Origin of the sequence: Microcoleus sp. SVA1B4 (genome assembly GCF_036700545.1) — a bacterium.
Taxonomy (GTDB): Bacteria; Cyanobacteriota; Cyanobacteriia; order Cyanobacteriales; family Microcoleaceae; genus Microcoleus.
Genome location: NZ_JAUBPB010000010.1, coordinates 1 through 115,343 on the forward strand (window position 1 = coordinate 1; position 115,343 = coordinate 115,343).

Consider the following 115,343-nt stretch of genomic DNA (forward strand, 5'->3'; position numbering starts at 1 on the left):
GTCCTTTTTGGACGGGCGGGACGCCCATCCCACAATAACAATTAAAATTATAAGTTATTTAATTCGCGATCCTTAGACTATCTATTAGACTTGGCTGGAGTCAAGGTGAAAACTTGTACTCAAATAGAGGGACAAGTTTACTTTCGATCCTCGTGTTTTAGCGTCAGGAATAGTTGGCTATCACTGCGAGAATTATACGGAAGAACTCCATCAGAATCGTGCACAGTTGTGGGCGAGCGCGATCGGATATAATCATTGCCCGGTTGATTGTAGGGAAACGGCACTGCGGTGTCCTAATTTCGGGTAATATCAAATCTGTTAGCATCGAAATTATTCATCTATCTATTCTCGACCTCTGGGTAAATGGGCGTCAATCCCTTGTCCGGGGCGGTTAATACATTCTCTTTTTTTCACCGCAGATATCAGGGCTGTTTCATTCTCTTGTAGGGGCTGCCCCCCGTGGCAGCCCCCATGTCTCAAACGCCTGTGAAGTCGTCTCTAGGGGTAGGCATTCTTGGCACTACAAGAGTCAAAATCGGGATTTTCGCGAGAATGAAACCGCCCTGCCCTGCTTGAGGGAGGGATTACTTGTTATCTTGAGGTTTATTTAAAGAATTAAGATGATTGTTCATATCCTGCAAATATTTTGCTAAAACAGGATACTGTGAAGTTGCTAGCAGTGCATCTTTTTTCTGGCTGACAGTTGTTTCTAAGGGCAAAACGCGATAGTTAGTTTTATTGTTCTGAGTATAGCGGTGTACCCAAGTAGGATGTGTTTTTACATCGGTAATTTCTGTGGTTTTTTCGGGAAATTTTTTGCGAATATTTACTTGCAAAATCACGCCTAAGTCTGTATATTTTTTATTCTGACCGGAAATGAAGTTTCCCATTGAATAAATGGCTACAGCTTTGCGGGTTTTGCCATTTTTGCCGGGAAAATTAAAAATTTTGTAAGGTTGGACGACGTGGGGATGGCTGCCGAGAATGATGTCTGCACCGGCTTTTAATAGGTTTTCAACTAATTGTTTTTGTTGGGGGTTTGGCTGTCGCTGATATTCGTCGCCAAAATGCAGGGAAATTGCGATAATATCTGCTCCTTGTTTGCGGGCTTTGGCAATGTCTTTGACTATCTTTTTTTCGTCGATTAGGGAAACTAAGTAATCTTTGCCTTTGGGTATGGGAATGCCGTTTGTGCCGTAGGTGTAGGCTAGCTTGGCTAGTGAAATGTTGTTTTTGGTGCTGATAAAAGTGCGATCGGCTGCGGCGACTGATGTGGCTGTTCCTATGGCAGCAATTTTGCGATCGCTCAGATTGGCGATCGTCCTAATTACTCCTTTTTCTCCCCGGTCTAAAGCATGATTGTTCGCAGTTGTCAATATATTAAATCCTGCTTTTTTAGCAGCATCCGCTAATTGAGCCGGTGCGTTAAATAGCGGATATCCCGTATATCCGCGAGCATCTTCGCCCGCTAAAGGTGTTTCGAGATTTCCGATCACCCAATCGCCTGTTGACAGGATACTTTTAACTGGTGCGAAGAAATTGTCAAAATTGTATGTTTTATTTTTTGCGTCGTAGCCCGATCGCGTTTGGGTACTGTGCATCATGATGTCACCGACAGCAATTAGTTTGGCTTCTTTGATCTCAGACTTGGGTTGGGCGGGGACAGGGGTTGCTATTGGCGAGCGACTTTCTGTAGGCTGTGTGTTGGTTTGCTGGTTGATTTTTTGGGGTTGGATATTGCAGCTAGCCATTAAAAATGCAGCTATTACCGAGAGCGTCGGGGAAAATTTCATAATTTATCTATAGTAATTTATCGTGTTTATGGTATCATTAATAATCGCAATTTAGGCAGTTTTTTTTTTTGAACCACAGAGAGCACAGAGAACACAGAGGAAAAGAAGAAAACAAAGATGTTGGCAAGTTTTGTTAGGATATCGATGGTTTGCTGGCTACTGGAGAAGGAATGTTTAAAAAATATTTGATTATTGGATTTATCATTTTTGCATCTGTTATCGGTTTAGGTACTTTGAGCTATGCTGAAAGTTGGGCCGATAAACCTTTTGAATTTGCCTTGATTGGCGATTTGCCCTACAGTGCCGAACAGGAAGCACAATTTCCGAGTTTGATTGCAGATATCAATCGATCGCCCGCAGCGTTTGTCGTCCACGATGGCGACATTAAAAACGGTTCTAGTGTGTGCGATGATGCAACGTTTGTCAGCCGCAAGCAGTTATTTGACAATTTTGAGATACCGTTTATTCTAGCTTATGGTGACAATGAATGGACGGATTGCCACCGTTCAAAAAACGGCAGTTACGATCCAGTAGAAAGACTGGCTAAACTGCGGGAAATATTTAGCAACGGTAATCAAAGTTTGGGAAAGCGCACCTTAATTCTCACCCGTCAAAGCGAAAACCCGCAGTTTGCTAAATTCCGCGAAAATGTTCGCTGGATTTATCATGGCGTTGTGTTTTTGGGGATTAATATGCCGGGAAGTAATAACAATTTTGGTCGCACTCCCGAAGCAGATGCAGAATATGCCGATCGCAATTGGGCTAACTTAGCCTGGATCAAAGAATGTTTTGCTTTAGCCAAACGCAGCAACAGCAAAGGAATTGTGTTAGTTGCACAGGCAAATCCGGGATTTGAACTCGATCCGACGGACAAAAGAAGAAGTGGCTACAACGATTTTATCTCCACTCTGGAAACAGAAACAGGCAATTTCCCAGGGCAGGTTGTATTCGTCCACGGCGATACTCACTATTTCCGCATCGATAAACCTTTACCATATTTTACCGATGAAACTCAATTACCGAGAATGAAAAATTTTACGAGAGTTGAAACTTTTGGTTCTCCAAACGTGCATTGGTTGCGGGCTTTTTATGACCCTACTAATCCTAATTTGTTTGAGTTTAAACAGCAGATTGTTCTGCAAAATTAGGCGATATTACACCAGTTTCATGCAAGATAACTATTTTTTGGTTTACACTGAAGATAGGTAGCATTGAGGAATTTATTTATGACGATCGCAACTGAGCGCCTTACTCTTGAACAATTTCTAAAACTGCCAGAAACTAAACCTGCCAGCGAATATATTGAGGGGGAGATTCTCCAAAAACCTATGCCGAAAACTAAACATTCTCGTCTCCAGGGGCAATTTCTGCGTGTCATTAATGAAGTGGTAGAGGAACCCAAGATAGCTTATGCTTTTCCAGAGTTGCGGTGTACGTTTGGCGGGCGATCGATTGTTCCAGATATTGCGGTACTATTGTGGGAACAGATTCAATTTGATGAGAGCGGTGAACCGTTGGATGATGTGCTAATTGCACCGTATTGGGCGATCGAAATTCTCTCGCCACAACAAAGCTCAAATCGCGTAACTAAAAAAATCATTCACTGTCTGCAACATAATTGTCAGTTGGGGTGGCTAATCGATCCAGACGATCGATCGATTTTAGCGTTTTTGCCCAACCAACAACCGCAATTCTGCGAAGGTAGCGATGTCCTTCCTGTGCCCGAAATGATTCCCCTGAATATCACCGCCGAACAGGTTTTTAGCTGGTTGAGAATGCAAGAATGAATCAGGGCGATCGTCTTTTTTGTACCACTTTTAAAAATATCCCGGTGTGGTTTGTAGTGAAGATTTTAGTTTTCATCTCAACTAAGGACTGAAGTCCTTACTAAAAACCAAATTTCCTATTGTCGCCACCTGTCAAATTGGTCTTCGGAACAGCCATTAATAAATTGATTGCTCACCCAACCGTCAAGGATTGTCAAAGTTTCATTAGGAGGATTACCTGAAAACCTGGCCGCAATTTTCACCCACTTACCTTGTCTGCTGACAGCCCTAACTCCGTCTCCCCTTTTCAATTTAGCAACAACTGGGTACTGATTGCCTGGGCCTTTGCGAATGTTAATAGCGCCACCTTCACCAGTAATAAACGAGCATTGAGTTTGCTTTTTTAAAGCTTCTGCTTTTGCGGGAGCCAGAGTTTGCTGCTTGCCGAAAACAGGAAAGCTGTAAAGTGAGAAGCTAAAACTTGCAACGACGGCTGCAATAAAAAAGGCTTTTGATTGAGTGAAAATTAGCATTATTTCATTTCCTTGGATTGGCTGAACTGAAGTCCTGACTATAATTTTTTTTTTATAATGACTTCAGTCCTTACTACTAACTGTTATTTGACAGAGGCAAACCATTCGGTAACACCTTGGGCGATCGCCTCGGCTAACTTCTTCTGTTCTGTCGGATTCACAATCCATTCAAACTCTTCGGGATTGATCATAAATCCCAATTCCATTAAAACAGATGGAGTAACGGCAGGACGAGTCATGGCTAAGTTGTTCCAGAATACACCATAACTCGGACGGTTCAACTTGGCAACTAAATAATTGTGCAAAAACATTGCCAAACTGTGCGCTTGCGGGTGAAACCAGAAAGCGCCGACACCTTTAGTATTAATGGCATCGCCGTTATCCGGCAAAGCATTGTAGTGAATTGAAATTGCGATCGCAGGTTCTTCTTTTTGAATCATTTCCACCCTTGGCGGTAAATCCAAATCGACATCTTCTACTCGCGTCATTAGCACATTCGCGCCCCGATTTACCAATTCCTGTTGCACCAATTTCGACACCGTTAAAGCTACTGTTTTTTCCCTAATTCCCACTGGACTCACAGCACCTCCATCCTGCGGCCCGCCGTGTCCCGGATCGATGAGAATCTTAATTCCAGACAGCGGTTTTGCTTGCGACACAGGCATCATGCTTGTATTCACCGGCGGGTGTTTTAAAGACAGCACTAAAGTTGTGCCCTCGTATCTCAACTTATAGCCCCACTGTTGGGCGGATTTGAGATTAAAAGTATATTGTACTTGCAGCGGCGATATTTGTTGCCATTCCAAACGCGAAATTACCGGGTCATCGTCGAGGCGAATAATGTCAGTTTGAGCGGTGGTATTGTACAGGGTTAAGGTGAAAGTGCGTTTTCCTTCCTGCACGGTGACTGGGACGGGTGTTTCTAAGGGAAATAACACCTCTGTCCAGCCGGAAACTTGACGCGATCGCGCGCTGCGAATAATCGATCGCGGAGGCACTGCATCCTTGACAATTTGCACTTCTGATGCTTTAATCCAAGCACCGTAATCGAGTCTGAGCCATTCTCCCTCCCGCCCGATAACTGTTGCTCGCGTTCCCTTCGGCAGCGGTGTCATCCGAGAAAAATCTGTACTCGCCCCGGTTCTGGCAACACCAGGATCTGCTGTTACTTCTGCTATTTCTAAATCCGCCGGAGAGAGAATAGAAATCTTGCCAGTACCTTGTTGGCTGATAGTTTGACCGTTCATTGTTAGCTCAAATACAGGCACTCCCAAATCCACTTTTTCTCCTTTTAGTACCGAGGAGTTAGACTCATTGCCCCCCCTTGGCAAGGCGGCATTAGACTCATTGCCCCCCCTTAGCAAGGGGGGGTTGGGGGGGGTTTTACCGCAGCCTTGATACTGTTCGCTGCCGCCTTTTTCGATCGGGGAGTTTTCACCTAACAGTACAGATTTGTTGTCGGGTAGTTCGACTTGCGATCGCGCTTTTAAAGGAATAGTAACTCCCGCCAATTTTACAGAAACTTGAGCATTCGCCGGTGCGATCGCCCCAAAGCAAATATATTCCCCCGGCAAACTCGCGACATCGACTTTCGGCGTCAGGGAATCTTTAGCAAAAGCCAATCCTACAGGGGCTACCGGCTGATTAGACTCGCGCGTCACCTTAATTTTGACTTCCTGATTTTCGTAACGCAAGGTAAAGAGATTTTCGCCGAGTTGCAGCGGAAAAGTCGGGGCGAAATGACCGACTGCGGTGCGCGAAATTTGGTTGCCATTTACCGATACTTGTCCCGGTGCGGGCGCTGTGCCGATTAAAAAGATGCGATCGGCTGTAGTTTTGTGGTTAGCGGGAGGATAAGCGACGAACAAAGGTTGAGCGGCGACAGCTACAGAGGCGATCGCCATTATCAGGCCAAACACAACTAATCCTAAAAATTTTCTCATTCTACATCGCAACTAATTGAGAGTCTGTTGATTATTTATACTAGAACTTGCCCTAAGAAACCGGATTTCAGAGGATTAGTCGTAAGTCTTTTTTACTAGACAGAGCCCATTTTATCAGGTTTGTAGTTGCAATTGAGCGATCGGCAACATAAATTGGGAGCATCTCAATGAAAGCAGGCAAGCTAGAAATTGGAGTTTTGAGGCAGGAGGCAGGAGGCAGGAGGCAGGAGGGAAGAGGGAAGAGGAAGAAGGAAGGAGCCAGAAGAAGTGTTTTTACAAATATGAGATGCTCCCCATAAATTCCCGTGTCAAACCACTAAGTTTTAATTAATTCCGAGGTCGTTCTCCACAGTTGCTCCAACCGATTCGCCGGCATCGTCAAATACAAAACATCCCCGGTACTCAGACAACAATTCAGTAAATCCCAGCCGTGGAGAGTTTGACAATTAGTTTCCACATACAGAGGCACAAAATCCGCAGACATAGCAGCATCTTGAATATGGTGGCCGCAGAAAGGATGGTTTGGCGTAATCAATGTGGCCAAGCAAACCCAGAGACTATCAGCAGTCATCCCGTTGCCTAAAATTCTGCCTCCAATTGCCGCCGCTGCGAAAGCAGGAGCCGCCAATTCCGTCGGGTTCAAAACTCCTTCAAACTCAAAAACTTGCTGCACCATCAAAGCAAAATGTGGGTCTTGATTGCGAACAATAACTGAGAGTTTTGGGGTCAATCCTTTAGCGCTCAAGGCAATTTCAACATTAGACATATCGCTGCTAGTTACCGCCAAAAGTGCTGCAGCTTGCTTAACATTAGCAGCTTCCAAAGTTGCGGGCAAACTAGCACTTCCCTGAATGACCGGAATTTTCATTGAGCGAGCCGTGCTCAGAAAGCGGCAGTTTGGATCTTGCTCGATCGCCACAATATCGTAACCGTTAGTGTGTAGTTCTTTAGCAATTTGGATACCTATTCCTCCGAGCCCGCAAATAATGTAATGATGGCGCTGCGGAACTCGCGCCACATCCCAATATTCGGTAAAGCGAGTTCCCAATACGTAATCGTTGAGCAGTGCGTAGCAGATGCCGATGATGCCGGCTCCAACTAACATCATGACAACTGTAAATAGTTTAATGCTTTCGGGAGCTTGTTCGGCAACTTTTTCATAGCCTCCGGCTCCGGTAATCATCCCTACTGAAAAATAAAGAGAATCGACAATTGAGATATGCTCGTCAACACAAATATAGGTAGCAGTAGCAACGGCAATCATTGCCAGCAGCGTCAATACAACAATTACTGCTGCTTGGCTGTGCTGCTGAAATCTGTGCAGCTTAGTTAATGTTTTGAGCAGTTTTTGAGTTAAAGTTTTTTGGGGGCTGTGGATAGTCGGCTGAGTGGCAACAATTAGCCGATCGCCCTGCTGACACTGCCGATCGGCAAGCACCGCCGATACTAAATCAGTTTTGTTAGCAGCCGGCAGATAATAAATCAACATTCGCGATCGATCGTCCCACAAATCGCTGAGTTTGCGATTTTTCCAAGGATGTGTTTCATCGATATATTCTTCGTGAATCGGCCAAGTGCGATCGAACAAACGCAACTGTCCGATCGCCTGATTGCCGAGAGCCGCAAAGGCAAAAACCGGAGCAGCCAATGATGAAACGCTCATGGAAGTGTGATCGGGCAAAGTGTGGTCAATTCTGTCGCCCAAGCTAGTATTGAACAATCTGTTAATGATGCGAATCTGAGGATTGAGAATCCTCGCTTGCATCAAAATTGCCAAATTCACAGCATCATCGTCTCCTGCAATTACTAAAGTGTGAGCGTTTTGAATGCCCGCCGCCAACAAAGTAGAAGCTGCTTGCAAATTACCGACAACCACATCAGAAGTTTCGCCGCGAATTGGGCGATCGCTAATACCAACCACAATCGCTCCTTGCTGTCTCAACAAACAAAAAATCTTGTGTCCCGTGTGGCCCAACCCGCAAACAATGATTCGAGGTTTCATAAAAATTTATTTGCCAGCCGATTTCGGAGCTGTGCTTTGTAGTTTTACTTACCATTGTTGACTGTCGTGGCTTTGGAGAATGTAGCTAAAAACACTATCTAGGATACTTGTGCCACAGTCTCGAAGTGTTGGAAATAAAGAAAGCGCTGTGCCGTGTTCCTAAAGCCACCTTTCCCAGTGTTGAAATAAACACACCACACTGCCATGTACCTACAGACATGAGGTGCAACTAACCTGATTTAATATTTGAAAAATATCCGGGTGCGACAGCCAACCAGCAGAATTTGAAGAGGTAGGGACAGGACACGGGCTATTGGTGTCAACTTAAAGTTAAACCCCTAGTCCGGCAGGGGTTAAAACCCCTGCCTAATAGCGAAAGTCCTCTAAAGAGGACTAATGAGTTTAACAGTCTTTTTCTCAGTCCTCTTTAGAGGACTTTAGCTTTGAGGCAGGGAATTCATTCCCTGGCGGACTACCGGTTTAACCTTAAGTTGACACCAATAGACACTGCCCTGTGCCTACAACTATGACTTCCTACATAAATTTAGCTGCCTTAGTGGCAGGAGTTATTATGAAATTCACTGCACCCTTATTAGCATCCGCTTTAGTTTTCGCCGGTACTGTCGCCTTTGCAAGCCAAGTGCAAGCAGCTCCAGCCAGCAACTCTTGGAATACCACTAGAACAACATTTCAGTGCGTTACTTCCGGTCGGAATTTTGTCACAATTGCGCGGCGGGGAAATGTCACAACCGATCCAATGATTCTGTGGAAATCTACCGAGTTCGGCCGCGAATATACACCCTGGCAGCGCTGTCAAATTGTTTCCAATAGATTGACAAAAGCTGTTGCCCAGAATGGCGGAAGATTGAGCAACTTGCAATTAACAACAGGAATTGTTAATAACTTGCCCGTAGTTTGTTATGTGAACGGACGGGGGCGCTGCAACTCTCAAAATCTGCTGTTCACCCTAGACAAGCGCAATGCTAAAAATCCCGGTGATGCTTTAACGAGATTGATTAATTTTGCCCAAGACGGCAGCGGGCCCGTGACAGTGTTCAGAACCGGAGCTCCATCGTCTGCACCGCAGTTTGTTCCCTTTGGAGATATGGTCGATCGAGCTTTTAATTCTCCCAATAAAAAACCGTCAGTTCCTGTAGCAAAACCGCAGGGCGATCGGGGTATTTAATCTCCCATTCTACTCGTTATCTACTCGTTACCAGGCTCTGCCTGGTAACACCGATCCGGAGGCTCTGCCTCCAATTTTCATGGAAGCTGGCGAGGCAGAGCCTCTGGATATCCGTTCCCAGGCAGAGCCTAGGAACCAGTTAAAGCTGGCGAGGCAGAGCCTCTGGATATCGGTTCCCAGGCAGAGCCTAGGAACCAGTTAAACTTGCACCTGAGAAATTTCTACTCGTTACCAGGCTCTGCCTGGTAACACAGATCAGGAGGCTCTGCCTCCAATTTTCCTGGAAGCTGGCGAGGCAGAGCCTCTGGATATCCGTTCCCAGGCAGAGCCTAGGAACCAGTTAACTAAAAAAACTACACTGTCACCCCTTCAATCTTCTCATCAGTTAACTCGTACAACTCGCGCAACTGCTGCAACTTATCCGCATCCGGCAGCCAAAAACCTCGCCCGTTAGCCTCCAACATTCTGCCGACAATATTGCGAAAAGCTTCAGGATTGGCCTCCCGCAACTTCTTCGCCATCTCTTCATCCAAAGCATAAGTATCAGCCGCCTGATCGTAAACCCAACTATCAGTAAAATCAGCCGTTCCGCCCCAACCAATTAACGCCGTCATGCGCTGCGAAATTTCATAAGCGCCGCCAGAACCTTGATTTGCCATCGCGTTAGCCCACTTAGGATTTAGCAACTTAGTTCGATATTCCAAGCGCAGCAAATCTTCTAAATTGCGCGGAGTTGTATCCTGAGAAAAACTTTCTACAAAACTCGTATTAACCTTTTTGCCGCGCTGCTTTTCTGCCGCTTTCTTCAAACCGCCAGTATTCGCATAATACTCTTGAATATCAGTCAAACCGTATTCCACAGAATCAATTTCTTGAATTATGCGATCGCACCCTTGCAACAACTGAGTCAAAACCTCCGGCCTCGCTTCCCCCTTATCCTTCCTCCCGTAACTAAAAACATTGCGACTTTCCCAAGTTTTCCCCAACTCATCCCCCGATTCCCAACTACCATCAACAACCCTATCGTTAACCAAAGAACCAAAATCCCCAGCCGGATTAGAAAACAACCTGGCCGAATAATTCTGCACACCTTTTGCCTGTAAAATTAAAGCGTGTTTGCGAATAAAATTCTCCGATTCCGGTTCATCAGCATCCGCTGCCCGCACGAACAAATCATCCAACAATTCAATAATATTCACAAAGCTATCACGGAAAATACCCGAAAGATTTCCCAACACATCAATCCGGGGATGACCGACATCAGCTAACGGTTTTAATTCATAGCGAACAATGCGGCCAGTACCTTCTTTTAGAGGTTCAGCCCCCACCAATTCCAGCAGAATTCCAATAGATTCGCCCCGCGTTTTAATCGCATCCAAACCCCACAACATCACCGCCACAGTCTCAGGATAATTCCCCTGTTCCTTAAGGTGCTTATCAATAATTTTCCGAGCAATTTCGCGCCCCCTTTCATAAGCCGCCGGAGAAGGCATCCGATAAGGATCTAAAGCGTGAATATTCCGACCAGTTGGCAACACCCCAGCCCCATCCCGCAACAAATCCCCACCAGGTGCAGGCAGAATATATTCCCCATTCAAACCCCGCAAAAGATTAGTCAACTCATCCGAAGTTTGCAACAACAAATCCCGCACCAACAAACCCTCCTCAAAAACCCCACCAAACCCCTCTTGTGGCACAGGCATCTTGCCTGTGCTGGTTTGTGGCACAGGCATCTTGCCTGTGCTGGTTTGTGGCACAGGCATCTTGCCTGTGCTGGTTTGCAAAACAATTGTTTGCACCTGTTCCTGTGATAACCTCTCCCCAAAATAAGCCTCAAGATAAGAGGTCATTTCCTCAGAATTAGGCGGTTCCCCAAGAACGTGCAAACCCGAAGAAAACAAGCGACATTCCACCACCTGTAAATACTCGTAAAGCTTCACCAAATAGCGGTTAAAAGCATCAGCACTGAACATTCCCACATTCTCAAAACTAAAAGCAATACCCAACTTTCGAGCCTCATCAAACGGACAATCAGCCTCCAAACCGCTATCTAAAACTTTCTTACAAATAGCCTCTTTCAGCACATAATTTTTTGCAGGATCTTCCCGATATTCCGCAATCAAATCCCGCAAAGCCACCAATTCCTTGTACAAGCCCGCGCGGCCGTAGGGCGGCACGTTGTGAGAAATCAAAACACCGTAACCGCGCCGTTTTGCTAACATCGATTCCGAGGGATTGTTCGCGGCATAGATATAAAGATTCGGCAAACTTCCCAACAGAATATCCGACCAAGAATAGCCAGTATTTCCCAGAGGAGATCCCGGCAACCATTCAACAGTGCCGTGCATTCCGAAGTGAACCACAGCATCAGCTTGCAAATCATTTTGCAGCCACTTGTAAAAAGCAGCATATTGAGGGTGAGGCGTCAAATCGCGATCGAACATTAAGCGCATCGGATCGCCCGAAATTCCCAGCGGCGGCTGCAAACCTATCCAAACATTCCCCAGTTGAATGCCGCCGATTTGGAACTCGTCGCCGTCTGTTTTAATGCCCGTACCAGTTAAAGATTTCCACTGTTTTTCGATGCGGCTTGTTAACAGATAGCCCAGCCATCTTTCTAAAGTTTTGACATTAACAGTCTCTTTTGTGGTACGGGCATCTTGCCCGTCACAAGTAGCTTCATCCGCTTCTTTCACCCTGCGAATTAACTCCTCACCGTCAGCCGGAATTTCTCCAACTGTATAACCTGCTGCTTGAAGTTTGTGCAGGAAATTTAGCAGCGATTTCGGTACATTTAATAAAGCCGCCGTACCCGCCGCCCCGTAACCGGGAGGAAACCCGTAGAGAATAATCGCAATTTTCCTTTCAGATGGCGGAGTTTGACGTAGTTTCACCCAATTGTTAATTCTACTTGTCAGGCGTTTCGCGCGATCGGGCACCAGATAAATATCCTCACCCACCAAACCGCCGAGGGGCACTGGATCGATCGCACCATCCAACTCAGGCAAAGCATACAATACCACACTTTGCAAACCTCCAATCCCCTGACGAGTCCAAGAATGGATATCCTGAATCAGCAGAGGTGCGGACACAAAATAAGGTACATTTTTAGCAGTTAAAATGCGCTTAGCAACTTCCACCTGCCTTCCACCCTCCATCGAACCAGCAGGCCCGCCAACCAAAGGAAAGCCAATAGTAGAAACAATCGCATCAACTTCCACAGCATCTTTAGAAAGCGAAAGAGTTTCTATATTGCCTTGTTTTCGGCGCGCAGTTTCATCAGCAGTCGTCATCCAATCCCGCACCGCCACATGGCCTTCAACGCCATTGATAAAAATCGGCAAAGGCACAATTCCCGCCGCTTCAAAATAGCGAATCAATTGAGGAATATAAGGCTGCTTGGTGATAACGTGCTTGCGGTAAAGCAAGATGCCCACAACAGGGGATTTTCCTCCCTCCACTTTTTGAGACCAATTGGTCTCAAATTTTGTGGAACGGGCATCTTGCCCGTTAGAAACCCGGTCTAAATTTTCAGACAAATTAGTCTCAAATTTTGTGGAACGGGCATCTTGCCCGTTATAAGCCTTTCTATCAAGATGTCTAGCCTCTTTGGAACGGGCTTCTTGCCCGCCCCTAGCACTTTGATTACCGAGATACCAATCCAAATATTGGCGAGGCGATTCAAAATAACCGTTATAATCTGGATGCAATAAACCCATATTGGGAGTTTCCACAGGTGGCGGAATTTCTGCAACTTTCAGCCCCAAATATTTTTCGGCAATAATCCAAAACATCGAGACAACATTATCCGCACCGCCCGCATTCCAGTAACCATAAATAATCAGCCAGTTACGCAAATCTTGCACTTTTTGCACTGGCACATATTTTAATAACTTCGGCCCAATCTTCAAAAAGCTGATATAACCAGCCAGCTTATCTTCTTCTCGCCCGTTGCTGAACTTATCCAGAATAAACTTAACAGGCTTCGGCATTCCCTTCGGCTTGTCGCCAATTTTAAAAGCGCCGATTTGAGTAAGACTCATCAATTCCAAAGCCGACTCAAAAACCAGGCGAATCGGAATATTCTGCACCCTTTCCCGCAGCCACATTACCGCATCGTAATCAAACAGCAAACTCCCGAAAAATACATCAGCATTCGAGAGGGCGGCTGCTACAGCATCGGGTTCGTCTGCGAGGGCGCGATCGCTAAAAACCCGTACTTCCAATCCCTGACACCCAGAAACAGCCAACTCGGCAGCTTTGCGGTACAAATCAGCATTAAAAGATTCAAACCCTGCAATTAAGACAATGCGTTTCACAGCCAAACCTCGAAATATTTATTGATTGTAGCCTGTTTTAATTAGGTTATATTATATTAGATAGCATCCTCGGTGGGGGTGGGGCGGGTTTAGTAGATTTCTGGTGTTGTATTGCAGACCTTGGCGAACCCGCCCCTACATTACCAATTATCAATTATCAATTCCTAATTTCCGTCGCAACTCTCATAAAATCTAAAATCTAAAATCTAAAATCTAAAATGGTTCGAGTTCCTCCCGCAATAGTTATCTTAGGTCAAAACAGCCTGCCGATCGCCAAAAAAATCTCCGCACATTTCCCCGGTTCCCAGATTTACGGTTTAATCGATCGCACTTCCAACACAGACATCAACTTTAGCAACTTCGGCGAAACATTGCGGGAATTGTTTGCAACAGAAACCCCAATCATCGGCATCTGCGCCGCCGGAATAATCATCCGCACCCTCGCCCCGCTGCTGTCAGACAAACGCGCCGAACCGCCAGTTTTAGCCGTCGCAGAAGACGGAAGCGCCGTCGTACCGCTGCTGGGCGGTTTGCACGGCGTTAATGATTTGGCCAGAGAGATTGCAGCAGCCCTCGGCGTACAACCTGCAATTACCACAACCGGAGATATCCGGTTTCGCACCGCGCTGCTGAGTCCTCCCCAAGGCTATTATTTAGCGAATCCAGAGGACGCGAAGACTTTTATTTCAAATTTGCTCGCCGGGGCAAAAGTACGCCTAGAAGGGGCTGCAAGCTGGCTTTCCGAGAGCAATTTGCCGTTAGCGAAGCCCGCCCCTACGGGGGCTACGCCAACGAAGAGGATCGCCCCCGACGCAAAATTGACTATCCGCGTCACCGAAAAAGCAATTGCGCCAACGCCAGATTGTTTAGTTTACCATCCGCAAATTGTGGCAGTTGCACTCACAAATCTATCGAATATTGAGCCGGAAATAGCAATTTCATTAGTCCAGCAAGTCTTGGAAAATGCAGGTTTAGCAGCAGCTTCTGTTGCGGGATTTTTTGCATTAAAAGACGAGATGGGAAATCCGGCACTTGAAGCAGTTTCACAATATTTTAAAGTCCCCGTCCGTTTTTTCAATCTATCCGAACTTGTCGAATTAGACTCAATTGAATTCATCGAAAATCAGGCCGCACAAATTGCCCTGACAGCAGCCGGTGCAAACAGTCACTTAATCGAGTACGATCGCCCAAACGCAGTGAATTGCGCGATCGCCCTGGCCGCCCAACCCTTTGATGCTAGGGCGATCGGCATTAGCCGCGGCAAACTGGCGATCGTCGGTACCGGCCCCGGAGGCGCGCCCTGGATGTCCCCGGAAGTTAAGGAAATTCTGCGCGAAGCCACGGATTGGGTGGGTTACAAGTTCTATCTCGACTTAGCCGGAACCCTGCGGGAAGGGCAAAAGCGGCACGATTCCGACAACCGCGAAGAAATCGATCGCGCGCGTTTTGCCCTAGATTTAGCAGCATCCGGCAAATCTGTAGCTGTGGTTTCGTCGGGAGATCCGGGTATTTTTGCGATGGCTGCGGCGGTGTTTGAGGCGATCGACTTTGATGCCAAACCCGAATGGCAAGGCATCGATATTCGGGTGGCACCGGGCATTTCAGCCATGCAGGCGGCCGCTGCTGCGATCGGAGCACCCCTCGGACACGATTTTTGCGTGATTTCGCTTTCGGATATTCTCAAGCCTTGGGAGGTCATTGAACAGCGGATTTCTGCTGCTGCGATCGCAGATTTCGCGATCGCATTTTACAATCCGATCTCGAAACAGCGGATTTGGCAACTCGCAAGGGCGATCGAGATTTTGTTGCAAAGTCGCGATCCTAAAACCCCCGTCGTACTAGGGCGAAACCTCGGCCGGCCCGGTCAATCTGTGCGGGTTTGCACCCTCGGCGAATTCCAGCCCCAAGACGCTGACATGAGAACTTTAGTGATTGTCGGTTCCAGTCAGACTCGGATTATTCCCCGCAAATATGGAGATGTTTGGGTTTACACGCCGCGCAGGTACGAAAAATAAGGATCGCGAATTAAATAACTTACAATTTTAATTGTTATTGTGGGATGGGCGTCGGGCCCGTCATGAGTGGACGGGCCCGACGCCCATCCCACTTTCAAGAGTGGAAGTTATTTAATTCTCATTCCTAAGTAAAGCAGCGAAAACTTCGGAAATCAGCAATTGACTCAAAGCTAATGGACTTTGACAAGGAGATATTTTGATCTCGCTGGGGGAGTCTAGGTTAACAAATGGCGGCGAATCACTCGATCGCGATCGACCTCTTATTTCATCTCATAGTTGTCACTCTCGATTGAGATGCGGTCGCCTTTGATTACAGAAATCCTCGGTACTGAGGGATCTCGGCTTCCTGAAGCCGAGTTTTTTTGGCAGATATAGAGCGAATTTAGATATCGACTCAACCGTAGTAAGGATTTCAGCTTCATTTTGGGTTATCTCTAATTTAAATCTCAGGAAACAAAAAGCTTTTTATATAGCCACAAGAAAATTAAGGGCGATCGAGGCCTGCTAAATTTCTTAATCTTACGGTAATCTTACAGATACAAAAAAATAAATTCACGAAAATGAGCCTTTTATGTTTGTACACATACTAAATTAAGATGCTTTATGATAACATAGCTTTAACAATAGGTTAAGGAAGAGGTTAAAAAAACATGAAATTCCAAATTCCTCTAGCTCCTGGGGCTGTAACCCAGTTGCTGCTTCGAGTGGTCGCCTGTCTAGTTGTACTATCTTTCTTAAGTCAGATGACTATGTACTTCTTGCCGGATTACCCGTCTAGAGACTTCTTAGCAAATGGATTCAACGTTGATTACGAGGGGAACATTCCAACCTTCTACTCATTTTTGACATTGCTGTTTAGTTCTCTCTTGCTGGGTTCGATCGCCTATGCGAAAAAGTTGGATAGCGATCGCTACGAGAATCACTGGAAAATTTTATCATTCATCTTTTTAGGTCTATCTGTAGACGAAATTGGTCAATTGCACGAAAAGCTGGTTTACCCGATGCGAAACCTGCTAAATGCCACAGGATTTCTTTACTTTACTTGGATTGTGCCGATCGGTTTTCTAGTAGCGATATTTCTTTTTTCCTACAGTAAGTTCGTGTTGCACCTTCCTGTTTCAACGAGAAAATTGTTTGTTGCAGCAGCCGCTATTTATATTGGAGGAGCCATCGGAGTGGAAATGCTAGCGGGATACATAGTTTATACAGCGGGACCGGGGGATATATCCTACGTGATAGCAACGACGATTGAAGAGTCATTAGAAATGGTGGCAATCGTTATATTTATCCACGCCTTGACTTCATATATCAAGACATATGTAGGCGGCGTAAGTTGGAATTTTTACATACCAGGAAAAAACTCACCAGTTACCGACCCTCAAAATACCGGCATACCTGCCCTTAACGCAACAGCCAACACAAATCTATTAAGGTGAATCACTTAAAACCGGGTTTAATGGACACGAAAATACTGCATTATGGCCTTTGATATCATTTCCGGTAACATTCATACATGATGTTGACTGTTGACTGTTGACGCCGTGAACAATGAACAGTTAACGCCGTGAACAGTGAACTCGAATGTACTATTCCGATGCTAACGGATTTGATATGAGCAGGATGAAAAACCCGGTTTCTTTGGTACTGATGTGTACTGGACTGGAGGTTCTGTGCTCTTCGGCGCACAAAACGACTAATATATAGGGTGCTTGCTACACTAAAGACTAATTAAACGTGGAACAGCTTAGTTCACAGATGACATCCTCACCTTTACCAAAAAATCGTTAAGAGCAACCTTTGCATTAGGATTTGACGGCAAATGACTTGTAAAACTTGCATCTTCTAATATATTAATTAGCCGATCGCGCTCTTGCTGATAAAATTCAATATCTGTATCTTCCAGCACTGATTTTTCCTCCCCAGCCAGCTTGCGATCGATCAAATCAGGAATATACGACAACTGGAATTTATCATTAAGTTTCACCAAATTCGCCTCCACTTCCCCCGTTTGCATCAAGTGAATCCCCGCCAGCAACACCCGGTAAACATACAGCAGCGGCTTAACCCGACGCGGGCGTTCTTTCTCAAACAATTTCCATTGAGTTTTAGCAAAACCGAGATAGTGGTGGCTGTGGTGCTTGGTGATGCAGTGAGAGGCAATAGCCTTTAATTCTTCGTGTTCCTTTGTACTGTAAACTATGAGTGGCGAATACAGTTGTTCTAGCACGTAGCCGTTACGCTTCAACAGCAACTCAAAAAATTTCTTGATGTCGTGAGTTACTAAATCGAGTTGCATTCCCTCCCGAACTTCCGAAACTTCGATTGTTTCTTCTCCACAAATCAGTCCAATTACTTTCGGTAGCGGCAAAATGTGTACTCCCCGCAAGTCGAAGTCAGAATCTGCGGAAGGAAAGCCGTATAAGTGCGAACCGCTGACAGTCGCAAACAGCAGCGGGTAAGGTTGAACGGAGATAATTTGGGCGAGATTCGAGATGTATTCTGTCATTTATTCAACATTTTATCAATGCTAATTTAAATTTCGGTTAAACAAGCGCAAATACCTGTAGGGGCGGGTTTTACCAACCATATATGTCTCAAATTAATGCTCTCGTAAACCCGCCCCTTTTAGCCGATCGCACCTCTACGAGATTTAATCAAAAACAGATTCGCTTTCTCGTAATTAGGACGTTCCGGTAAGGAAGTTGCAGCAAAAGCGCGATCGAACTCACCGTGCAAACTCAACCGCCAGCGATTCACCTCATCCCAGGATATTTCTTGGTTGCGGATAGATAAAAGTTGCGATCGATAATCCTGCACGCGAACAGGCACAAACCCCTCCTGGAGGACAGTAATTCCTGACAGCAACAAGCGAATTAAGTGCATCGCGTGCTTCCAACGAATTTCCCCGGTATTGCGGAGGTCTTGCTCCATTTTTTTAAATTGAGACAAAACGTAGCTATTGTAAGTTTGATAAACCAATTGAGAAAGAAAGATTTCCCTAATTTCCAGCAATTCTTGTGCTACAGGAGAAACAGTTTCTACTAAAGGCGTGTACAAACATTCTAGCACATTTGGATTAGCTTTGAGTGCCAAAACTAGAAACTTTTGCAGTTCCCAATAGCATTCCTGATTTTCCTTGTTTTCCAATTGTTCTGGGATGCCGTAAAGCGACCAATGAAGAATTGCGGGCGGCAGGTAAATCCCGCGTCTGTCTGTATCGGATTGCTCGTTATCAAGACCATAAGCTCTCGAACCAAGAATGCAGCGGTAAATTACAGAATCATAGAGGTTGTATTCTGCAAGAAAATCTCCTCCTGACTGCAATCCTTCGCTCTGAAACTGCTTGCGGATGCTGAGTTCGTGCCGCCGCAGACTAACTTGTGTTCCGTCTGGGAGTTGGACTAAATATGCGTGGGAATTGTCCGTAGGCGATTGAACGATGACACCTACTAATCCCGGTTTCCAAGATTGGTCGCCGGCGGGGTTTTTGACCTCGATTTTGGTGACAATTTGGGTTCCTGCGGGTAGGATTAAGTTGAAATTTTGAGGAATATTGGCATTTGCCATGAGGGAACCTCCTGCGGGGCACGAGCTACAATGTTAGTGTAGCATAGGTGTAGTATAGGATGGGGTTTTGGGCGATCGCGTCCCTGCCCGCAAGCTACGGCAGTTTTGGCCTTGTTGAAAATTGTCTAATTAATTATCAAGGAGGAATACCGCCAACGAGTTGAGGCGAAGGTGTTGGAGATTGTGGAGACTCACCAGACGATCACAGCAATTCGCAATGGGGAAGCGGTGACGGACTTGCAACTGGTGGCGTTAGAGCGTACACTGAGGCAAGAGTTACGTGGGGGGAACGTGCAGTTGTCGGAGTCGAATATTCGCAAGGCGTTTAATCTGAAGGTGAATAGTTTATTATCGTTTCTGCGAGAGTTGTTCGAGATTGAGGCATTGCCGGATTATCAGGAAGTGGTAAGGCGGAATTTTGAGGAGTTTTTGCAAGAGCGCCAGTTTAATGCGAATTAGATTCGGTTGTTACGGGCGGTGCAGAATGTGTTTTTGAAGAATCGGCGGTTGGAAGTGGCGGAGTTGTATGAGGAGCCGTTGGATCGGTTTGGAGAGGATGCGGTGGAAAGGTGGTTTACTGAAGATGAGATGGACGAGTTGATTGAGTTTACAGAGCAGTTTGCTGCTTAATCACAGCCTATTACCCTCCGCTATATCTGTAGTATTTTATGTTGTAACCTACTTATAAATATTTCTTATGGGAAGTTTAATAGTGATAATTTTGATTATTTATGCTTGGACGTATTTTTCAATTTGTTGTCATGAAATGGGGCATTTTACTTTTGCAAAGTTAGCAGGAATGTCACCATACTTGGTGAAAATTGGCATAGGATACAAACCTTTAAAATTGCAATTATTTAATGCAATATTTGAGTTTAGAATTTTACCTTATTGCGGAATAACTCATGCTTATCACTTAACTCTCGATCGCATTAAGTTAAGATTTATATTTTTTGCAAGTGGTGGAGTTTTTGCCAATTTTATTCTTTTAGTAGTGTTGATTAATTTGTTAAAATTTCAAGGTGGTTTAATAATCGGGATTCTCATTATTATTGAAGTCATATTATTGCTTGCTAATCTTATACCAAGTGAAGTTAAAATATATCAAAAAAACATTCACAATGATGGAAAACAAATTATTTCAGCATTATTTACAAATTATCAAAAAATTTTTAAGGATGTTTTAGAAGAATATAATAAACAATTATATAGGTATAAAAATGATAAAGAAATTTTACCTAAAACATTCTTAGGTAATGATGTAAGGACTTTGCAAATATTTATTGAGGCACAAACAAAACTATACACTCATCATGCTTTTGAAGAAGCCGTAGAATTATTTTTAGAAGTTTTAAATTCCAAAAATATATCTAATCCTGAAAAAGCCTTTATTCTAGATCATTTAGCTTGTATTGTGGCGATGAACGGATACAAAAAATATTTAAATGATGCTGATAAATGGTCGCAAGAAGCAATAGGACTAGCAAGTCAATCCAAAACTTTAAAAGGAACTAGAGGTGCTATATTAATAGAACTAGGTAGGTATGACGAAGGAAAACAATTGCTTTTACCCTTGACCGAACCAGAAAACGAAGCTCTGGATATAGCAGTTAGTAGTTGTTATATTGCTAAAGCAGAATATTTCCTTGGCAATATAGAAAGGGTAAGCGAGTGGTTAGCTAATGCTAAAAAAAGCGGTGGAGCTGATGCTGACAAGGTATTGAAACGCATACAACAAGAGATTAATTATTATGTTTAGATGGGTATTACTTGTGAATATATTAGGTGGAAGAGACAAACTAATCTATGGTCACTGACCCCGAACGACGCTCGAAGGTTGACCAACTTTGGGATAAATTGTAGTCGTAGGGACTCTCAAACCCAAAGCAGGATGAGGTTTTGCATCTGTCGCCCCGCTTACAATGGAGAGGTTGGTGAAGTTAGAGCATATTATGGGGATAGAAGTGGGAGAGTTGATGAGTTTTATAGATGAAAAATGAAAGTTAGAGAAGTTATTAAAATGTTAGAAGATGATGGTTGGTATTTAGCTAGAACAAAGGGCAGTCATCGTCAATTTAAACACCCAAAAAAGGCTGGGACTGTCACGGTGTCAGGTAATTTAGGCGTTGATATGCCAATTGGTACGCTTAAAAGTGTTTGGCGGCAAGCTCAACTAGAAGAGGAGGAAGATTAATGCGTTATGCTGTTGTAATTGAGAAGGGTGAAACTAGCTACGGTGCGTATGTTCCCGATTTACCGGGATGTGTAGCTGTGGCTGAAAGTTTAGAAGATGTGAGGCATTTAATTAAAGAGGCGATCGCATTTCATATTGAAGGACTACAAGAGGATGCTTTTCCCATTCCCGAACCTGTCTCTATTTGCGAATATGTTGAAGCTTAAGCTAAACACCAATTACTTTTTATTTTCAGTCAGCAGTCTTGGTTTTGTTAAACATGGTCTAATTCATTATCAATTCTGCAAACAGAGAAACAGAAATAATTAACGTATTCTCTAAACTCTGAACTTCAGTAAAATCGCGATCGCCTGTAATTAAAAAATCAGCATTAGCAGAGAGTGCACAAGCAATAAACTTAGCATCTTTTTGATCTCTAGGGAAATCAATTTCTATAGATACATCAATGATTTTGGTTGAGGATTGAATCAAATTCAACCATCTTTGTTTCTGAACATCTGTTAATTTTAGTTTTCGTCTGCTTAATACCTCCTGATACTCTGCTAAAATTTCTTCTGAAACTACCCATTCATAATCAGGTTGATTGATAACCCAGCTAATAACAGAAGCTGGTTTTCTTCCAGCGATCGCCGCAGATACTAAAATATTAGTATCTATAACAACTCTCATTCTCCACTCCGATAAGCTGCAATTTCTTCGGCAATTTCTTCATCAGTTAAAGGACGATCGGCGTGTAAAGCCTGGGTTTCTTCACATAAGTTGTTAAAATCTTCAGCTAAAGCTTGTCTGTACGGATCGGGCTGATAACTCTTCTTAAGTTCCCGGCTCATTTTAATTTTTTCTGCGAGTAACTCTTGTGCAGGTTTTCCTGAAAGAATCGTTACTACTTGCCGAGGTAGATTAAGATGCTGTTTTTCTGACAAAGCTTTTAAAGCATCAGTAATTACCTGATCGGGGGTTGTATATTTCCCTGTCTCTAACTGTTGTTGCAATAACTTTTCTTGTTCTGAGTTCAGAATTATTTGGATCATAAAGTTACCTCTCTAAATAATCTCCAGCCGTTTGATATCTGTAGGGCTCAAGCATTTGGGCGACAATTTATGTTGAAAACCTGTAATTTTATCCCCAAATGCTTCACCCTCCAACCTTGATTGCGCGATCGCACTCCGACAGGATATTTTATTTTTTGGAGATTTCTAATGAGTCCCCATCAATTTTGAATGGGCAATACTGGATTTGAACCAGTGACCCCTTCCGTGTGAAGGAAGTGCGCTACCACTGTGCTAATTGCCCGCAGATAATTACCATACCATACCAAGTCCTAATTTGCAACTAAATTTTTCCTAAAAATTCAGCCGCTGGTTTCCGAGTTAAACTCGACACAATGCCAAGAATACAGGCATTTGTCGAGTCTGGCATCAGTTAACCTGCCACCAACCCGCCGACGGGCCGACAAACCGCACTACAATCCACCAAACAACCAAAAGACTAATCCCCATCCAGCTTCCGCGACTTGTCCACTTCACAAAATCTTCGCTTTGGGTTTTCGTGATTGGCAGCCAGGGAAGGATGCGCTCTTCTTTACCGTATTCGTCGCCGATCGACTCTTTGCGACGCTTAGCTTCACCCATAATCTTTGTCTACTAAATTAGATTTCAACTGGATACCTAACCAAATTATACGCCAACAGGTCATCTCAAGCCTGCGTCAGCCAAGTCGTATCCAAATAATCAATCCTCGCAAAAGGACTCAAAGCCGCTAAAACCTGCTGTCCATAACTGCGGTGAATCACCCTGCTGTCGAAAATCGCCACAACCCCTTGACGTTCTCGCACAGGCGCGATCGCCCGTTGCAACTCATTCAGCGCCGCCGGCAGCAAATACAACCGAAACCAATCCTTGCGCCGTTCCTTATAATAAGCCACACGCGCCGTCACCAAAGGATTCTCCAAAGAAGGTAGCGGCAAAGTTGCCATCGCCAGCAAGTGAGGCGCGCTCAATTCCCCCTGATGTTCCCGCCAAAACTCCCACCCTGTCACCAAAATCGCATTCTCGCCCACATCAGTCTTTTCTACCTGCACCCTAGAACCGAACTCAGAAGCCAAAATTGCCGCCAGCCGAGCCTTCAGCGGTACATCACCAACAATCAGCACAGTTAAACCCGCCACCGACGCGCTCATCAACAGCAAAGTCCGAATTTCTTCCATTAAAACACCCTGAAATTCCGGCGTATTTGGCAGCGGCAGCCAGTTGGGAATGTACAGTTGAATTAATTCGCTTTGTCGATCGGGCGAAAACTTCACGCTGGTCAATTCTGGCAGTCCCAGCATTTGCCGGAAGATCGGAGCCTTCGGTTCCACATCCACCGCCCCCCCAATCAACACCACAGGCTGACAATCCCAAATTTTGCTCAAAACCTCAGCCACCTGAATCGGCGCGCAGAACAGAGAAAATGACCCAGCCTCCCGATTAATTTCCGCCCACCGCAGTGTTCCGTTTCCTTCCCACCGCTGCCAAAAATTGCTCCAAGCAGCCGGAATTAGGGAGTTTGGCTCGATTTTTTCAAACAGCCCCTGCAAAATATTTTGCTCTGCGGTTTCCAGCAAATAGCATTCCTCTGGTTTCGCCGGATGCTGAAAGAAAGCCCGCGTTAGCAGTACCCGCCCTTGGAGGATTGCATCGGCTTCCAAAGGCTGAGATTGCATTAAATCATTCCAGTCAGCAGGTTGCAAACACGCCGTCAATTGCTGGCGCGTCCAAACTTCCAAGTCATCCACACCGTCGATAATTGTCGGAATATTCCTGTGAAGTTCCGAATTTGCCGCCAAGCGAGCCGCCAGCCAAGACTGCGGATCTGCTAGCATCAATCCTCGTCCAGTGGCATGATCCGAATAAGTGTCGATCGACTTATCAGTTTGCAGCCACTCTTGCAAACGCGGAATTTCCACTGCTCTCAAATGCTCGATCACCCGTGTAGGCGCGACTAATATCACAGGCTCTGGCCACATCAAAATCGGCATCAAATAGCTGACTCGATACCGCTGTCGGTAAGCTCCAGCGGGAAGCCCTGTTTGGATCAGAGCGCTGCGCCCCAAGCGCAAAGCCCGCGCCACGAGCCGCGCCATTGTTAAATGGTGGGGCCAGTGCGGCTCGGAGTTCGATCGCAGGAAGCGGAGTAGCGAATTGTGGACTTCTACCTCAATCAATCGATTGTACTGTTAACATTCCTCACTCAACATAATCAAAACTGGCCAGAAAATCAACTACTTTTTGACCGAGAGGCAAACAGAATTTACTCGGCTGATGACTTGCACCTCCCTTCCCAAAATTCCCGTGAGAATTCACCATCAAACTCTCCTGTCCCGAACTAATTAAAATAGTTTGGGTAGGTGACTCAAAAAACTTTGTTGGCTGACTCACCTGTGATATATTAGAGACCAAATTCATCAACTCATTTAATTTATTTGTAGCTGTACTCAATGCTTTACGCAACTGCAATATTCGTTTCTCATCCAAATTTTGACTTTCAATGTTTTTGCCGATAACCATAATATTTCTCTGAGTTTGTAGAGCATCCTTAAAAGGAAGAATCGCTAAAAAAGCTGCTGGCAATAAATGCTCATCGCTCTCAAATCTAAAAGTTAGAGTTGTGCGACGGTAGCCGACTTCAATATTAGGAGGAAAAATCATTGCCCGGTAATGCCGAGCTATTTCGCTGTAAGCTGTTGCTAAAGTGCTGTTTGCTGAGTAGTCTAAAAGTGCGTCAACCACAATTTGCACTAACCCAGGCGTGTGATTTAAAAATTTTATCGATTCTGACGGCGAATTAAATTGTTGAATCAGAGTGCGATCGCCTGCGGGGCTGAGGTCAACCCACTGGCAAGTAATATCATCTACGATGATGCCACACCGAGGAACCAAATACAGTTTTGCTCCTGTTAAAGTTGCTCCCCTCAAATCAGCGCCCACCCAATCTGCATTAATCAAATTTGTTTCTGTCAAATCAGCGTGAACGAAACTAGCACTTCCTAAATTAGTATTTCTTAAATCTGCTCCGTTAAGGTTAGCTCCGCTCAATTTAGCAAAGCTCAGATCGGCGCCGCTGAGGTTAGCTCCCGTCAAATCAGCCCATTTAAGGTTAGCTCCGCTCAAATTGGCACTGCTGAGATTCACCTGTTGCAAAGAAGCTTGTCTCATATCGGCATTGCTCAAATTGACGCCGCTAAGTTCTGCTTTCGTCAAATCTGCGCCATGCAAGTTAGCTTCTTGAAAGTTAGCTGAAGCAGCCGAAGCACCTCTGAGATTTGCACCGGAAAGATTAGCACCGCACAGGTTAGCTTCCGTCAGTTTTACCTCTCTTAAATCTGCTTCAGTCATGTTAGCACCGCTGAAGTTAGTTTTGCTGAGTTCGCAGCGGACTAATTCGCTTCTAATCAGGGATGCTCGGATTAATTGAGCTGCACTTAAATCGGCTCTGACTAAGTTTGCTACGTTGAGAGTCGCCCCGTTTAAGATTGCCCGCGACAGGTTGGTACTGCTGAGTCTAGCCACATTCAGGTTAGCTTCGCTCAAGTTAGCGTCGCTCAAATTAGCGCCGCTGAGGTTGGTGACAAATAAGCTAGCCCGCCTTAAAATTGATTGGCTGAGGTTGATGCGGCTGAGATTAGCTTCATTCAGGTTCATTCCTGTGAAATCTCTGTCACCTTCTGTGTATCTTTTGACGATTGCAAATCGTTTGAGCAGTTCTTCAGCTTCCATTTTTTTTACCTGAATGAAATGGCAATCGGCTCACTTTTTTATGGCATAAGCTGTGGAGCATTTAAACCAGTAACGAGGCTAGTAGGGTGCGTCAGCTAGAACCCTTACGCTGAAACGGAAAACCTTAGATGCTGACGCACCTTACGCAAGTCCTTTAAATGCCGAACAGCATAAATAGAAATAATATCAAATTCATTTATAGTATTTACTCACCGAGCTGATAAAAGCTTTTGACAAACTCAATGACAGTATTTAGCGGCGGGGTGGTAAATCTTTGGGCTTTAATTGCAGGACTGATAGAGGTTTTGTTGACTCCAGGCAAATTGGTCAAGTTTCTGCCAAAGTCTGGGTGATAGTGAATCATCAAACTTTCGGCGCTGGAGTTAGCCAGTACAGTTTGGGTAGGCGATTGGAAAAAACTTGACATCGGTTCGCGATCGAGGCGAATCGGCTGAATTTTCATTTCCCCTATTTTTCTCATTGTTTGGGTCAGGGCAACGTTTAATTGCACTACCATATTTGAGACTCTGACACCCAAGTTATTACCACTTTGGGGTTGAATCATCTTGATCAGAGTCATCAAATTTTTCTGAGTAAATGCTGCATCACTAAAGGGAGTAATCGCCACGAAAGCTGTGGGAAATAGTTGCTCGTCCTGTTCTATTCTAAATGATATGATTGTGCGTCGAGAATTAACTTCGATACTGGGAGGATGGTTCAAAGCAGGGTATTGACGGGCAATTTGGCGGTAGGTAGCTGCAAGGACAAAGTTAGCATCCGGGTCGAGGGGTCGATCGACAATAATTTGAACTGTCGGCGGTGTAGCATTGAAAAACCTTTGAGATTCTTCTGGGGTAAAGCGCTGAATGTGGCTGCGATCGCCGTTAGGACTGAGGTCAACCCAATCGCAGGTAATGTCATCTGCTTTCACATCAAACCTCGACACCGCGTAAATTTTTGCCCCCGTCAGGGCCGCCCCCGTCAAATCGGCGCCCACCCAATCAGCGTGAATCAAATTCGCTTGAGTCAAATCCGCGTGTACCAGAGTAGCGTTCAAGAGATTGACATTGCTCAAATTTGCCCCGTACAAGTTGGCCCCGCTCAATCTCGCTTCATCGAGGTCAGCACCGGTCAGGTTCGCCCCGCTGAGGTCAGCCCACCGGAGATTAGCGCCTCGCAAGTCAGCGCCGCTGAGGTTGGCCTGAGACAGATTAGCTTGTCTGAGTTCGGCATTGCAGAGGTTGACTCCTCGCAAGTCTGCCCTGCTGAGGTCGGCTCTGTGCAAGTTGGCCCGTTCCAAGTTGGCCGCTGTTAGAAAAGCGCCTCTAAGGTGAGCCCCGCTGAGGTCGGCTTGCTCTAGATTGGCTTCTCTGAGGGTTGCTTCTCTCAAATCTGCTTCGCTGAGATTTGCGCCGCTCAAGTTTGCACTGCTGAGGTTGGCTCGAATCAGTTCGGATCTGATCAGTGTAGCTTCGACGAGTTGGGCTTCGCTGAGGTCGGCTCGAATCAAGTTTGCCACGTTGAGGATAGCGCCGCTGAGGTTGGCTTTGTGGAGATTGGCACCGCTGAGTCTGGCAACATTGAGTTTGGCTTTTCTCATGTTGGCGTTTGACAAATTGGTGCCACTCATGTTGGTGAGGCTTAAGATTGCCTCACTGAAATTAGCCCCGCTGAGATCGATCCTGCTGAGATTTGCCTCGCAAAGGAGGATGGCAGTAAAGTCTCTTTCTCCTGCTGCATATTTTGTGATGAGTTCTTCGGCATCCATGCTTTTGAATTTCCCTGATGTGTTAGCTAGAACAAAGCTTTGTTGTGCCAACCTTTAAACTAGAATAAGCATTTTCTGTAACTTGATGCAATATGCTTAAACATCTATATTGTGGAAGCCTTTTATAAAATCCAAAATGCTACTGATATTAGTTTGAGCCAATTTTGCGATCTCGGCTAACTTGCCAGAGGTTGAGTTACTTGGGTCGTATTTTTTAATCAGGCGCTTGCCGAAGGCTGGGTGGTGATATACGCTGAGTCTTTGGTCGCGGGAATTAATTAAGATCATTTGTGTGGGAATTTGAAAGAAATTGATGCTTTCGCCGATTTTTGGAAAAGAACTGGAAATTTTTATTTGGTCTACTTTGCTGATAGCTTGGTTGAGAGCTTTGCTACATAACTGAACGTGTTTAGATTCTTTGACGTTAAGTTTGCCTGCATCGTGGGATTGAATCATTTTCATCAAAGCTATTAGGTTTTTTTGAGTTATGGCAGCGTCGTTAAAAGGAATGATGGCAACGTAAGCGGTGGCAAATAATTTATCGTCGCTGTCCATTTTAAAGGCGAGTACGGTGCGTCTGGAGCTGACTTCGATCGTGGGAGGCTGACTTAAACTCGGGTATTGTTGGGCAATTTGGTAATAAGTTGCAGCTAGTGCAAAATGAGCGCCTTGGTCTAAGGGCGAGTCAATTACAATCCGAACTGTGGGCAAGGTTTCGTGAAAAAATTCGTGGGTTCCTCCTGAGTTCAACCAGTAAATTTGGCTGTGGTCGCCGTTGGGGCTCAGATCGACCCACTTGCAGGTCATGCCTTCGGTTTTGATGCCCAGTCGCGAAACTGCGTGGAGTTTGGCTCCGGTTAAGGTGGCTCCGGTTAAGTCGGCTCCAATCCAGTCGGCGCGGATCAGATAGGCATTTGTCAGGTCGGCGTGCACTAAGCTGGCATTCAGCAAGTTGGCGTGGCAGAGGTCGGCTCGGCTGAGGTCGGCGCCGCTCAATTTGGCTTCGCTGAGGTCGGCCCAGCGGAGATTGCAACCGCTGAGTATTGCCCAGCGCAAATTGACGCCGCTGAGGTCGGCGCCGCTGAGTACGGCTTGAGTTAGGTTGGCTTGTCTCAGTTCTGTGCCTCGCAAGTCGGCGCCGCTGAGGTCGGCTCGGCTGAGGTCGGCTCCTTGCAGGTTGGCTTGTTCGAGGTTGGCTTCTGTCAAGCACGCGCCGCTGAGGTGAGCGCCTCGAAGGTTGGCTTGAGCGAGGTTGGCTCCTCGAAGGGTGGCTTCGGTGAGGGTGGCGCCGCTGAGGTTTGCGCCGCTGAGGTTTGCGCCGCTGAGTTCGGCTCGAATGAGCTCGGCTCTGATCAGTTTGGCTCCTATGAGTATGGCTTTTTTGAGGTCAACTCGCACTAGGTAAGCGACGTTGAGGTCGGCGTCGGTGAGGTCGGCGCCGCCTAGATGGGCGCCACTGAGTCTGGCAATGTTGAGTTTTGCACCTGTGAGGTTGGTTTTGCTGAGGTTGGCTCCGCTCAGGTTTGCTACACTCAGATTCGCACCCTTGAGGTTGGCTCCGCTCAAGTTGACGCCGCTGAGGTTGGCCTCAGTCAGGTTGATTCCGGCAAAGTTTCTTTCTCCGGCGGCATATTTCTTCAGGAGTTCCTCGACTGTCATGGGGGCGGCACCGTATCAAATATCCCCATTTTATTGCTATGAATATCGGTATTGTCGGACTGGGTTTAATTGGTGGCTCGATCGGGCTGGATTTACGATCGCGCGGGTTTAATGTTTTGGGGGTTTCGAGTCGGCAGCAGACTTGCGATCGGGCGCAAGCTCGCGGTGTTGTCAATGAAGCCAGCATAAACCTGTCTCTGATGGCAGCAGCCGATGTGGTTTTTATTTGCACGCCACTGGGGTCGATCGAGCCGATCGTCCGAGACTTAGTTCCGTATCTTTCCCCTGATACTATTGTAACGGATGTCGGTTCCGTAAAAACACCCATAGTGCAGGCTGTGTCTCCTCTGTGGCCGAATTTTGTGGGGGGACACCCGATGGCGGGGACTGCTGAAAGCGGAATTGAGGCGGCGATACCGGATTTGTTTGTGGGCCGGCCTTATGTGGTGACACCGATTGCCCAAACGCCGGCGTTTGCGGTGGATAAGGTTGAGGAAATTGCGCGGTTGCTGGGTGCTAAAGTTTACCGATGTGAGCCGGAAGAGCACGATCGAGCTGTGGCTTGGATTTCTCATTTGCCGCTCATGGCGAGCGCGACGCTGGTTGCTGCGTGCGATCGAGAGGGCGATCGGGATATTGTTAATTTAGCCCAACATTTGGCGAGTTCGGGTTTTCGGGATACGAGCCGGGTGGGGGGTGGCAATCCCGAACTGGGAGTGATGGTGGCAAAGTACAATCGAGAGGAATTATTGCGATCGCTCTCTATTTACCGCGACAGTCTCGACGAGTTCATCAGCGATATCGAAGCGGAAAATTGGCAAAGTCTCGAACACAAGCTGAAGCTGACTCAACAAGCGAGACAGAATTACAACTTGTGATCCAAAATTTACAACCCAATTCAACCAGTAATTCACGTTCAGATTGAGGCGCAAATAGTTGGTGTAGTCGCTAAAATGAAGCGAGTGTTAACGTTTAAAGCCTAGGAACCGGGCTTTTGAGAATTAACAATTAAACACAGGTAAGGTGCGCGCCGAACTCCCTACTAATTTCTAATTCTCAGCCCTATTTTCCATGCCCCATGTCTTATGAATGATTCTCAAGCATCACCAAATCCATCAAAACCTGTGCATCCCCTCAAGCGGCTGCTGAAGTACGGGCGTCGCTACCGCCTAAAAGCTTGGCTGGCAAGTATCTGTTCGCTGCTGAATAAATTCTTTGATTTAGCGCCGCCAGCATTAATCGGTATTGCCGTTGATGTGGTGGTGAAACAGCAAGATTCTATCCTCGCTGAGTGGGGCATAAAAGATGTCTTTTGGCAACTGGCAATTATTACTTTTGTGAGTTTGATTGTTTGGACGTTGGAATCTGTTTTTGAATATGCCTATGATTATTTGTGGCGCAATTTGGCTCAGGATATTGAACACGATTTGCGTCTGGAAGCTTACAGCCATTTGCAGGAATTAGAATTAGCTTATTTTGAAGAACGTAGCACGGGCGGTTTGATTTCTATTCTCAACGATGATATCAATCAACTCGAACGTTTTTTGGACGACGGCGCTAATGAGGTAATTCAGGTAATTACAACGGTTGTTGTGATTGGTGCGGCTTTTTTTGCTGCTTCTCCTACTGTTGCTGGGCTGTCAATGCTGCCCATACCTTTTATTATTTGGGGTTCGATCGCCTTTCAAAATCGCCTCGCTCCTTTCTATGCTGATGTGCGGGAAAAGGTGAGTTTTCTGAACGGGCAACTATCTAATAATTTGATGGGAATTACGACTATTAAAAGTTTTACTTCCGAAGATTATGAAATTCAGCGCATCGAAACACAAAGCCAAGCTTACCGCCAAAGCAACCGACGGGCGATCGTACTTTCGGCAGCTTTTATTCCGCTGATTCGGGTTGTGATTTTCTTGGGGTTTATTGCAACACTATTTTTGGGCGGTTTGGAGGTGGTGGCGGGCAGATTGTCTGTGGGAGCTTACAGCGTTTTGGTATTTTTGACCCAGCGGTTGTTGTGGCCGCTGACTCGCCTGGGAAATACTCTGGATCAATACCAGCGCGCTATGGCTTCGACTAATCGGGTGATGAATTTGTTGGATACTCCGATCGCAATTCGCACGGGTGATATTCGGCGACCGGTTAGTTCGATTAAGGGTGAGTTGGAATTTAAAAATGTTACGTTTTCTTATAATCAAAGAAAACCGATTTTGCAGTATTTTTCTTTGAATCTGCCGGCGGGGAAAACTACTGCGATTGTTGGGGCTACTGGTTCCGGCAAAAGTACGCTGGTGAAACTCATATTGAGGCTGTACGAGGTACAGCATGGTAATATTTATCTCGACGGTATAGAATTAAATAGCCTGAATTTAAAAGATTTGCGGAGAGCGATCGGATTGGTGAGTCAAGATGTGTTTTTGTTTCACGGTACGGTGGCAGAAAATATTGCTTACGGCAGTTTTGAGGCAACCAATCGAGAGATAGTAAATGCTGCTAAAATTGCCGAAGCGCACGAGTTTATCGCGCAATTGCCGGACGGTTACAACACTATTGTAGGGGAACGCGGTCAAAAATTGTCGGGGGGGCAACGGCAGCGAATTGCAATTGCGAGGGCTGTTTTGAAGAATCCGCCGATTTTGATCCTTGACGAAGCTACTTCAGCGGTGGATAACGAGACTGAGGCGGCAATTCAGCGATCGCTCGAACGAATTACCAAGAATCGCACTACAATTGCGATCGCCCACCGTCTTTCTACTGTCCGCAATGCCGATTGCATTTTTGTGATGGATGAGGGGATAGTGATAGAATCGGGGCAGCACGAACAACTTGTCGAACAGGACGGAGTTTATGCGTCGCTCTGGCGCGTGCAATCTGGTATTGTAAAACTTCGTTGAGTTTATAAGCAATTATAAACAATAATGGTATCATATCGCTATGAGTGTTGAACAAGAAATACGCACAGCCCAAAGAACGGAAGTCTCAAATGCAGCTAACAGAGAGGCACATCATTAAATCAACGGAACATCGTTTCGTCCAGATTGACGAATTAGCTTTCAAGTCCAAAAACCTCTACAATGCCACCAATTACGTCATTCGTCAGAGTTTTATTTATGGGTGGGGCTATGTCAATTACAACGAAATGAACCGATTGATGAAGTCTCACGAAGCATATAAGGCTTTGCCTGCTAAAGTAAGTCAGCAAATCTTAATGGTGCTAGACAAGAATTGGAAATCGTTTTTTGAAGCCGTTAAAGCTTACAAAGCTGACTCTTCAAGATTCACGGGTCGCCCAAAATTGCCAAAGTACAAAGATAAGACTAAAGGGCGAAACCTTCTCGTTTACACGATTCAAGCAATTAGTAGCAAACAGTTAAAGAAAGGAATTATCAAACTTTCCGGCACTGAGCTTTCAATTAAAACCCAACTCAATCCCACCCAGATTTGTCAAGTTAGACTGGTTCCGCAATGTGATTCCTATGTAATTGAGGTGATTTATGATGAGCCGGAGCCCACCGTCAACAACGCTAATTCTATAGCTAGTATTGATTTAGGACTGGACAATTTAGTAGCGTTAACTTCAAATCAGCCGGGATTTATCCCTTTGTTGATTAACGGGCGACCATTAAAATCGATTAACCAGTTCTACAACAAACGCAAATCCCGATTACAATCCCAATTGAAAGGGAATCGCAAAACTTCACCCCGGATTCAGCGATTAACTCGCTGTCGTAATCAGAAAGTTGATAATTACTTGCATCATGCTAGTCGTGTGATTGTTGACCATTTGGTAGTGAACCAAATGGGAACGCTGGTAATCGGCAAAAATGCACAGTGGAAAACCGATATCAATCTAGGTAAACAAACCAACCAAAATTTTGTCAGTATTCCTCACTCTCGATTAATTGAGATGTTAGAATACAAAGCTCGGCTGGTAGGAATCACAGTAATTGTACAGGAAGAATCCTACACATCCCGATCCAGTTTTTTAGGTTTAGACCCAATTCCTGTTTATGGAAAAACCGAAAAAGAGCCTGTGTTCACTGGTAAACGGATCAAGCGAGGTTTGTACAAAACATCGACGGGTCAGTTAATTAATTCCGATGTGAATGCTTCGTACAACATTCTCAGAAAAGCAATCCCAAATGCGTTTAGCAATGGGATAGGGATCTGCGTAGTTCAGCCGAGGCGGGTCGATCCGCTCAAAGTAAAAGTGAAAGGGGAGGGGCTTAGCGCCTCCCATGTCATGCAATAAATGACTATACTTTTACCAGCTATAAGATAGAAACGCAGCGGTTTTGGGTAATTGGGAATTGGTAATTGGGAATTGGTAATATCATGTCTGGTAGCATCATAAGTATATGGGCGGGGCGGGTTTATGAGATAATTAGTTTGACGGGTAGATTGTTGGTAAAACCCGCCCCTACGGGATCGAAAATTATCCGATCGCGAATCAACCAGGCATGATATAGTTAGTAATTTGAATGCTAACTAATGACAACTGCCAACTGACTGCTGACTGCTGACTGTAAAATATTAGTTTATACAAACAAGAAGAGAAAATGTTTCTATTTGATAGCCCTCAGTCCAAACCCAACGAAAATAGCTGGAGCCGCAAGTTAGATAAATTTGTGAAAGCTAATCAAAATGAATTGGCTGCTTTGGCTTGGGGGCTATTTCTGGAAAGGGGAGAGGAAAGCGAGGAGATTTTGGCAATTGATATTGCAGAAACTGCGCGTTTTGTGTATTGTAAGAAAGAGGCGGTTGAGGAGTTGAACCGTCAAGTGAGAAGTCATATTCAGGAAGTTGTAGGTGTGTTGAACGCTCACAAGCCTGAGAAGGAAGTGGCGATTTTGGCGATCGGCGAAGGTCAAATCAAGTTAATTCTTTTTGAACCTAAGCCTGAACCTCCTGTTTGTTTTGAGGAAGCCGCAACAGATGTTGATACATTGTTGGCTAAGCTGGAACAGCAGATGGTTGAATGTATGAAATAGCAGTTATATCAAATCCGGTGGCATGAGAATTGATATTACCTACAGTCAGGAGACGACGCTGTGCGGTTTCCCGAAAATAAATCGGGCGATGGTTATATCTCTTATCGAGGAAGATTGATTATGTTGGCGTAGGGAAACGGCAATGTTGTGTCGTCAGTTGCCCTATTGTCGATGGTTATATTCGATCGCACTTAGGAATGAGAATTAAATAACTTCCACAATAACAATTAAAATTGTAAGTTATTTAATTCGCGCTCCTTAGAGGGCAATTTTATCCCCCAGTCTGTTTCAATCCCTGGGTGATCTCAACATTGTATCAGCAACAGGCTTTCCGGCCTGTTCCACAAAGAGTAAACCCGGACTTACTATAAATATCAGAATAACCAGCAATCAAAATAACCAGCGGGCGGCGAATCGTCATGCAAAATTTGAGCTTTGTCTAAAGTAGGTACAGCCTCCGCCAATTCTCTACCTACTTTTACCTCAAGCGCCCTGTCTGTTAATGGAAAGGAAAATTGATGGCTATCTTGCAAATATTTTGCCTTAGCAACAATCTCATCTTTCTCCAAAATCTGGCTGTTGCTACCAATCAAAATGCTATTACTTTCCTGGCAAACACACACGCACACCTGAGAAAACACACTTTGAAAAGTCTTGATTTTTTCCGCATAAAACTGATCTCTTTGCAGCATATTTGCTACCACAACTCCCTCGCTTGACAAGTGTTTTTCGCAGATTTGATAAAATTCTTTGGTGGATAGGCGGTGGGGAAAGTAGCCGTTGCCAAAAGCTACGTCTATCATGATGATATCGTATTGAGTATCGGATTTTTGCTGCTCTAAATACTCTCTGCCGTCTTGAATTGTTACAGTTAGCCGATCGTCCAATTTTACCCCAAAGCACTTTGTAGCTGCTTCGATCGCGATCGGGTCTACATCCGCACATTCTATAATAGTTTCCGGCAAATAGTGGTGCAAAACTAAGGGAATTCTGCCGCCGCCAAATCCAGCCATATAGATTCTTTGAGGTTGGCTTTGCCACACTAAACCCAACATCATCGCCTGAGTATATTCAGACACTAGATGTAAAGGATTGTTGAAATCGAAAATAGATTGCAGTAAATCTGTTTGCCGATTTACTTTTTCTACTAAAGATAGCTTAATGTGCGATCGATCTTTTGTGACTGCAACATAGTGAACACCCGACTCTTTGCAAAAAATGATTCCATCCGGCTGTTGTTGCAGCCAAGTAAGCCGCTGCTGAATGGCGGCTAAATTCATAGGTTGCCAATTTTGGGGGCGATCCATCATCTGATTTTAAATTTTATTAGGACTAAGGTAAGCTTGTCAAAATTAGTAAGGTGCGTCAGTTCAAAACTCTCAATTATCACTTGATAACGCAAGTCTGACGCACCCTACAAGTCTTACAGCACATTCCACGTTTATGAATTACAGCCGCTTCTTGCTATCTCCTTACTTCATAAACCTGGAATACGCTGTATTTTTTAATTTCGCGCAGGCGGACGAAACTTGGTGTAGACGCGATTTAAATCGCCGAGTCTTCCAAGATATAACAATAGAAATTAAGTTTATTCAAGCCGCTTGTACGCCACCAATTCCAAACCTGAAATCGAAAGTTCCATTTTTTCCCAATCTTGCTTGTCACCTTCCAACTTTTCAAAGGCTGCTGAGGTAAGCAAAATCTCTCCGCGTTCCGCCAAATCCTCTCCCAGCTTGGATGCCAGATTAAATTCCGATCCGTACATATCCTCTCCTTCCAGCATCAAAACATCCCCACAGCCAATACCAATGCAGAGGTAAATGTCCATCTCCGGCGGCAGTGTCGTGTTGACAGCCGCCGTTTGTTTCAAAGAGTCGATCGCAGCTTCCACCGCTGATTTGACATCGGAAAAAACTGCAAAAATATTGTCTGCTTCCTCCTTAACTACAGTGCCACCGTATTCGGAAATTATCGGTTTGACAATTCCGTGCATCCGGTGAATCATTGCCAAAAAATGAATGATTCCGTAGCGGACTGTCGTGCGCGAAAATCCCGACATATCCATTACTAAAATTGCGTAATTTTTGCGGAAAGTTGAATTTATTTTTTCATCAATTTCCGTCATTCTTTCGGGATGTTCGTTTCTTTCTTGCAGCAGCTTTTCTAAGTTAGCGCGGTTATTTGTTTTCATTTTTGTTTAATTAAATTCCCAATCGCGACACTGTTCTGGAGGGCGACCAGCAGGATGAATCGCACAATTGATGCCATCCTTACCGTAATAATAATCGCAGACTTTGCAAGGTTTAGTTTGCTCTAATTTTTTCATCAAAGTTGCCCGGATTGTCTGGACTCGGTTGCGATACTTGTTTGCATTCGAGTGACTCGGTTCAATTGCCAAAGCTTGCTCGAAAGCTGCTAAGCTGGAATCGTACAATTTAATAATTTGGGAACTGTATTTTGTCCAAGCATCGGCATGGCTTTGATAGAGTTCGACTGTACTTAAGTTTAAAATTCCGTATTCTGTCCAAGCGTCGGCTGAAGCTCGATCGAACTTAATATTGGCATTGAGCAAAACTTTTTTGATCGTTGCCAAAAGTTCCCTAGGCTGCCAAGGTTTGCTAACATAAGCCTCGGCGCGATCGCCCTGGAACCTCGCAAATAAAGCTAACTGCTGTCCCTTCCCTGTTAAAAATACCACCGGTATGTTCCTCGTTTCGGGATTAGCTTTAATTAAACGACAAACCCCGTAGCCGTCCAGACGGGGCATTATGACATCTAATAATACTAAATCGGGGCAATTTTTCTCAATTTTATCCAGCGCTTCCACACCGTCAGATGCCTGAATTACATTCAATCCGCTGCATCTCAACTGATGTGAAATGCACTCGCGCTGGCTGCGGGAATCTTCCACCACTAAAACTGTACTCATCACTCCCCACTTGGTTTTTGAGGTAAACTTGTTCGCTGCTTCGAGTTGTCCTTGCTGAAATCAGTTTACCCGCATTGGATGAATTTGCTATCACTGGCTATCTAAATTTACTCAAATTGCAACAAATCTTAAAATCGGGAGCCAAGGTGATACTTATCAGAAAATGCTAGTTGCTAATACGCGGATAATTGTTGAAAGTTTGGGCGGCAAATATTCGGCTTTTAAGCCTTAATAACGGCAAATCGTACTGATGTCGGACGAAAACCTTGTTGAATTGCAACAGATAATCGGCTATTGTATACGTTAAAGTTCTTAAGGACGACAAATGAATCGATTGCTCCTCACTTTACTTGTAAGTCCGACGCTGTTTGGATCTGTGATGTCTTTGAGCGCGATCGCCAATCCCGCTCTAATTGGCGAAATACCAGCCCAATCGGCTGATTCGCCTCAATGCGTGCGATCGCCCCACACTCAGCGCCTGAGTTGCGTGCGGCTTTCTGGCAAGTCTGCTGCTGCTAATTCTAAAGTAAGAATCAGTTGGCAGCGCCCGGGTGAAGAACGGGTGGCGATGCTGGATTTTTCGGAAGCAGAAAGCGATGAGGCGGTGGCGCTGTTTGGCTGCGACTGTCAGATGTGTATCAACTCGCTGCGACAGTTGCGCGGTTTGCCACCTCTGGATCTAGCTTCTTGATGGCGATCCGACAGCATTGGGAGTCAGGCTCAAAAACCAGGTTTCCGATCGCTGCGGGCTTTGGAATGCCTTTAGCTTTCTCACTTTTAGAGAAACCAAAGCCAGCAAATTTATCGATCGCCCCAAAAAACATCCTAACAGCAAAGCAGCCAAAATATAAGGTGCAGCAACCTGCAAATCCGACCAACCGCGACCGTTCAAACTACCGATTAACCAATTCAAAGCAGCTTGCAAGCGGCTGTCTTCAGCTAACAGCAACAGTGTAGTTTGTATTGCCCCAAAAAGAGAACTCACAGCCACACCAGCTAAAACCAAACGTTCCACAGAAATTCCCGTTTTAGTTTTTCCTAAAAAGTATACCAGCATCGAAGTTAAAATAGCACCTATCCAAGCCGCCAAAGGCACCCAACTTTGAAATATTCCCAAAGTCAGCATGGTAATCGCAACCAACCCTGCACCCGCCGAAATTCCTAATACAAAAGGATCTGCTAAACCGTTGCGGAGTAACCCTTGCAGCAAAGCCCCCGACATTCCTAAAGCCGCACCAACCGTCAGCGCTGCCGCAACTCTGGGCAAACGCAATTCCCATAAAATAGTTTGATGGACAGCATCACCTCGGTGCAGAAATGCTTGCCACAATTGATCGGCACTCATGGGTACCGCACCAAAAGAAAGCGAAAGGGCGAGGGTTAATAGCAAACCCAATCCTAAGAATACAACTGCCTAAAAACTCGATATTTTAGCCAGATTTTTTTCACAATATATTATACCGCTTTGCTTTTAGATAAATAACATTTTTACATAGTTATTTCTGCGCGATCGCCCAAACTCCTAAGAAACAATCCGGCTAGTTACTAAATACCATCTATTCTCCTGTTTGTGGATAGATCGCGCTCGTTAACTACAGTAACCTCTTCAGATTAACGCTCGATCGGAGATATTGCACCGATCTGTAATTGTAGAGCTTGCGCGCCAACCGCATTTTCACGTATAATGAGAATGATTATCAAATAAAATGCGCGCGATCGGCTCGATCGCCCGTATCTTAGCAGAGGCGATCGCACCGGGCTGTCAGCGATGAGGTGCGATCGGCTTTGCAAATTAACAGCAAGGTCTCTACAATTAACCAACGAATAACAATGACTAATCTCACCGTACAAACCCCAGATTTAATTGCCGATCTTCCCAAAAGAGGGATGCCAGTAACTATAATTACCGGATTTCTCGGCAGTGGAAAAACCACTTTGCTCAATCAAATACTCAAAAATCGCCAAGACTTAAAAGTTGCGGTTTTAGTTAACGAATTTGGCGATATAAACATCGATTCGCAGCTTCTACTTTCTACAGACGATGACATGGTAGAACTTAGCAACGGTTGCATATGTTGCACTATTAACGAAGGCTTAGTCGATGCAGTTTACCGAGTTTTAGAAAGAGAAGAACGCATCGACTGCATGGTGATTGAAACCACCGGAGTGGCCGACCCGCTGCCGATTATCCTGACATTTGTCGGCACCGAATTGCGGGATTTAACTAATCTAGATTCTGTACTTACCGTAGTCGATAGCGAAACCTTCACTCCCGATCATTTTGACAGCGAAGCAGCTTTTAAACAAGTGGCATTTGCAGATATTGTGCTGCTAAACAAAACCGATCTCGCTCCTCCAGAAAAAGTAGAAGAGTTAGAATCTTACATTCGCACAGTTAAGGAAGGAGCGAGAATTTTACACTCTCGATATGGTGAAGTTCCTCTACCCTTAATTTTGGGTGTGGGTTTAACGCAAGCAGATATTTTCAACAGTCTTGAAATTGAGGAAAAACACGAACACCATCACGAACACCATCACGAACACCACCATCACGGACATCAATCTCATCACTTAGATAACGACGGATTTATTTCACTATCATTTGAGAGCGATCGACCTTTTGATGTCCGCAAATTTCAAGAATTTCTCACGGAAAAAATGCCCTTCGATGTATTTCGGGCAAAAGGAATTCTCTGGTTTAACGACAGTCCGATGAGACACATATTTCAACTCAGCGGCCCCAGATACGAACTAGATGCTTCGGAATGGTTTACCGCACCTAAGAATCAACTCGTAGTCATCGGCCGCAACTTAGATATCGCTCAAATTCGAGAACACCTGAACAGTTGTTTAGTTTAAGATCGTGTCTTAAAAACCCATGAGGACACGGCATTGCCGTGTCCCTACTATCTCATGCGTAAGTCCTAATCTCAAATCTAAAATCTCAAATCGATCGCCCTTCCTGCTACAATCGAAGGTATAATATTAACGAAGTAAACCGCTACGAGTGAATCATGTCTGCAAACACCGCGCTACCTGCTGCTTTAGCTAAAATCGTTCAGCGCTTTCAGCGACATTCCGATCCGAAACAACGCTACGAACAACTGCTGTGGTATGCCAAGCGACTCCCAGCATTTCCCGAAAGCGATAAACTGCCGGAAAACAAAGTTTCTGGCTGCGTGTCGCAAGTTTATATTACCGCAAATTTGGCAGACGGAAAAGTTCTGTATCAAGGCGATTCAGACGCTCAGTTAGTCAAAGGATTAGTTGGCTTGCTGGTGGAAGGTTTGAGCGGATTAACGCCTGCTGAAATTGTCACCATTACCCCAGATTTTATTCAAGACACGGGATTGAATGTGAGTCTGACACCTTCCCGCGCTAACGGATTTTACAACATTTTTCAAATGATGAAAAATAAGGCACTTGCTTGTGAATTAAGCAAGCAAGCCGAAGCAAATTAAAAGAATAAACAGCCATGACTCAAACTACAAATTTAACAAAATCAAATTCTGGCAACTATTCCGCCGCAGTTCAAGAATATCTCTGGAATTGGAAAGAAACGCAAATCAAAGTTATTTACGAAACCAGAGGGCAGGGAAATCCTGTATTGTTGCTGCCGGCTTTCAGTACGGTTTCGACGCGAGAAGAAATGCGTCCTTTAGCAGAATTGTTAGCTTCTAACTTTCAAGTTATGAGTTTAGATTGGCCGGGCTTTGGCGAATCTGATCGCCCGCGAACCGACTATCAACCGCAATTATATCATCAATTTCTCAAGGATTTTGTTGAGTCAATTTTTAATAGTCCTGTGGCTGTAGTTGCGGCAGGTCACGCTGCGGGTTATGTGATGCAATTAGCGCAATCACAGCCCAATGTTTGGTCAAAGATTGTCTTAGCAGCGCCGACTTGGCGCGGGCCTTTGCCGACGATGAGCAAACAGCAAAGCGGGTGGCATGGAATCGTGAGAGAATTAGTACGATCGCCCTTACTGGGACAATTCCTATACAAACTCAACACTGCGCCGTCATTCCTGAGTTTTATGTACCGCCGCCACGTCTACGCCGATGCAGCTAAAGTCACGCCGGATTTCATCCAAAGCAAATGGCAAGTGACGCAAAAACCCGGTGCTCGATACGGTTCCGCTGCCTTTGTGACTGGTGGTTTAGATCCGGCTAAAGTGCGATCGGAATTTACAGATAAATTTCAACACTTAGCAGTGCCGGTGATGATTGTAATTGCTGAAAATGCGCCGCCCAAATCCAAGGCTGAAATGGAAGCATTAACGGAATTACCGGGTGTTGAATCGCGAGTTATTCCCGGTTCTTTGGGTATGCACGAAGAGAATGCTGAAGCTTTGGCAAATGTGGTTAAATCTTTTATTTGAGAGGATTAAGAGGGGATGAACCGCAGAGGGCGCAGAGAACGCAGAGGGGAGGAATGCAAGCTGTTTTTTTAACGTTTGTTTGGATGGTTTGCTATTGGTTTTGTCTGCCAGTTTATGCTGTCGCAGATCCGCCGATAATCAATTTGCCACAGAGTACGATCGAAAGTGCGATCGACTTTCACATTCATTCTTCTCCTGATGTGATTCCCCGCAGGTTGGATGATTTTGAAGTAGCGAAATTAGCTGCTAGGGCGAAGATGAAAGCTGTGGTATTGAAAAATCATTATGCCAGCACAGCAGCGCGGGCAGTTCTGGTTAATAAAATAGTACCAGAAATCCAAGTTTTCGGAGGAATTGTTCTCAATCATTCGGTAGGCGGCATTAATCCCGACGCTGTTGACGCAATGCACCGCATCGGTGGCAAATACGGTAAAGTAGTGTGGCTGCCAACGGTTGATGCTGAGCATCACTTGCAGGTTTTTCACAAGCCGGGAATGGGGATTAAAGTTGCGGAAAATGGCAAGGTTTTACCGGAAACAGCAGCGGTGTTGAAGATTGTAGCTAAAGAGAATTTGGTATTGGAAACTGGTCATATTTCCTCAGAAGAAGTGATGGCAGTTGTAGCTGAAGCCAACCTGCTCAATATTAAAAACATCCTGATTACCCACGCAATGGCGGATGTACCCGGTTTGTCCCTAAAAAATCTGCAAACAGCCGCCGCAGCCGGAGCTTTCTTAGAACTCGCATTTGTGAACGATTTGATGGGAGAAAATGCCGCTGATGAGGGTCACAAAAACTGGCATCAAGTTTCTATTAGTAAAATGGCAGCAGCGATTAAACTAATCGGAGCCGAGCATTTTGTTATGAGTACAGATTTGGGAAGAAAACCCGATCCTTTACCTGCTGAAGGCTACAAGTTATTTGTGAAAAAATTGATTGCTGAAGGCATTTCTCAGCCTGAAATTAATTTAATGATGAAGGAAAACCCCGCTCGATTGTTAGGAATTTAGGAGTAAATATGATGTCCGATTGCTGAGGGCTTCTGTCCTATCTTTGATTTATACTCAAGTAGGCTCTACTTCCGGTTCTGGAGATTCTGGCTCGTCCGCTGGGGAGTTGGTTTGCAATTCTGATAGCTGCGAATTTAGCTGCAAACGTTCTTGATAGACGGTTTCTAAATGATTTTCTAATGCCCCTACTTGAGATTGCAGTTGATTTTGAGCCTGATTAGCTGTAGCGATTTGACTTTGAAATTCCGAGAGTTGAGAGTAAAGATACGATCGCTCTCTGTTAGCTGTCTCTAACTGGGATTGCAGTTGCGATCGCTCTGCTTCGACTAATTGCAGTTGATCTTGCAAACCAGATAGTTGAGACTGAAGTTGCTCGCGCTCTTGAATCGAGCGATCGAACTTAATTTGAGTTTCCGACAACTGGTACTGTACCTGCAATCTGCTTTGGCTAGCCGTTTCCAACTGACTCTCAAATTCCGACAGCAGAGCATGAAATTGAGAACGTTCTGCATCAACCGCCTCTAACTCTGCTTGCATTTCCAGCAATTGAGCGTTAAGTTGCGATCGCTCCTGATCCGCAACTTCTAACTGCTCTTGAAGTTCTGCCACTTCTGCTAACTGGGACTCAGCTTGTTGAGCATTTTCTAGCTGAAACTGCAAATCAGCAATCAGAGTATCAATTTGCGATCGATCCTGGGCAATTCCTGCCAAAAATTCTTCCATTTCCGACACTTGATTATTTAACACTTCTTGCTCGCGAGTCACAGTTTCCAACCGACTTTGCAACTGAGACAATTCAGCATTTAGCTGATTTTCATTCTGCACCTTTTGCCGCAATTCCGAAGTTCGGGCATCCAACTGAGCAGCCAAATTCGATATCGCCTCCTGCGAACCCTGCATCCGTACCAAATTGCGTGAATTTCGCTTATTCAAAACTAGCCAGCAGACTAATGCCCCGCCTCCAAATCCTATGAATAAAAGTAATGCTTCCATTTGTGGTATCTAACTGATATAAATTGAGGGATTTTGATTATGACCAAAAAAGGGACATCCACAAATCGCGATCTTACTCAAAGCTATCACAACTTGCCAGCCTGTGTTGACTTTGCTCAACAATTTATATTTCTTTACAAATCCCTTTTGTTTACAGGTAAGGTGCAGCCCACCCTGCAAGTCCGATTAATGCAGCAAATCCACAATATGAGGAATAATTTCGATATGCTGAGTCAACAAATAATCCAACCTATCCGCCAATAAACTAAAAATTAAATCGTTATAACTCATCCCGTATTCCGCCAAACCTAAAGCTACCAAACTCGTCACATTTTCCCCTGGATGTTTCAGATCCGGTTTGGGATTTGCTTCCAAAACATAAAGCGTTCCATCAGCATCACTGCGGACATCAATCCGCACCAAACTGTTCAAACTAAACTCCCAATAAATTTTTCGAGCTAACTCAATTAACTCTCGTTTGAGTTCAGGTTCCTCACCGCCCATCAACCGTCCTCGATCTGCCGTAATCGCTTTTTTGTCCATAGAAGTAAAGATAAGTTCGTCAGGCTCAAGCACGCGCTCCACCGTCGAAAAAGCAAAAGGTTTTGTATCTTTACCAAAACCGCCTTTAGCATATTTAACATAGCCACAAACCGCCACACAAAATTCTCGTCCCGGCAAATACTTTTCAATTAAAGCAGTATTGTGAGTAGCTCGGTGAACTTCCGAAACCGCCTCAGACAAACCCTCAATTTTGTCTACAAAATGAACGTGCAGCGAAGCGCGACCGGATACTGGTTTAACAACAAAAGGCCCTTGATAGTCACCAAAAGCAATGGCAAAACGCTGATGCAAATTAGGCTGCAAAATCCCTTGAGAAGGATGCCACGTCATAAAAGGAGCGGTTTTAATTCCGACTGATTGCAGTTCCCGTTTAAAAGCGTGTTTGTTATCTAAAGTTGAACTATTTAAAGGATTGTGACCGACATAAGGCATTCCCAACATTTCCAACAATGCGGGAGTGTGACAAACAGGATTGTATCCCTGGACTCCGCCAGTATTCAGCCACACTAAATGGATATTTTTTTGTTTTAGTTGTTCCGGTAAGTTCATGTCGTCAGGCAGGACAAAGACTTGCTGAAAGCCAATTTCTGCTAATGCTGTAGCAATCTCGCGAGCGACGACTTCGTAACTCTTCCAAGCGCGGGGATTGTGAGTTTTGTAAATCACTGATCCGGGGCGATCGCAGTCCCCGCCGAACACCACAGCAATCCGCAATTTAGCAAACAGCACCTCCAAATATTGAGGCAGCAAACTAAAGTCATAATGCCAGCGATTCAGGCTAATTGATGTTGCAACCATTTAAGTTTATTTCCTGTGTGTTTTATTTTTTATCTGCCGAACTGCTAGATTTTGCCAAATATATTCCCGCCAAAACTACGGAGAATGCAAACCAATTAAACAAGCTCAAACTTTCCGCAAACAGCACCCCGGCAATAATCGCAGTAATCACGGGTTCTAGCAGCAGAAAAAGAGCGACAAATCCCGACGACAAACGACCGAGACTGTGGATGAGCAGTCCCTGGCCGAAAGCTTGACAAATCACCGCCAAACCAATTACAGCCAGCCATCCCTGCCAAGAATAAGGGAAAACTCGATCGCCCGCCAGCAGAACCAATGGCAAAACCAAGATACTGCCAATAAAACAGCGCCACATCAATATAGTTGTCGCCGGAAACTTGGTTCGCAAATGTTCTGAAATTAGCAGATTTCCTGCATAAAACATCGCCGATAAAAGAGCAGCAATGTCGCCGACAAGAGTGTCTTGCGCCGTTTGCAAATCCTCCATTCCGATCGCAATTGCGCCAGACAAAGCCACCGCCAGTCCCAACAAAAACCTGTTGTCAAAGCGCCGCCCCAACAGCAGCCATCCCCCCAAAGTAGTAAATAAAGGAGTTAAGTTTCGCAGTACAGTAGAATTAGCGACATTAGTCTGAGTCAGTGACCAGGCCCAGAAACCCAAAGAAGCAGAAGAAACCACGCCTACGGCTGTTAACAGCATCACATCCTGCAGAGTGTAGCTCGATCGCTCTTCAACTTTGGCCCCAGATATTCGGCGGCGTGCAGCATCAGCACCATTCCATACTCCAAATACCACAGTTGCTATCCACAAACGGTTAAAAACAGTAGCATTCGGGCTGATTTCCCGTTCGCTAAACCTAATAAAAATCGCCGCCAGCGACACCGCTAGCAGCGCCGCAGACAGCGAAACGATCGCCCAAATTTTGCCTTGACTGTCAGCTAATTCACCGTTTTTTAAACTGTCTGGCTTTCCCGAAACTAGAGTTTTGTCTTCAGTTGTTAAGGGAGAGTTTAACTCGGTTTTTTCCAAAATATTGCGCTGAAGTTCAATATTTGGTTCTGGCAATTCCAGTTTTTTTGACATTATTAAAAGTTCCAATGAAGGCAAAAAACAGAAAGCAGAAGGTATAATTATAAATTATACAAATCCTCAAAACTCATGCAACAGTATCGCTCCGGGTGCGTCGCCACCCTTAAATATTAAATAATATCCACAATCTTTGAGCGACGCACCGGTGCATACAGTCTTTCAGTAAACAAACCCACACTCATCATTGTTGCTTTCTGGAGGCGAGAATTGATAGTTAACAGCAGCTTAGGTAGAAGGTTTAACAGAAAGCCTTGTCAAAGCCTCCTTTAGCGCCGGCGGCAATTGCCGGATAATCTTGTTCTTGTCGCGATCGACACCCACCAAAGTTACCTGTGCTGTCACATATAACTCCTGAGTCTCAGCCGATCGAATTTGGTAATCCCAAAGCAGCCGCACACCCTCGCTAGCAGCCATCCGCGTTCTGACAGCCACAGATTGACCCATTTGTACAGCCCGGTGGTAGCGCAGCGAAAGTTCCACCACAGGCAATTCCAAACCCTGCGCCACCCAGTCTGCATACTCGATGCCAAGAGAGCGCAAACTTTCCACCCTAGCTTCCTCCATCCAAGCCAGATAAGTCCCGTGCCAAACCACACCGCTGTAGTCAGTATGGTGAGGGTACACTCGCACCAAATATTCAAACCAGCCCTCAGAGTCCATCCCGCGGCGATTTTGAATAGCACCAGCCGGTGCGAGTTCTGGTTGAGTTCGATCGTTCTTTAACACGTTACAAATCGTTCCAAAACGCTACATTTCTACAAATCATAAGACAAACTTCAGGCCTATGCTTAACATTAATGAACTAGAGTACCAACGGCCTAGTTTAACGTCGCACAAGAAAACTCAACTGTTTTAACCGCCAAAACCATGATAGAAAAAATTTTAGTAGCCGTCGCCGGTCGCGGCTTGTGCGAAGAGATGTTTAATATGTTGATGGACATCCCTTCCTTGCAACAAACCTCTGTCACCGTCTTGCACGTCGTGCCCCCGCAAGTAACCTCCGATGGCATGGCCGAGAAATTGGAAGAAGGAGGCAAGATTTTAGCACAAGCAGTCCAGTCTTTGAAAATAGATCCCAGCAAAGTCAACCCCCGGCTCAAACAGGGAGATCCGAAAACCACAGTTTGCCAAGTCGCAGAAGAAGAACAATCCGACTTAGTAATTATGGGTTCCCGCGGACTCGGACGGCTGCAATCGATTTTGGAAAACTCAGTCAGCCAGTACGTTTTCCAGCTAACATCCAGACCGATGTTGTTAGTAAAAGACGACATCTACGTCAAAAAAATTAAGCGCGTCATGGTGGCGGTAGACAAATCAGAAGCTGCCAAACAGTCATTAGAGCTGGCGCTATCTTTGGTCAAAGAAGTCAGTGGCGGAGAGATAATTTTAGTACACGTCACCAAAGATTTGACGGGAAAATCCAGCACAGATTTAACAACAAGTGCTGAAAAAGACGCTGTATTGGCCCCAGCAGTAGCACTAACCAAACAAATGGGAGTTAGCTACCGCTGCGTGAGTGCTACAGGCAAGCCAGGGGAAGAAATTTGTCGGATTGCAGACGAAATGAATGCCGACTTGTTGGTAATCGGTTCCCCGGATCGGCGACCCAGCGTTGCCAAAAACTTTGTGGATATCGATCGACTCCTAGGAAATTCGCTATCAGACTACGTGCGAGTTTATGCCAACTGTCCCGTCTTGCTAGCCCGCACAGTCGGCTAGAATCTCATCGTTAACACTTAGGATCGCGAATTAAATAATTTACACTCTTGAAAGTGCGGAGTAGGGGTTGGGCTTATAGCCCGCCCTTTCTGGACGGGCGGGACGCCCATCTCACAAAAACCATCACGCATTGTAAGTTATTTAATTCTCATTCCTTAGCAGCTAACACTCAACAGTTAATAAAAAAAGCGCCTCAGCAAAAAGCTGTTGGCGCTTTTTTTTTGCAAGCAGCTTGCGCCTGACAGAAATAACAGCAGTTGCTAATCTTTTCTACCTTGACGGCTAGCTGTTTGAATGTACAGAATGATTAGAAAAACACTGGGAACCAATACAAACAGAATGGTTGCCACAAACCCTAAATCGTTAACTTCCATGAAGACGCTCGCCTCTATCGGAAAATAGAAAAACACACACAACTAGGATATCACTCAAAGGCAAAAGGCAAACTCGAAGACAGAAGAAGAGCTGACGGACAAGCGTCGAAACCCGCTTTCTGCCTGGATGCCTCCCTACCCAATCTCTTATTTGTCCTAGAAACCAAGTTTCTTTTCCTAGGCGAGCAAAAGGCGTGATTATACAGTGAAATAGGAAAAAAAACACAATTTTTGCATTCTGCATTTTTCTTTCTGTTAATCAACCTTCTGCCTTCTGAGAGTCACGGTTTAGTCTTGACGCTCACCGGGCCATTGACCATAGCTTGACAAGCCAACCGATAGTTTTCGGGCTTTTTCTTGAGCTTGCGGTTCTCAAAGTCAGTGCGGGGCGACAGATTTTCACTGCCCTCGACAATTTCCACAATGCAGGTGCCGCATTGACCGTAGCCCCCGCAATTCATCATCTTTCCCGAAAATGTGTACAAATCGATGCGGTTTTCTAGAGCTTTGAGCCTCAAATTGGCTCCGTCTGCTGCGATGACTTCCTGATTTTCCTTCACAAACTTGATATTGGCCATTGCCGATTCCTTAACGCAGTTGACATGGAACTCTATTACAAAATATTAACTAATGTGTCGGACGTTTAATACCCCGATGTCTAATTGTTCTGGTAATTAAAGCTCGCCCCAACTCAATCTCAAGGAGCATCCGAGAGGTTATTAGTCGGAAGATTGCTCACAGCCCGCTGGAGAGACGAAAGCCCCAGGTTGTAGGTGACAATTGCCGACAATCGGTTTCTCTCAGCCCTAGTCAAATCAGTTTCCGCCTGAATCACATCCGTCTGAGTACCTACACCAGCTTGAAACCGCAGTCTCGCCAGACGCAGAGCTTCCCTTGACTGCAAAACCCCCGCCTCAGAAGTTTCGATATTCTCAAAACTCGACTCTAAGCCAAAATAAGCTTGTTCTACTTCCCGGCGCACCTGATTGCGGAGTTGGTCAAATCGACTTTCGGCGATCGCAATATCAGCATCCCGCTGTTTCACCCTCGCGTTCGCGGCGCCCCCATCGAAGATACTCCAAGTCAGATTCGCCCGGATCGAATAACCATCGGCCCAGCCGCGAGAAGTATACGGATCGGGGTTATCAGGGTCTAGTCCCAGCACGTTGTAACCACCCCCAACACTCAGTTGAGGCAAACGCCCCGCCTGAATCGATCGCCTCTGCTGCTTGCTGATATCCCTCTGCACCAACTGCTGTTCCAACTCGGGGCGATTCTTAAAAGCCTGCACAATACTCTCTTCCAAAGACAGCCTCCAAGAGCCCGCTTGCTCTACCGGATCTGCCGCCGTCAAGTTCGCCGACTGGCTGACATTCAAAATCTCAGCCAGACGCCGCTGGGCAACTCGCTGATCGCGACGGGCAACTGACAGTTGTTGCACTTCGTTAGCCAAATTTGCTTGAGCCTGCAACACAGCAAACCGGGTTCCCACCCCTGCCCGTTCCAGGGCTTCGGCATCCCGCAAACTTTGCTGGGCATTTCTCACCGAAGCTTGGCGGATGGCAACTTGTCCGTCCGCGTTTTGCAAGGTGTAGTAAGCCTCAGCAGTGTCGAAGCGGAGTTCCTCGGCTTGGCGTTCCACATCCAGTTCCCGAAGGCGCAACTGTTCCTCGGCCGCGCGGATGTTAGCCCGCCGTCTTCCGAACAAATCGATGTCATAGCTCAACTGCAAAGTGCTGTTGAGACTGTTGCTGCCGAAATTTGTGCCGGCTTGCTCGGCGGGTTGCCCGGTTCGGTTAGCCAGAGCGTTGAGGCGGCGTTGCCCAGCCCGGATTCCGAGTTCTCCGCCGGCAGTCACAGAGCGGCTGGCGTCCATTTGAAAATTCAGGTCTGGATAAAGAGCAGCTTGCTGTTCGCGCAAAGCTGCTCTGCTTTGTTCCACTTGCTGTCCGGCGATTTGCAAAACTTGGCTGTTGCGGCGCGCGAGGTCGATCGCCTGCTGCAAGGTAATTGACTCAGTTTGCTCGATCCTGACATCCTCCGGGTTTGTCGGAAACTGCAGGGGATTCGGGTTGGGTTCCAGGGAAGCCGGAGGCTTGGTGTCTAAAATACCCCTCGGAGGGACAGGGGGGAAACTTTCGTTCGGAGTGCCCCGGAGGATGGGTACCGGGGAACTGGGCACAGGAACATTGTTGGGAGGGTTCGGGGAAGGCTGCTGAGTCTGTGTCGGTTCCAAGCCTCTAAGAGGCGTTGCACCGGCCTGAGACAGAGTTGATGGGGAAGCCGGAGCAGCCTGTTGAGGCTTTGATGCTTGCTCGGTTCCAGTTTGAGGGTTAAGGGCGATCGACTGTTCGGCCTGTGACGCTGATTCTGCAGCTGTGTTCGAGGTCGATCGAACCTTCTGCCCTAATTCGAGCTGATTGAAGCGGGCCAAACTGTCCTGAGATTGAGTCGGAGACTGTGCTGAAGCACTCTGTGGGGCGTTGCCCAAAGTAATTGCAGCGCCCACTCCGACTACGATGATTTGACGAAAAACACGCATAATTTTTTAATTACTCTGCAATCCTAGAGACAATTTTAGAGCAAGATTGAGGTCTCAAATTTCTAGTCTGTAGCCTGAACTCGCCAGTTACAAGTCAGAATTACCCTACTCATCTTAACTTTTGAATGTTCGATTCAAAATTTACAATTCAACCTCAGCAGTTGCCAGACCGATCGCCGTCGAGATTAGTTCCTCTACTCCGCTCACCGGCAAAATCCGGGTTTTTAGCGAGCTGGCGAGCTGTTCGAGGGTCATGTCGTCGAGAAAACGCGGTTCCCCCTGTTTTAGCATCACCGACGGCAGCAGAATGCCATCTCCCAAGTCTCGCCCCTGCAAAGCTTCCAGCAAATCTTGCCCGGTGAGCAAACCCGTGACAGTGATAGTTTGTCCCCAGTAGTTGCTGCACAGTGCGGCCATGTTGACGGACAAGCCGGGAATTTGGTTTAGTTGTTGTACGATCGGCTCAAAAGCTTTTTCTACAGCATTCCCCACCACCCAAACTAACTTGCGCTCTGGCTCGACTTGCATCGTTTGCAGCTTCTCAAAAGCCGTTTCAAACTGCTGGATAAACTGGCGAATCGAACCCACACCGTTACCAATTTGGGGATAATCTTCGTAATCAGCAGCCGACGGCAAATCTAAACCCGCGATTAAAAACCACTCGTCAGCCAGCCAAATACAGCGCGATTTTGCATTCTGCTTTTTCGCTTTTCCGCCGCCTTTTCCTGTACTCAAAAGCCCTTGAATTTTCTGCACTTGCTCGATTACTTCTCGCGCTTTTTGGGCAGTTACTGCGATTAGTTCATCTTCGGCAGGGCGAAAGCGAGTTAAACCCACCGGCACTACAGCCACCGATGCTACAGCGGGAATACTTCCAGTATGAAACTTTGCCAAATCTAACAAAGTGCGTTCTAAATGTTCGCCGTCATTAATACCGGGACAAACAACTACTTGAGCGTGAATTTGCAAGCGGCGTTCTTGAAACCATTTGATTTGTTCGAGAATCTTCCCAGCGCGGAGATTTTTTAACAGCCTAATTCGTACTTCTGGTTCCGTAGCGTGCACGGAAACATAGAGAGGAGAAAGCCGCATTTGTTCGATTCTGTCCCACTCTTTTTGAGTCAGATTTGTGAGAGTGAGATAGCTACCATAAAGAAAGCTGAGGCGGTAGTCATCATCTTTGAGATACAAAGTTTCCCGCTTTCCCGGTGGTTGTTGGTCAATAAAGCAAAAAGGACAGCGATTGTTGCACTGAATTAGTCCGTCAAAAAGAGCAGTTTCAAATTCCACTCCCAAGTCTTCGTCATACTCTTTTTCTATTTCTAATTTGTGAGTTTTGCCTTTAGTGTCTAATACTTCTAATTCGAGAAATTCATCCGCGCACAGGAATTGATAGTCAATCAAGTCGCGGGGTTTTTGACCGTTGACGGCGACGATTGAGTCTCCGGGTTCAAATCCCATTTCGGCGCAGATGCTGTCGGGGATAACTTTGGTGATTAGGGCGGGCCGGATTGATAAGTCGCTCATGGTTATTAGTTATTAGTTATTAGTTATTAGTTAGCGGAGAATGTTTACAGTTTAACTTGTCTAGGCTGACAGAAGCGATCGCCCGATCGCTTCTGCCAGTCTAGGCGAGTGAATTGTCTTTAACAGAATTGACTTGTCTGGTTGCTAAATATACAGCATTATATTTTTTCCATAAACAGTCCTGCAATCCGCACCTCAAAAGTTATTCCAGGTAGCCGAGGCTGCCATCCAAGTTGCACTGCTTGCCGTATCCATTGTCCTACATCAGAGGGTGTTACTGGTTTCACTTCTTGCGTGGAAATAATCTTCCACACTCTTACTTCTGGTGGCGCTCCATCTCGAGGTTTCACCGGTATCCATTCACAGTTAGTTGCACTCCAACCTTGAGGATGAGGTCGATCGGTGAGGATAACTAACACCGAGCCCGGTTTTTGGGCGTGTTCGACAGCAACATGAAGATTTCCCCAACCGTAGTCTGCTTGCATATTAGTAGCTTGTCTTCGGATTAGCCAGATGAAAGGCTCCCCATCAACAATTATTTTTCTTGTTCCTTTTTTCGGTATTGACATAGTTTGCTAAGGTCGATCGCCTTTAGAATCAGGATAAGTTCTGGGTTGTGAATTTAGCTTGGCTGTGAGAGGATGTATCAAAAATATGTATTTATGAAACTCAAAATTTTGACGGGTTCCTGACAGGCTTAGTTGTTTTTGCCAGCATAACACCGCTCTTTTGTCAACCCAGCCGTGCGGGAAATAATCGCTTTTGTTGCGATACTCTTCCATATATTAGCACTGGGATTCTGAACGGAGAAGCCGTTTGAAATCTGATACTATTGTTCCCACAATTCCGGGAGCGATAAAGAAGGACATCGCTACACCAATGCTAGCAGCAGGAACCAGCATAATTAGCGCTAATTGTGCATTTTGGCGCTCGCTGTCTTCGGGCATTCTACCTCCTTCACGGCGACGCTCACTTTGAGTTAAAAGCTAACAGCTTGTCAGCTATTAATAAGCTTTTTATGAACGGGCTCTTCGGCCCGTTCCACAAGAAAATTTACTCTTTGTGGAACAGGCATCTTGCCTGTTCTTGTTTTGTGGAACAGGCATCTTGCCTGTCCTTGTAATTATAACAACCTACGCATTTTTAACTGCCCCACCTGCGATCGCCGTTAAAATGGCGACGCCAAAAGCTAGCCGATACAACACAAATATCCACGTCTTTTGAGTTTGCAGGAACTTCATCAGCCATGCGATCGACAAATAAGAAAACACCAATGACGAAATCGTTCCCACTATCAAAGCTGCAACTCCCGCATCGCTGATTCCTTGTCCCAAATCACCCCTTAATTCCACTAATCCAGCCAGAGTAATTGCCGGAATTCCCAATAAAAAAGAAAACCGCGCGGCGGCGGGTCTTTCCAATCCCATGAACAATCCTGCTGTTAGAGTGGAACCCGATCGCGAACACCCCGGAATCAAGGCGATTGCTTGAGCTAATCCCATCAAAATACCGTCTAAGACAGTTAACTTTTCATAAGTGCGATTGCGCTTGCCAATTTTTTCTGCTATTGCTAACAGTAGCGACATGACGATCGAAGCAATGGCGATACTGGCCAAACTTCTAAGTGGCGAGTTGTCAAAATCTGGAACCAATGCCTTGATTAGCAGCCCAAAAAAGACTATAGGTATTGTTCCCAAAACCAGTGCTACCGCCATTTGAAACTCATGGGATTTGTAGTTGCGCTGCACCAGGGCTTCGACTGCACCAACAGCTATATTTGTCAAGTCTTTCCAGAAATACCAAAGCACTGCAACAATGCTGCCCAACTGAATAACAGCAGTATAAGCAACTCCGGGATCGCCCCATCCCAGGGCGATCGGCACTACCTTCAAATGAGCGCTGCTGCTGATAGGCAAAAACTCTGTTAATCCTTGTACAATTCCTAAAACAAGGGCCTGCGCCAGATTGATTTGAGCCGGCCCGGAAACATCAGCAGCCGGCGTTTGGGCGAGGAGTGCGTCAAGCAAAGTTATCATTAGTTGTAAATTCCCAGTTTTCAGTTTCTAGTTATCACTTGGATTTAACATCTTGCATTATTTTCAGAAGCTACAAGCCCATGCCACCACAAATAAATTTTATTGTGGCGCGGACACTTCCAGCCCGCCCCTAAAAAGCCGATCGCAAATAGTGATCTTGGGCCTGTAGAATCGCCTTGTCGATCGCCACTATCAGCAATTTACGATCGTCGAGCCGAAACTACTTTAACCTACTCAACAACATTTGCCTACATTTTGCTGATAAACTTAGGAAAGTTTTTGCATCTGATTTCGGTTTCCTTACAGCAACTGCCCACAACCTATGATATTTCCTGAGAAAAAAAAATCACTTGTTACTGCTGCTTCTGGCATCCGCTGGCTGAGGCGAATCTTGTCAGCCAGTCTTGTAACAGTGGCGATCGCACTTAGCTTCATACTGCTAAGTGGCACGGCCCCAGCCTTGGCAACTCTTACGGACGATCGCTTTGACGGTACAATATTTGCCCTCTACGCCGGCAACGGTTCCCTAGTTCCTCCTAAAGTCAAGATTGCAGATTCTTTTAAACGCCATAAACCCGTATTGTTAGTGTTTTACACAGACGACAGCAGCGACTCCAAGCAATATGCGATCGTCGTCTCTCAACTCCAGGAATTTTACGGCCGCGAAGCCGATTTTATGCCCATAAGCATTGACTCTTTGCCTCCGCAACCGTCACCGGAACTCACAGAACCTAGCCATTATTACGAAGGTTTCGTACCACAAACTCTCATCCTCGACCAATCGGGAAAAGTAGTTTTTAATGAGAAAGGACAAATACCATTTGAACAAGTAGATGATGCTTTTCGGAAAGTATTTGATTTGCTGCCCCGTGAAAAATCCCTCCCGCTCAAACGCCGCGTTGTGAACGAACTTAACATCGAATTATCGAAGTAACAGCCAATGCCTAATTGCTCGTGGTTATAGCGATTTTAAAGGATTCGTTAACGAAAGTTTATCGGTCTGATCTTGGGTAAAGTGCGCTGCGGCGCACCTTACATTTATCGTGATACTAATTGGATTGAAAAAGTCACAGGCAGAAGATAGAAGGTAGAATTAAAAATTAAGCTACGGGTAAAGACACGGCATTGCCGTGTCCCTACCAGTATCAAGGCAAAATAGATGTGAACAGTTTAAACTTTAAACAATGAGTAGAACCTTAATTCCTGTGATTCTGGCCGGCGGTAAAGGCGAACGTTTCTGGCCACTGAGTCGCAAGCAGCGGCCCAAGCAGTTTTTGAGTCTCGACGGTAGCGGCAAGAGTTTGCTGCAAGCGACTGCGGAAAGACTTTTGGAATTAGGTAACGGTTGGGACGATTTGTGGGTGGTAACGTCGGAAATGTTGGCGGAGGGGGTTCGCGAACAGTTGCCGCTGTTACCGCCGGAGAATTTACTGGCGGAACCAGAGGGCCGAGATACTGCGCCGGCTGTGGCCTGGACTGCTATAGAAACTGCGAAGCGTTACGGTGAGGATGCGGTTGTTGGTTTTTTCCCGGCGGATCACTGGATTGGGGAACCACAGGAGTTTATCAAGACTTTGGAGGCGGCGGCCGAGTTGGCGAGAAATCAGGATGCGATCGCCACTTTGGGAGTAAAACCGAGTTATGCTTCCACCGGCTACGGCTACATCGAACAAGGCGAGGAAATTGGCAGTTTTGGAGGTTTTCCGGCCTATCGGGTGGCGAGATTTACGGAAAAGCCCGATCGCACAACTGCGGAAGAATTTGTAGCCAGCGGCAAGTTTAGTTGGAACGGCGGAATTTTTGTATTTCGAGTCGGAACTGTCTTGACAGAATTGCGAAATCATGTACCAGAAATGATGGCAGCTTTGGAAGCAAAAGGCGCGCAGGCTTACTCGGAATTACCCAAAATTAGCATCGATTACGCGCTGATGGAGAAGACGCAAAAAGCCTGTGTTCTGCCCGTAGGCTTTAGTTGGGACGATTTGGGAGATTGGAATGCGATCGGTCGTTTGCTGCAAGGAGACAAACCGAATGTGGAGTTAGCAAAACACGTCGGAATTGATACGAAAGGTGGCATTTTTTATGCAGCCGATGACAAAGAGGTGATTGTCACCATTGGTTTAGAAGATGTCGTAGTTGTCAGAGATGGTAATGTGACTTTGATTGTGAAAAAGGACAGGACGCAGGAGATAAAACAGGTAATTAAGGTGTTGGGAGAAGATGATAAATTGAAAGATTTGCTGTGAGGGTGAAATGAGGCAGCACGACACGGATTCTGAAGGCGAATACACCAACTATTCATCACTGTTTATCCAGGCATTCGTTTTTGAATCTGTGTTGGGCCTTACTATTTACTTTATTTACATAATTTCTTCTAAATTCAACACAAAACCAGGCAGTACATCTTCCCCTGATAGAGTGGCAGGATTTTCGATAATTTCAACATCTTGACCGGGGCGATAAATTTCTACCCGCCGATTTTGCCTGTCAATTAACCAACCCAATTTAGCACCGTTCTCTATATATTCTTGCATTTTCTCTTGAAGTTTCTTCAAGGAATCAGTCCGAGAACGCAACTCAACAACAAAATCAGGACACAAAGGAGCAAAACTGTCTTTTTGTTCGGGTGTTAAAGCATCCCAGCGTTCTTTTTTGACCCAAGAGGCATCAGGAGAGCGATCGGCACCATTGGGGAGCCTAAAGCCTCCAGAAGAGTCGAAGGCAACTCCTAGATTATTTTGGCGGCTCCAGGCTCGAAGTTGATACGATAGATCCATATTGCGCTTGCTAGTTTCACTGCCTGTCGGTGGCATAATAATTAATTCCCCGGATTCTGTACGTTCAAATTGATAATCGCGGTTGTTCTGACAAAGCTGAAAAAATTGCTCGTCAGTTAAGTTGATGGATAATTCGATCGAGGTCTGAGGAAATTGGATTGCAATCATGTCTCTTATACGGTATTAAACACATTGAGAATCTGGTTTGTAATAACTTACTCATTCAATTATTTGACACATCTTTTCCAGTCAATAAATTTAATTATAAAAATATCAGGTCTGCTTTAACTGTATATTACTATGAGGAGCAATGCCACGGCCAAAGACCGATCGCCCCCACCCCCCAAAACTCTCACGCGCATTCCCACCACCCCCAATTTATTCCCCAAGACACTGGTCAGCTTGGTCAACAGCGCTATCCTAGTAGTTATATAGCCCTTAAACCCGATCGACCCGGAGGCCCCTTGTTTAGCCTAGTTCAAAACAATTCTCGCAAAGGAGAAATTCTAGAGGTCGTCTTCCGCAACGGTTGGGACTACATGAAAAGCCTCCTAACCGGCCGCAAAACCGACGCACCCAGTCTCCCAACTCCAGCAGTTCTCCGCAATATCCTCGTCCAATTAGGCCCAGTTTTTGTCAAATTAGGACAATTGCTGAGCACCCGTCCCGACCTTTTACCGGCCAGCTATATCGAAACTCTCTCCACGCTACAAGCGGAAGTGCCGCCCGTACCGTGGTCGCAAGTAGAAGCAATCGTCCGCCAGGAACTCACAGAATCTCTCGAAAATACCTTCGCCAAATTTAACACTCAAGCCATCGCCGCAGGTTCGATCGCCCAAACCCACAAAGCTACTTTAAAAGACGGCCGCGAAGTCGCCCTCAAAGTTCAGCGCCCCGGTATTGAGATTGTCATCGAACAAGACATCGCCGTGCTCCGAGGTTTGGCAGAACTTGTCATGCTCACAGACTTCGGTCAACAATACGATATTGTCGCCCTAGCAGAAGAATTTGCGATCGCCCTGCGTGCAGAACTAGACTTCATTCAAGAAGCCAGCTACACAGACGAACTGCGCCGCAATTTATCTAAAAGTAAATGGTTTGACCCCACACAAGTTGTCTTACCAGAAATTAACTGGGAGTTAACTACAAAAAAACTCTTAGTAATGGAGTGGCTGAACGGAGTCCCGATTTTGTTAGGCGATTTGCAAGGAATTCGCCACAAAGGAGATATAAATGCCGAACGCGAAGAAATTACAACGCTACTTTGCCGCGTTTTCTTCCAGCAGTTGTATATCGACGGATTCTTTCACGCCGACCCGCATCCCGGCAATTTATTTTATCTAACAGACAGCCGGATAGCTTTGCTGGACTGCGGCATGGTCGGCAGATTAGACCCGCGCACTCAGCAGAATTTGACAGAAATGTTGCTGGCAATTGTCGATTTAGACGCTCAGCGCTGCGCTCAATTAACTTTAGAAATGGCCGAATTTGCTCAGCCGACAAGTTTAGTTAATCTAGAGAACGATTTGGCTCGAATGCTGCGTAAGTATTACAATGTGAGCTTGTCGCAAATGAACTTGTCGGAAATTTTTTATGAGGTGCTGGAAATCACCCGCAAAAATAAAATTCGACTGCCCAGCAATCTCGGTTTGTATGCAAAAACTCTAGCGAATTTGGAAGGACTGGCGCGCTCTTTTAATCCCCGATTTAATATTGTAGAGCAGGTCAAACCGCTGATGACCGATATGTTTCGGCGTCAGTTATTAGGAGACGATCCGATCCAAGCTCTGCTGAGAACTGCCCTGGATCTCAAAAGCTTATCTTTGCAATCTCCGCGACAGGTGGAAGTGCTTTTAGACCGAGTTACTTCGGAAACTTTGAAGTGGAACTTGACACTAAAAGAACTCGATCCGCTACGCCGCACTCTGGGCGATTCTGCGAACCGACTTTCTTTTAGTATTGTGGTGGGTTCGCTGATTGTGGGGGCGGCAATTATTTCTTCTAACGCACAAACTCCTCAGTTATCTTTTTTGAGCACTGGTTTGTTTGGGGCCGCGAGTTTTTTGGGTTTTTGGTTGATTATTAGCATTCTCAGGTCAGGGCGTTTGCGAAGTTGATTGAAAAGGGGAAATAGGGAAAATAATGAGATATAGCAATCCTTTCGGGAAACGCGCAACTGGCTTTTTTGTGAAGGAACGGCGAAGACTCTCTTGACGCGAATGCTGAGAAGAGAAGAGAAAGATTTCACAATTGATGCTAGGAGTGCTATAGCATCCTCAACTATTAAGCAACATCTCTGACTTAAGATAGGCGATCGCCCGCAGCCGCTGAGTCTAAGCTAGAAATTATAGTTAGCTCGAGTTTTGAGGGAGTAAAGTCTCTCAAAACTTGATAACTAAGGACTTCAGTCCTTATTACAAACCTATTTTGCGATCGAAATAGAGCTAGGTGTTATTTTAAATGAGCAATATTAACCAAGTATTGGAAAAAGACAAATTGCCGGAGTTGGGATTAGTCTGTATTACAACATCCAATGAAGTTCGCTTTCGCACAGTCACGCGGAAGCGACTTTTACAGCTTTCGGAAACTGAACAAGAAACGGTATTGCGCGAGCTTTATACAGACAACTTGAAGCGGCTTGACAAAGCGATCGACTTCTGTTCTGCTAATCAGATTAAGCTCTACCGGATGACTTCTGCACTGTTCCCTTTTGCAGATACAGATTTGGGGGAAGCAGTGCTACACTCCATGACTGAGGAATTGCGGAATACGGGCGATCGCGCTCTTTCTTTGGGCATCCGGTTGGTACTCCACCCGGATCAATTTGTCGTCCTCAGTTCCGACAAGGTTTCTGTGGTTGAAAACAGCATTAAAATTCTCGCGACTCATGCTTTAATTTTAGATATGTTGGGACAGCCCCGATCGCCCCAGGCACTGATGAACATTCACGGCGGCAAGAGCGATCGCAGTTCGCAACTCAAGTCAGTCATCCGCGATTTACCCGAATCCATTCGATCGCGCTTAACCTTTGAAAATGACGAATACGCTTACAGTTCCTCGGAAATTTTAGAAGTTTGTCTCGATACCGGCGTACCAATGGTTTTTGACGCCCACCACCACGTCATTCACGAACATTTAGAAACTTACGACGATCCGAGTGTGGCCGAAATGCTGGCAGCAGCCCGCACAACTTGGTCTGTTCCTGAATGGCAATTAGTACACATATCAAATGGCAGAGAATTTTTTGCCGATCCGCGCCACAGCGATTTAATTACAGAAATGCCTAATTGCTATTATCAGGCTCCTTGGATTGAAGTAGAAGCTAAATTCAAAGAATTAGCTATTGAAAAGTTGCGCGCCGAATGGTTGTCTGCGAATGTTCCACAATTTAGCACTGTCTCGTAGGGGGGGGTTTTACCAGCAATAATTGCCTAAAACCAATCATCTCGAAAATTCACCCCCACCCAAAGGTAAATCGCAAGAACAGGCAAGATGCCTGTTCCACAAAGAATGAATTTTCTTGTGGGTGTCCCGCCCGCTTTAGTCCAACAATCCAACAGGGGTTAAAAACCCCTGTCTCATAGCTAAAGTCCTCTAAAAGAGGACTAAAATAGATAGATATTGAGCTCGTATTTCCAGTCGGTTTTAACCGACTTTAGCTTTGAGGCAGGGGTTTCAACCCCTGCCGGACTGCCGGATTAGCCGACGAATGCCGGACTGCCGGAATAAGAAAAAACCGCGTTAATACCAACTATAAAATTATGTGTGGACGATACACTTTAACTACTTCAGGTCAAATCATCGCCGAATTCTTCAAACTGTCGGGAGTTCCAGACATCAAACCGCGATACAATATCGCCCCAACTCAATCAGTGGCCACAGTCACAGTGGAACAAAAAAAAATGCAGCGAGAGTTCCAATTTATGCGCTGGGGTCTGATTCCAAGTTGGGCAAAAGACATGAAAATAGGCAGTCGCATGATTAACGCGCGATCGGAAACTGTAGCCGAAAAACCTGCTTTTCGCAGCGCCATCAAGCACAGGCGATGTTTGATAGTCGCTGACGGTTTCTACGAATGGCAACAGCAGGGAAAGAACAAACAGCCTTACTATTTTCAAAAGGCAGACGGCGAACCTTTTGCTTTTGCCGGTTTGTGGGAAAATTGGGAATCTCCTGAAAAAGAAAACATTGTATCTTGCAGTATAATTACTACCGATGCTAACGAAACAGTGGAGCCGATGCACGATCGAATGCCGGTGATACTCCCCGACAGCGATTGGGAACAGTGGCTCGATCCTTCTGTTAAAAATGCTCAGGAAGTTTTGCCCCTGTTAAAGCCCTATGCTTCGGAAGCCATGAAAGCAAAGGCCGTAAGTGCGATCGTCAACAGTCCCAGTAGAGACAGTCCCGAATGTATTAGCGATCGACAATAAATCATTGCAGCCGACAAAACCGAGATAGTTTGAGTTATGATGTAAAATGATGTTTGAGTTGTAGCTTGGGTTTTCTAAAGATCAGTTTAACTCAGTTGTTATTTGCTCAAACATTTTTTAAATCTTAACATCAGTTAGAAGACAAAAAATATGATCGGATATGTTACACTCGGTACCAACGATATTGAAACGGCAGCCAAGTTTTATGATGCTTTGCTGGCTGAAATTGGCGCTCGACGATTCATGGAATTCGACGGATTTATCGCATGGAGCGTTTCTCCAGAGGAACCAGCACTTGCTATTATAAAACCCTATGATGGTAACACAGCAACTGTTGGCAATGGAGTCATGATAGCTCTTCAGGTTGACAGTCCAGAAAAAGTTAACTTAGTTTATAACAAAGCGATCGAACTTGGGGCTAAGGATGAAGGGCCAGCAGGACCAAGAGGCGCGTTACCGGGGTTTTATGCGGGATATTTTCGCGATCTTGATGGGAATAAGCTGAACGTGTTTTGTTTGACATCCACCCCGCCGTAGAACGGCGAGGATTCCCAAACCTCACGATTTAGGTTTCTGCTTCTGTCCCTTACGGGGTTTCGCACCTGCCTTAACAGATTTACTCTGTTCGGGTCTTACAGTCGCTCCACAGACTGCCACGGCAAGCCCTGCCGCCAAAATATTCTTTGCCGCGTTGATGTCTCGGTCATGGTGTGTCCCGCAATTAGGACAATCCCATTCCCGGATATTCAACGGCATCTTGTCAACGATGTGTCCGCAATTGCCACACCGTTTTGAACTCGGAAACCATCGGTCAATCTTAATTAAAGTACGACCGTACCACTTACACTTGTATTCAAGTTGCCTGACCAATTCGCCCCAACTTGCATCACTTATCGCCATGGCAAGGTTGGGATTTTTAATCATGTTCTTCACAGCCAAATTCTCGACGGCGATGGTTTGGTTTTCGCGCACCAACCGCGTTGTTAACTTGTGAAGGTTATCTTTTCTTGCATCAGCAATTTCTTGATGTACTTTCGCTACTTTGAGTCGTGCTTTGTGACGGTTGTTTGATTCTTTCTGTTTCCGGCTTAAAGCTTTCTGCGCTCTTCTAAGTTTGCGATATTTTGCCTTGAATCCTTTGGGATTGGCAATCTTTTCACCAGTGCTAAGAGCGAGTAAACTTGTAATGCCCAAGTCAATACCAACTTGACTGCCTGACGGAGGTAATGCTTCAATTTCAACATTCACCAACAGGGAAACTGACCACCTACCAGATGGTGAAAGCTTCACCGTAATGGTTGATGGTCGGCAACCGACAGGTAGCATCCGGCTCCAACGAATTGGCAACGGGTCGGCACACTTTGCTAAGTAAACTTGTCCATCCTTAAACTTGAAAGCAGATTTGGTAAACTCTGCGCTACCACCATTGCGTTTTTTCTTGAAGTTGGGATATTTCGCCCGCCCATCAAAAAAATTGGTGTAAGCCGTTTGTAAATGTCGCAAGCATTGCTGTAACGGTACGCAGCTAACTTCCGACAGAAAATCTAACTCTTCTGTTTTCTTCCATTCGGTTAGCATTGAAGAGGTTTCAGCATACCCTACCCGTTTTTGGTCTTTGTACCATGCCTCGGTTCTTACGGCTAAGGCACGGTTGTATACTAAACGAGCGCAACCCATTGTCCGTCGCAACAAACTCTCTTGTTCCGGAGTTGGGTAGAATCGATAGCTGAAGGCTTTGAGCGTCATGCTCACAGTCTAACACTTCGATTGTGATATTGTGCTAGACTCAATGTAAAATCTTTGTAAAGCCGTCAAACGAAGGACGGGGTTTCAAACCCAAATTTCTGATGACAGGGCCAAACACTTAAGATTTTTATCTTTCGTGAGGCGAGCCGAAAAAAAGCTATTTCCGATTGTTAGTTATTAGTTATCAATCCATAAATAAGAGTAGATAACTAATAACTAATAGTTAATGACTAATAACTAGATTAACTGTCGTATATCCGCGCTTCAGCAGCCTCTGGATTTTCCTCGCAATACTGGTCAAAAGCCGTTTTTTCCAGCTTCATCGATCGCTGGTGAGAAGCCTCAGCCTGCATTTCTTCTACAATATCCCAGGCTACCGCGCACTCTCTAGAGGTAGCGCCTTTTTCGGCACAGATACTTCTGGCATCCGCGATCGCCTGTTCGATTTCTTCGTCAAATAAAACACTCTTCGGCTTCTCAAGAAAATCGCTTTTTGTCAATATATCCGTGACCGAAATAATGCCCACTAGCTCGTCCTTAATCACCGGCGCCCGGCGGATGCGGGTATTCGCGAACAACCTAGCCACATATTCCACGCCCAAGTCGGGATTGACCGTAATGCAAGGTTTGGTCATAATCTCGAAGACGCGGACTTTTTTCGGGTCTACTCCGTAGGCTGCTACTTTATAGACAATATCCGTTTCTGTCACAATGCCATAGGCATCTTGTTCGTGGCGACGTTCCACAATCAACGCGCGCAAACACAAATCGTTCATCATCGCCACCGCTTCAGCTACCGTTGCTGAACCGCGAATGGTAACAACATCTGTGGTCATAATATCTTGGGCTTTCATCATCATTGTTTTTTGCTTACGGCTCATAAAGTCTACTGCGTCGCGATTTGGGGCTGTCCATTTGATTTGCGATCGTCATTAGGACTTACCCTCACAAACCCGGTTTCTACCAAAATTTTGGGTTTAGTAACGATAAATTCCGGGTTAGCAACCGGGTTTCTGAGAAATCGTGCATCGCAAACTAATCATAAAACCTTTAACGGCACTCGGAATGACAACTTGCCTGAAACAGCCCGTCGCAGCCCCGGAACCTCTGGAGTCCGCGATTTAGCGTTCAGACGGCAGGGCTGTTTCATTCTCTTGTAGGGGCCGTGCTACCCCTACTCCCCGTGCCGGCCCTCTTGGTCGGATCTTTGAGCTTATTGGGATCAGATTTTCCAGCCCCAGTCTCAAAGAAGCAAAAGTTAACACAAACTAAGCAACTGCTTGCGCTCGCACAGATCCCCGCCTCTGATAAACTTGATGGCTGGGAGTGCAAAAGAGCACAAGGCACGCATCAGCAGTTGGGAGGATCTAGTTCGTGGACAATGTAATCGGTTTAGAGATTATCGAAGTAGTTGAGCAGGCAGCCATCGCCTCCGCTCGCTTAATGGGCAAAGGCGAGAAAGATGAAGCCGACAGAGTGGCTGTAGAAGCCATGCGGGAGCGCATGAACAAAATTCACATGCGCGGCCGCATCGTGATCGGCGAAGGCGAGCGCGATGACGCACCCATGCTTTACATCGGTGAACAAGTAGGTATTTGTACCCGCGAAGATGCCAAAGATGTCTGCAACATAGATGAATTGATCGAAATTGACATCGCTGTTGACCCCTGCGAAGGTACTAACCTGGTTGCTTACGGTCAAAACGGTTCGATGGCAGTTTTGGCAATCTCTGAAAAAGGTGGTTTGTTTGCGGCACCGGATTTCTACATGAACAAATTGGCTGCTCCTGCGGCTGCTAAGAATCATGTAGATATTCGCAAAACGCCCACTCAAAACCTCAAAATTATCTCTGATTGTCTCAGCCGCAGTATTGAAGATTTGGTGGTGGTGGTCATGGATCGCCCCCGACACAAAGATTTAATTAATGAAATTCGGCAAGCGGGTGCAAGAGTTCGGCTGATCAGCGACGGCGACGTTTCGGCAGCGATTTCTTGCGCGTTTTCTGGTTCCAACATCCACGCACTTATGGGTATTGGCGCAGCACCCGAAGGCGTGATTTCCGCAGCGGCAATGCGCTGCTTGGGCGGTCACTTCCAAGGGCAGTTAATTTACGATCCCGCTGTTGTAAAAACTGGTTTGATCGGTGAAAGCAAAGAGAGCAATATCGCCCGCCTGAAAGAGATGGGCATCACAGACCCAGACAAGATTTACAATGCTGAAGAGCTGGCATCTGGAGAAACAGTTCTGTTTGCAGCTTGCGGGATTACTCCCGGAACGCTGATGAATGGAGTTCGCTTCTTTGGCGGCGGCGCTCGCACTGAAAGTTTGGTAATTTCTTCTCAGTCGAAAACGGCTCGATTTGTGGATACAATCCATATGTTTGACCAGCCGAAATCTCTGCAATTGAATTAGTGATTAGTTAGTGGTTAACAGTTAAATGTTAACAATTAACAGTTAACGGTGAACAGTCACCAGTGATTAGCAATTAGCGATAAACTAAGAACTAATAACAGGTGACTGTTAACAACTAAGAAAGAAATAGTGACAAATCACAGATATGAATATTGCAGTCGTAGGTCTCAGCCACAAAACAGCGCCGGTAGAAGTTCGCGAAAAACTGAGCATTCCAGAACAGAAAGTTGAAGCCGCGATCGCCCAATTGCGCGGCTACCCGCACATTCAAGAGGTTGCCATCCTCAGCACTTGCAACCGCTTAGAAATTTATATTGTTACCAGCGAGTCGGAGCCTGGTGTGCGAGAGGTTATTCAGTTCCTTTCCGAATGCAGTAAAGTTCCTTTGCAGTCTTTGCGCCCTCACCTGTTTATTTTGCTGCACGAAGATGCGGTGATGCACTTGATGCGAGTGGCTTCTGGCCTCGACAGTTTGGTGCTCGGAGAAGGACAAATTTTGGCTCAGGTAAAACAAACTCACAAACTCGCCCAGCAGTACAAAGGTGTAGGCAGAATTTTAGAGCGCTTGTTTAAGCAAGCTCTCACAGCAGGGAAGCGAGTTCGCACGGAAACTAGCATCGGTACTGGTGCAGTTTCGATTAGTTCGGCGGCGGCAGAATTGGCTCAAATGAAGGGTCAGCATTTAGCAAGCAGCAAAATTGCCATTATCGGTGCTGGCAAAATGTCGCGGCTTTTGGTGCAGCATTTGCTCTCCAAAGGAGCTAGCCATATTTCGATCGTTAACCGCTCTGTGCGGGGCGCCCTGGAGTTGGCCGGTCAGTTTAAAGATGCTCAACTGCACCTGTATCAGCTATCGGAAATGATGCAGGTAATTGCCAGTTCTGACTTGGTTTTTACCAGTACGGCAGCTACCGATCCACTGTTAAATAAAGCTAAATTGGAAGCGGTTTTAGATCCGAATCGCCCTTTGATGTTGGTGGATATTTCTGTACCGCGCAACATTGACTCGGATGCAAACGAACTCACTAATGTGCGATCGTTTAATGTGGACGACTTGAAAGCAGTGGTAGCTCAAAATCACGAAACCCGTCGCAAAATGGCAATGGAAGCTCAGGGCTTGCTGGAACAGGAAGTAGAGGCTTTTGATCTCTGGTGGCGCAGTCTGGAAACCGTTCCTACTATTAGCTGTTTGCGGGATAAGATAGAATTGATTCGGGAACAAGAGTTAGAAAAAGCTTTATCGCGTCTTGGTTCGGAATTTTCGGAGAAACATCAAGATGTGATTGAATCTTTAACAAGGGGGATTGTGAATAAGATTTTGCACGATCCGATGGTACAGTTACGCGCTCAGCAGGATATTGAGGCGCGGCGGCAAGCGATGCAAACTTTGCAAACACTGTTTAATTTGGATGTGGATGTCAATCAGCAGTACAGCTAGTTTGTCATTGGTCATTAGTCATTAGTCATTAGTCAGTTGACCCGAAAGCAGGAGTCATATTATGCCCGGTCAATTACCATGAATAAAAATGCCTCCAACCCTGGCGGCAAAAGCATCATTCGGGAGGGTAAATTGCTCGAACATGATATAAGTTATCATTCAACCAATAACTAATGACTAATAAGTAATGACTAATAGGCGAATTTATCAATTAATTTTAGGGATTGTAGGGCTGTGGCTGGTTCTTGAATTTGCCTCCCGCATGGCGGCAGAAATTCTCTGGTTTCAGGAAGTTGGATATCTTCAGGTTTTTCTGTTAAAGCTGAAAACTCAAGGGTTGCTGGGGGCGATCGCAATTGCTGTTTCTTCTGTCTTTTTGCTCGGCAATTTGGCTTTAGCCCGCCGCCTGCAACATCCCGCAGAGGAAATGAAATCGCCGGTTGTGGGGGAGCTATTCGCTTCACTGAGGGCGAACAACGCGGGGAAGAATACCGAGAAGAATTACGAATTACCTGTTGCTAAATCCCAAATAACCTTTTCCTGGCTGCTGTTGGCGGTATTCGGATTGAGTTCGATCGCAACTTTTATAGTAATTCACTGCGGGCTGTTGGCTGCAAACAGCCTCACCTATTTGGGTATAGCTGGCAATTTACCTGCACCGCCGGTGCAGTTAGGAATTGAGTCCATCCAGCAAATAGCCGTGCAGTTATTTTCTCGCTGGTGGCAGTTGGGCTTGCTGCTGGGGACAATGTTAGCTGTGGTAATTAAGCCTGATTTTTGGCTGCGGGCGATCGCCCTTTTTCTCAGTTTGGCGATCGGGCTGATTGTCGCCAGTCGCTGGACAAATGTTTTGCAATATTTTCACCCTATTAATTTTAACACGACCGACCCTCTTTTTCATCAAAATATTAGCTTTTATGTATTTATTTTGCCAATCTTAGATTTGCTAGGATTCGGGCTGACAGTTGTATTTTTGTACAGTTTAGTATCTAGTGCTTTAACATATTTGCTGTCGGGAAATAGCCTGAGTCAAGGGATATTTTTGGGGTTTTCTCGATCCCAGCAGCGGCACTTGTACGGGTTGGGTGCAGCTTCCATGCTAGCCGTTGCATTCCGCTACTGGTTGGGGCGCTACTCATTGCTGTATTCGCGGGGAGACGTTACTTACGGGGCGAATTATGCTGACGTGACGGTGCGGTTGCCCTGGTATGGATTTTTGAGTATTTTGGCGGGGGCGATCGCACTTTTGATGCTGTGGCAGGTTTACCAATTCAAAATTAAAAATGAACTCATAAAAAAAATTCTTTTAGCATGGGTAAGTTTAACTTTGGTGGGAGGTTTGCTGCTGCCACAAATTGTGCAGCAACTCATAGTTCAACCCAACGAACTAGCACGAGAACAGCCGTACATTCAGCGCAGTATTGCCTTTACTAAAGAAGCTTTTGACCTCAACACAATCGAAATAAAGACCTTCGATCCCGCCGGAAAACTTACTTATGCCGACTTAGAAAAAAATCAACTTACTATTAGCAACATCCGCCTGTGGGACAAGCGACCGCTGCTGCAAACCACCAGACAGTTACAGCAAATTAGACCATATTATACATTTCCTGATGCCGATATCGATCGCTACACAATCAAAAAGGAAAAAGCACAAAAAGGAGATTCGGAAAGTCAACAAGTGTTTCTGGCAGCGCGGGAATTAGATTACACAGCAGTTGCCCCGGATGCTCAAACTTGGGTGAACGAACACCTAGTTTACACTCACGGTTACGGCTTTACTCTTTCTCCCGTAAACAGAGTCGGTGTCGGCGGTTTACCGGATTATTTTGTCAAAGATATTGGAGTGGCAGCCCAGAAAGGAGAGACTGCTTTGGAAGTCACTAGCGATCGAATTCGGGCCAGTATTCCGATCGGCTACCCGCGAATTTACTACGGCGAAATCACCGATACAGACGTGATGACGCCCACAAAAGTCAAAGAATTCGACTATCCCAGCGGCGAAGAAAATGTTTACAATACATACAGCGGTAAGGGCGGAATTGCGATCGGTTCTCTGTGGCGGCGCTGGCTGTTTGCTAATTATCTCAAAAATTGGCAAATGGCGCTTACCCGCAATTTTACGCCAGAAACTAAATTGCTGTACCGCCGAAATATTAATAAAAGAGTCCGGGCGATCGCTCCTTTTTTGCGCTACGATTCTGACCCGTATTTAGTTGTAGCAAACGCTAATCTTAGCAATGATGATATAGAAAAAGCCAGGGAGGAAAATAGCAACAAAATTAAACCTGCACCCGCCGCTAATGATAAATCTCCCAACTATCTTTACTGGATTATCGATGCCTATACAGCAAGTCCTCGCTATCCGTATTCTGATCCGGGAAATCATGAGTTTAACTACATCCGTAACTCTGTAAAAGTAGTAATTGATGCCTACAACGGATCTGTTGACTTCTATGTTGCCTATCCCTCCGATCCGATTATTAACAGTTGGATGGCTATCTTTCCCGGACTCTTCAAACCCCTTGACAAAATGCCTCCGGCTCTCCGCAAACATATCAGATATCCAGTAGATTTGCTGAGCATTCAATCAGAACGCTTGCTAACTTATCATATGGAAGACCCGCAAGTATTTTACAATCGGGAGGATTTGTGGCGAGTTCCCAATGAAATTTATGGCAGCGAACAGCAGCCCGTAGCACCGTATTATTTGATTACGAAACTGCCAACGGAAACAACAGAAGAATTTATTTTGCTCCTCCCATTTACACCAGTAAGTCGCAACAATTTAATTGCTTGGATTGCAGGGCGATCTGATGGTGGCAATTACGGAAAATTGCTGTTGTATCTGTTTCCCAAACAGCGATTAGTTTATGGCCCGGAACAAATAGAAGCTTTAATTAACCAAGATCCTGTTATTTCCGAACAAATATCTCTCTGGAATCGCCAGGGTTCAAAAGCAATTCAAGGAAACTTATTAGTAATTCCTATTGAACAATCTTTACTGTATGTGGAACCTCTTTACTTAGAAGCAGAGCGCAATAGTTTGCCAACTTTAGTCAGAGTTATTGCTGTTTACGAAAACCGCATCGTCATGGCAGAAAATCTTGAATTGGCACTCAAGGCACTTTTTCAGCAACAATCTACCAATAAACCGGCCATTATTCGACCTTTAGAAGGAACAGCGCCAGCTTTAAATAATGAATGATATCAATTTCAGTTGAACTCGTCATGATTGTTGACTGTTGACTGTTGACTGTTGACTAGGGGTCGGAAAACTGAATGGTTGAGTGTTAAGTGTTGACTCTATTTTATTATTCCGAGGCCAGCGAAAACGATATAAATTAGTGCGATTTCTGTTCGCTAGGATCGCGAATTAAATAACTTACAATTTTAATTGTTATTGTGGGATGGGCGTCGGGCCCGTCCTTTTTGGACGGGCCCGACGCCCATCCCACAAACTTGTGGAAGTTATTTAATTCTCATTCCCTAGCAGCCTTGATATCCTGCCACCAAACATTGACATAGGGCCACATCAATCTTTCGTCTCCTCCAGAATCTAGTTTCACTGTCACCTCATAACGGTCAATATGCGTGAGCTCGCCAGTTTTACCATTCAAATAAAATTGTTTGGGATTGTCGGTGATAATTTCTACCCTTTGATTCAACAGCGGCAGCATCTGGGTAGAAGAACCCTGAAACGGATTTTTGCCTTTGATCGCATAGCCACCAATCAAAGATAAGTACATTAAAGCTAGGAAAAATACAGTCAATAAGCCCACAATTACCAGTGTTTTTTGTTGTGAAAAACTGGTATAAACGCTCCCATATCCTACGCACATAGTTCCCAAAAACAACAAATTTGGCAGGTACAGCCCATCTTCCAAAAACACGCTACCAAAAAACATCAGGACTACCTGAAAACCAAATAATGCCGCCACCCAACTCCAGCCAGTTAGCAACGATGCAGATAGTAGCCAATTCATTGCTAGAGTAAGGGCGATCGCCATTGCTATTGCCCCAAGCGGTGCTGCATAATCGTATTGTCTGAAGGGAAGAAGAACAAAAAATACTAAAGCATACGCAAAACCCGCAAAAGCCAGTGCTAATCCACTAATTATTTGGTTCCCGTTCAGCATGGCGAGGAATTTTTAGAACACTAAAGTGGAGCGTTCATCTTGTGTTGTGATAGTAGCCGTTGAAAATTCCCAGCGGACTAAGGCCAGAAATTCTAACCGTAGGGTGCGCCACGAGCAGCTTACCGCTATATTTAGGGGAGAGAACCGATTTGTTAATCAAGCGTGCTATCCCAGTTTCCCAAGGTGCAAATCAACCACATCAGAAGGTATAATTTTCAGAAAACCAGATTATTTAGGGTCGATCGACTTAACAAATTGTTGCACAGGCTGTGGTAGAGCCGGCACAAAAGTCTTTCTAAAACCCCTAACATCGAACACTCGCCACAAAATACCTACCGCTACCGTCAAGAAAAATAACGCTCCCAAAAAATTGAACACAGTAGACAGAAAACCGCTGTCCCTTTTTTTCGGAGGTGTAATATGTTTCATGCGATATACAGCCGGCTCGTAATCTCTCGCCTCCTCGCGACTGGGCCGCGGCGTTTTGGGGCGCGAACTCGCACTGCGCTTCTGGGTCAAACCCGTTTTATTAGTTTTAGTAAAACTGCTGGGCGATTTTAGCTCAGAAGCGCCGCGGGTTCCCGTTAACTGGCTAGCAGAAGCCCCCGTTTGGCCAACAGCAGCATCCTGAATTCTGCTATTAGGGCGCTGAGTCGATTTGCGTTCGGCGAGGGTACGCATCAAACTTTGCAATTGCTGAGTCGCCGCCGGCGGGCGTTCCCCTTTCCTCGCCCAATTTAACAGCATCGCCCCGGTAATCCCGCAGAGATTCGTAGCGCCTACAGAAGCCAGCCGCTTCAGCAGAGGCTGGCTGTTGGACACAAAAATCACCAATGCGTCCGGGTGTTCTTGAGCCAAACCGTAAACGCACTGAGCCGTCGCCACCACAAGCATTGCTGGCTTGCTTTGATTTTTGATCGAAGGTTCGAGAGCGCGGTGTGTTTCCTGAGCGTCAGTTGCAATCCAGCCGCTGTCGGCAAAAAAGCGCATAAACTCTCGAGCTACTTGCTCTTGAGCTTTTTCCACCGCTTGCCCTGTCAGACGATCTATTTCGTCGTACACTACTTCTGGGATATAGCAAGTTCCCACCTTCGCATATTCTTGCCAAACTTGGGTTCGGCCAGTCATTAAAACATCTGCATCAAAAGTTACCAATACAGGAGGAAGTTGATTAGCCATGACTTTATCCTATAGGCTCAGATAAGTTATTTAAACTTAATCGATCAAGTTTAAACAAATTTTGGGTTATAAAAAAATCAACTTTTGGTAGTAGATAAATTGCCCTGGGCGCGGGTATTAATGGGAAATTAGTAGTTAGGAACCCGATCGCCCTTCAGTTCCGAGTTCGATCGCTCAATTCCTATATTCCACTAATTTACCGCAACCCAAGAGCCTATTACCAAAGATGCCCGACTACTGCTAATTCCCGATTCCCAGACGACCCGCTAAAGCCGGAGTCAACGGCAACAGTGCAGCAATCATCAAGAACAAAGCTAGCAAACCCAAAGCCGCGCGAGCGTCGTCAGGCTCAGTCAGCTCGTTGAGGCTCGGCCGCTCCAAATTCCGCTGTAAAATCAGAATCACGATCGCCCAATACAGAGCCAAAGGATTAACTAAAGAAACGATAGCCAGCACCACAAAAGTCGCCAAAGTAGTGCGACTGGCTATTTTCCGACCGTAGATGGCTTGCACGATTCTACCCCCGTCCAACTGTCCCGCCGGCATCAAATTAATCGCCGTTATTACCAAGCCCAACCAACCGATAACTACCAGCGGGTGAACGTCAACAATCTGCTGCTGCAACGCCGAGCCCAAAACCACTTTTGCCAAAGTTCCCACCAAAACCGATCCCTTGAAAAATTCTGCGGGAATTTGAAACAAACTGCCGGGGTGAGACAGCAGCAAACCCGTTACCAGCATTAGCAGAGAAACTATTCCCCCAGCGGCTGACCCGGCAAAAGCGATGTCAAACAAAACTTTACGGTTGGGCAGCAGCGACTCAAAACGGTCGATCGCTCCAAAACAACCTATCTGCAAAGTTGGTATAAAAAACGGCCAACTCAAGCGAACCTTGTACCGATTTGCCAGCACTCGGCGAGCAATTTCCCCAGAGCCTAAAACCGCCCAAATTCCGGCTGCAATTGGCAAAACTTCTAGATATCTAGCCGGCGAGTTAAAGAAATCGAAACTTAGCAGCAAACCGCCTGTCTCTAAGCTAGTAGCAATTGTTGCCAGCAGGAGCACGACTGCTAGGATTTTTTGAGACACGGTTGTGGGCTGCGGGTCGTTGGTGCTGGGCAAGATAATAACTACGGGCTTGTCGTCCTGATTTTCTACTAAAAATAGGCGGTAGCGATCGTTTAATTTTTCTTCCAAACTTGCCGTCAAACGTGAGTGTACTTGTTCTGGGTCTCCTCGGAGATTGCCTTTGAGAATTACCCCATCTTGATAGGGAATCGTTTCTGTGGCAAAGAAAGTATCAATTCCAAAGATACCTTTAATTGCCTTGAGGTCTTCCACCGGAACGGGAATTATTTCTGATTCATTATTCGCAGGCGACGAGGTGACGATCTTAATGGTTTCTGGACCTGGTGGTCGCTGCGACTCAGGGGCTGAGAAAGCATCGCTTTGGGACTTTACCTCAGTAGCATCCGGCCGCGGCAGCACTGTATCAGATGCAGCCTTACGCAATTGCCGGCCCAGATAAATGTACAATCCCGTCGATGCCACTAGCAGCAACAATACCGCCACTAGATTGAGGTAAATTCCGGCGGCGAACAAACCAAAGAACAGCAGCCAGGGACTCATCAGCGCAACAGACTGCAACCAAGCCAAAATTCCCAGTTTGCCAAAAGGTCTGGCGCGATAAAATCCCCAACCCAGAATTCCCAGAGCAACCAATACGAGCGCAATTGTTGCCGTATTTTCCGATGCAACTATAGGCATTCCGGTTGTTTGCGCCAATAGGGGCTTTAATCGGTCGATCGCGCTGCGGTCGAGTAATAGCATTAAATTTTGGGGAACATGAAATAGAGTTGTTGGGAACATATCCAAACCTGTCGGAAACTAGCCTGATTACTAAGGATAACCTCTGAGGGCTACTCGGCCCACAACCTGCTGTTGCTGTTTGAACATCGCAGGAGCTAGGCTATTGACACAATAGACTTTTTATGATATCACATCGGCTATAGCAAACCTATACCCAGAAGGGTAGCAGTGTCGATCGGTCAGAAGCAGGAAGATTCGCCCAGTGTGGCAGGTGGGGCTTTTTTAAGGATTTGTTTCGGATGCCAGACGCCGAAAATAAAAACTCCGCTCCGACCGTCGCAGAATTTCCAGAGCCGGCCGATTTGCTCAATCAGTTGAAGAGCAGACGCAAAAAGTCCGGCGCAAACTTGGCAGATATGGCGGCAGTTTTGGACATACTCAGCTACTTAGAAGAGTAGGACTGAGCTAAAGATGAGCGGAAAACTAGACTCTCGGTAGCTTAGTCAACCTGAAACCATTGCTACGCAAAAGGATTATGTAACGGGTACGGCAGGACTTGAACCTGCGACTCGCTGCTTAGAAGGCAGCTACTCTATCCAACTGAGTTACGCACCCAACTCAAAAATCGCTAACAAGATTATTGTATCGGTGCAGTGTGCGATCGAGCAAGTAAATTATTTGATGACTTACGCAGAAACCGCTTTTATCTAGAAAAATATAGCTTGCAGCGCGATGGTTCGGGAAAAAAACCAAGATGATGAGAGTGCCTTTGCCTTCAAGACTGTATCTGACAAAAGCTGGAGGGACTCACCTGCAAACCGCATAATTGTCAATTTACAATCAAAACTAGGTAGGACGTAAACTCGGGTAAAGTATTTAGAGGTCGAGTTGAAACCCCAATATTTGGTCGATCGGATATCTCTCCCCAAATTAAGACGGAACTCAGACAGCCAAAGAGTCACAGGTGCTTTTTCCCAGATGTCTATGGGTTATGTTAACCTCGCCTAGTGGCAAAGCCTAAAACGCTGACCGCATTACCGAAAAACCAGAACTCGTCCCCTGATTGGAGGTATTGTAAAACTTCATTAAGTTTCTCGTCAAAGATAGTCAGGAGTAGTATATGTTGACTGAGCAGAAGGATTTGGACTGCCCAAGCAACCGCTTTCACCGCGGCCTTTATTTACGAGCCACACCTATCACTCATGCAGCTAGCCGATTGGCAAACACATCCACAGAGGTTTGTACAAAACCGCAGATGGTTTGTTAATTAATGCGCTCCGTGAATGGGTATGACACGATCGTGGCAAAAGCACTCCCAAAAGCATTGAGCAATGGGATAGGGAGCTGCGTAGCTCAGCCGAGGCGGGTCAATCCGCTCAAAGTAAAAGTGAAGGGGGAGGGACCGAAGGCCTCCCATGTCATGTAATAGATGACTATACTTTTACCAGCTATGAGCTGAGTCAGAATGACTAATTTGCTGATATTGAGTTATGTTGGCTAACATTCTGCTCGACTTGATATTTGATAAAAATGTGGTAGAACTAGGATTGAAAGACTCAGGTGAAAATCCCTGATGGTACGGAGCCTCTATATAAGCTTCCTCTACGCCATCAAAGCAAAACAGTCAATCGCCTGCTCGGCACGAGCGCGAAAATCAAGCGTTGCCAGTACAGCAGTCGTAAATTGTGCGCGGGGGATTTTCCTTCGTGCATTGATTTATACGCCAAGGCTGAGAGACAATCTCAGCTTAGATAATTGTTAGCATTTGTTAGCAAAAAAGTATCGGAACGCTTGAGGAGTTGGACTTGCATAGCCAAAAAGTTTACTAAAATTAGTCATACTTAACTTGAATGGTTAACATTCTGGGCGGTATGATTACCTCAGTGCCGAAAACAAAGGCTTAATTATCTGGGAGAGTAAAACACCGTGAAAGTCAAAACTGACCAGCCTGTTACAAGGTCGAACGCGAGTCCGCGTTTCGTTAAATTGGTTGAAAATATTGGATGACTCATGGCTAAAAGCTTCAACTAAAATTAACTCAATTAGGGCGGGCTACACCCGAATTAACGCCTGTGGACAAGAAGGAGCCGACTCCCTTGGGTGAAACAGGAAGCAGACCCTTTAGGAGCAATCCTGATTGAATGGTGAGACTTAAATAAGTTTAGCCAAGTTTTGTGTAGCAGAACCATCTCTGGGTGATCGGGAGCAATCCTGCTAATTTAAGTGGACTCGCTGAATCAAGAATCCCTTCGCCTTTAGGCATCGGGAGTGTCAAAAGCACAGCACCTCGGCCATGACAGGAGTCAAATCGCAGTGTCATGTTTATTCTGAAACGGCAGGATGTTGAAATAACCAATTTTCAACACCCAAAACGGGATCAACAAATTCCCATTCTCAATTATCAGGGGCAGACTTTTCGCCTAATCAGCGCCTTCAACGGCAAGCAAGCAGAAGACGCCAGAGCCTTGTGGCGGGACTTAACCGACAACCGAGGCAAAGCCTGTGTTCTGCTAGAAGAGCCGGATAGATATAGCGTCTGGGGAAAAGTCCGTTTAGATCAGCTTGCCGGTGAAGAACCGGCAGGGAATGAAGCAGCCAAAGCACCACTGTTCGCGCAGGCTTGTCTGCTGCTCCTCCAAGCTGTTTACTTCGATGTAGAAGACCTCTTAGGCGCAAGGCAAGCCACATCGTTTCAGAAAGATATCGCCAAGGTATTTCAGCAGGGAAACTTCCCCCAGGCAGACTCCCCTGATGCGATAAAAAACTGGCTAACCGTTAGTCCCTTGCAAAATCACAAGGTGCCTCCTTGGCAAGAGCAGCATCTCAAGACCTTATTGCAAGAACTCCACCGCTTGGGCAAATCATATTTTGGCAATACGGACTTCGCTGAGGGAGTTAGCGATGTGCTGCAAGATATGCCAGCACCGGATCGGACTCAGTTTCTAGATTGGCTGAAACAATCAGCCCTCAACAAGTTGTGGATCGCAGGATAGAAAATCTGTGACAATTGCTCAGACAATTGGGTCGAGATAATGGATCTTAGATAATTGCACTGTAGGGGGTACGCGATATACAGGTTGGATGGCCAACTTGTATTGACCAACCAAATTGTTGATTCGGTTTGGATGCCACCTATGGTCTGGCAATTTAACTAAGTTTCGATCGCATTCCCCACCTAGAATCATTGATATGAGTAGGGGAATGGGAAAGCAAAAAAACAGATACCTCAACCTTTGAGGGTATAATTTCAGAGATAGATTTGGTACTGTAAAAACCTTAAGGGTGGAGACATCTACCGTATGTCTATCATTATATTTCCGGGTACACGATCGACTAACAACTAATTTATTGAATTAGTAAATAGATATTATTCTTGCTTAGTCTTTCTATAGTGTACGAGGGCAAAAGCCCCGACGACACACTGAGGACGCCAGTTATCCCGGAAGCGTCTGATCGAGGTTTTTTAAGGTTTTTGGCGAAAGAATCCTCATCTCCAATCAAAGATTGAGATGGGGTGCGTTCAACCGCTAGTTAGGTCTCGTGGAATCCCTATGAGTAGCACTTCAGAAAAGTCATCTACATCTTCATCTTTACTGTCAGCTCAGACCCTAGTGATTGTGGGCATTGTCTGGGCTGTCATGGCGCTGCTGTTCTTTTTGCTGTTCAGCGTCCCCCTCTCAGCAGAAGAGGGTTTACCTCTGTGGTACTCGATCGGCACTTATATTTTTGAATGCGGGGCATACCTGGGAGCTGCATTAGTTTGTTTTAGAAACTGGCAAAGCCCGCACATGGTCAGCGGGCGCAACGTCTGGCTGGGCATTGGTCTGGGGATGCTGTTCTATTTTATCGGCGGTGTGCTATTTGGAATTTGGGAACTGTATTTCGAGGCCGACCCGGACGTGTCCCCCGCAGATGCCTTTTATCTGGGCAGCTATGTGGTACTGATTGGGGGCATGGTGATCGCTGTGACTTCCAAACGGCTGAATCTAGAAATTTGGCAGTGGGCTTTGTTAGCGGGAATTGCAGCCTTCGGGATTGCTGTAGCTATCTGGGTTGCTGCACCTGAGTCTTGGAGGCTACAGCTAGGAATGTCTCCAGCAGCCACCCAGGAAGTAGTGACAGGCTCTGCGCCAGCGCCAGGAGCAAAAGGGGCTGGTTTAGAAAATTCGTCCAACTCAATGGTAAAAGGAACGGCCGCGACTGCTGCTAAATCCGCACCCGAAGAAGAAGAAGAAGAAGAAGAAGAAGAAGAAGAAGCAGCAGAACAAAGTAAAACTCCCGCATGGGTAATAGCACTTGACAAGCAACTGTCGCCTTACGCCTATGCAATCAATTTGTTTTACATCGTTGGAGACGTTTTTCTGCTGATTATTGCTACTGCATTGCTGCTGGCGTTTTGGGGAGGACGTTTTTCTCAATCTTGGAGAATGATTGCGGCTGCAACTTTTTCGCTTTACATCGCAGATATGTACTTTAAATGGCGGGATACTCAGGCTGAGGGTAGTTATCAAAGCGGAAGTTTGCTGGAAGTCTTTTTTGTTTTCAGCGCCATCCTGTTCGGAATTGGAGCTATCTTGGAACATGACATCTCAACCCGTTCTCGCCAGAGCAGGCGCAGTCGTCGCGCAGCCTAGCGATTTGAGATTGGGGTTGCTTTGGCAAGCGATGGGGACGCGAAAGCTTTTTTGCCATTGTCAGCATCTCTGAGCTTGAAATCGAAAAGGAAAAATCACAGTTCGCTGACTGCTCGCCTGCGTCTTTTCACGTCTTTTTGCTGGAAAACTTGGCATGACGCCTACAAAACTCTCCGATTCAGACAAACGCGAACTCATCAGGCTGTACCGACAGTCCAACGAGAATACTATCACTCTGGCAAAGCGCTACGGAGTGAGCAGTTCGACTGTGAGGCGCATCATTCAGGGGGCTTTGTCGGAGCCGGAATACGAATTTCTAGTGCAGCAAAAACAAAAGCGTTTGTCCGATCATCGCACAAGTGTTTCTGAACCGACAGAGGCGACTACTGAGTCATCGGCAGATGGCGAAATCGATCCTGTAGCTGTTCCCCTGTCGGAGTCAGCCCCCCTCCAGCAGTCAGCCTCAAATTCGAGACCGACGATCAGAAAGCGTTCTGAATCAGTCCCTGAACCAGTTGCAGAATTGGATGTTTCTGATGTGCCAGATGTCCCAGCAGCCAATTTTGCCGATCGAAGCCACCACCCTGTTGTGACTGGTGAACTAAAGGCAATGCTGCCAGCAGAAGGGCTGCTGGCAGGTGAAGATTTTAGCGATTTCGAGGAAGATGACGAGGATGAGGATGAGGATGAGGATGAGGATGAAGACGATTTAGATGACGACTTCGACGAAGATTTAGAGGATGAAGACTCTCTATTTGAAGCCAGCCTGCTGGGTTCAATATCATCGGGCGAGTTGATCGAGCTTCGGGGTACAGGACTGATTCAAGTTTTGCCTTTAAGCGAAGCATCTCTGCCCAAAATTTGTTATTTGGTAGTCGATCGGGCGGCAGAGTTAATCACCAGGCCTCTAAAAGCTTTTGGCGAACTGGGTCAAATTCCGGCGGCGGAAATTCGCGAGAAAACCCTGGCAGTTTTTGACAATCACCGAGTGGCCCGCCGGTTTGCTACTCGCAATCAAAGGGTTTTCAAGATTCCTGACAGCAGTATGCTGCAAAAAGCAGCGCCTTATTTGCGAGCTAAGGGAATTACTCGGTTGCTGATTGACGGTCAGGTATATTCCCTGTAAGGGATCAAATATATTTAATATTGTACGGTGTCGGATTCTTCTGGATTGACCGGAAATTTAGGACGCGAGTTTTGGGAATCTGAAAGGTTCCACAGCGGTTGCAGTAGCGCACCTCCGATCAGTCCTGCACTCAGGCTCATTGCCAATACTACTCCTACTGGCAGTTGTATCGATTGAAAAAAGATAAAGTTTAAGGATACTGGGGCGGCATTTTGCACTGAAATAATGCCGATCGCGCTGACTAAAATTGCTACTAAAAAACTAATGGCGAGCAGAGGAATTGTTTTCATAAACCAGTTGACAGGCTAGTAATTTAACTTGTATAATTGTTTTATAATCGGAATATGTGTGAAAATTTTATTTTTGCAAACACCCCATTATTTAATAATATACAATTTTATCTGGATAAAAGTCAAGTAGATTCGGAAAAAATTTAGGAATTTTTTAAATTAATTAAAAATTTAACAAACATAAATAAATTTACACTTCCCAAACTTTAACAAATCCCAGTGTATTGCAAATATATAACTGGCCCAGCAGTATCGATGATTAATGTTCAGAGGCTTTGCCAGAGTTATCAAAAATACGTAAGGTGCGCTTCGGCGCACCTCACAATCCCAAGCACTAGGGGAAAAACCCCCGTTGGAATAGGTAGAAAGTTAAACAGGTTCTAACTGGGCAATTACCTTTTCCATGTGTTGGGCAACTTGGCTTTCTTTTTCCACAGAATTGGTTTCCATGTAAACGCGCATCAAGGGTTCAGTTCCCGAAGGCCGTAGCAGTACCCAGCCACCGTCTTCAAGATAAAGTTTAATCCCGTCTTTGCGGCCGATTTCCTTAACGCGGATACCTGCTACTTCTGTGGGGGGATTCTTGGTAAAAGATTCCAAAACGGCTGCTTTGTGGGCTTCTTCTAGGTGCAAGTCCAAACGTTTGTTGTACAGGGGGCCGTTGGCTTCTTTAATGGCTTCTTCGACTAGCTGAGAAAGCGGTTTGCCTTCATAGGCGATCGCCTCAGCAACTAGCATATCAGCCAAAATCCCGTCTTTTTCGGGAATGTGACCCAAAACGCTCAAACCGCCAGATTCTTCGCCACCGATGAGCACCGCAGTTTCCCGCATTTTTTCGCCGATGTATTTAAAACCGACTGCGGTTTCGTAGATTGTTAAACCATACTTGGCGGCCAAATTGTCCAGCAAGTGGGTAGTTGCGACTGTACGGACGATCGCCCCAGTCAAGCCTTTATTCTTCACCAAGTGACGCGCCAGCAGCAACAGCACAGTATTTGGAGTCAAGACATTTCCCAACTCGTCAACAATACCAAAACGATCGCTGTCGCCATCGGTAGCCAAACCCAAATCCGCCGAATCCTTCTTAACAGCTTCCACCAACTCGACTAACTGTTCCCCCTTGGGTTCGGGCATTCCGCCGCCAAACAGCACGTCGCGGTAGGTATGAAAACTTTCGACATCGCAGCCGCAGTGTTCCAAAACGCCGTCGAGATAGCCGCGAGAAGTCGAGTAGAGAGCGTCGTACTTCACCTTCAACTTAGCAGAGCGAATCCGCTCCACATCGATCAAAGTATAAAGAAACTTCAGATATTCGGGTTTCGGGTCAAAACTGGAGATTTTATCGTTGTGGCTGCCTTTGGCTGGGGCATCAGAAGCACCAGCAATATTTGCCACAATTGTATCAGTAATTTCCGGGGTAGCCGGGCCCGCGTAGTCGGGGATGTATTTGATGCCGCAGTAAGGTGCGGGATTGTGCGAAGCCGTGAACATCAGGGCCCCTGCGGAGTTGAGATGCTTGGCGCTGTAGGCGATGACTGGTGTGGGGCAATCTCGATCGACCACTTTCACTGTCCATCCCAAATCTGCCAATACTTCCGCCGAAGTGCGGGCGAACTCGTCTGCCAGAAAGCGGGTATCGTAGGAGACTAGAACTGGGCGGTCTTTTGTGTAAGCGGTTTCTAGGTAACTGGCGATCGCCCGGGTGACTTTTCGCACGTTGGCAAAAGTAAAGTCATGGGCAATCAGTCCTCGCCACCCATCGGTTCCGAACTTAATTTCTGTTGAATTGCTGCTAGCGCTCATTTTTTCCACTTCCTCTCGTCCTACTAATCCTACCCGAAGCCATAGCCTTAAAGACATACCGGCCGTGCTGTTTGTGAGGATCGATCGCCCGTGGGGCCCGCATCAACCTAATCCTCTCGTTGTCGGGACAGGCTTGGGCCTCCGACAGAGGACTCGAACCCGCCGGATTTGGCAAAATGTGCCCGCTACCGGGCGAGTCATTCGCTAATTCTGGTTTTGAAGGGTAGGTGGTCGATCGAATGGACGACGATCAATTGCGGGCGATTCCCTACGGGATAGCTTCGCTTCACGGGGAAGCTAAGGATCGCGAATTAAATAATTTACACTCTTGAAAGTGGGTTGGGCACTCTTAGCCCGCCCTTTCTGGACGGGCTATAAGAGCCCATCCCACAAGAACCCTCACGCATTCTAAGTTATTTAATTCTCATTCCTAAACAACGGATCACAAAAAACTGCCCTGGCAATGGCATTAACTAAATGCACATAAATCTGATTCTCATCTCAAATTTAATTTTTTATTTAGAAAAGCCGATTGTTAAAATTGTCAGGGTTTCATAACAATCGTCAGGCTCACAATACATTTCTAATTCAGCTATAGAAATAAATTAACCAAAGTCACCCTTAGAGCGTGCTGTAGCTTAGCTTATTTAATAGATTAGGGCGATCGACCAAAGCGCTCCAAAACCAACATCAAGTATTTCAAGCAGCAGTTTTTTTGAGGTAGACTTGACTTTAATTATCCGATTTTAAGACAAATTAAATTTATTTGCAGCCCTCTTTATAGGTCAAAAAAATCACTTAGGATCGCGATCACAGGGTGATGGTGATCGATCACACAATAAATAACGTTATTAACGTGCAACTTATAAAAGATGCAGGCAGTCGAGCCAAATGGCTTATAGCTTTAAGCGTAATGGCTGATGACGGTCAGCGTACAAATGCAGAAAATTGTAGTTAACAACGTTAAAAATTAGGGGAATCGATCGGGTGCGACTTAATAAAAAAACGAGGTTTATCATGACGGGTATTTCACAAATATCTTCAAAATCTTTACCAGCAGCCGACCAATTTCAACAGGGCGCAAGTCAGGCGTCCCAATGTATTACCGAACTGGACATTGACCAACTCCCAAAAGCTAAATGTGTCAGCGTTTCTTCCTTCGCAGTTAGCTGGGCAAAAAAATATTACAGTACAGTGGCGACAAGAGAGAACCAAGCGCCACGCCAAATTCTCCCAAGCCTAGATTTAACTAATTTTGAGGGCAATAGAGCCCCCATAGTTGACAAATTGACAGATACCCTGAAATTAGCCAGCGAGATAGCTTGGAGTAGAGTAGAAGCTCTTTTAGAGACACAAATAGAGCGACACGCGATCGATCCAAGTTTAATTAATTCTTGAGAAATTGCCGCCGATTCTCGCACCTTATATCGGAAAGCAATAGACGCTTATGCGGATAGAGAACCTGTTTTCCGCTTGTCAGTGCTGGTGGGAAAAGATATTATCAAAGTGAGGCGAAAATACTCAAAGACAGATCCGTTAGTGCTGGGATTTGTGACAATGGAGTTTCAATACACTAGCAAAATCTTGTTAGGATGTCTTTCGGAATCAGAGAGAGCGGAATTTGCGCCCTACTTAAAAGTTGTAGACGACTATCTGCACATTCCCTACGGAGAGATTAACGAGGCGGCGGCGAATCAGCCCCCGAATTCAAGAGCTCTATTAGCCGTTCAGCATTTGTTGCAGCACACGACTCAGATTGCTAGTGCAGTGTACGATCGAGCTAGTGCCCAGCATCAAGGATACCGCAGCAGCAGCGGGTATTTGAGCGATCGCGAGGTAAAAATTTCTGGTATCCGAGATGTCGAGATTTTTCAAAGCTATTTGTGCTGGTGCGTTTTGGAAGGTAGCATTCACCCGGTACAGCAAGAATTGTTTCCAATTTGCGTGATGTTGTACCCCAAACTTCATGTAAGTTGGGAGTTAGTGCAGGATATGCTGCTGATTTTGTTTTGGGAAATATGCGAGCGGCTTCCTGCTGAAGATTTAACGGTATTTGTACCTTACTTGCGTACTTTGACAGAGCTGTTTTCCAGGGATGTGTTTGATAATTAGATAATTGGGAATTGGGAATTGGGAATTGGGAATTGGGAATTGGGAATTGGGAATTGGGAATTGGGAATTGCCTCAACATTTACCAGTTGCCTATTTAAAACTAAAAGCTGCGACTGCCAAACATCCCCAACCAACAATAAAAGCAACTCCCCCCAGCGGCGTAATTGCACCCAGCCATTTGATGTCGCTCAAACTCAGGGCGTACAAACTGCCTGAAAAGATGATTGTGCCGGCAATAAAAGCCCATCCAGCAACTGCAAAAAATGTTTGAGACTCTTGGGCGCGGCTCAAGAGTAAAGCGACGAGTAATAGAGCCAGGGCATGGTACATTTGATATCGGGCGCCGGTCTCAAAAATGGTTAAAGCTCGATCGCTCAATTGATTTTTTAAAGCGTGGGAGGCGAAAGCACCGCCTGCAACGGATAAACCTCCGAATACGGCTGCGGCTGCTATAAAAATGCGAATTAAAATTAGCGTTGACATAATATTTATTGAATTGGGCAGAAGGAGGTTCGGCAACGAGCAATGTACGGGATGTAAAGGATAGAAGGAAGAAGGAAGAAGGAAGAGGGAAGTTCGGCAACGGATTCTGTAACGGATGTAACGGATGTAAAGGATAGAAGGAAGAAGGAAGAAGGAAGAGGGAAGAAGGAAGAGGGAAAAACATCTAATTGTTGAGATAGAAGGTGCGCGGTGCGTGCCTTACTTGTCATTGCGAGCCGCCGCGAAGCAATCGCAGAGTATGGAGGTTCACTTGCGTAACTTTGGTAAGGGAAGGTGCGCTAGGCGCACCCTAGGCTGATGAGAAATTAGCTTTTTTGCAAATATTTTTAACCTATTTCCGCACAGCTTCTAGCAAGCGAGAATAGTAAAAGCTAGTGCTAGTCATCGCTGTTCTGTTAATCACAAAACCATTGTTTTCTAGGATTTTGATAATATCAGCTTCGCGGTGCTGGTAAGCCCGGGTAGTTTTGCTGGGGCCTGGGAAAAGTTCACCAATTTTTTTGAGGGCGGTGAGTGCTAAAGTTTTGGGTGCAAAACTAAGAATTAGTCGCGATTCGGCGATCGAACTTAGGTGTGCGATCATTTCCGCAGCCTTATTTTGAGGATAGTGGATGAGCACGTCCAAACATATCACCGTGTGAAATTTGCCGGTTAAAGCTTCCAAATCTTGGGCGGCGAAGGAGATGTTGTAGAGCTTGCCGGGAACTGCTGTCGATCGATCGTAAGCTTCTGCTACCATCTTTTCAGAGATATCGCTAGCACAAACAATTGCCCCAGCTTCAGCCAGGGGAATGCTCAGAGAGCCTACACCGCAGCCGGCATCGCAGACACAAAGCCCGGGCAAATTGCCGTCAGCTTGCAGCCATTTGATGACTGTATCCACCGTTTGCTGATGCCCGGTGCGGATGTCTAGCTGAACTTTATTGACTTTGCCCTCGCCGTAAATTCGCTGCCAGCGATCGAATCCCGTCGAGTTAAAATACTGTCTAACTATAGTCTTGTCGTCTACCAAATTCATCGATCTGCCTGCTGCTGATTTATTGCCAACGGTTAGATATTATATAGCAATCCGGTTCAGAAAATGTGCAACTTGCAACAACCGATTTTAGATGGGCGATTTGAGATTTTAGATGCAAACGGCACATCTAAAATCTCAAATGTATCTGGTAATACCAGTTCGCCGATTCCCCCTTTTTCAATTCTTTAATCTAAAATGGTATAACAGGTTAAAAGAGTCGATGCCAAGTCAATTCCTTTGTCGTCGCATTTAAATTCCAGCGCAACAATTGAGTTGCATATTTGCCAATAATTCCCGAAATTCCGATCGCCCTTCTGGGAGATTCAGTTGCCAGGGCGATCGCACTTTCGGCATCGCAAATTCCCCACTCCACTAAATTCTGCACTCCCGCCAACAGCGGCAGAGTTGTACCTGCCAAAGTAGCAGATTCCAGGACTGAGTGGTAATCTAATCTTACCCAAGCTGTACCTTTTCTGACTTCAATTTGTCGGGAATCCCAAGGATAAACACCATCTGGCAAGCCCAAAGGAGCTAAAGCATCGCTCACCAAAAAAACGCCTTTTTCATACCTACCAGCGCGCAGCAAAAAATCAATCATTGTCGGAGAAACGTGCTTCCCGTCAGCAATTAAACCGCATTTTACCCCCGGATAAACAATCGCCGCTCCCAACAAACCCGGTTCTCTGTGGTGCAAACTAGGCATCGCATTAAAAGCGTGAGTTACCATTGAAGCTCCCCGATCAAATGCTTGCTGTGCTTGCTCTGCCGTCGCTTGGGAGTGTCCAAGACTGACGGAAATTCCCAAACTTTGCAAATAGGAAATGACTTCGCCAGTGCTGTCTAACTCCGGTGCTAAAGTAATTATTTTGACAATATCGGCACAATCTCCTAAAACTTGCTTGACATTTTCTATAGTTAGCGGTAACAAAAACTCAACTGGGTGAGCTCCTCGCTTCTGGGGGTTGAGAAAAGGGCCTTCGAGGTGAACGCCGATAATTTCCGCTGTTTTGGCTTTATTGGTTGTGGCAACAGTAGTTTGTACAGTGCGGATATAATCAGCTATAGTCGAGAGCGATCGCCTAAACTTATCCACCGAAGTTGTCACCAATGTCGGCAAAAAAGCATCGACTCCCTGATTCCACAAAAATTGACAAATTTTCGGCAAAATTTCAATATGCTCGATTTCTAAATCGGGAAAAGCAAAACCGAGCGCCCCGTTAATCTGCAAGTCAACACCGCCCAGAGAAATCCAATCGCCTGCTACATCAACGACTTGCAAATGGGGAGGACAAATCCGTTTAAATACGGCGTCCATCGGCAAAACTTCTTGAATGATTCCCGTTTCGTCAACAGCAAGCATCTGCAAATCCTTGCAGCCGGGGAGGCGAGCATTGAGAATATCTGTGGGGGTGGCAGTTGGGGTTGTGGCTTCAGTCATCCGATTTTAGATTTTAGATTTTAGATTTTAGATTTAATATTCGCTACGGATAAATCCGGTGGCTGGTGAGGAGGGGGAGCTTTTTGCTTTTTGCTGGCTGCAGGGCTGCTCAGACGGGGGCTGGTGGCAAAATTGCTTTTAAGGGTCAGTTTTGGTACAAAATATCTAAATTTGAGTTAACGCAATCATTTAAAATTAGCATTTATCTGAAATCTGAAATCTGAAAATTGCATGAATCAAGCGACAGTTGGAATTATTATGGGTAGCGATTCGGATTTGCCAACCATGAAAGATGCGATCTCCGTTTGCGAAGAATTCAGTGTTGCTTGCTCCGTGGCGATCGTCTCGGCGCACCGCACCCCTGAGCGCATGGTGGAATACGCCCAAACCGCGCACCAACGAGGCTTGAAAGTCATTATCGCAGGTGCCGGGGGAGCGGCGCACCTCCCAGGTATGGTAGCATCTTTAACCCCCTTGCCAGTGATTGGCGTGCCCGTACCGAGCCGCCACCTGCAAGGGGTAGATTCGCTGTACTCGATCGTGCAAATGCCAGCCGGAATACCCGTAGCAACAGTGGGGATCGGCAACGCCAAGAATGCTGGCTTGCTGGCAGTTCAGATACTGGCAGCTCATCAGCCAGAATTGCTAGAGCGAGTTTTGCATTACCGCAAAACTTTGTCCGAATCTGTACTGAAAAAACAAAATCAACTAGAAGAGCTAGGCTATCATAACTATCTCAATCTCAACAAATAATCCAATAAACTTTTGTAGTAAGATTGGAAAGTTTTCCGAATATTGCTGAGCTTAGTAGCCGTAAAGAGGGTAAAAGTGATTAAAATGACTGTCGGAAAGAAAAAGTCGAAAAAAGTCAGGCGGGAGACTTTAAATTTGCCAGCAGCTAAATTTTTTACGAAAGTCAACAGGTTGAACAAGTTACCACGGGCGATCGCCCGCCTCACTCCAAGTTGGCAAGCCTGCATACCTTTAGCTGCAATCATCTTCTTGGTGTGGGGATATGCGGCGGTAGCCCAAACCCCTGCCACGCCAACCACCGAGGAACAATTAGCAAGCCTTAAGGTGGGGCTGGATACGATGTGGGTCATGGTGGCGGGGATGCTCGTGTTCTTTATGAACGCCGGTTTCGGTATGTTGGAAACCGGTTTTTGCCGTCAGAAAAATGCGGTTAACGTGCTGTCCAAAAACTTGATTGTTTTTGCGCTTTCTACGATCGCCTATTGGGCGATCGGCTTTGCCTTAATGTTCAGCAACGGCAACGAGTTTATCGGCAGCAGCGGATTTTTTCTGTGGAATGTAGCCGACAACAGCCCCGCCACAGGAGACGCTTATCAAGGCATTTTCGAGTCGCTTAACTGGACGGGAGTCCCCCTCAACGCTAAATTCTTTTTCCAATTAGTTTTTGCGGGAACTGCTGCGACGATCGTTTCTGGAGCCGTTGCAGAGCGAATTAAATTCCTTGAATTCTTAATTTTCAGCTTGCTGCTAGTAGGAATTGCTTACCCAATTACCGGACACTGGATTTGGGGCGGAGGCTGGCTGGCAGACGCAGGCTTCTGGGATTTTGCCGGTTCGACAGTGGTTCACTCCGTAGGCGGTTGGGCGGCTTTGATGGGAGCGGCATTTTTGGGGCCGCGGCTCGGCAAGTACCGCGACGGCGATACTGTGGCGATGCCGGGACACAATATGAGCATTGCCACCCTGGGCTGTTTGATTTTGTGGTTGGGTTGGTTCGGGTTTAATCCCGGTTCGACAATGGCACTCGATCCAAATGCGATCGCCCACATTGCGATCACCACCAACACTGCCGGTGCCTTCGGGGGAGTTGCTGCAACCATTACGGCTTGGCTGTACCTTGGCAAACCCGACCTTTCGATGATTATCAACGGCATCCTCGCCGGCTTAGTCGGCGTAACAGCTAGCTGCGCTTGGATCAACGTGCCCAACTCTGCCATAATCGGCATAATCGCCGGCATCCTGGTAGTTTTCGCAGTAACTTTCTTCGACAACTTGAAAATTGACGACCCTGTAGGCGCAACTTCAGTTCACTTAGTCTGTGGAATCTGGGGAACTCTGGCAGTTGGGCTGTTTGCTGACGGGCCTACAACTGGACTTTATACCGCAGGCCCTGCAGCCGGATTGCTTGTGGGCGGAGGTTTTGGTCAACTCTGGGCGCAGTTGGTCGGCATTATCTCTGTAGGCGGGATGACCGTGCTGCTGAGTACGATTTTTTGGCTGGCACTCAAAGCTTTGCTGGGTATCCGCGTTTCGGCTTTAGAGGAGGCTGAAGGTTTGGATATCGGCGAACACGGGATGGAAGCTTACACTGGGTTTGTGAAGGAAACGAGCTTGGATAACAGAAGTGAGACCAGCTACGGCGGTTATGGTGGGGGTTCTGGGGGGAAGACTAACAAACTGTAGAGCGTGCGAAGAGATCGACCAATTCAGCTTTCGTGTCGTAGATTAGCTATTTATCAGCTAATCCACCTCTTTATTCAGAAAAACCCGAATCTGAAATACCCGCCAACTTATGGCTGTCTATCGTTGTGCTCGCGTTTCAATCTTCGATACGAACGCGGGCATATTTTTATTGTTAGCTTACTTTTAATGGCGTACATATAGCAGTTTTCGATTGCATGAGTCGGCGCCGATCATTGTTAATTGGTAATGGGGAAATGGGAATTGAGAATCTGTAACTAACGAACTTTGCAAACTGGTGTATTGATTAGAGTTTACCGGCAATTGCTTTAAGTTCTTCAACGACGCGCTTGTTCTTGGGATTCCTGGTGCCATCAAGGCGGGCGGAGACAACAGTGATTATTTCTAGTATATCTTTAGCTAAATCCTCGTCACAGCTAGTATTTTCGGTTTGATTTATAATCACTACCTCTGTCCCAAAGTGTTCGCACAAATTAAAAATTAGTTCAGAACCAAATCTCAGCAGTCTGTCTTTGTGAGTTAATACCAACCTTTCTACTTGATTATCTGCGATCGCCCGAATTAGATGTTGTAAACCCCGCTTACTGTAATTAACCCCAGAACCTACATCCTCAATGATTTGGAATTGCCACCCCTGAGATGCACAAAACAATTCCAAAACTTGTTTTTGTCTGTCTAAATCATCTTTTTGGTTGTGACTGCTAACCCGAGCGTAAGCAATGGTTAAAGCGCCGTTGGGTTTTAAGCCAAGAAGATGAGCTAGGTCATAGCGTCTGTGACCGTTAGCGGTGCGTTCTGGTATTAGCTTGCCTTCGGCTTCCCATCTTCGCAAGGTGGAAGCGCTCACACCTTTAAGTTTGGCTGCTTCAGTTATAGTTAATTTTTTCATTTTTGGATTTTAGCATCAGAAATGAGTAATTTCGGTGAGTTTTAGATAGATTTTTGTTGAGGTCTGCTGATTGGACAAATCCGATTCCGGTGCCAGAAAGTTTGGTAGGCAGATTTTTTATGGTAAAGTAGTGCGAAAAAGCAAAGTTCTGCATCGCCGCCCTTGCCCAATACAGCACAGTGCTTGATTCTTACAAGAATTGAGGCTTTAATTGAGCGGTAAAATTTGATGCAGCAATCAGTGCAAATTATTCGGTGTGAGGCCTGCAAATAGCTTGAGTTTATGGAGAAGTTCGGAGGAGGTAGCAGAAGTAGAACTCATAAATCCCTCTTAGGGATGGAAGTTAGCCGATCGAAAACTGTTCCGGTTTGGGCTTTGCTATCTTTGGTGACGAACGGGGTACTGATACTTACAGTCGCTCAACTACTGCTGCAGGGAAACAACTTGACAGAAAGGTTCCAGGCGAATGATGCGGTGACGGCAGAAGCGGCCCAGGAACAAATTGGCCAACCGGCGATCTCTACAAAGGCAGTGCTAGACGTGCCCGTTCCCGGGCCGCGACATAAATGGACTTACCAGCAGTGGGTGACGCAGTTGGGTCGCGAAGCTGAGGCGGTGGCGGCGAATCGACCCTCAAGATTGAGTGTTTTGGCTGGGGATTCTCTCAGTATGTGGTTTCCGACCAAGCTGTTACCAGTCGATCGAATTTGGCTGAATCAAGGGATTTCGGGGGAGACTTCCCTGGGTTTGCTGAAGCGGTTGCAGTTGTTCGATCGCACTGCGCCGGATACAGTGTTTGTGATGATTGGGATTAACGATTTGTTGCGGGGGGCGAGCGACGAAGGGATTTTGGACAACCAGCGGCAGATTATTCGCGATTTGCGGTGGGCGCACCCCAAAGCACAAGTTGTGGTGCAGTCGATTTTGCCCCACAGCGGGGAACAAGCTACTTGGGAAAATCGCGATCGGCTGTTGGCGATTCCTAACAGTCGGATTCGGGCAATAAATCGACGGCTGAAAGAAATTGCTAGTTCGGAAAATGTTTTGTATCTGGATTTGCACCCACTGTTTGCGGATGCAGACGGCAATTTGCCAACTGAACTCAGCACAGACGGCTTGCACCTTAACGATCAAGGTTATCTGGTTTGGCGATCGGCCCTACAACTATTCGATCAGATGCAGTTGAAAAATGAGTCATGAGTCAATCGACTTTAGATTTTAGATTTTAGATTTTAGATTAAAGAATTGAAGCATTGACCCCACGGATAAATTCGGGGGGAAGGATAAAGTAACATTCTCCCTAACTCTCCCCCTCTACTCCTCCCACTCTCCCCAATTCAAAACTCCCGCCTTCTCCTCGACACCCCCTCTCCGATTACTCTGTTGTCACTGGCTATGTCAAGTAGCGACTGATACATTAAGAAATATGATAGTTAGCTATTTAGTATAGGGTGATACAGAATAACTGTTTGTACAAATGGTGGAATCCAAAAGGCACAGACCATTGGATTGATAGTTGACGAATTTAGATGAGTCCGGCTATACGAAGTCGGGAGGTTGAGGATTGGGGAATTATCTATTGAAGATTTGTTCCGCTAAAACACGGACTTAAAACCAAATAACTATTGCATCTAAAATCCTCGCATCTAAAATCGGCTGGGTCTTCCCGGAAAATTGCTGAGTATGAGAAGGTACAACTAACGTGATCAAAAAAAGTTTAACGATCGGCATCATCGCGCTGTGGCTGTTAAGCGTACCGCTAACGGACAATGCCTTAGCTCAAGATGCTGCTGGTACTGCTGCGGTGGTGCCAAATCCGATCGACACCGGCGATACGGCCTGGATGTTGGTGTCATCAGCACTGGTATTGCTGATGACACCAGGGCTGGCGTTTTTCTACGGGGGACTGGTGCGATCGCGCAACGTCCTCAACACCATGATGATGAGCTTAATCATGATGGGACTGATCGGCGTCACATGGACGCTGTGGGGCTACAGTTTGGCCTTTGATGTCACCGCCAGCAACCTAAATCCTAAAGGGTTTGGGCAAGGGATCGAAAGCTTCATCGGCGGCTTCGACTGGATGTTCTTGAACAACGTCACGGCGGACACACCAGATCCGATCGGCTATGCACCGAGAATACCCCACCAAGTCTTCATGGTGTACCAGATGATGTTCGCCATCATAACTCCAGCCTTGATTTCCGGGGCGATCGTCGAACGGGTAACATTTAAAACCTATTTCTGGTTCGTGCTGCTGTGGTCTACCTTTATCTACTCTCCTTTAGCTCACTGGGTTTGGGGTAGAGGCTGGCTGGAGGCGATCGGAGTTTTAGACTTTGCCGGCGGCACAGTCGTGCACATCAGTTGCGGTGTTTCTGCAGTTGTCGCAGCTTGGGTAATCGGGCCCCGCAAAGACCACTTGAAGAAACCCCACACCCCCCACAACGTACCCTACGTCTTGTTGGGAATTGGGATGCTGTGGTTTGGCTGGTTTGGCTTCAACGGCGGTAGCGCTTTGGGAGCTGGTTCTTTAGCAACAGTGGCTTTTGTCACCACCATGATTTCTGCAGCAGTCGGCGGTTTAACTTGGACAATTGTCGAATGGGTGCTCAGAGGCAAACCGACAGCAGTGGGAATTGCTAGCGGTTTCCTCGCGGGATTGGTGGGCATCACACCTGCCGCTGGATTCGTGCTGCCAGTAGGAGCGCTTTTGATCGGATCGATCACTTCGGTTTGTTGCTTCTTTGCCATTAGCTGGCGCGCTAAGCTTGGATTTGATGACTCTTTGGATACCTACCCGCTTCACGGCGTCGGCGGAACTGTGGGCGTGATTCTGACGGGCGTATTTGCCACTAAAGCGGTTAACTTTGCCGGAAATGACGGGCTGTTTGCCGGGAATCCGGGGCAAATCGGCACCCAGTTGATAGGCGTTCTAGCTACTTACGTGTTTGCGGGTGTCGGCACTTTTGTGATCCTGAAAATTTTGGAACAGTTTATGGAACTGCGAGTGCCGTCATCTGCTGAAGACAAAGGTTTGGATATTGACTTGCACGGGGAAGAAGCTTACGGTGAGGATTTTGGCGGCGGTTTCAGTTCGTTTGAATCGAGTTCTCCTTTTGCGCCGAAGAAGATTTGAAGCTGATTATTTGAATAAGTTCGATCGTGTAGAGATGCAGGTATCTGGGTCTCTACGCTTTTTTTTAAGTTTTTTTTAACGAGTCGCGAAGGCGCGTTCATTCTTTCTTGGCTCTCAATTCAATGTGTCGATCGTATAAATAGCATATCCCCTGTCTGCTACTGAGCCAATAAGTCCGATCGCACCCCAGGCATTCTAAAATCAAAGGTAATTAACCTAGATTTCAACTCAATACCACATGGATACTAAAGCTTTTAAACGATCGCTCCAACAGTCGGAAAACTACCACCGCAAGGGTTTCGGACACGAAGCTGAGGTAGCTGGGGTAATGCAGACGGCTTATCAAAGCAGTCTGATCCAGCAAATTCGCGACAATAATTACAGACTGGAACGTGGGGCAGTCACGATCCGGCTAGCTGAGGCTTTTGGCTTTTGCTGGGGGGTGGAACGCGCTGTAGCTATTGCTTACGAGACTCGCCAGCATTTCCCAACCGAACGGATTTGGATTACTAATGAGATTATTCATAATCCGTCTGTCAATCAGCATCTCCGGGAGATGGAAGTTGATTTTATTGCTGTTGAGAACGGGCAGAAAGATTTTTCGGTTGTCGATAGGGGCGATGTGGTAATTTTACCTGCTTTTGGAGCCAGTGTCCAAGAAATGCAGTTGCTTAATGATAATGGCTGCAAGATTGTTGATACTACTTGTCCTTGGGTTTCTAAGGTTTGGAATACTGTTGAAAAGCACAAAAAAAAGGATTACACTTCGATTATTCACGGTCAGTATAAGCATGAGGAAACTGTTGCTACGAGTTCTTTTGCTGATAAGTATTTGATTGTGCTGAATTGGCAAGAAGCTGAATATGTCAGCAATTATATTTTGCATGGGGGCGATCGCGCTGAGTTTCTTACTAAGTTTAGTAAGGCTTATTCTGCTGGTTTTGACCCGGATCTGGATTTAGAAAGGGTGGGAATTGCTAACCAAACTACTATGCTCAAAACTGAGACAGAGAATATTGGCAAGTTGTTTGAAAAAACAATGATGCGGAAGTTCGGGCCGGAGAATTTGAGCGAGCATTTTCTGAGTTTTAATACTATCTGCGATGCGACTCAGGAACGGCAAGATGCTATGTTGAGTTTGGTTGAGGAAAAGTTGGATTTGATGCTGGTGATTGGGGGTTTTAATTCTTCTAATACTACGCATTTACAGGAAATTGCGATCGACAAAACTGTTCCTTCTTTTCACATTGATTGTGCGGAGCGCATTTTACCGGGAAATCGGATCGAACACAAGCCTTTGGGGGGAGATTTGGTCGTAACTGAAGGTTGGCTACCGGATGGTAAAATTGTAGTGGGCGTGACTTCGGGTGCTTCTACGCCTGATAAGGTTGTTGAAGATGCGATCGATCGCATTTTCGCGATGAAAGCGGCTGCGATTGTGTAATTATATTGTTTCGGGTGCGATTCGTTTAGCCGAGTGCGACCTGATAAGGTTGTTTAGTATGGGAAGCCCACTTCCCTAGCGGATTCACACCCGCTACTCCCACGTAAAAAACTTCATTTGAAGTCCGGTCATGCCTCAAGTAAGCAGTCAACAACCCGGCACTGATCGGAGTGTGCGATTCGTTTAACCTAAAGTAAGTTAAAAAGCTTGCGAGACGGTTAGCCCAGTTGATGAGACTGGTGACAACTGGTTACATTTGAAGGTGAACCGCCATGCGGTAACTCCTTCCCTCCAAGTGCAGGAGTGAAAGCATATCCCCTAGTTTACCGGGTGGCAACCAATAGGCTAAAGCGGGGTAGCCCTGTCAAGGTGTTCTTTATTCAGGCATTCTTGGTGAATCTTGAACGGCAACGGTCGCTGGCGACAAGCTTGGCAACCTTACGAATAAACTTAGATCGGCGACTGTTGCCGTTCTCTTCGACTTGCGGGTATCGGTATTGCAAAACTTCGTTAAGCTTATAAGCAGTGGTAAGCGATGATGGTATTATGTAGTCAGGAGGTCAACATGAAACTACCTGACTACGCCAAAGCAATAGGCATAAGTTACACAACCGCGTGGCTAGGCGTGGAAGGCAAACAAACTGCCACATCCGGCACGGCAGACGGAAAGCGGTCTGATTATAGTTGACTACTTGCCACGATCGCCATCAAACCAGGTCAAGAAGAATCGAGTCGCTATTTACAGTCGAGTCTCATCTTCGGAAAACAAAGATAACCTCAACCGTCAATCGGAGAGGTTAACCGAGTACGCCATTGCTAACGGCTATCAAATTGTTAAAAATGTCAAAGAAATTGGCAGCGGATTGAACGACCACCGAAAACAGTTAGAGTCCCTACTGCAACAAGATGATTACGACATTTTATTAGTTGAACACAAAGACCGTTTGGCTCGCTTTGGCACAAATTATCTAGACGTTCTACTACTAAGGTTGGGAGTTAAGTTGGAAATAGTCAACTTAGCAGAAAATGGAAAAGATGAGTTAATGCAAGACTTAGTGGCTATAGTTACTAGCTTTGCTGCTCGACTTTACGGACAGCGACGCGCTAGCAAAAAAACGGAAAAGATAATTGCCGAGTTGAAAGATGGAGGCACTGAATGCAGCTAACAGAAAGGCATATCATCAAATCAACAGAATCTCGTTTCGCTCTTATTGACCAACTAGCTTTCAAATCCAAAAATCTGTACAATGCTGCTAATTATGTCATTCGCCAGAACTTTATTTATGGATGGGGCTATGTCGGTTACAACGAGATGAATCGATTGATGAAGTTTCACGAGGCATATAAGGCTTTGCCCGCCAAAGTAAGTCAGCAAATATTGATGGTGCTAGATAAGAATTGGAAGTCATTTTTTGAAGCCGCTCAAGCCTACAAAGCCGACTCTTCTAAATTCACTGGTCGGCCAAAACTACCAAAGTACAAAGATAAACTTAAGGGTCGAAACCTTCTTGTATATACGATTCAGGCGATTAGCAGTAAGCAGTTGAGAAGCGGAATTATCAAACTTTCCGGTACTGAATTCTCAATTAAGACTAAAGTCAACCCTAACCGGATTTGTCAAGTTAGGTTGGTTCCGAAATGTGATTCTTATGTAGTGGAGGTAATTTATGACGAGCCGGAGTCCGCCCCCCAAGAGAATGACTTTGCAGCCAGTATTGATTTAGGACTGAATAATTTAGCGGCGCTAACTTCAAATCGACCGGGTTTTATTCCGCTGTTGATTAACGGGCGACCATTGAAATCGATCAACCAGTTCTATAATAAGCGTTCTTCAAAACTGCAATCACAATTGAAAGGGAACCGCAAAACTTCACCTCGTATTCAGCGATTAACTCGCTGCCGCCATCAAAAAGTAGACAATTACTTGCATCAAGCAAGTCGCAGGATTGTCGATGTCTTGGTCGCGCAAAAAATTGGGACGCTAGTAATCGGTAAGAATGTACAGTGGAAAACCGATATCAATTTCGGAAAGCAGACTAACCAAAACTTTGTCAGTATTCCTCACGCTCGATTAATTGAGATGTTGGAGTACAAAGCTTTTCTAGTTGGAATTAAGGTAATTGTGCAGGAGGAATCATACACATCCAGAGCGAATTTTTTAGGATTAGATTCAATTCCTGTTTATGGGAAGACAGAAACAGAACCTGTCTTTACCGGAAAACGGATTAAGCGAGGTTTGTACAAAACATCGACTGGTCAGTTGATCAATTCTGACGTGAACGGCGGTTACAATATTCTCAGAAAAGCAATCCCAAATGCGTTCAGCGATGGGATAGGGAGCTGCGTAGTTCAGCCAAGGCGGGTCAATCCGCTTAAAGTAAAAGCAAAGGGAGAGGGACTTGAAGCCTCTCATGTCTATAAATGACTATACTTTTACCAGCTATAATGGTTGAAACCTTGTAGGACTAGCATACAAGCTATTGGCTCACCCCATCTTGCAGTATTTAGGAGAAACTGCTGCCTCTATGACTGATGTGATGCAATTTCTGGGAGATAGTCCACCAAAGTTACTAGCTCATTATCAAATCAGAATCATTGATGGCAACTGTTTAGCTGCGGGGTAGTAATAAATATGTAGTGATTAGATATTTATTGGCTAAAAACATAGTTGTAATGATGGATAAAATACCAAATAGCACCAATATGGTTTTCTAATTTTTTAGAAAATGAAAGAGTTTTTCTTACGATCCGAAAAACACGTTGGCGCAAAGTATTATTAAATCTTTCAATGTGATTAGTTTTTCCACTGTCTTTCCCAACTGGCTGAGGGCGTAGCGAAGGAAAAATACAAGCATATGCAGCCCAAAAATCTGTATAGCAAACAGCACATTGTCGATATACAGAAGGTAGAGAATTCCATAATTGTTTGGCTCCTTCTTCGCTACGATCACCAATATAAAGACCAATAATTTCTCTGGTCTCTCTATCCATTGCGGCGCCACACCCATTGCTTATTTTCTTGGTAATCTACAAATGGGCACAGTTCATCACATTCAACATTCAATCTGACTTTTTTTAGGTTTAACCTTTACTCTGCGTTGGAGTGAGGCATATTTATTATTTACGTAATCCTGTAACCATTTTTGAGAAACACCCGTGCTTCTAGCTATACCAGCCCAAGAAATCTTCTCCAAAAGAACTTGATCGATTAAATCTTTTGTTGCTGAGCTAATTACCATGAAAATGTGGAATCCTCGATTCACGCGAGGAGTCATCCCACACTAATCGAAGCGATATAGTGTGGGGATTCCCGTCTGACTAGCTAAACTCCAAGGGGTAATATATACTTGGATGCGAACCTGCTAACCTGAAATTTTTAATTTTAGATATCAAAGAACTGACTGATGGATTTAGACCAACAGATTCAAGCATTGATCGAAAAAGCTCCGCCCGACGGTTCGACGCCACAAATCTTAAAGGCGATCGCCCCGGCCCTGGTGTTAATTGCCCAACAGCTACAGCACCTTGAATACTCGATCCTGCAAGCGGTAGACCAAAGTTGGGCGATCGTGGTTTTGAGCAATCTCAAGCAACCGGGACGGGAGAAGAGGGTGATTTATGCTTGGAGCAGTATTAAAGATGCGTCGCAGGCTGCGGCTGCTGGGGGCGATCGCCTCAGACCGGTGCTTTTGCCTGTCACTCACATTTTATTTCAGATGATAGCTCTCGAAGGTCTTGACAGCATTGTTTTTTTTGAAAGTCCCGGAAATCAGGAAGTCGGGACGGAAATCCCTCGCGAGCAAGTACAGAGTTTAATTAACGTTTACTTGCAACAGTATCGATCGGCTCCACCGCCGGATCTTGCCTAAACAAATCAATTTTCTATTAATTGGTAACAGGGCATTAGGCATTGGGAATTCCCCATTACCAATTCCCCATTACCAATAAAGTGTAACTTTTTAACCTCTAATAAAGTCTACTCAAAACGTATTCAGCCAAATCAATCAAAGCTTGGCGGGACTCTGAATGGGGCAGCGCAGCTAAGTATTCGACGGCTTTCTGTGCGTGGTTTGTGGCTAGTTCTCGCGATCGCTCTATGCCTCTAGAATCTTCTACCAGTGCCAGGGCCTGCTCTATATCTCCTTCTTGGGCAAATTCCCGTTCTATGAGAACTTCCAAGTAAGGTTTTTCTTCTAGGGCAAATAGTGCGGGTGCTGTCAGATTACCGCTTCTGAGATCCGAGCCTGCGGGTTTCCCCAAAGTTTCCGTTGAAGCGGTGAAATCTAATATATCATCTACTATTTGGAATGCCAAACCAATGTTGCGACCGTAGTTGTACAAATCGTCTGCTATTTCCGCTGAAACCTCGCTCAAACAGCCCGCTGCTTTGGAACTGTTGGCAATTAAAGACGCTGTTTTGTAATAACTTTTTTCGAGGTACGCTTCGATCGACAAGCTGGTGTCAAATCCATTTAGTCCCTGTTGAATTTCCCCCTCAGCTAAATCCATAATCACTTCTGAAAGCAGTTTGACTACTGGCAGGTTGTCGAGATTTGCCAAATGCCAGGAAGATTGAGCAAACAGAAAGTCTCCCGCCAAAACTGCCACTCGGTTGTTAAACCGACTGTGAACCGTCGGCACTCCCCGCCGCAGATCCGACTCGTCCACCACGTCGTCGTGCACGAGACTAGCTGTGTGGATCATTTCTGTGATTTCAGCGAGGCGGCGGTGTTTTTCTGTGATTTCCCGATCGGGCATAGTCGCCTTGGCCATCAACAGAACGATCGCGGGTCTCACTCGTTTTCCCTTTGTGCCGAATAAGTATTCTGCAGCCGCGTACAAGATGGGATGACGGGCACCCACTAACTGTTTTAAGTTTTCTGTCAACAGTCGCAGGTCTTCTTCAACCGAGGAAAATAGGAGAGTGCTAGAGATCATGGATACGCCGACTCAAGCCGTAAAGTAACAAAATTTTACATATCATATCTTTATTTTAAGGTAATTCTCTGCAATAGAAAAGAAAAATCTAGGATATCTGCAGTTATTTGTCATCTACCACCCGATGGGAGTCACCCGCCTGGCAGAGGCGAGTAGCCGGCTGCCAGAGGGGTTGCCCCTATTGTATCGAATTGTTAAGGACCTTGCCAAAAATTCTCTAAATCCCAGAAACCCTGTGTTATTATGGGTATTAAGGATTTAAACAATTCTATACATTAAGTACAGCCAGACGGGCAGGTAGCTATTAGGTGCCTGTAAAAGTTTCGTAGAGCCAGCCTTGTTAGTCGATCGCAGCCAAAATTTCTGGTACAGATTTTTAGTTCCTCGCGGCTAAAAGTTTTCAGAAGTTAAGAGTAGCGCATCTTATGTGCACGGTAGCTCAAAGCAGCTAAAGTGGATGGTTTTAGGCTGTTTAAGCATCTGTAAAGCAGTAAATCATTGTTGATGACCGGGAACGCCTAAATGTTCCCGCAGGCTTGATATGGAAAAACAGCCTTCAGAACCAAGGCATGGTCTTGCGTGCTGACTTAATGTAGTAGGTCTTGAACTTGTCCTGCTCCTCCTCGTCCTTGACTTTTGGTTCTAATTATGATTTATCGCGATATTCCTCTAATTATTCCCATTCTGGCCGCCGGCTATGTAATGACTATTTATGTAGTGCTGATGTTGGCCCAACGCAGCGCTAAAATAACTCGATTGGGCGAGTAGTGCACTGCTGGGCAGCCGAAGTCGGCAGCAGCGCCCTCGCTTCACCCTTGAGAATTCGGAATACTCAATAATAACCCTGCCTTGAATGCTTGCGCGCAAAGGCAGGGTTATTATTTACAATTGCGGACACCCTGATTTTCTGGGCTGCTAGTTCCTGCAACACATAGCTATAGTTATCGATGTTCAATGCCAACAGCCTCTGAGGCAGGATATTATATTTAGTAGCAGCTTGTATCGGTCACGACAAGTTTCATGTCAGGGAAACTCTGCCAATGTTCCGAGAAAGCTATTAAATTATTGTCAAAAACGCTGAGTTTGAAGTTGTCGGTTATTGTGCAAAAACTCGCAATATTCCTATTTTTCAGGGCAAGAACTTACAAAAATAAAACACGAAATTTCTGAATCGAGCATCCGGCTTGCTCAACATAAGGAATCCATAAATTTGCACTGCAATTACATATTTCATCAAAGGGTGCTTAAGCTGTTGTGCATTTAATTTGTATGTTGAGGGCGGGCAGGATGCCCAACCCCTACTCCCCACAAGAGGAAAAATTTATTTTACTATGCAATTTAAATGCGGATTAGCTTAACTTGCTGAGTCAGTCAGATAGTCTCTGCCATTTATTCACAGCTTGCCAAGAAGATCATCTGGTACACAGAGAGCCACAAAAGTAATTTTTAATTTCAAAAATATTCTCGATATAACTGTATGGTAGAAAAGTAATTGCTACTATTAATAACCCCTTAAAAATCCATTAGTTTTTGATTAAAAGACTACAACACCGAGTAGAAATTGTCAGAGAATCTTAAGCTACACTGCCTAAATAGTTGTGTAATCCAGACGAACTAAAACAAGTTTTCCTAAATATGATGCACAATGGTTTACAAGCGATAGATAATTGCCTAATTTTAAAATTAGAGGTGAGAGAAGAAAATCCGAGCCTGCTCGTCAGTGGCAACTGAATTACTTGGTAATTTTGCCACGAATATGTGATCCGTTGTTTACCACAAAACCCGCCTACGAAGGCAGCGGGTTGGGACTGGAGATTGTTAAAAAAAGTGTGGAAAAACATTTGGCTCAAATAGAAGTAACATCAGTTATCGGCCAAAGGACGTGTATCGTGCCAATTCATATCGCCGTTTAGCGCGATCGCACTAAAAATCATACCAATGCGGGACTAAAATGCAACTTTAGACCGATGTCAATTCTCTATTGCTGTGAGGATACCGCGACTGTAAAATCTGAAATCTAAAATGGTATTAAGTGGCGGTTCCCCCTGCATCTATCCCCCTTGATTTGCCCATGTCAACAACAGTTTCTGATACTCAAAGCTTGCTAGAACAGGCGATCGACCCCAAACCGCCGGTGCTGCCTCCAGACACACCCTTGAAAGTCGCAATTGCTGCCATGACTCAGGCGAGTGCCAGTTGTATTTTAATCGCGTTTGAGCAGCAATTGCTCGGAATTTTTACAGAACGTGATGTTGTGAAAATAACTGCTAGCGAAATACCGCTAGCAGGGGTGGCAATTTCTGAGGTGATGACTGAAAACCCGATCGCCCTGAACCTCGATCAAGGGGGAAATATCTTCAAAGTATTGAGCATATTGCGATCGAAAAGAATCCGTCATTTACCCCTCCTAGACGAAGGTGGCAAGTTGCTAGGCGCTATCACCTGCGAAAGCATCCGTCAAATCCTCAAACCGGCCGACTTGCTAAAAATGTGGCGCGCCGAAGAAATTATGACCACACAAGTAATAGTTACCTCAAGCAGCGCTTCAGTTTTAGAAGTCGTAAAACAGATGAGAACCCAGCGAAAAAGCTGCATAGTCATTTGCACTGACAGCGACAACAAAAATCAGAAACCTGTGGGCATAATTACAGAACGCGATATTGTTAAATTCCAAGCTTCGGGGCTAGATTTCGCACGTACTCCCGTCACCGCCGCGATGAGTTTTCCGCTGATACCGTTGCAGGTAAAAGCCACCTTGTGGCAGGCTCACCAGTTAATGCAGCAGCACGGCATCCGGCGCTTGGTGGTGGTGGACGAGGAAGGATATTTAGCCGGAATTGTGACTGAAATTAGCCTGCTGCAGGCCTTAGATCCGGTAGAAATGCACGCAAATGTCGAGCTTTTGCAGGAAACAGTCGCCGACAAAATTCAGGAGTTGAACAAAATGAACGAAGAATTGCAAAAAGAAGCGTTGCGGAGAACTGAAGTCGAGGAAAAATTGCGACTCTTAAATGATAATTTGGAAGAACAAATCAAACAGCGAACTTTAGAATTAATTAATGCCAACAGTCAGTTAAAAAAGGAAATACAAGACCGCACCACCGCTGAATCTGAAGTTCGCCGCCTCAACACCGAACTCGAACAGCGGGTTCTAGATCGCACAGTTCAACTAGCAGCCAGTAACGAAGAATTGCAGCAACAAATTAGCGGTAGAAAATTGCTCGAAGAAAAATTGCACTTTTCTGAAAGGAAAGTACGCGCCGTTTTTGAAGCGATGACCGACATCGTTCTCGTGCTAGATAGTCAGCGGAACATTGAAATTTTGCCAACGAATGTGGCAGCGATTTCTGAGTCTGATTTCGATATAGTCAGCTTGACTATAGAACATTTTCTTGACGATGACAACCCGGATGATTGGTGGGTCTTAGTCCAGCAAGTCTTAGAAACACAACAACCTATCAATTTTGACTACAGCTTAACATTTTGCGATCGCGCAATTTGGTTTTCTGCCTGCATTTCTCTGTTCTCAAAAGATGCCGTTATTTGGGTTGCCCGCAACATTAACGCCCGCAAAATAGCCGAGTCAGCGCTGTGCCAAAAAAATGCAGAGTTATCTCATACCTTAGAAGAACTGAAGCGGACTCAAAAAGAACTTATTCAATCAGAAAAAATGGCAGCCCTCGGACAGTTAATTGCCGGAGTTGCTCATGAAATCAATTCTCCTTTAGGGGCGATTCGCTCTTCTGTGCAGAACATCGCCGACTTCTGGACGGAACAGTTGCAGCAGTTGCCGATATTTTTTCAACAACTATCCCCGGAAAGGCGACAGGATTTCTTTGCTTTACTACACAAGTCCAGCCAAGAAACAGATACATTATCTAGTAAAGAAAAACGTCAGTTAAAAAAACTTTTGCAAGGGCAATTAGAATCAGAAAACATTGGCGACGCCGCTAGTCTTGCCTGTACTTTATTAGATATCGGTATCGGCAATAATGTAGAACCTTTTTTACCTTTGTTGAAAGACAGCCAAAGTCGAAACATTGTACAAATCGCCTACCAATTTGCTACGGTACAAAAAAGCACCAAAAATATTGCTACTGCCACGGATAGGGCAGCAAAAATCGTTTTTGCTTTAAAAAGCTACTCTCGTTACGACCAGTCGGGTTCCAAAGTTATCGCTAATATTACCGACGGTATTGATACTGTTTTAACGCTTTACCACTACCAAATCAAACACGGTGTGGAAGTAGTCAGAAACTATGGTACTAATTTGCCCTCTGTGCTATGCTATCCTGATGAACTCAGTCAAGTTTGGACAAATTTAGTTCACAATGCTTTACAAGCGATGGGTAACAAAGGCGTGTTAAAAATTGATGTCAAACACCAAGCGAATGCAATATCAGTCAGTATTACCGACAGTGGCCCTGGCATTCCCCCAGAAATTATGCCGAGAATTTTTGAGCCGTTTTTTACAACTAAACCTCCAGGGGAAGGCAGTGGTTTGGGGTTAGATATAGTTCAAAAAATTCTGGAGAAACATCAAGGTGGACTGCAAGTAGAAAGCGTGCCTGGTCAAACAAAATTTACTATATCCTTGCCCATAGGAATCCCTTGATAGCAATAAAAAAAACCGGGAAATTACCCAATTTTACAATTTTAATAGAAGTAAAGTTTTATGTCTAAACCAGTAATTTTGTGCGTTGACGATGAAGTTGTGGTCTTAAATAGTTTGAAAATTCAACTTAAAAAAGAATTTGGGGATGCTTACCTCTATGAAGTAGCAGAAAATGCAGATGAAGCTCTGGAAATTATGGAGGAAATTCAAAAAGAAGATGAAAGTGATATTTTAGTCATAGTATCTGACTGGTTAATGCCAGGGATTAAAGGAGATGATTTTTTGATTATGGTTCACCAAAAATATCCTAAAATTGTGAAAGTTATGCTGACCGGGCAAGCAGACGAAGTAGCAATATCACGGGTGAAAGAGCAAGCAAACTTGCACCGTTGTTTGTACAAGCCGTGGGAGCGCAAAGAATTAGTAGAAACAATAAAATCTGGTTTGACAAAAATATGAACAATAAACCTGTGATTATTTGTGTGGATGACGAACCGATAATTCTTGAAAGTTTGAAAATTGAGTTAAAAAAAACCCTGGGGGAAGAACACTTATTAGAAACCGCTGAAGGTGGCGAAGATGCTTTAGAGTTAATCGAGGAATTACTGGCAGAGGGTTGCGAAATCGTTGCAGTGATTTCCGACTATCTGATGCCGAATATCAAAGGGGACGAATTGCTGAAGCAGATTCACATAATTTCGCCAAAAACTATCAAAATCATGCTGACGGGGCAAGCAGACTTAGAAGCCGTGGCGAATACTATTAAATATGCTAAATTGTACCGCTACATATCGAAACCTTGGCAGTCGGAAGATTTGAAGTTGACGGTAAAAGAAGCGATTAACAGCTATTTTAGGGAGAAGCAATTAGCGCAACAAAATGCTCAGCTCCAAAAGCTAAATCAAGAACTGGAAACTTTAGTCGAGGAGCGGACTGCACAACTGCGATTGTCTGAGGAAAAGTTTGCTAAAGCTTTTCGTTCTTCTCCCAACCCGATTGCTATTACCAGATTTAATGACGGTCGTTATTTAGAAATTAATGAGGCTTTTTGCCAGACAATCGGTTATTCAGCCGTAGAAATCCTCGATCGCACGGCGCTTGAGTTGAATCTTTGGGAAAATATACAAGCCCGCGCCGAGTTGTTTAAACTGTTAGATGAAAAACAAATTATTCTGAATTATGAATTTAATTTTCGCACTAAAACAGGGGAAGTTAGAACGGGGCTGCTGTCAGCAGAAATCATTGAAATTCATGGGGAAACCTGCGTAATTTCTGTGATTCAAGATATTAGCGATCGCAAATTAGCGGAAGAAAAACTCCGAGCTATAGCGGCTTCTTTAGCAGCAGCGCAAAGAATCGCCCGTGTCGGTAATTGGGAATGCGATTTATCGGCCAACACAACTACTTGGTCGGAAGAATTATCTCGGATTTTTGGGATCGCTCCAACCCAGCCTGCGCCAACACTAACTGAGTTTTTGCAATACGTGCATCCCGACGATCGACAAAAGTGGCAAACAACGATCGACACTGCTATTGCTAGCGGGCAATCTTACACTTTGGAATATCGAATTCTGCGCCCGGAACAGAAAATTGTTGCGGATAATTCTCCGTCACAAATAAGTGAAGCCGGCTTCATCCGCTACATCGAAGCCAGAGGAGAAGTAGTTGTCAACCAACAAGGGCAAGTGACAAAACTATTCACAACTTTGATGGACATTACTCCACGCAAGCTAGCAGAAATAGCCCTTGCAGAGAGCGAAGAAAAATACCGTCATTTAGTTGAGACTTCCCAAGATATTATCTGGTCTTGCAATGCTCAAGGACACATTACTTTTGTCAACCAAGCAGTTAAACAAATATACGGTTACGAGCCTGAAGAAATGCTCGGCTGTTCTTTTAGCGATTTCTTAGCCCCAGGAGAAATAGACTGGAAATGGGAACTTCAGCAGCGCTTGCTGACGGGAAAAACTGTGTTTCAGTACGAAAATATAGTATTAGGAAAAGACGGTAGAAAGATTGATGTAAATACCAAGGCGATCGCGCGCATGGACGCTGAAGGAAACATCATCGGCACAACAGGCACTGCTAGCGATATTACCGAACGCAAACAAGCTGAAATAGTCCTGCAAAAAGCCAAAGAAGAAGCCGACAGAGCGAACAGGGCAAAAAGCGAATTTCTCTCGAATATGAGCCACGAATTGCGAACTCCCCTCAACGCAATTCTCGGTTTCAGCCAACTTCTTGCCCGCGACCCAGACCTCGATGCCGACCAACAGCAATACTTAGGAATTATTACCCAGAGCGGGGAACATTTGCTTGTTCTGATTAACAATATTCTGCAAATGTCAAAAATTGAAGTCGGGCTGGTGACACTTAATAATAGCACCTTCGACTTACACAAAATGCTAAAAAATACTGAAAATATGCTGAAGCTGCAAGCCGAAAAAAAAGGGTTGCAGTTAATTTTTGATTGTTCACCAGCTCTCCCTCAATATATAGAAACTGACGAAAGCAAGTTGCGACAAGTATTGATAAATGTAGTCGGAAATGCTATTAAGTTCACGGCAGAAGGTGGTGTCAACTTGAGAATCAAACATGAGTTGTTAAAAACTAAAAATGAGGGAGAGATTCAACCAATTGACAGTTGCTGTTTGCTATTTGAAGTGGAAGACACTGGTGCTGGAATTTCGGCGGAAGAAATGGAGAATTTGTTTAAACCTTTCGCGCAAACAGAAAGCGGGAAAAAAGCTCAAGAAGGAACCGGTTTGGGCTTGCCAATCAGCCAGCAGTTCGTTAAGTTAATGGGAGGGAAGATGACGGTAACAAGCACCCTCGGTCGCGGCAGCATTTTTAGATTTGATGTTAAAGTTTCGCTCCCTAGTGCAGTGGAAATTCAGGTGGCTCAAACAGCTCGCCGAGTGGTGGGCCTGGAACCCGGACAGCCAGAATACCGGATTTTAGCTGTTGACGATCGCCTGGAAAGCCGCTTGCTGTTGGTCAGAATGCTGACATCCCTTGGCTTTGCGGTGCAGGAAGCTGAAAATGGGGTTCAAGCTGTGGAAATGTGGTCGAGTTGGGAACCTCATTTGATTTGGATGGATATGCGGATGCCGGTGATGGACGGTTACGAAGCTACTAAACAGATTAAAGCGCATTTGAAAGGTCAAGCAACGGTGATTATTGCTCTGACTGCAAGTGCTTTTGATGAGGAGCGATCGCTGATTTTGTCTGCTGGTTGCGATGATTTTGTAGCGAAGCCTTTTCGGGAGCAAGTGATTCTAGAAAAGATGGCTAAGTATCTGGGAGTCCGCTATGTTTACGATCGAGAAGCTTCGCTAAGTTCTGATGCTGCGGTGTCCGGCGAGGTTTCCACGACAACTGAAACGGCTGATTTGGCTTTTACGCTGAATACTTCATTTTTGGAAGCTATGCCTGCGGAATGGGTTGATGAATTGTATTCTGCGGCGGATGCGGTTGATAACGAGGAGATTTTTCGGCTGTTGTTGTCGATTCCTCCTATTAATGCTAGTTTCGGCAACGCGATCGCCGATTTGGCGAATAACTTCCGGTGCGATCGGATTATCGATTTGATTGAGGAGTTTAGAAATTGTTGAAGGATGAAAGAAGAAGGGATAATAGGGGCAGGTTCAGGATTATTGATCGTGTAGGTCGATCGGCTATTTGTAAACTCGCCTGCTATAGACTAATTTACTTGTAGCCAAGCTCCACACCCTGGTAATCATCAGTCCTTCCCAATTCTTTAATCTCAAATCTCAAATCTCAAATCTTAACTAGGATAAGTTCTGTAAATATAAAAGGAGTTGATTGAGGAGGGAGTGCTATAATGACTATTTAACCACTTTTGATAATTCCAACAATTTTTAAATTAACAAAAAATAGCGATCGATGATCAAAAATCAAATAGAAGAAAATAAAGGCAACATATTAATTGTTGACGATACTCCAGAAAATTTGCAAGTTTTATCAGCAACGCTGTCCGATCGGGGCTACAAAGTCCGCGGCGTAATTAACGGCAAAATGGCAATCAGGGCCGCGCGCTCTGGTTGTCCCGATTTGATTTTGCTCGACATCAAAATGCCGGAAATGGACGGCTACGAAGTCTGCACCCAGCTCAAGGAAGATCCGAAGACATCCGAAATTCCAGTTATTTTTATCAGCGCTTTAGATGAAGTATTGGACAAACTAACCGCCTTTCAAGTGGGAGGGGTTGATTATGTCACAAAACCGTTTCATGTAGCAGAAGTTTTAGCGCGAATCGAACACCAACTGACTATCCAAAGACTGAAAAAACAATTGCTCGATCGCAATAAAGAACTGCAAGAAGAAATAATAGAACGCAAAAAAGCTGAAGAAGCAGCGGCCGCTGCCTCGCTTGCAAAAAGTCAATTCGTTGCCAACATGAGCCACGAATTGCGGACTCCCCTGAACGCCATCCTGGGTTTTACCCAAGTCATGAGCCGCGACTCTTTGCTCAGCCACGAAAATCTCGAAAATCTCCGAATTATTAACCGCAGCGGTCAACATTTGCTGGAACTAATTAACGATGTTTTAGACTTGTCGAAAATAGAAGCAGGGATAATTGGCTTAGATCAACGCAGCTTTGACCTTTATCAACTCCTCGACACTCTCGAAGAAATGTTTCAAATTAAAGCTGAAACAAAAAAAATGCAACTGAGATTTTCCGTCGAGGCTAATGTTCCCCAATATATAAAAACTGACGAAAAAAAGCTGCGCGTTTGCTTAATTAACCTGCTGGCAAATGCCATGAAATTTACTCACGACGGGGGCCGTATTTGGCTGCGCGTGAGCGTGGAAAGCAACCAGCAACAGCCGGCAGAATCGGAAAGTCATCTTAACTATACCTTCGTCGATCCATTGTTAATTTTGTTTGAAGTTGAAGACACTGGAATTGGCATAGCAGCAGCAGAAATTGATACTTTATTTGATGCTTTCGTGCAAACACAAGCGGGGAGAAAAGCGGCTGATGGTACGGGATTGGGTTTGACAATTACTAAAAAATACGTGCAGATAATGGGCGGGGATATTTGGGTAAAAAGTGTTTTAGGTGAGGGAACCAGTTTTAAATTTAATATCCGAGTATTGGCCGCTATTTCGTCGGAAATAACCGTGGCGACATTTCAGCGTGCGATCGGACTAGAAGCAGATCAACCGATTTATCGGATTTTAGCAGTTGACGACAATCCAGACAATCGGCTGCTGCTGGTTAAAATGTTGCAACCAATTGGTTTTGAAGTCCGAGAAGCGGAAAATGGCTACCAAGCGGTTGAACTTTGGGAAAGTTGGCAGCCTCATTTAATTTGGCTGGATACGCGAATGCCAGTAATGGACGGTTTTGAAGCTGTCCGACAAATTAGAGCCAAAGAGAAACAAACTCAGTGGCGAACTGTAATTATTGCTCTGACTGCTAGCACTTTTGAGGAAAAAAAAGGCGAAATTCTCGACGCAGGTTGCGACGATTTTGTGCGGAAACCTTTTCAAGAACAAATCCTTTTTGATAAGATGGCTTGCTACTTGGGAGTGCGCTATCTTTATCAAGAGTTGCCCCGACTCCCTGTCAGGGCTTTACGGCGTTATTGTGTGAACGAAAAACCCGATTCATTTTTCGGAGGGCTGCTGGCTCAAATGCCTCAAAGCTGGGTGAAGGAACTCCATGACGCAGCTAATGATGTTAATGAAGAGCTGGCGATTCAACTTGTCGATCGCATCTGGGAAAGTCATCCAACTTTAGCTGAGGCTTTAAAAGATTTGCTTGCCGATTACCGACTCGACAGGATAATGGATTTAACTCGATCGAGTTTAAAATAAATGGATAATAGCGAAATTAAAGTATTGGTGGTTGATGACCAACCAAGCAATCTGCGGTTCTTATCCAAACTGCTAACATCCCAGGGGTATCTAGTTTACCGAGCTATTTCCGGTCAACTGGCGTTGAATGTGGCGATCGCCCATCGCCCGGATTTAATTTTGCTCGACATTAGAATGCCGGAAATGAGCGGTTATGAAGTTTGTCGGAGACTGAAAGCGACACCGGAAACTGAACAAATTCCGGTAATTTTTTTAAGCGTATTAGATGAAATGAACGATAAATTACAAGCTTTTCGAGTAGGAGGCGCCGACTATATTACTAAACCCTTTCAAGTAGAAGAAGTTTTAGCGCGCATCGACAAGCAAGTCCGCTTGCAAAAGCTGCAACAGCAATTAAAAGAACAAAATTATCAACTGCAACAGTCGCAGTCGCTGCTTGCTAGCATATTAAATAGTTCATTAGACTGTGTGGTGGCTTATTCTGCGGTCCGCAACAGTGAGGGAAATATTGTAGATTTCCAGTGGCTCTTGATCAACCCTGCCGCCGAAAAATTTTATGGTTTGCTATTAAATGACATAGTTGGCAAGAATTTGTTACCCCAAGTTTCCCAAGTTAGCAACAACGGGTTATTTGATTTGTATGTTTCTGTAGTAGAAACAGGAGAAACTGTAGACCAAGAATTTTATTACGAACAGGAGCGAGATACAATTGTTTGGCTGCACATTGTGGCGGTAAAATTAAACGATGGTCTGGCAGTAACATTTCGTAACATTACCGAGCGTAAACGAGCAGAAATTGCCCTACGAGACAGCGAAGAACGCTTCCGGGCGATATTCGAGCAAGCAGCAGTCGGCATAGCTAAAACCGCGCTTTGCGGTAAGTTTATGCGGGTAAATCCCGGCTTTTGTCAAATTGTCCGCTATGCAGAATCGGAATTGTTACAGCAAAATTGGGAGGCAATTACTCACCCGGATGATAGAAAAGCGGACAGAGAATACCTGCGCTCGCTGTTATCTGGGAAGATTCAAACTTTTTCTGTGGAAAAGCGTTTGCTATGCAAAGATGAGGCAGTGCGCTGGGCAAATGTTACTGTGTCGGCAATGCGCGATGTCAAGGGGACGCTGCAGTATTTGATTTGTGCGATCGAGGATATTTCTGAACGCAAGCTGGTACAAGAAATGCTGCAAGCGAGTTTAGACGCTCAAACCCGCTACGCTCAAGAATTAACTCGTTCTAATGCCGAACTAGAACAGTTTGCTTATGTGGCTTCTCATGATTTGCAAGCGCCTTTGAGCACGATTGCTGGCTACGCTCAACTATTAGAAAAACGCTTTCCCAACCAACTTGATGCCCAAGGGAATAAATTTATCCGCAATATTGTTCATTCTTGCGATCGGATGCAGGCGCTGATTGATGACTTGCTGGAGTATTCGCGGGTAGGTCGCAGTCAGAAACCTTTTGAGCTCATAGATTGCAATCAGGTTTTTGAGGATGCTTGTGCTAATTTGCATTTGGCCATCCGCGAGAATCAAGCTTCAGTTACTAAGGGGAATTTGCCAAGGGTAAAAGCTGACTCTTTTCAACTGCTGCAACTGTTTCAAAATTTAATTGGTAACGCCATTAAGTACCGCAGCAGTGAGGCGCCGGTGGTGCAGGTGGACGCTTCGCATCAGGGGGATAGCTGGGTGTTTTCAGTGCAGGATAATGGTATTGGGATTGCCTCACAGTATCATCCGCGAATTTTTCAGATTTTTCAGCGCTTGCACACCCAAAAACAGTATTCGGGAACTGGTATCGGTTTAGCGATTTGTCAAAGAATTGTCGAGCGGCATGGCGGCAGCCTGTGGGTAGAATCAGAACCCAATCGAGGCTCGACTTTTTATTTTTCTATTCCTATATCAAAGTAAAGTCAATCGATTTTAGATTTTAGATTTTAGGTTTTAGATTTTAGATTTTAGGTTTTAGATTGTAGATTGTAGATTGTAGATTGTAGATTGTAGATTGTAGATTGTAGATTGTAGATTGTAGATTGTAGATTTTAGATTGTAGATTTTAGATTGTAGATTTTAGATTTTAGATTTTAGATTTTAGATTTTAGAATTGAAGAAAGCGACTCCACTGATAAATCCGGGGGCAAGTGAAGAGGATTCGGAGCTTTTTTCTCGCTCCACGGATGAATCCGGGGGCTTGTCACCAAATTGCTTGATTGTCACCCGTCCTTTACTTAAGCTTTAAATATCTTTATCTTTTCTTTACAAAAATGCTTATAAAGTGTAGCATATTCACTGATGACATCGAGCTATAAATCTATCAATATAAATTTATTAGCTCTATCCTTATACAACTTATAAATCAGCGGTGCGCGCAAGACTTGTTAATTTTTTTCAACTGTATCCAGAGCATCTTGCTTTGGGATGCAGTAGTTTCCATAGTAGTTCGCGGAGAAGGATTTGTGATGTGTTTGCAGTTTGCAGGTTCTCGGACAGACTGCCAAGTGAAACAATCATGATTCGCAAACCTTTGCAAATGCAGAAAAACTGTAAATTATTGCAACACAATTTCAGTGTTCTCAGCCAGATTTACCGGATGATGGCAAGAGATTCTTGGCAGGTACTCAGACACGGCTCAAAGTCCAGCGACCTCACAAAAAACGTTCGGAGTGAGGCAAAGCCGTGAATTATAAAAAGAAAAAATTTACTCTTTTAATAGCCAACGATGACGAGGATACGCGCTTTTTGGTGAAGGAAGCACTGGGAGAAGTTCGATTAGCAATTACGAGCGAATTTGTGGAAAATGGAGAACAAGTCCTAGACTACTTATACCGTCGCGGTCAATATCTTGGTAGCAGCAATTGGCATCAGCCAGACTTGATCCTTTTGGATCTGAATATGCCGAGGCTGGACGGGCGAGAAACACTAAGTTTGATCAGATCTGACCCCCATTTGCAACAAATTCCGGTTGTAATGCTCACAACTTCCCACCGCAGAGGAGATATTTTGCTTTGCTACCGCTTGGGAGCCAATTCTTTTATATCCAAACCAGTAACTTTTGAAGGCTTGCTTGAAGTAATGAAGACTTTATGTGAGTATTGGTTTGAAATCGTTTCACTCCCGCCGGATATGTAAACTTTAATGGAAAGCTAAATCCATAGTTTGAGTGTATAGTGAATTTGATAAGCCGAAATATTTGCCGATCGCAAGTATCGCTCTCAAAACAAAAAAGTTGCCTTCGACCCGCTCCGAACGCTAGAGTTGTGTTAACACGTCACCAATGTCTGAAAATTTTGTTGGTTGAGGATGACCTCGGAGATCCCACAATGATCGAAGACCTTCTAGGGTCATTCAGCGAGTCTCTATTTCTTCTCCAAACTGTTAAGTCTCTGGAGATAGGAGTTGGGCGTCTGGAAGTAGACAAGTTTGACGCCGTACTATTAGATTTGTCAGTGTCAGACAGCTTGAGGGGAAGCGAGGATCTCGCAGTTTTGAAAGGGCGATGGCCCACATTGCCAATTGTGGTGCTGACAGATATCAAGGATGAAAATATGGCCCGGTCGGTATTGCGCTGGGGCGCTCAAGATTGTTTGGTAAAGGGAAGATTTCACAGAACTCTGCTGGTGCGGGCAATCCATTACGCCATCGAACGCCAGCAAATCGAAGAACAATTGCGGCAGCAGGCTCTGCGACAGCGGCTGTTGGGCAAAATGATCGAACATATTCGATCGTCAATAGATCCGGCAAGCATTCTCCAAAGTACCGTTGCAGAAGTGCGCCAATTTCTCCAAACAGACCGCGTTTTAATTTATCGCTGTCAGGATTGGGTGTCTCAATTGGACGGGGAAGAGCAAAAAGGTGCGATCGTCGCAGGTGACGGTTTGCCAGAAGGTTATATTGAAAACCAAAATATTAGTGCTGCTTTGGCGGTGTCATGCTTTGTTTTAGTCGAATCCCAGTCGGTACAAGCAATCGCAGATGTCAGCACTGCCCCCTTGGCTGGCAGTTGCAAAGAATTGCTGGCCGATTGTGAAATTGCAGCAGTTATCAGCGTGCCAATTTGGCAATCAGGCGACTGGGAAACGGCAAAAGAAACACAAGAAACCACTGTTTGGGAAGTCGAGAAAAATCAAGATGCAGTGGAAAATTATATCTGGCCGCAGGCGAGTGGCAACCCGCAGGCGCAGGGTAAGAAGTTGCCGGATTCGATCGCAGAAAATGGCAATAGTTTGTGGGGAATGCTGACAGCATACAATTGCAGTGGTGTCAGGGAATGGCAACAGTGGGAAATAGATTTTTTACAGCACTTGGCAAATCAAGTAGCGATCGCGATCGAACAATCTCAACTTTACCGCAAGCTAGCAATAGCCAATCAAAAATTGCAGCAACTGGCAACTACTGACGGACTGACTGGCATTGCCAATCGCCGCCAGTTCGATCGCGTTTTGAACTTAGAGTGGCGCAGATTGGCCAGAGAGGAGCTACCGCTTTCTTTAATTATGTTGGACATCGACTTTTTTAAACTTTACAACGAGTTTTATGGGCACCTGGGCGGGGACGATTGTTTGCGCCAAATTGCCGGGGCGATCGCCAGCGCCACCAATCGGCCTGGGGATTTGACTGCCCGCTACGGTGGCGAAGAATTTGGCCTAGTGCTGCCCAACACCAGCGCCCAAGGGGCAAACGCTGTCGCCCGGAAAATTTGCGACGGCATC

At 45.5% G+C, this 115,343-nt stretch carries 94 protein-coding genes, 2 tRNA genes and 1 pseudogene (1 of these 97 running past the window's edge); 52 read left to right on the top strand and 45 right to left on the bottom strand.

Annotation, left to right across the window (positions count from 1 at the left end; genetic code table 11):
- Nucleotides 1-584 precede the first annotated feature (584 nt).
- Entirely contained in the window at nucleotides 585-1,793 is a 1,209-nt protein-coding gene (locus QT987_RS07105; protein ID WP_333238536.1) for a CapA family protein, read from the bottom strand.
- Between the two features lie 170 nt (nucleotides 1,794-1,963).
- Between QT987_RS07105 and QT987_RS07110 the strand changes: the two genes are divergently transcribed.
- On the top strand, nucleotides 1,964-2,941 hold the full coding sequence (locus tag QT987_RS07110; RefSeq protein ID WP_333238538.1) for a hypothetical protein: 978 nt from the start codon (nucleotides 1,964-1,966) through the stop codon (nucleotides 2,939-2,941).
- Between the two features lie 78 nt (nucleotides 2,942-3,019).
- Nucleotides 3,020-3,580, top strand: coding sequence for a Uma2 family endonuclease (locus tag QT987_RS07115; protein ID WP_333238540.1), 561 nt, complete (start codon nucleotides 3,020-3,022; stop codon nucleotides 3,578-3,580).
- Between the two features lie 116 nt (nucleotides 3,581-3,696).
- On the opposite strand, the gene QT987_RS07120 is transcribed toward QT987_RS07115, so the two are convergent.
- The 3 genes from QT987_RS07120 to QT987_RS07130 form a co-directional block, all read right to left on the bottom strand.
- Nucleotides 3,697-4,092 carry an SH3 domain-containing protein gene (locus tag QT987_RS07120; RefSeq protein WP_333238543.1) on the bottom strand — a complete coding sequence of 132 codons (396 nt, stop codon included), beginning with the start codon at nucleotides 4,090-4,092 and terminating at the stop codon, nucleotides 3,697-3,699.
- Nucleotides 4,093-4,175: 83 nt separating this feature from the next.
- Nucleotides 4,176-6,035 (bottom strand): N-acetylmuramoyl-L-alanine amidase, encoded by a 1,860-nt coding sequence (locus tag QT987_RS07125; protein ID WP_333238545.1) that lies wholly within the window; start codon nucleotides 6,033-6,035, stop codon nucleotides 4,176-4,178.
- A gap of 316 nt (nucleotides 6,036-6,351) precedes the next feature.
- A complete protein-coding gene (locus QT987_RS07130) occupies nucleotides 6,352-8,037 on the bottom strand; it encodes an NAD-binding protein (protein WP_333238547.1) in 1,686 nt (561 codons plus the stop codon).
- 571 nt (nucleotides 8,038-8,608) lie between these two features.
- On the opposite strand from QT987_RS07130, the gene QT987_RS07135 reads away from it, so the two are divergent.
- A complete protein-coding gene (locus QT987_RS07135) occupies nucleotides 8,609-9,223 on the top strand; it encodes a COP23 domain-containing protein (RefSeq protein WP_333238549.1) in 615 nt (204 codons plus the stop codon).
- Nucleotides 9,224-9,576: 353 nt separating this feature from the next.
- On the opposite strand, the gene QT987_RS07140 is transcribed toward QT987_RS07135, so the two are convergent.
- Complete coding sequence (locus QT987_RS07140) at nucleotides 9,577-13,542, bottom strand: cobaltochelatase subunit CobN (RefSeq protein ID WP_333238551.1); 3,966 nt, start codon at nucleotides 13,540-13,542, stop codon at nucleotides 9,577-9,579.
- Between the two features lie 218 nt (nucleotides 13,543-13,760).
- Between QT987_RS07140 and cobJ the strand changes: the two genes are divergently transcribed.
- Together cobJ and QT987_RS07150 are read left to right on the top strand one after the other, a co-directional pair.
- Nucleotides 13,761-15,557 (top strand): precorrin-3B C(17)-methyltransferase, encoded by a 1,797-nt coding sequence (gene cobJ / locus QT987_RS07145; RefSeq protein ID WP_333238553.1) that lies wholly within the window; start codon nucleotides 13,761-13,763, stop codon nucleotides 15,555-15,557.
- Nucleotides 15,558-16,300: 743 nt separating this feature from the next.
- A complete protein-coding gene (locus QT987_RS07150; RefSeq protein ID WP_333238555.1) occupies nucleotides 16,301-16,993 on the top strand; it encodes a hypothetical protein in 693 nt (230 codons plus the stop codon).
- Nucleotides 16,994-17,301: 308 nt separating this feature from the next.
- Here the strand turns inward: QT987_RS07150 and QT987_RS07155 are convergent, their stop codons facing one another.
- Together QT987_RS07155 and QT987_RS07160 are read right to left on the bottom strand one after the other, a co-directional pair.
- The gene (locus QT987_RS07155) at nucleotides 17,302-18,063 is read right to left on the bottom strand and encodes a nucleotidyltransferase domain-containing protein (protein WP_333238557.1); all 762 of its coding nucleotides are present in this window, start codon (nucleotides 18,061-18,063) and stop codon (nucleotides 17,302-17,304) included.
- A gap of 119 nt (nucleotides 18,064-18,182) precedes the next feature.
- Nucleotides 18,183-19,124, bottom strand: coding sequence for a DNA polymerase beta superfamily protein (locus QT987_RS07160; RefSeq protein WP_333238559.1), 942 nt, complete (start codon nucleotides 19,122-19,124; stop codon nucleotides 18,183-18,185).
- A gap of 135 nt (nucleotides 19,125-19,259) precedes the next feature.
- Here QT987_RS07160 and QT987_RS07165 point away from each other — a divergent pair, with 135 nt between their 5' ends.
- From QT987_RS07165 to QT987_RS07185, 5 genes are all read left to right on the top strand, one after another.
- Nucleotides 19,260-19,583, top strand: coding sequence for a type I restriction-modification enzyme R subunit C-terminal domain-containing protein (locus tag QT987_RS07165; protein ID WP_333238689.1), 324 nt, complete (start codon nucleotides 19,260-19,262; stop codon nucleotides 19,581-19,583).
- 33 nt (nucleotides 19,584-19,616) lie between these two features.
- Entirely contained in the window at nucleotides 19,617-19,754 is a 138-nt protein-coding gene (locus QT987_RS07170; RefSeq protein WP_333238561.1) for a hypothetical protein, read from the top strand.
- 82 nt (nucleotides 19,755-19,836) lie between these two features.
- Nucleotides 19,837-20,883, top strand: coding sequence for a site-2 protease family protein (locus tag QT987_RS07175; RefSeq protein WP_333238563.1), 1,047 nt, complete (start codon nucleotides 19,837-19,839; stop codon nucleotides 20,881-20,883).
- Between the two features lie 237 nt (nucleotides 20,884-21,120).
- Nucleotides 21,121-21,318, top strand: coding sequence for a type II toxin-antitoxin system HicA family toxin (locus QT987_RS07180; protein WP_333238565.1), 198 nt, complete (start codon nucleotides 21,121-21,123; stop codon nucleotides 21,316-21,318).
- Nucleotides 21,318-21,524, top strand: coding sequence for a type II toxin-antitoxin system HicB family antitoxin (locus QT987_RS07185; RefSeq protein ID WP_333210762.1), 207 nt, complete (start codon nucleotides 21,318-21,320; stop codon nucleotides 21,522-21,524). The genes QT987_RS07180 and QT987_RS07185 overlap by 1 nt, the downstream gene beginning before the upstream one ends.
- Before the next feature lie 58 nt (nucleotides 21,525-21,582).
- Here QT987_RS07185 and QT987_RS07190 read toward each other — a convergent pair whose 3' ends face one another.
- From QT987_RS07190 to QT987_RS07225, 8 genes are all read right to left on the bottom strand, one after another.
- Nucleotides 21,583-21,987, bottom strand: coding sequence for a putative toxin-antitoxin system toxin component, PIN family (locus tag QT987_RS07190; protein WP_333238567.1), 405 nt, complete (start codon nucleotides 21,985-21,987; stop codon nucleotides 21,583-21,585).
- On the bottom strand, nucleotides 21,984-22,349 hold the full coding sequence (locus tag QT987_RS07195; RefSeq protein ID WP_333238569.1) for a hypothetical protein: 366 nt from the start codon (nucleotides 22,347-22,349) through the stop codon (nucleotides 21,984-21,986). Before QT987_RS07195 ends, QT987_RS07190 begins: the two co-directional genes overlap by 4 nt.
- A gap of 190 nt (nucleotides 22,350-22,539) precedes the next feature.
- Nucleotides 22,540-22,611: transfer RNA gene (locus QT987_RS07200), tRNA-Val, on the bottom strand.
- Nucleotides 22,612-22,736: 125 nt separating this feature from the next.
- Nucleotides 22,737-22,949, bottom strand: coding sequence for a DUF2839 domain-containing protein (locus QT987_RS07205; protein WP_333055789.1), 213 nt, complete (start codon nucleotides 22,947-22,949; stop codon nucleotides 22,737-22,739).
- Nucleotides 22,950-23,014: 65 nt separating this feature from the next.
- Nucleotides 23,015-24,523: a helicase C-terminal domain-containing protein gene (locus QT987_RS07210; protein WP_333238571.1), complete on the bottom strand. Its 1,509-nt coding sequence runs from the start codon at nucleotides 24,521-24,523 to the stop codon at nucleotides 23,015-23,017.
- Nucleotides 24,524-24,545: 22 nt separating this feature from the next.
- A complete protein-coding gene (locus tag QT987_RS07215; protein WP_333238573.1) occupies nucleotides 24,546-26,075 on the bottom strand; it encodes a pentapeptide repeat-containing protein in 1,530 nt (509 codons plus the stop codon).
- A gap of 205 nt (nucleotides 26,076-26,280) precedes the next feature.
- Nucleotides 26,281-27,843 carry a pentapeptide repeat-containing protein gene (locus QT987_RS07220; protein ID WP_333238575.1) on the bottom strand — a complete coding sequence of 521 codons (1,563 nt, stop codon included), beginning with the start codon at nucleotides 27,841-27,843 and terminating at the stop codon, nucleotides 26,281-26,283.
- Nucleotides 27,844-27,939: 96 nt separating this feature from the next.
- Nucleotides 27,940-29,502 (bottom strand): pentapeptide repeat-containing protein, encoded by a 1,563-nt coding sequence (locus tag QT987_RS07225; RefSeq protein ID WP_333055793.1) that lies wholly within the window; start codon nucleotides 29,500-29,502, stop codon nucleotides 27,940-27,942.
- Between the two features lie 38 nt (nucleotides 29,503-29,540).
- Here QT987_RS07225 and QT987_RS07230 point away from each other — a divergent pair, with 38 nt between their 5' ends.
- From QT987_RS07230 to ccmS, 4 genes are all read left to right on the top strand, one after another.
- The gene (locus QT987_RS07230) at nucleotides 29,541-30,380 is read left to right on the top strand and encodes a prephenate/arogenate dehydrogenase (RefSeq protein WP_333238576.1); all 840 of its coding nucleotides are present in this window, start codon (nucleotides 29,541-29,543) and stop codon (nucleotides 30,378-30,380) included.
- A 207-nt stretch (nucleotides 30,381-30,587) separates the two neighbouring features.
- Complete coding sequence (locus tag QT987_RS07235; RefSeq protein WP_333238578.1) at nucleotides 30,588-32,393, top strand: ABC transporter ATP-binding protein; 1,806 nt, start codon at nucleotides 30,588-30,590, stop codon at nucleotides 32,391-32,393.
- A gap of 89 nt (nucleotides 32,394-32,482) precedes the next feature.
- Nucleotides 32,483-33,751, top strand: a complete 1,269-nt coding sequence (locus tag QT987_RS07240; RefSeq protein ID WP_333238580.1) for a transposase — start codon at nucleotides 32,483-32,485, stop codon at nucleotides 33,749-33,751.
- Nucleotides 33,752-34,058: 307 nt separating this feature from the next.
- Nucleotides 34,059-34,490: a beta-carboxysome assembly chaperone CcmS gene (gene ccmS / locus QT987_RS07245; protein WP_333238582.1), complete on the top strand. Its 432-nt coding sequence runs from the start codon at nucleotides 34,059-34,061 to the stop codon at nucleotides 34,488-34,490.
- A 374-nt stretch (nucleotides 34,491-34,864) separates the two neighbouring features.
- Here ccmS and QT987_RS07250 read toward each other — a convergent pair whose 3' ends face one another.
- The 3 genes from QT987_RS07250 to QT987_RS07260 form a co-directional block, all read right to left on the bottom strand.
- Nucleotides 34,865-35,770: a fused MFS/spermidine synthase gene (locus QT987_RS07250; protein WP_333238584.1), complete on the bottom strand. Its 906-nt coding sequence runs from the start codon at nucleotides 35,768-35,770 to the stop codon at nucleotides 34,865-34,867.
- A gap of 308 nt (nucleotides 35,771-36,078) precedes the next feature.
- Nucleotides 36,079-36,681 carry an adenylate/guanylate cyclase domain-containing protein gene (locus tag QT987_RS07255; RefSeq protein WP_333238587.1) on the bottom strand — a complete coding sequence of 201 codons (603 nt, stop codon included), beginning with the start codon at nucleotides 36,679-36,681 and terminating at the stop codon, nucleotides 36,079-36,081.
- Between the two features lie 6 nt (nucleotides 36,682-36,687).
- On the bottom strand, nucleotides 36,688-37,419 hold the full coding sequence (locus QT987_RS07260; RefSeq protein WP_333238589.1) for a response regulator: 732 nt from the start codon (nucleotides 37,417-37,419) through the stop codon (nucleotides 36,688-36,690).
- Nucleotides 37,420-37,744: 325 nt separating this feature from the next.
- On the opposite strand from QT987_RS07260, the gene QT987_RS07265 reads away from it, so the two are divergent.
- On the top strand, nucleotides 37,745-38,110 hold the full coding sequence (locus QT987_RS07265) for a hypothetical protein (RefSeq protein ID WP_333238592.1): 366 nt from the start codon (nucleotides 37,745-37,747) through the stop codon (nucleotides 38,108-38,110).
- Here QT987_RS07265 and QT987_RS07270 read toward each other — a convergent pair.
- A complete protein-coding gene (locus tag QT987_RS07270; protein WP_333238594.1) occupies nucleotides 38,099-38,764 on the bottom strand; it encodes an iron ABC transporter permease in 666 nt (221 codons plus the stop codon). The two genes, QT987_RS07265 and QT987_RS07270, sit on opposite strands and share 12 nt — an antisense overlap.
- Nucleotides 38,765-39,249: 485 nt before the next feature.
- Between QT987_RS07270 and QT987_RS07275 the strand changes: the two genes are divergently transcribed.
- The 4 genes from QT987_RS07275 to QT987_RS07290 all read left to right on the top strand — a co-directional run bounded on the left by QT987_RS07275 (nucleotide 39,250) and on the right by QT987_RS07290 (nucleotide 42,810).
- The gene (locus tag QT987_RS07275; RefSeq protein WP_333238596.1) at nucleotides 39,250-40,278 is read left to right on the top strand and encodes a GTP-binding protein; all 1,029 of its coding nucleotides are present in this window, start codon (nucleotides 39,250-39,252) and stop codon (nucleotides 40,276-40,278) included.
- Between the two features lie 155 nt (nucleotides 40,279-40,433).
- Nucleotides 40,434-40,880 carry a SufE family protein gene (locus QT987_RS07280; RefSeq protein ID WP_172189131.1) on the top strand — a complete coding sequence of 149 codons (447 nt, stop codon included), beginning with the start codon at nucleotides 40,434-40,436 and terminating at the stop codon, nucleotides 40,878-40,880.
- Nucleotides 40,881-40,894: 14 nt separating this feature from the next.
- The gene (locus QT987_RS07285; protein ID WP_333238598.1) at nucleotides 40,895-41,800 is read left to right on the top strand and encodes an alpha/beta hydrolase; all 906 of its coding nucleotides are present in this window, start codon (nucleotides 40,895-40,897) and stop codon (nucleotides 41,798-41,800) included.
- A 53-nt stretch (nucleotides 41,801-41,853) separates the two neighbouring features.
- The gene (locus QT987_RS07290) at nucleotides 41,854-42,810 is read left to right on the top strand and encodes a DUF6282 family protein (protein WP_333238600.1); all 957 of its coding nucleotides are present in this window, start codon (nucleotides 41,854-41,856) and stop codon (nucleotides 42,808-42,810) included.
- A gap of 54 nt (nucleotides 42,811-42,864) precedes the next feature.
- On the opposite strand, the gene QT987_RS07295 is transcribed toward QT987_RS07290, so the two are convergent.
- From QT987_RS07295 to QT987_RS07310, 4 genes are all read right to left on the bottom strand, one after another.
- On the bottom strand, nucleotides 42,865-43,803 hold the full coding sequence (locus QT987_RS07295) for a hypothetical protein (protein WP_333238602.1): 939 nt from the start codon (nucleotides 43,801-43,803) through the stop codon (nucleotides 42,865-42,867).
- Between the two features lie 186 nt (nucleotides 43,804-43,989).
- The gene (locus QT987_RS07300) at nucleotides 43,990-45,165 is read right to left on the bottom strand and encodes an ATP-grasp domain-containing protein (RefSeq protein WP_333238603.1); all 1,176 of its coding nucleotides are present in this window, start codon (nucleotides 45,163-45,165) and stop codon (nucleotides 43,990-43,992) included.
- A 22-nt stretch (nucleotides 45,166-45,187) separates the two neighbouring features.
- A complete protein-coding gene (locus tag QT987_RS07305; protein ID WP_333238605.1) occupies nucleotides 45,188-46,249 on the bottom strand; it encodes a DMT family transporter in 1,062 nt (353 codons plus the stop codon).
- 231 nt (nucleotides 46,250-46,480) lie between these two features.
- A complete protein-coding gene (locus QT987_RS07310) occupies nucleotides 46,481-46,981 on the bottom strand; it encodes a thioesterase family protein (RefSeq protein ID WP_333238607.1) in 501 nt (166 codons plus the stop codon).
- 141 nt (nucleotides 46,982-47,122) lie between these two features.
- On the opposite strand from QT987_RS07310, the gene QT987_RS07315 reads away from it, so the two are divergent.
- A complete protein-coding gene (locus QT987_RS07315; protein WP_333238609.1) occupies nucleotides 47,123-47,974 on the top strand; it encodes a universal stress protein in 852 nt (283 codons plus the stop codon).
- A gap of 260 nt (nucleotides 47,975-48,234) precedes the next feature.
- Here QT987_RS07315 and psbM read toward each other — a convergent pair whose 3' ends face one another.
- The 7 genes from psbM to QT987_RS07350 form a co-directional block, all read right to left on the bottom strand.
- Nucleotides 48,235-48,348, bottom strand: coding sequence for a photosystem II reaction center protein PsbM (gene psbM, locus QT987_RS07320; RefSeq protein ID WP_015177760.1), 114 nt, complete (start codon nucleotides 48,346-48,348; stop codon nucleotides 48,235-48,237).
- Nucleotides 48,349-48,629: 281 nt separating this feature from the next.
- Nucleotides 48,630-48,926, bottom strand: a complete 297-nt coding sequence (locus QT987_RS07325; RefSeq protein ID WP_333055813.1) for a 2Fe-2S iron-sulfur cluster-binding protein — start codon at nucleotides 48,924-48,926, stop codon at nucleotides 48,630-48,632.
- A gap of 119 nt (nucleotides 48,927-49,045) precedes the next feature.
- Complete coding sequence (locus QT987_RS07330; RefSeq protein WP_333238612.1) at nucleotides 49,046-50,890, bottom strand: TolC family protein; 1,845 nt, start codon at nucleotides 50,888-50,890, stop codon at nucleotides 49,046-49,048.
- A gap of 141 nt (nucleotides 50,891-51,031) precedes the next feature.
- Nucleotides 51,032-52,417: a TIGR03279 family radical SAM protein gene (locus tag QT987_RS07335; RefSeq protein WP_333238613.1), complete on the bottom strand. Its 1,386-nt coding sequence runs from the start codon at nucleotides 52,415-52,417 to the stop codon at nucleotides 51,032-51,034.
- 158 nt (nucleotides 52,418-52,575) lie between these two features.
- On the bottom strand, nucleotides 52,576-52,986 hold the full coding sequence (locus QT987_RS07340; protein WP_333238615.1) for a hypothetical protein: 411 nt from the start codon (nucleotides 52,984-52,986) through the stop codon (nucleotides 52,576-52,578).
- Between the two features lie 216 nt (nucleotides 52,987-53,202).
- A complete protein-coding gene (locus QT987_RS07345) occupies nucleotides 53,203-53,364 on the bottom strand; it encodes a hypothetical protein (protein ID WP_333238617.1) in 162 nt (53 codons plus the stop codon).
- Nucleotides 53,365-53,550: 186 nt separating this feature from the next.
- Nucleotides 53,551-54,453: an undecaprenyl-diphosphate phosphatase gene (locus QT987_RS07350; protein WP_333238619.1), complete on the bottom strand. Its 903-nt coding sequence runs from the start codon at nucleotides 54,451-54,453 to the stop codon at nucleotides 53,551-53,553.
- Between the two features lie 322 nt (nucleotides 54,454-54,775).
- Here QT987_RS07350 and QT987_RS07355 point away from each other — a divergent pair, with 322 nt between their 5' ends.
- Nucleotides 54,776-55,387: a thylakoid membrane photosystem I accumulation factor gene (locus tag QT987_RS07355; RefSeq protein WP_333238621.1), complete on the top strand. Its 612-nt coding sequence runs from the start codon at nucleotides 54,776-54,778 to the stop codon at nucleotides 55,385-55,387.
- A gap of 250 nt (nucleotides 55,388-55,637) precedes the next feature.
- Complete coding sequence (locus QT987_RS07360; RefSeq protein WP_333238623.1) at nucleotides 55,638-56,699, top strand: mannose-1-phosphate guanylyltransferase; 1,062 nt, start codon at nucleotides 55,638-55,640, stop codon at nucleotides 56,697-56,699.
- 114 nt (nucleotides 56,700-56,813) lie between these two features.
- On the opposite strand, the gene QT987_RS07365 is transcribed toward QT987_RS07360, so the two are convergent.
- On the bottom strand, nucleotides 56,814-57,398 hold the full coding sequence (locus QT987_RS07365) for a Uma2 family endonuclease (protein WP_333238625.1): 585 nt from the start codon (nucleotides 57,396-57,398) through the stop codon (nucleotides 56,814-56,816).
- 296 nt (nucleotides 57,399-57,694) lie between these two features.
- Between QT987_RS07365 and QT987_RS07370 the strand changes: the two genes are divergently transcribed.
- From QT987_RS07370 to QT987_RS07385, 4 genes are all read left to right on the top strand, one after another.
- Nucleotides 57,695-59,347 (top strand): AarF/ABC1/UbiB kinase family protein, encoded by a 1,653-nt coding sequence (locus QT987_RS07370; protein ID WP_333238691.1) that lies wholly within the window; start codon nucleotides 57,695-57,697, stop codon nucleotides 59,345-59,347.
- 343 nt (nucleotides 59,348-59,690) lie between these two features.
- Nucleotides 59,691-60,635, top strand: coding sequence for a UV DNA damage repair endonuclease UvsE (uvsE, locus tag QT987_RS07375; protein ID WP_333238627.1), 945 nt, complete (start codon nucleotides 59,691-59,693; stop codon nucleotides 60,633-60,635).
- 356 nt (nucleotides 60,636-60,991) lie between these two features.
- On the top strand, nucleotides 60,992-61,663 hold the full coding sequence (locus tag QT987_RS07380) for an SOS response-associated peptidase (RefSeq protein ID WP_333238630.1): 672 nt from the start codon (nucleotides 60,992-60,994) through the stop codon (nucleotides 61,661-61,663).
- Nucleotides 61,664-61,813: 150 nt separating this feature from the next.
- Nucleotides 61,814-62,200 carry a VOC family protein gene (locus tag QT987_RS07385; protein ID WP_333055830.1) on the top strand — a complete coding sequence of 129 codons (387 nt, stop codon included), beginning with the start codon at nucleotides 61,814-61,816 and terminating at the stop codon, nucleotides 62,198-62,200.
- 21 nt (nucleotides 62,201-62,221) lie between these two features.
- Here the strand turns inward: QT987_RS07385 and QT987_RS07390 are convergent, their stop codons facing one another.
- Together QT987_RS07390 and QT987_RS07395 are read right to left on the bottom strand one after the other, a co-directional pair.
- Nucleotides 62,222-63,409 carry an RNA-guided endonuclease TnpB family protein gene (locus QT987_RS07390; RefSeq protein ID WP_333238632.1) on the bottom strand — a complete coding sequence of 396 codons (1,188 nt, stop codon included), beginning with the start codon at nucleotides 63,407-63,409 and terminating at the stop codon, nucleotides 62,222-62,224.
- A gap of 242 nt (nucleotides 63,410-63,651) precedes the next feature.
- Complete coding sequence (locus QT987_RS07395; RefSeq protein ID WP_333055870.1) at nucleotides 63,652-64,269, bottom strand: CP12 domain-containing protein; 618 nt, start codon at nucleotides 64,267-64,269, stop codon at nucleotides 63,652-63,654.
- 514 nt (nucleotides 64,270-64,783) lie between these two features.
- Between QT987_RS07395 and glpX the strand changes: the two genes are divergently transcribed.
- The 3 genes from glpX to QT987_RS07410 all read left to right on the top strand — a co-directional run bounded on the left by glpX (nucleotide 64,784) and on the right by QT987_RS07410 (nucleotide 70,467).
- The gene (gene glpX, locus QT987_RS07400; RefSeq protein WP_333055832.1) at nucleotides 64,784-65,821 is read left to right on the top strand and encodes a class II fructose-bisphosphatase; all 1,038 of its coding nucleotides are present in this window, start codon (nucleotides 64,784-64,786) and stop codon (nucleotides 65,819-65,821) included.
- 145 nt (nucleotides 65,822-65,966) lie between these two features.
- Nucleotides 65,967-67,259, top strand: a complete 1,293-nt coding sequence (locus tag QT987_RS07405; protein WP_333238634.1) for a glutamyl-tRNA reductase — start codon at nucleotides 65,967-65,969, stop codon at nucleotides 67,257-67,259.
- Nucleotides 67,260-67,446: 187 nt separating this feature from the next.
- A complete protein-coding gene (locus QT987_RS07410; protein ID WP_333238636.1) occupies nucleotides 67,447-70,467 on the top strand; it encodes a UPF0182 family protein in 3,021 nt (1,006 codons plus the stop codon).
- Between the two features lie 274 nt (nucleotides 70,468-70,741).
- On the opposite strand, the gene QT987_RS07415 is transcribed toward QT987_RS07410, so the two are convergent.
- From QT987_RS07415 to QT987_RS07425, 3 genes are all read right to left on the bottom strand, one after another.
- On the bottom strand, nucleotides 70,742-71,398 hold the full coding sequence (locus tag QT987_RS07415) for a hypothetical protein (RefSeq protein ID WP_333238638.1): 657 nt from the start codon (nucleotides 71,396-71,398) through the stop codon (nucleotides 70,742-70,744).
- Nucleotides 71,399-71,626: 228 nt separating this feature from the next.
- Nucleotides 71,627-72,577, bottom strand: a complete 951-nt coding sequence (locus QT987_RS07420; protein ID WP_333238640.1) for a hypothetical protein — start codon at nucleotides 72,575-72,577, stop codon at nucleotides 71,627-71,629.
- Between the two features lie 240 nt (nucleotides 72,578-72,817).
- Nucleotides 72,818-74,446, bottom strand: coding sequence for a site-2 protease family protein (locus QT987_RS07425; RefSeq protein WP_333238642.1), 1,629 nt, complete (start codon nucleotides 74,444-74,446; stop codon nucleotides 72,818-72,820).
- A 239-nt stretch (nucleotides 74,447-74,685) separates the two neighbouring features.
- Between QT987_RS07425 and QT987_RS07430 the strand changes: the two genes are divergently transcribed.
- Nucleotides 74,686-74,844, top strand: a complete 159-nt coding sequence (locus tag QT987_RS07430; protein WP_333238644.1) for a hypothetical protein — start codon at nucleotides 74,686-74,688, stop codon at nucleotides 74,842-74,844.
- An 83-nt stretch (nucleotides 74,845-74,927) separates the two neighbouring features.
- On the opposite strand, the gene QT987_RS07435 is transcribed toward QT987_RS07430, so the two are convergent.
- Nucleotides 74,928-75,001 (bottom strand) — tRNA-Arg (locus QT987_RS07435).
- 1,703 nt (nucleotides 75,002-76,704) lie between these two features.
- Between QT987_RS07435 and QT987_RS07440 the strand changes: the two genes are divergently transcribed.
- The 3 genes from QT987_RS07440 to QT987_RS07450 all read left to right on the top strand — a co-directional run bounded on the left by QT987_RS07440 (nucleotide 76,705) and on the right by QT987_RS07450 (nucleotide 80,146).
- A complete protein-coding gene (locus QT987_RS07440) occupies nucleotides 76,705-77,379 on the top strand; it encodes an Npun_F0813 family protein (RefSeq protein ID WP_333055855.1) in 675 nt (224 codons plus the stop codon).
- Between the two features lie 558 nt (nucleotides 77,380-77,937).
- Nucleotides 77,938-79,020: a hypothetical protein gene (locus QT987_RS07445; RefSeq protein WP_333238647.1), complete on the top strand. Its 1,083-nt coding sequence runs from the start codon at nucleotides 77,938-77,940 to the stop codon at nucleotides 79,018-79,020.
- A 154-nt stretch (nucleotides 79,021-79,174) separates the two neighbouring features.
- Nucleotides 79,175-80,146 (top strand): hypothetical protein, encoded by a 972-nt coding sequence (locus QT987_RS07450; protein WP_333238648.1) that lies wholly within the window; start codon nucleotides 79,175-79,177, stop codon nucleotides 80,144-80,146.
- Between the two features lie 14 nt (nucleotides 80,147-80,160).
- Here the strand turns inward: QT987_RS07450 and QT987_RS07455 are convergent, their stop codons facing one another.
- A complete protein-coding gene (locus QT987_RS07455; protein ID WP_333238650.1) occupies nucleotides 80,161-80,436 on the bottom strand; it encodes a LapA family protein in 276 nt (91 codons plus the stop codon).
- Nucleotides 80,437-80,805: 369 nt separating this feature from the next.
- The gene (locus QT987_RS07460) at nucleotides 80,806-82,296 is read right to left on the bottom strand and encodes a phosphoglucomutase/phosphomannomutase family protein (RefSeq protein ID WP_445299605.1); all 1,491 of its coding nucleotides are present in this window, start codon (nucleotides 82,294-82,296) and stop codon (nucleotides 80,806-80,808) included.
- A gap of 960 nt (nucleotides 82,297-83,256) precedes the next feature.
- On the opposite strand from QT987_RS07460, the gene QT987_RS07465 reads away from it, so the two are divergent.
- Nucleotides 83,257-83,637 (top strand): hypothetical protein, encoded by a 381-nt coding sequence (locus QT987_RS07465; protein WP_333238652.1) that lies wholly within the window; start codon nucleotides 83,257-83,259, stop codon nucleotides 83,635-83,637.
- A 159-nt stretch (nucleotides 83,638-83,796) separates the two neighbouring features.
- Complete coding sequence (locus QT987_RS07470; protein WP_333238654.1) at nucleotides 83,797-84,351, top strand: hypothetical protein; 555 nt, start codon at nucleotides 83,797-83,799, stop codon at nucleotides 84,349-84,351.
- A 90-nt stretch (nucleotides 84,352-84,441) separates the two neighbouring features.
- On the opposite strand, the gene QT987_RS07475 is transcribed toward QT987_RS07470, so the two are convergent.
- From QT987_RS07475 to nagA, 3 genes are all read right to left on the bottom strand, one after another.
- Entirely contained in the window at nucleotides 84,442-84,834 is a 393-nt protein-coding gene (locus QT987_RS07475; protein WP_190661484.1) for a DUF423 domain-containing protein, read from the bottom strand.
- Between the two features lie 352 nt (nucleotides 84,835-85,186).
- Complete coding sequence (bchM, locus tag QT987_RS07480) at nucleotides 85,187-85,873, bottom strand: magnesium protoporphyrin IX methyltransferase (RefSeq protein ID WP_333055861.1); 687 nt, start codon at nucleotides 85,871-85,873, stop codon at nucleotides 85,187-85,189.
- Between the two features lie 208 nt (nucleotides 85,874-86,081).
- Nucleotides 86,082-87,311 (bottom strand): N-acetylglucosamine-6-phosphate deacetylase, encoded by a 1,230-nt coding sequence (gene nagA, locus QT987_RS07485; protein WP_333238656.1) that lies wholly within the window; start codon nucleotides 87,309-87,311, stop codon nucleotides 86,082-86,084.
- A 231-nt stretch (nucleotides 87,312-87,542) separates the two neighbouring features.
- On the opposite strand from nagA, the gene purE reads away from it, so the two are divergent.
- Together purE and QT987_RS07495 are read left to right on the top strand one after the other, a co-directional pair.
- Entirely contained in the window at nucleotides 87,543-88,064 is a 522-nt protein-coding gene (purE, locus tag QT987_RS07490; RefSeq protein ID WP_333055865.1) for a 5-(carboxyamino)imidazole ribonucleotide mutase, read from the top strand.
- Nucleotides 88,065-88,148: 84 nt separating this feature from the next.
- Nucleotides 88,149-89,747, top strand: coding sequence for an ammonium transporter (locus QT987_RS07495; protein ID WP_333055867.1), 1,599 nt, complete (start codon nucleotides 88,149-88,151; stop codon nucleotides 89,745-89,747).
- Nucleotides 89,748-90,051: 304 nt separating this feature from the next.
- On the opposite strand, the gene QT987_RS07500 is transcribed toward QT987_RS07495, so the two are convergent.
- Complete coding sequence (locus QT987_RS07500; RefSeq protein WP_333233027.1) at nucleotides 90,052-90,654, bottom strand: IS607 family transposase; 603 nt, start codon at nucleotides 90,652-90,654, stop codon at nucleotides 90,052-90,054.
- Nucleotides 90,655-90,936: 282 nt separating this feature from the next.
- Between QT987_RS07500 and QT987_RS07505 the strand changes: the two genes are divergently transcribed.
- The 6 genes from QT987_RS07505 (at nucleotide 90,937) to QT987_RS07525 (ending at nucleotide 97,662) form a co-directional block, all read left to right on the top strand.
- Nucleotides 90,937-91,854, top strand: coding sequence for an SGNH/GDSL hydrolase family protein (locus QT987_RS07505; RefSeq protein WP_333055869.1), 918 nt, complete (start codon nucleotides 90,937-90,939; stop codon nucleotides 91,852-91,854).
- 502 nt (nucleotides 91,855-92,356) lie between these two features.
- The gene (locus QT987_RS07510) at nucleotides 92,357-93,793 is read left to right on the top strand and encodes an ammonium transporter (protein WP_333238658.1); all 1,437 of its coding nucleotides are present in this window, start codon (nucleotides 92,357-92,359) and stop codon (nucleotides 93,791-93,793) included.
- Between the two features lie 238 nt (nucleotides 93,794-94,031).
- Nucleotides 94,032-95,237 (top strand): 4-hydroxy-3-methylbut-2-enyl diphosphate reductase, encoded by a 1,206-nt coding sequence (locus QT987_RS07515; protein WP_333238660.1) that lies wholly within the window; start codon nucleotides 94,032-94,034, stop codon nucleotides 95,235-95,237.
- Nucleotides 95,238-95,802: 565 nt separating this feature from the next.
- Entirely contained in the window at nucleotides 95,803-95,925 is a 123-nt protein-coding gene (locus QT987_RS29895) for a hypothetical protein (protein ID WP_333321101.1), read from the top strand.
- A gap of 4 nt (nucleotides 95,926-95,929) precedes the next feature.
- Nucleotides 95,930-96,403, top strand: coding sequence for an IS607 family transposase (locus QT987_RS07520; RefSeq protein WP_445299606.1), 474 nt, complete (start codon nucleotides 95,930-95,932; stop codon nucleotides 96,401-96,403).
- The gene (locus QT987_RS07525; RefSeq protein WP_333238662.1) at nucleotides 96,394-97,662 is read left to right on the top strand and encodes a transposase; all 1,269 of its coding nucleotides are present in this window, start codon (nucleotides 96,394-96,396) and stop codon (nucleotides 97,660-97,662) included. Before QT987_RS07520 ends, QT987_RS07525 begins: the two co-directional genes overlap by 10 nt.
- 224 nt (nucleotides 97,663-97,886) lie before the next feature.
- Here QT987_RS07525 and QT987_RS07530 read toward each other — a convergent pair.
- Nucleotides 97,887-98,470, bottom strand: a pseudogene (locus tag QT987_RS07530) (IS1 family transposase); the annotation flags it as partial.
- Between the two features lie 171 nt (nucleotides 98,471-98,641).
- Between QT987_RS07530 and QT987_RS07535 the strand changes: the two are divergent.
- Complete coding sequence (locus QT987_RS07535; RefSeq protein WP_333056987.1) at nucleotides 98,642-99,106, top strand: hypothetical protein; 465 nt, start codon at nucleotides 98,642-98,644, stop codon at nucleotides 99,104-99,106.
- A gap of 97 nt (nucleotides 99,107-99,203) precedes the next feature.
- Here QT987_RS07535 and sds read toward each other — a convergent pair whose 3' ends face one another.
- Nucleotides 99,204-100,175: a solanesyl diphosphate synthase gene (gene sds, locus QT987_RS07540; RefSeq protein WP_333214464.1), complete on the bottom strand. Its 972-nt coding sequence runs from the start codon at nucleotides 100,173-100,175 to the stop codon at nucleotides 99,204-99,206.
- Between the two features lie 1,745 nt (nucleotides 100,176-101,920).
- Here sds and QT987_RS29900 point away from each other — a divergent pair.
- From QT987_RS29900 to QT987_RS07575, 8 genes are all read left to right on the top strand, one after another.
- Nucleotides 101,921-102,088, top strand: coding sequence for an ATP-binding protein (locus QT987_RS29900; RefSeq protein WP_445305010.1), 168 nt, complete (start codon nucleotides 101,921-101,923; stop codon nucleotides 102,086-102,088).
- Between the two features lie 158 nt (nucleotides 102,089-102,246).
- A complete protein-coding gene (locus QT987_RS07545; protein ID WP_333238664.1) occupies nucleotides 102,247-104,790 on the top strand; it encodes a CBS domain-containing protein in 2,544 nt (847 codons plus the stop codon).
- Nucleotides 104,791-104,850: 60 nt separating this feature from the next.
- Nucleotides 104,851-105,249: a response regulator gene (locus tag QT987_RS07550; protein WP_333238666.1), complete on the top strand. Its 399-nt coding sequence runs from the start codon at nucleotides 104,851-104,853 to the stop codon at nucleotides 105,247-105,249.
- On the top strand, nucleotides 105,246-108,404 hold the full coding sequence (locus QT987_RS07555) for a PAS domain S-box protein (protein WP_333238668.1): 3,159 nt from the start codon (nucleotides 105,246-105,248) through the stop codon (nucleotides 108,402-108,404). Before QT987_RS07550 ends, QT987_RS07555 begins: the two co-directional genes overlap by 4 nt.
- A gap of 292 nt (nucleotides 108,405-108,696) precedes the next feature.
- Complete coding sequence (locus QT987_RS07560; protein ID WP_333238670.1) at nucleotides 108,697-110,637, top strand: response regulator; 1,941 nt, start codon at nucleotides 108,697-108,699, stop codon at nucleotides 110,635-110,637.
- Nucleotides 110,638-112,545, top strand: coding sequence for a PAS domain S-box protein (locus QT987_RS07565; RefSeq protein ID WP_333238672.1), 1,908 nt, complete (start codon nucleotides 110,638-110,640; stop codon nucleotides 112,543-112,545).
- Between the two features lie 765 nt (nucleotides 112,546-113,310).
- On the top strand, nucleotides 113,311-113,763 hold the full coding sequence (locus tag QT987_RS07570; RefSeq protein WP_333238674.1) for a response regulator: 453 nt from the start codon (nucleotides 113,311-113,313) through the stop codon (nucleotides 113,761-113,763).
- A 128-nt stretch (nucleotides 113,764-113,891) separates the two neighbouring features.
- A protein-coding gene (locus QT987_RS07575) for a diguanylate cyclase domain-containing protein (protein WP_333238676.1) crosses the window boundary here: on the top strand, nucleotides 113,892-115,343 show its 5' portion. It continues 210 nt past the right edge of the window; 1,452 of the gene's 1,662 nt are visible here — the first part of the coding sequence; its start codon is at nucleotides 113,892-113,894; its stop codon lies beyond the right edge, outside the window.

Coding starts and splice junctions, on each gene's coding strand:
- QT987_RS07105 (WP_333238536.1), bottom strand. CDS start 1,793: ATGAAATTTTCCCCGACGCTCTCGGTAATAGCTGCATTTTTAATGGCT.
- QT987_RS07110 (WP_333238538.1), top strand. CDS start 1,964: ATGTTTAAAAAATATTTGATTATTGGATTTATCATTTTTGCATCTGTT.
- QT987_RS07115 (WP_333238540.1), top strand. CDS start 3,020: ATGACGATCGCAACTGAGCGCCTTACTCTTGAACAATTTCTAAAACTG.
- QT987_RS07120 (WP_333238543.1), bottom strand. CDS start 4,092: ATGCTAATTTTCACTCAATCAAAAGCCTTTTTTATTGCAGCCGTCGTT.
- QT987_RS07125 (WP_333238545.1), bottom strand. CDS start 6,035: ATGAGAAAATTTTTAGGATTAGTTGTGTTTGGCCTGATAATGGCGATC.
- QT987_RS07130 (WP_333238547.1), bottom strand. CDS start 8,037: ATGAAACCTCGAATCATTGTTTGCGGGTTGGGCCACACGGGACACAAG.
- QT987_RS07135 (WP_333238549.1), top strand. CDS start 8,609: ATGAAATTCACTGCACCCTTATTAGCATCCGCTTTAGTTTTCGCCGGT.
- cobJ (WP_333238553.1), top strand. CDS start 13,761: ATGGTTCGAGTTCCTCCCGCAATAGTTATCTTAGGTCAAAACAGCCTG.
- QT987_RS07150 (WP_333238555.1), top strand. CDS start 16,301: ATGACTATGTACTTCTTGCCGGATTACCCGTCTAGAGACTTCTTAGCA.
- QT987_RS07155 (WP_333238557.1), bottom strand. CDS start 18,063: ATGACAGAATACATCTCGAATCTCGCCCAAATTATCTCCGTTCAACCT.
- QT987_RS07160 (WP_333238559.1), bottom strand. CDS start 19,124: ATGGCAAATGCCAATATTCCTCAAAATTTCAACTTAATCCTACCCGCA.
- QT987_RS07180 (WP_333238565.1), top strand. CDS start 21,121: ATGAAAGTTAGAGAAGTTATTAAAATGTTAGAAGATGATGGTTGGTAT.
- QT987_RS07185 (WP_333210762.1), top strand. CDS start 21,318: ATGCGTTATGCTGTTGTAATTGAGAAGGGTGAAACTAGCTACGGTGCG.
- QT987_RS07190 (WP_333238567.1), bottom strand. CDS start 21,987: ATGAGAGTTGTTATAGATACTAATATTTTAGTATCTGCGGCGATCGCT.
- QT987_RS07195 (WP_333238569.1), bottom strand. CDS start 22,349: ATGATCCAAATAATTCTGAACTCAGAACAAGAAAAGTTATTGCAACAA.
- QT987_RS07205 (WP_333055789.1), bottom strand. CDS start 22,949: ATGGGTGAAGCTAAGCGTCGCAAAGAGTCGATCGGCGACGAATACGGT.
- QT987_RS07215 (WP_333238573.1), bottom strand. CDS start 26,075: ATGGAAGCTGAAGAACTGCTCAAACGATTTGCAATCGTCAAAAGATAC.
- QT987_RS07220 (WP_333238575.1), bottom strand. CDS start 27,843: ATGGATGCCGAAGAACTCATCACAAAATATGCAGCAGGAGAAAGAGAC.
- QT987_RS07225 (WP_333055793.1), bottom strand. CDS start 29,502: ATGACAGTCGAGGAACTCCTGAAGAAATATGCCGCCGGAGAAAGAAAC.
- QT987_RS07230 (WP_333238576.1), top strand. CDS start 29,541: ATGAATATCGGTATTGTCGGACTGGGTTTAATTGGTGGCTCGATCGGG.
- QT987_RS07235 (WP_333238578.1), top strand. CDS start 30,588: ATGAATGATTCTCAAGCATCACCAAATCCATCAAAACCTGTGCATCCC.
- QT987_RS07240 (WP_333238580.1), top strand. CDS start 32,483: ATGCAGCTAACAGAGAGGCACATCATTAAATCAACGGAACATCGTTTC.
- ccmS (WP_333238582.1), top strand. CDS start 34,059: ATGTTTCTATTTGATAGCCCTCAGTCCAAACCCAACGAAAATAGCTGG.
- QT987_RS07250 (WP_333238584.1), bottom strand. CDS start 35,770: ATGAATTTAGCCGCCATTCAGCAGCGGCTTACTTGGCTGCAACAACAG.
- QT987_RS07255 (WP_333238587.1), bottom strand. CDS start 36,681: ATGAAAACAAATAACCGCGCTAACTTAGAAAAGCTGCTGCAAGAAAGA.
- QT987_RS07260 (WP_333238589.1), bottom strand. CDS start 37,419: ATGAGTACAGTTTTAGTGGTGGAAGATTCCCGCAGCCAGCGCGAGTGC.
- QT987_RS07265 (WP_333238592.1), top strand. CDS start 37,745: ATGAATCGATTGCTCCTCACTTTACTTGTAAGTCCGACGCTGTTTGGA.
- QT987_RS07270 (WP_333238594.1), bottom strand. CDS start 38,764: ATGAGTGCCGATCAATTGTGGCAAGCATTTCTGCACCGAGGTGATGCT.
- QT987_RS07275 (WP_333238596.1), top strand. CDS start 39,250: ATGACTAATCTCACCGTACAAACCCCAGATTTAATTGCCGATCTTCCC.
- QT987_RS07280 (WP_172189131.1), top strand. CDS start 40,434: ATGTCTGCAAACACCGCGCTACCTGCTGCTTTAGCTAAAATCGTTCAG.
- QT987_RS07285 (WP_333238598.1), top strand. CDS start 40,895: ATGACTCAAACTACAAATTTAACAAAATCAAATTCTGGCAACTATTCC.
- QT987_RS07290 (WP_333238600.1), top strand. CDS start 41,854: ATGCAAGCTGTTTTTTTAACGTTTGTTTGGATGGTTTGCTATTGGTTT.
- QT987_RS07295 (WP_333238602.1), bottom strand. CDS start 43,803: ATGGAAGCATTACTTTTATTCATAGGATTTGGAGGCGGGGCATTAGTC.
- QT987_RS07300 (WP_333238603.1), bottom strand. CDS start 45,165: ATGGTTGCAACATCAATTAGCCTGAATCGCTGGCATTATGACTTTAGT.
- QT987_RS07305 (WP_333238605.1), bottom strand. CDS start 46,249: ATGTCAAAAAAACTGGAATTGCCAGAACCAAATATTGAACTTCAGCGC.
- QT987_RS07315 (WP_333238609.1), top strand. CDS start 47,123: ATGATAGAAAAAATTTTAGTAGCCGTCGCCGGTCGCGGCTTGTGCGAA.
- psbM (WP_015177760.1), bottom strand. CDS start 48,348: ATGGAAGTTAACGATTTAGGGTTTGTGGCAACCATTCTGTTTGTATTG.
- QT987_RS07325 (WP_333055813.1), bottom strand. CDS start 48,926: ATGGCCAATATCAAGTTTGTGAAGGAAAATCAGGAAGTCATCGCAGCA.
- QT987_RS07330 (WP_333238612.1), bottom strand. CDS start 50,890: ATGCGTGTTTTTCGTCAAATCATCGTAGTCGGAGTGGGCGCTGCAATT.
- QT987_RS07335 (WP_333238613.1), bottom strand. CDS start 52,417: ATGAGCGACTTATCAATCCGGCCCGCCCTAATCACCAAAGTTATCCCC.
- QT987_RS07340 (WP_333238615.1), bottom strand. CDS start 52,986: ATGTCAATACCGAAAAAAGGAACAAGAAAAATAATTGTTGATGGGGAG.
- QT987_RS07345 (WP_333238617.1), bottom strand. CDS start 53,364: ATGCCCGAAGACAGCGAGCGCCAAAATGCACAATTAGCGCTAATTATG.
- QT987_RS07350 (WP_333238619.1), bottom strand. CDS start 54,453: ATGATAACTTTGCTTGACGCACTCCTCGCCCAAACGCCGGCTGCTGAT.
- QT987_RS07355 (WP_333238621.1), top strand. CDS start 54,776: ATGATATTTCCTGAGAAAAAAAAATCACTTGTTACTGCTGCTTCTGGC.
- QT987_RS07360 (WP_333238623.1), top strand. CDS start 55,638: ATGAGTAGAACCTTAATTCCTGTGATTCTGGCCGGCGGTAAAGGCGAA.
- QT987_RS07365 (WP_333238625.1), bottom strand. CDS start 57,398: ATGATTGCAATCCAATTTCCTCAGACCTCGATCGAATTATCCATCAAC.
- uvsE (WP_333238627.1), top strand. CDS start 59,691: ATGAGCAATATTAACCAAGTATTGGAAAAAGACAAATTGCCGGAGTTG.
- QT987_RS07380 (WP_333238630.1), top strand. CDS start 60,992: ATGTGTGGACGATACACTTTAACTACTTCAGGTCAAATCATCGCCGAA.
- QT987_RS07385 (WP_333055830.1), top strand. CDS start 61,814: ATGATCGGATATGTTACACTCGGTACCAACGATATTGAAACGGCAGCC.
- QT987_RS07390 (WP_333238632.1), bottom strand. CDS start 63,409: ATGACGCTCAAAGCCTTCAGCTATCGATTCTACCCAACTCCGGAACAA.
- QT987_RS07395 (WP_333055870.1), bottom strand. CDS start 64,269: ATGATGATGAAAGCCCAAGATATTATGACCACAGATGTTGTTACCATT.
- QT987_RS07405 (WP_333238634.1), top strand. CDS start 65,967: ATGAATATTGCAGTCGTAGGTCTCAGCCACAAAACAGCGCCGGTAGAA.
- QT987_RS07410 (WP_333238636.1), top strand. CDS start 67,447: ATGACTAATAGGCGAATTTATCAATTAATTTTAGGGATTGTAGGGCTG.
- QT987_RS07415 (WP_333238638.1), bottom strand. CDS start 71,398: ATGCTGAACGGGAACCAAATAATTAGTGGATTAGCACTGGCTTTTGCG.
- QT987_RS07420 (WP_333238640.1), bottom strand. CDS start 72,577: ATGGCTAATCAACTTCCTCCTGTATTGGTAACTTTTGATGCAGATGTT.
- QT987_RS07425 (WP_333238642.1), bottom strand. CDS start 74,446: ATGTTCCCAACAACTCTATTTCATGTTCCCCAAAATTTAATGCTATTA.
- QT987_RS07430 (WP_333238644.1), top strand. CDS start 74,686: ATGCCAGACGCCGAAAATAAAAACTCCGCTCCGACCGTCGCAGAATTT.
- QT987_RS07440 (WP_333055855.1), top strand. CDS start 76,705: ATGTTTATTCTGAAACGGCAGGATGTTGAAATAACCAATTTTCAACAC.
- QT987_RS07445 (WP_333238647.1), top strand. CDS start 77,938: ATGAGTAGCACTTCAGAAAAGTCATCTACATCTTCATCTTTACTGTCA.
- QT987_RS07450 (WP_333238648.1), top strand. CDS start 79,175: ATGACGCCTACAAAACTCTCCGATTCAGACAAACGCGAACTCATCAGG.
- QT987_RS07455 (WP_333238650.1), bottom strand. CDS start 80,436: ATGAAAACAATTCCTCTGCTCGCCATTAGTTTTTTAGTAGCAATTTTA.
- QT987_RS07460 (WP_445299605.1), bottom strand. CDS start 82,296: ATGTCTTTAAGGCTATGGCTTCGGGTAGGATTAGTAGGACGAGAGGAA.
- QT987_RS07465 (WP_333238652.1), top strand. CDS start 83,257: ATGACGGGTATTTCACAAATATCTTCAAAATCTTTACCAGCAGCCGAC.
- QT987_RS07470 (WP_333238654.1), top strand. CDS start 83,797: ATGGAGTTTCAATACACTAGCAAAATCTTGTTAGGATGTCTTTCGGAA.
- QT987_RS07475 (WP_190661484.1), bottom strand. CDS start 84,834: ATGTCAACGCTAATTTTAATTCGCATTTTTATAGCAGCCGCAGCCGTA.
- bchM (WP_333055861.1), bottom strand. CDS start 85,873: ATGAATTTGGTAGACGACAAGACTATAGTTAGACAGTATTTTAACTCG.
- nagA (WP_333238656.1), bottom strand. CDS start 87,311: ATGACTGAAGCCACAACCCCAACTGCCACCCCCACAGATATTCTCAAT.
- purE (WP_333055865.1), top strand. CDS start 87,543: ATGAATCAAGCGACAGTTGGAATTATTATGGGTAGCGATTCGGATTTG.
- QT987_RS07495 (WP_333055867.1), top strand. CDS start 88,149: ATGACTGTCGGAAAGAAAAAGTCGAAAAAAGTCAGGCGGGAGACTTTA.
- QT987_RS07500 (WP_333233027.1), bottom strand. CDS start 90,654: ATGAAAAAATTAACTATAACTGAAGCAGCCAAACTTAAAGGTGTGAGC.
- QT987_RS07505 (WP_333055869.1), top strand. CDS start 90,937: ATGGAGAAGTTCGGAGGAGGTAGCAGAAGTAGAACTCATAAATCCCTC.
- QT987_RS07515 (WP_333238660.1), top strand. CDS start 94,032: ATGGATACTAAAGCTTTTAAACGATCGCTCCAACAGTCGGAAAACTAC.
- QT987_RS29895 (WP_333321101.1), top strand. CDS start 95,803: ATGAAACTACCTGACTACGCCAAAGCAATAGGCATAAGTTACACAACC.
- QT987_RS07525 (WP_333238662.1), top strand. CDS start 96,394: ATGCAGCTAACAGAAAGGCATATCATCAAATCAACAGAATCTCGTTTC.
- QT987_RS07535 (WP_333056987.1), top strand. CDS start 98,642: ATGGATTTAGACCAACAGATTCAAGCATTGATCGAAAAAGCTCCGCCC.
- sds (WP_333214464.1), bottom strand. CDS start 100,175: ATGATCTCTAGCACTCTCCTATTTTCCTCGGTTGAAGAAGACCTGCGA.
- QT987_RS07545 (WP_333238664.1), top strand. CDS start 102,247: ATGTCAACAACAGTTTCTGATACTCAAAGCTTGCTAGAACAGGCGATC.
- QT987_RS07550 (WP_333238666.1), top strand. CDS start 104,851: ATGTCTAAACCAGTAATTTTGTGCGTTGACGATGAAGTTGTGGTCTTA.
- QT987_RS07555 (WP_333238668.1), top strand. CDS start 105,246: ATGAACAATAAACCTGTGATTATTTGTGTGGATGACGAACCGATAATT.
- QT987_RS07560 (WP_333238670.1), top strand. CDS start 108,697: ATGATCAAAAATCAAATAGAAGAAAATAAAGGCAACATATTAATTGTT.
- QT987_RS07565 (WP_333238672.1), top strand. CDS start 110,638: ATGGATAATAGCGAAATTAAAGTATTGGTGGTTGATGACCAACCAAGC.